Source organism: Leisingera sp. ANG59, from assembly GCF_013317235.1.
Classification (GTDB): domain Bacteria; phylum Pseudomonadota; class Alphaproteobacteria; order Rhodobacterales; family Rhodobacteraceae; genus Leisingera.
The window spans coordinates 54,887-165,811 of record NZ_WLCM01000009.1 but is presented as its reverse complement, the minus strand read 5'-3'; the positions used below and the strand labels follow the sequence as shown (position 1 = coordinate 165,811).

The 110,925-nt window shown below is 61.3% G+C and carries 112 protein-coding genes, 2 tRNA genes and 2 pseudogenes (1 of these 116 running past the window's edge); 55 read left to right on the top strand and 61 right to left on the bottom strand.

What is annotated here, in order from left to right:
- The 4 genes from GKC28_RS11040 to GKC28_RS11025 all read right to left on the bottom strand — a co-directional run.
- On the bottom strand, positions 1 to 578 hold a 578-nt coding region (locus GKC28_RS11040; protein ID WP_174146936.1), incomplete at its 3' end, for a recombinase family protein.
- Positions 568 to 753, bottom strand: coding sequence for a hypothetical protein (locus GKC28_RS11035; RefSeq protein WP_174146935.1), 186 nt, complete (start codon positions 751 to 753; stop codon positions 568 to 570). The genes GKC28_RS11035 and GKC28_RS11040, both read right to left, overlap by 11 nt.
- Positions 754 to 1,612: 859 nt before the next feature.
- Positions 1,613 to 1,688 (bottom strand) — tRNA-Thr (locus tag GKC28_RS11030).
- Positions 1,689 to 2,048: 360 nt separating this feature from the next.
- A tRNA-Leu gene (locus GKC28_RS11025) sits at positions 2,049 to 2,135 on the bottom strand.
- 217 nt (positions 2,136 to 2,352) lie between these two features.
- Here GKC28_RS11025 and hemN point away from each other — a divergent pair.
- Positions 2,353 to 3,708: an oxygen-independent coproporphyrinogen III oxidase gene (hemN, locus tag GKC28_RS11020; RefSeq protein WP_174146934.1), complete on the top strand. Its 1,356-nt coding sequence runs from the start codon at positions 2,353 to 2,355 to the stop codon at positions 3,706 to 3,708.
- A gap of 224 nt (positions 3,709 to 3,932) precedes the next feature.
- On the opposite strand, the gene GKC28_RS11015 is transcribed toward hemN, so the two are convergent.
- Together GKC28_RS11015 and nirK are read right to left on the bottom strand one after the other, a co-directional pair.
- The gene (locus GKC28_RS11015; RefSeq protein WP_174146933.1) at positions 3,933 to 4,727 is read right to left on the bottom strand and encodes an SUMF1/EgtB/PvdO family nonheme iron enzyme; all 795 of its coding nucleotides are present in this window, start codon (positions 4,725 to 4,727) and stop codon (positions 3,933 to 3,935) included.
- A 76-nt stretch (positions 4,728 to 4,803) separates the two neighbouring features.
- Positions 4,804 to 5,928, bottom strand: a complete 1,125-nt coding sequence (nirK, locus tag GKC28_RS11010; protein WP_174146932.1) for a copper-containing nitrite reductase — start codon at positions 5,926 to 5,928, stop codon at positions 4,804 to 4,806.
- A 261-nt stretch (positions 5,929 to 6,189) separates the two neighbouring features.
- Between nirK and GKC28_RS11005 the strand changes: the two genes are divergently transcribed.
- The 5 genes from GKC28_RS11005 to GKC28_RS10985 all read left to right on the top strand — a co-directional run bounded on the left by GKC28_RS11005 (position 6,190) and on the right by GKC28_RS10985 (position 12,068).
- On the top strand, positions 6,190 to 7,026 hold the full coding sequence (locus GKC28_RS11005; protein ID WP_174146931.1) for a flagellar motor protein MotB: 837 nt from the start codon (positions 6,190 to 6,192) through the stop codon (positions 7,024 to 7,026).
- 124 nt (positions 7,027 to 7,150) lie between these two features.
- Positions 7,151 to 8,458, top strand: coding sequence for a flagellar hook protein FlgE (locus GKC28_RS11000; protein ID WP_174146930.1), 1,308 nt, complete (start codon positions 7,151 to 7,153; stop codon positions 8,456 to 8,458).
- A gap of 47 nt (positions 8,459 to 8,505) precedes the next feature.
- Positions 8,506 to 9,954: a flagellar hook-associated protein FlgK gene (gene flgK, locus GKC28_RS10995; RefSeq protein ID WP_174146929.1), complete on the top strand. Its 1,449-nt coding sequence runs from the start codon at positions 8,506 to 8,508 to the stop codon at positions 9,952 to 9,954.
- 3 nt (positions 9,955 to 9,957) lie between these two features.
- The gene (locus GKC28_RS10990; protein ID WP_174146928.1) at positions 9,958 to 10,965 is read left to right on the top strand and encodes a flagellin; all 1,008 of its coding nucleotides are present in this window, start codon (positions 9,958 to 9,960) and stop codon (positions 10,963 to 10,965) included.
- Positions 10,962 to 12,068 carry a flagellar basal body P-ring protein FlgI gene (locus tag GKC28_RS10985; protein ID WP_174146927.1) on the top strand — a complete coding sequence of 369 codons (1,107 nt, stop codon included), beginning with the start codon at positions 10,962 to 10,964 and terminating at the stop codon, positions 12,066 to 12,068. The genes GKC28_RS10990 and GKC28_RS10985 overlap by 4 nt, the downstream gene beginning before the upstream one ends.
- A 397-nt stretch (positions 12,069 to 12,465) precedes the next feature.
- On the opposite strand, the gene fliP is transcribed toward GKC28_RS10985, so the two are convergent.
- From fliP to fliF, 4 genes are read right to left on the bottom strand one after another with little or no spacing between them, the layout of a single operon-like run.
- Positions 12,466 to 13,209 (bottom strand): flagellar type III secretion system pore protein FliP, encoded by a 744-nt coding sequence (gene fliP / locus GKC28_RS10980; protein WP_174146926.1) that lies wholly within the window; start codon positions 13,207 to 13,209, stop codon positions 12,466 to 12,468.
- A complete protein-coding gene (locus GKC28_RS10975) occupies positions 13,206 to 13,502 on the bottom strand; it encodes a FliM/FliN family flagellar motor C-terminal domain-containing protein (protein WP_019295234.1) in 297 nt (98 codons plus the stop codon). The genes fliP and GKC28_RS10975 overlap by 4 nt, the downstream gene beginning before the upstream one ends.
- Complete coding sequence (locus tag GKC28_RS10970) at positions 13,495 to 14,094, bottom strand: ABC transporter ATP-binding protein (RefSeq protein ID WP_174146925.1); 600 nt, start codon at positions 14,092 to 14,094, stop codon at positions 13,495 to 13,497. Before GKC28_RS10970 ends, GKC28_RS10975 begins: the two co-directional genes overlap by 8 nt.
- Entirely contained in the window at positions 14,094 to 15,770 is a 1,677-nt protein-coding gene (gene fliF / locus GKC28_RS10965) for a flagellar basal-body MS-ring/collar protein FliF (protein ID WP_065268685.1), read from the bottom strand. The genes GKC28_RS10970 and fliF overlap by 1 nt, the downstream gene beginning before the upstream one ends.
- Positions 15,771 to 15,889: 119 nt before the next feature.
- Here fliF and GKC28_RS10960 point away from each other — a divergent pair, with 119 nt between their 5' ends.
- The 9 genes from GKC28_RS10960 (at position 15,890) to GKC28_RS10920 (ending at position 25,708) form a co-directional block, all read left to right on the top strand.
- Positions 15,890 to 16,414, top strand: coding sequence for a flagellar basal body-associated protein FliL (locus GKC28_RS10960; RefSeq protein WP_039184429.1), 525 nt, complete (start codon positions 15,890 to 15,892; stop codon positions 16,412 to 16,414).
- Positions 16,415 to 16,423: 9 nt separating this feature from the next.
- Positions 16,424 to 16,873: a hypothetical protein gene (locus GKC28_RS10955; RefSeq protein ID WP_174146924.1), complete on the top strand. Its 450-nt coding sequence runs from the start codon at positions 16,424 to 16,426 to the stop codon at positions 16,871 to 16,873.
- Positions 16,873 to 17,478 (top strand): MotE family protein, encoded by a 606-nt coding sequence (locus GKC28_RS10950; RefSeq protein WP_039184426.1) that lies wholly within the window; start codon positions 16,873 to 16,875, stop codon positions 17,476 to 17,478. Before GKC28_RS10955 ends, GKC28_RS10950 begins: the two co-directional genes overlap by 1 nt.
- Before the next feature lie 78 nt (positions 17,479 to 17,556).
- Positions 17,557 to 18,426, top strand: coding sequence for a flagellar motor stator protein MotA (gene motA, locus GKC28_RS10945; protein WP_039184425.1), 870 nt, complete (start codon positions 17,557 to 17,559; stop codon positions 18,424 to 18,426).
- Positions 18,423 to 20,912: a hypothetical protein gene (locus GKC28_RS10940; protein WP_174146923.1), complete on the top strand. Its 2,490-nt coding sequence runs from the start codon at positions 18,423 to 18,425 to the stop codon at positions 20,910 to 20,912. Before motA ends, GKC28_RS10940 begins: the two co-directional genes overlap by 4 nt.
- 443 nt (positions 20,913 to 21,355) lie before the next feature.
- Complete coding sequence (gene flhA, locus GKC28_RS10935) at positions 21,356 to 23,449, top strand: flagellar biosynthesis protein FlhA (protein WP_174146922.1); 2,094 nt, start codon at positions 21,356 to 21,358, stop codon at positions 23,447 to 23,449.
- Positions 23,446 to 24,225, top strand: coding sequence for a flagellar biosynthetic protein FliR (locus tag GKC28_RS10930; RefSeq protein ID WP_174146921.1), 780 nt, complete (start codon positions 23,446 to 23,448; stop codon positions 24,223 to 24,225). The genes flhA and GKC28_RS10930 overlap by 4 nt, the downstream gene beginning before the upstream one ends.
- Positions 24,222 to 25,313, top strand: coding sequence for a flagellar biosynthesis protein FlhB (locus GKC28_RS10925; protein WP_039184420.1), 1,092 nt, complete (start codon positions 24,222 to 24,224; stop codon positions 25,311 to 25,313). Before GKC28_RS10930 ends, GKC28_RS10925 begins: the two co-directional genes overlap by 4 nt.
- Complete coding sequence (locus GKC28_RS10920; protein WP_174146920.1) at positions 25,310 to 25,708, top strand: hypothetical protein; 399 nt, start codon at positions 25,310 to 25,312, stop codon at positions 25,706 to 25,708. The genes GKC28_RS10925 and GKC28_RS10920 overlap by 4 nt, the downstream gene beginning before the upstream one ends.
- Positions 25,709 to 25,785: 77 nt before the next feature.
- Here the strand turns inward: GKC28_RS10920 and GKC28_RS10915 are convergent, their stop codons facing one another.
- The 9 genes from GKC28_RS10915 to GKC28_RS10875 are packed head-to-tail and all read right to left on the bottom strand — an operon-like array spanning position 25,786 to position 30,352.
- A complete protein-coding gene (locus GKC28_RS10915) occupies positions 25,786 to 26,280 on the bottom strand; it encodes a flagellar basal body-associated FliL family protein (protein ID WP_174146919.1) in 495 nt (164 codons plus the stop codon).
- An 8-nt stretch (positions 26,281 to 26,288) separates the two neighbouring features.
- Positions 26,289 to 27,029, bottom strand: a complete 741-nt coding sequence (flgH, locus tag GKC28_RS10910) for a flagellar basal body L-ring protein FlgH (protein WP_174146918.1) — start codon at positions 27,027 to 27,029, stop codon at positions 26,289 to 26,291.
- Entirely contained in the window at positions 27,029 to 27,451 is a 423-nt protein-coding gene (gene flgA / locus GKC28_RS10905) for a flagellar basal body P-ring formation chaperone FlgA (RefSeq protein WP_174146917.1), read from the bottom strand. The genes flgH and flgA overlap by 1 nt, the downstream gene beginning before the upstream one ends.
- Positions 27,451 to 28,236, bottom strand: a complete 786-nt coding sequence (gene flgG, locus GKC28_RS10900; RefSeq protein ID WP_039184415.1) for a flagellar basal-body rod protein FlgG — start codon at positions 28,234 to 28,236, stop codon at positions 27,451 to 27,453. The genes flgA and flgG overlap by 1 nt, the downstream gene beginning before the upstream one ends.
- 10 nt (positions 28,237 to 28,246) lie before the next feature.
- A complete protein-coding gene (locus GKC28_RS10895; protein WP_174146916.1) occupies positions 28,247 to 28,963 on the bottom strand; it encodes a flagellar hook-basal body complex protein in 717 nt (238 codons plus the stop codon).
- Complete coding sequence (locus tag GKC28_RS10890) at positions 28,963 to 29,235, bottom strand: flagellar biosynthetic protein FliQ (RefSeq protein ID WP_039184413.1); 273 nt, start codon at positions 29,233 to 29,235, stop codon at positions 28,963 to 28,965. Before GKC28_RS10890 ends, GKC28_RS10895 begins: the two co-directional genes overlap by 1 nt.
- Before the next feature lie 3 nt (positions 29,236 to 29,238).
- Positions 29,239 to 29,535 carry a flagellar hook-basal body complex protein FliE gene (gene fliE / locus GKC28_RS10885; protein ID WP_174146915.1) on the bottom strand — a complete coding sequence of 99 codons (297 nt, stop codon included), beginning with the start codon at positions 29,533 to 29,535 and terminating at the stop codon, positions 29,239 to 29,241.
- A gap of 22 nt (positions 29,536 to 29,557) precedes the next feature.
- Complete coding sequence (gene flgC / locus GKC28_RS10880; RefSeq protein ID WP_174146914.1) at positions 29,558 to 29,950, bottom strand: flagellar basal body rod protein FlgC; 393 nt, start codon at positions 29,948 to 29,950, stop codon at positions 29,558 to 29,560.
- 12 nt (positions 29,951 to 29,962) lie between these two features.
- Complete coding sequence (locus tag GKC28_RS10875) at positions 29,963 to 30,352, bottom strand: FlgB family protein (RefSeq protein ID WP_174146947.1); 390 nt, start codon at positions 30,350 to 30,352, stop codon at positions 29,963 to 29,965.
- Positions 30,353 to 30,440: 88 nt separating this feature from the next.
- Here GKC28_RS10875 and GKC28_RS10870 point away from each other — a divergent pair, with 88 nt between their 5' ends.
- Positions 30,441 to 31,769, top strand: a complete 1,329-nt coding sequence (locus tag GKC28_RS10870; RefSeq protein ID WP_174146946.1) for a FliI/YscN family ATPase — start codon at positions 30,441 to 30,443, stop codon at positions 31,767 to 31,769.
- A gap of 724 nt (positions 31,770 to 32,493) precedes the next feature.
- Here GKC28_RS10870 and flbT read toward each other — a convergent pair.
- The 5 genes from flbT to GKC28_RS10845 all read right to left on the bottom strand — a co-directional run bounded on the left by flbT (position 32,494) and on the right by GKC28_RS10845 (position 35,009).
- A complete protein-coding gene (flbT, locus tag GKC28_RS10865; RefSeq protein WP_019295212.1) occupies positions 32,494 to 32,898 on the bottom strand; it encodes a flagellar biosynthesis repressor FlbT in 405 nt (134 codons plus the stop codon).
- A 2-nt stretch (positions 32,899 to 32,900) separates the two neighbouring features.
- Positions 32,901 to 33,272: a flagellar biosynthesis regulator FlaF gene (gene flaF / locus GKC28_RS10860; protein WP_019295211.1), complete on the bottom strand. Its 372-nt coding sequence runs from the start codon at positions 33,270 to 33,272 to the stop codon at positions 32,901 to 32,903.
- A 78-nt stretch (positions 33,273 to 33,350) separates the two neighbouring features.
- Positions 33,351 to 34,160 (bottom strand): flagellin, encoded by an 810-nt coding sequence (locus tag GKC28_RS10855; protein ID WP_039184407.1) that lies wholly within the window; start codon positions 34,158 to 34,160, stop codon positions 33,351 to 33,353.
- A gap of 203 nt (positions 34,161 to 34,363) precedes the next feature.
- Positions 34,364 to 34,723 (bottom strand): flagellar biosynthesis protein FlgN, encoded by a 360-nt coding sequence (locus tag GKC28_RS10850; protein ID WP_174146913.1) that lies wholly within the window; start codon positions 34,721 to 34,723, stop codon positions 34,364 to 34,366.
- The gene (locus tag GKC28_RS10845; protein WP_174146945.1) at positions 34,716 to 35,009 is read right to left on the bottom strand and encodes a rod-binding protein; all 294 of its coding nucleotides are present in this window, start codon (positions 35,007 to 35,009) and stop codon (positions 34,716 to 34,718) included. The genes GKC28_RS10850 and GKC28_RS10845 overlap by 8 nt, the downstream gene beginning before the upstream one ends.
- Before the next feature lie 127 nt (positions 35,010 to 35,136).
- Here GKC28_RS10845 and GKC28_RS10840 point away from each other — a divergent pair, with 127 nt between their 5' ends.
- From GKC28_RS10840 to GKC28_RS10830, 3 genes are all read left to right on the top strand, one after another.
- On the top strand, positions 35,137 to 36,888 hold the full coding sequence (locus GKC28_RS10840) for a flagellar hook-length control protein FliK (RefSeq protein ID WP_174146912.1): 1,752 nt from the start codon (positions 35,137 to 35,139) through the stop codon (positions 36,886 to 36,888).
- Positions 36,889 to 36,892: 4 nt separating this feature from the next.
- Positions 36,893 to 37,570, top strand: a complete 678-nt coding sequence (locus tag GKC28_RS10835; RefSeq protein WP_174146911.1) for a flagellar hook capping FlgD N-terminal domain-containing protein — start codon at positions 36,893 to 36,895, stop codon at positions 37,568 to 37,570.
- Positions 37,571 to 37,718: 148 nt separating this feature from the next.
- Positions 37,719 to 38,495, top strand: a complete 777-nt coding sequence (locus GKC28_RS10830; RefSeq protein WP_254604205.1) for a phosphotransferase — start codon at positions 37,719 to 37,721, stop codon at positions 38,493 to 38,495.
- Here GKC28_RS10830 and GKC28_RS10825 read toward each other — a convergent pair.
- From GKC28_RS10825 to GKC28_RS10805, 5 genes are all read right to left on the bottom strand, one after another.
- Positions 38,468 to 39,787 (bottom strand): FAD-binding oxidoreductase, encoded by a 1,320-nt coding sequence (locus GKC28_RS10825; RefSeq protein WP_174146910.1) that lies wholly within the window; start codon positions 39,785 to 39,787, stop codon positions 38,468 to 38,470. The two genes, GKC28_RS10830 and GKC28_RS10825, sit on opposite strands and share 28 nt — an antisense overlap.
- Positions 39,787 to 40,602 (bottom strand): ABC transporter permease, encoded by an 816-nt coding sequence (locus GKC28_RS10820; RefSeq protein WP_174146909.1) that lies wholly within the window; start codon positions 40,600 to 40,602, stop codon positions 39,787 to 39,789. The genes GKC28_RS10825 and GKC28_RS10820 overlap by 1 nt, the downstream gene beginning before the upstream one ends.
- Entirely contained in the window at positions 40,599 to 41,480 is an 882-nt protein-coding gene (locus tag GKC28_RS10815) for an ABC transporter permease subunit (protein WP_174146908.1), read from the bottom strand. Before GKC28_RS10815 ends, GKC28_RS10820 begins: the two co-directional genes overlap by 4 nt.
- Entirely contained in the window at positions 41,480 to 42,607 is a 1,128-nt protein-coding gene (locus GKC28_RS10810) for an ABC transporter ATP-binding protein (RefSeq protein WP_174146907.1), read from the bottom strand. Before GKC28_RS10810 ends, GKC28_RS10815 begins: the two co-directional genes overlap by 1 nt.
- 115 nt (positions 42,608 to 42,722) lie before the next feature.
- On the bottom strand, positions 42,723 to 43,811 hold the full coding sequence (locus GKC28_RS10805) for a polyamine ABC transporter substrate-binding protein (RefSeq protein ID WP_174146906.1): 1,089 nt from the start codon (positions 43,809 to 43,811) through the stop codon (positions 42,723 to 42,725).
- Positions 43,812 to 43,953: 142 nt separating this feature from the next.
- On the opposite strand from GKC28_RS10805, the gene GKC28_RS10800 reads away from it, so the two are divergent.
- The 6 genes and pseudogenes from GKC28_RS10800 to GKC28_RS10775 all read left to right on the top strand — a co-directional run.
- Positions 43,954 to 44,640 (top strand): GntR family transcriptional regulator, encoded by a 687-nt coding sequence (locus GKC28_RS10800; RefSeq protein WP_174146905.1) that lies wholly within the window; start codon positions 43,954 to 43,956, stop codon positions 44,638 to 44,640.
- Positions 44,641 to 44,706: 66 nt separating this feature from the next.
- The gene (locus GKC28_RS10795; RefSeq protein WP_174146904.1) at positions 44,707 to 46,101 is read left to right on the top strand and encodes an aspartate aminotransferase family protein; all 1,395 of its coding nucleotides are present in this window, start codon (positions 44,707 to 44,709) and stop codon (positions 46,099 to 46,101) included.
- A 352-nt stretch (positions 46,102 to 46,453) separates the two neighbouring features.
- On the top strand, positions 46,454 to 47,554 hold the full coding sequence (locus GKC28_RS10790) for an ABC transporter ATP-binding protein (RefSeq protein ID WP_174146943.1): 1,101 nt from the start codon (positions 46,454 to 46,456) through the stop codon (positions 47,552 to 47,554).
- A 77-nt stretch (positions 47,555 to 47,631) separates the two neighbouring features.
- Positions 47,632 to 48,732 carry an extracellular solute-binding protein gene (locus GKC28_RS10785; RefSeq protein ID WP_174146903.1) on the top strand — a complete coding sequence of 367 codons (1,101 nt, stop codon included), beginning with the start codon at positions 47,632 to 47,634 and terminating at the stop codon, positions 48,730 to 48,732.
- Positions 48,733 to 48,812: 80 nt separating this feature from the next.
- Positions 48,813 to 50,084 (top strand): ABC transporter permease, encoded by a 1,272-nt coding sequence (locus tag GKC28_RS10780; protein WP_174146902.1) that lies wholly within the window; start codon positions 48,813 to 48,815, stop codon positions 50,082 to 50,084.
- Positions 50,085 to 50,098: 14 nt separating this feature from the next.
- A pseudogene (locus GKC28_RS10775) lies at positions 50,099 to 50,944 on the top strand (ABC transporter permease); the annotation flags it as partial.
- A 119-nt stretch (positions 50,945 to 51,063) separates the two neighbouring features.
- On the opposite strand, the gene GKC28_RS10770 reads toward GKC28_RS10775, so the two are convergent.
- Positions 51,064 to 52,392: a lytic murein transglycosylase gene (locus GKC28_RS10770; protein WP_174146900.1), complete on the bottom strand. Its 1,329-nt coding sequence runs from the start codon at positions 52,390 to 52,392 to the stop codon at positions 51,064 to 51,066.
- Positions 52,393 to 52,490: 98 nt separating this feature from the next.
- Positions 52,491 to 53,195 (bottom strand): YafY family protein, encoded by a 705-nt coding sequence (locus GKC28_RS10765; RefSeq protein ID WP_174146899.1) that lies wholly within the window; start codon positions 53,193 to 53,195, stop codon positions 52,491 to 52,493.
- Between the two features lie 88 nt (positions 53,196 to 53,283).
- On the opposite strand from GKC28_RS10765, the gene GKC28_RS10760 reads away from it, so the two are divergent.
- A complete protein-coding gene (locus GKC28_RS10760; RefSeq protein WP_174146898.1) occupies positions 53,284 to 53,982 on the top strand; it encodes a glutathione S-transferase family protein in 699 nt (232 codons plus the stop codon).
- A complete protein-coding gene (locus tag GKC28_RS10755; RefSeq protein WP_174146897.1) occupies positions 53,979 to 54,401 on the top strand; it encodes a DUF1801 domain-containing protein in 423 nt (140 codons plus the stop codon). The genes GKC28_RS10760 and GKC28_RS10755 overlap by 4 nt, the downstream gene beginning before the upstream one ends.
- Positions 54,402 to 54,435: 34 nt before the next feature.
- Here GKC28_RS10755 and rnr read toward each other — a convergent pair whose 3' ends face one another.
- The 4 genes from rnr to dapE are packed head-to-tail and all read right to left on the bottom strand — an operon-like array spanning position 54,436 to position 58,897.
- Positions 54,436 to 56,709, bottom strand: coding sequence for a ribonuclease R (rnr, locus tag GKC28_RS10750; protein ID WP_174146896.1), 2,274 nt, complete (start codon positions 56,707 to 56,709; stop codon positions 54,436 to 54,438).
- A gap of 51 nt (positions 56,710 to 56,760) precedes the next feature.
- Complete coding sequence (locus tag GKC28_RS10745; RefSeq protein WP_174146895.1) at positions 56,761 to 57,333, bottom strand: TIGR04282 family arsenosugar biosynthesis glycosyltransferase; 573 nt, start codon at positions 57,331 to 57,333, stop codon at positions 56,761 to 56,763.
- Positions 57,330 to 57,755: a GNAT family N-acetyltransferase gene (locus GKC28_RS10740; protein ID WP_174146894.1), complete on the bottom strand. Its 426-nt coding sequence runs from the start codon at positions 57,753 to 57,755 to the stop codon at positions 57,330 to 57,332. Before GKC28_RS10740 ends, GKC28_RS10745 begins: the two co-directional genes overlap by 4 nt.
- On the bottom strand, positions 57,752 to 58,897 hold the full coding sequence (gene dapE / locus GKC28_RS10735; RefSeq protein WP_174146893.1) for a succinyl-diaminopimelate desuccinylase: 1,146 nt from the start codon (positions 58,895 to 58,897) through the stop codon (positions 57,752 to 57,754). The genes GKC28_RS10740 and dapE overlap by 4 nt, the downstream gene beginning before the upstream one ends.
- Before the next feature lie 267 nt (positions 58,898 to 59,164).
- On the opposite strand from dapE, the gene GKC28_RS10730 reads away from it, so the two are divergent.
- Positions 59,165 to 60,220: a transporter substrate-binding domain-containing protein gene (locus GKC28_RS10730; RefSeq protein ID WP_174146892.1), complete on the top strand. Its 1,056-nt coding sequence runs from the start codon at positions 59,165 to 59,167 to the stop codon at positions 60,218 to 60,220.
- A gap of 9 nt (positions 60,221 to 60,229) precedes the next feature.
- On the opposite strand, the gene GKC28_RS10725 is transcribed toward GKC28_RS10730, so the two are convergent.
- Positions 60,230 to 60,577 carry a hypothetical protein gene (locus GKC28_RS10725; RefSeq protein ID WP_174146891.1) on the bottom strand — a complete coding sequence of 116 codons (348 nt, stop codon included), beginning with the start codon at positions 60,575 to 60,577 and terminating at the stop codon, positions 60,230 to 60,232.
- Positions 60,578 to 60,722: 145 nt separating this feature from the next.
- On the opposite strand from GKC28_RS10725, the gene GKC28_RS10720 reads away from it, so the two are divergent.
- A complete protein-coding gene (locus GKC28_RS10720; RefSeq protein WP_174146890.1) occupies positions 60,723 to 61,256 on the top strand; it encodes a HutD family protein in 534 nt (177 codons plus the stop codon).
- Here the strand turns inward: GKC28_RS10720 and GKC28_RS10715 are convergent.
- The 4 genes from GKC28_RS10715 to GKC28_RS10700 form a co-directional block, all read right to left on the bottom strand.
- Positions 61,253 to 62,620 carry a formimidoylglutamate deiminase gene (locus tag GKC28_RS10715; RefSeq protein ID WP_174146889.1) on the bottom strand — a complete coding sequence of 456 codons (1,368 nt, stop codon included), beginning with the start codon at positions 62,618 to 62,620 and terminating at the stop codon, positions 61,253 to 61,255. The genes GKC28_RS10720 and GKC28_RS10715 overlap by 4 nt on opposite strands.
- A 139-nt stretch (positions 62,621 to 62,759) precedes the next feature.
- Positions 62,760 to 63,587: a 2,3,4,5-tetrahydropyridine-2,6-dicarboxylate N-succinyltransferase gene (dapD, locus tag GKC28_RS10710; protein ID WP_174146888.1), complete on the bottom strand. Its 828-nt coding sequence runs from the start codon at positions 63,585 to 63,587 to the stop codon at positions 62,760 to 62,762.
- Positions 63,588 to 63,707: 120 nt separating this feature from the next.
- Complete coding sequence (locus tag GKC28_RS10705; protein WP_174146887.1) at positions 63,708 to 64,307, bottom strand: GntR family transcriptional regulator; 600 nt, start codon at positions 64,305 to 64,307, stop codon at positions 63,708 to 63,710.
- A gap of 38 nt (positions 64,308 to 64,345) precedes the next feature.
- Entirely contained in the window at positions 64,346 to 65,266 is a 921-nt protein-coding gene (locus GKC28_RS10700; protein ID WP_174146942.1) for a threonine/serine dehydratase, read from the bottom strand.
- Between the two features lie 149 nt (positions 65,267 to 65,415).
- Between GKC28_RS10700 and GKC28_RS10695 the strand changes: the two genes are divergently transcribed.
- Positions 65,416 to 66,264 (top strand): TIGR00730 family Rossman fold protein, encoded by an 849-nt coding sequence (locus tag GKC28_RS10695; RefSeq protein WP_174146886.1) that lies wholly within the window; start codon positions 65,416 to 65,418, stop codon positions 66,262 to 66,264.
- A 30-nt stretch (positions 66,265 to 66,294) separates the two neighbouring features.
- On the opposite strand, the gene GKC28_RS10690 is transcribed toward GKC28_RS10695, so the two are convergent.
- The gene (locus tag GKC28_RS10690) at positions 66,295 to 66,504 is read right to left on the bottom strand and encodes a hypothetical protein (protein WP_174146885.1); all 210 of its coding nucleotides are present in this window, start codon (positions 66,502 to 66,504) and stop codon (positions 66,295 to 66,297) included.
- A 332-nt stretch (positions 66,505 to 66,836) separates the two neighbouring features.
- Here GKC28_RS10690 and GKC28_RS26720 point away from each other — a divergent pair, with 332 nt between their 5' ends.
- Positions 66,837 to 68,078 (top strand): type I secretion protein, encoded by a 1,242-nt coding sequence (locus GKC28_RS26720; protein ID WP_174146884.1) that lies wholly within the window; start codon positions 66,837 to 66,839, stop codon positions 68,076 to 68,078.
- A 39-nt stretch (positions 68,079 to 68,117) separates the two neighbouring features.
- Here GKC28_RS26720 and rlmN read toward each other — a convergent pair whose 3' ends face one another.
- From rlmN to GKC28_RS10670, 3 genes are all read right to left on the bottom strand, one after another.
- The gene (gene rlmN, locus GKC28_RS10680; protein WP_174146883.1) at positions 68,118 to 69,305 is read right to left on the bottom strand and encodes a 23S rRNA (adenine(2503)-C(2))-methyltransferase RlmN; all 1,188 of its coding nucleotides are present in this window, start codon (positions 69,303 to 69,305) and stop codon (positions 68,118 to 68,120) included.
- A gap of 95 nt (positions 69,306 to 69,400) precedes the next feature.
- On the bottom strand, positions 69,401 to 69,784 hold the full coding sequence (locus GKC28_RS10675) for a lysozyme inhibitor LprI family protein (RefSeq protein ID WP_254604203.1): 384 nt from the start codon (positions 69,782 to 69,784) through the stop codon (positions 69,401 to 69,403).
- Between the two features lie 99 nt (positions 69,785 to 69,883).
- Entirely contained in the window at positions 69,884 to 70,414 is a 531-nt protein-coding gene (locus GKC28_RS10670) for an invasion associated locus B family protein (RefSeq protein WP_174146881.1), read from the bottom strand.
- A gap of 181 nt (positions 70,415 to 70,595) precedes the next feature.
- Here GKC28_RS10670 and GKC28_RS10665 point away from each other — a divergent pair, with 181 nt between their 5' ends.
- Positions 70,596 to 71,594, top strand: coding sequence for an asparaginase (locus GKC28_RS10665; RefSeq protein ID WP_174146880.1), 999 nt, complete (start codon positions 70,596 to 70,598; stop codon positions 71,592 to 71,594).
- 35 nt (positions 71,595 to 71,629) lie between these two features.
- On the opposite strand, the gene GKC28_RS10660 is transcribed toward GKC28_RS10665, so the two are convergent.
- The 5 genes from GKC28_RS10660 to serB form a co-directional block, all read right to left on the bottom strand.
- Positions 71,630 to 71,950, bottom strand: coding sequence for a YciI family protein (locus GKC28_RS10660; RefSeq protein WP_174146879.1), 321 nt, complete (start codon positions 71,948 to 71,950; stop codon positions 71,630 to 71,632).
- 29 nt (positions 71,951 to 71,979) lie between these two features.
- Positions 71,980 to 72,417 (bottom strand): SRPBCC domain-containing protein, encoded by a 438-nt coding sequence (locus GKC28_RS10655; protein ID WP_174146878.1) that lies wholly within the window; start codon positions 72,415 to 72,417, stop codon positions 71,980 to 71,982.
- Positions 72,414 to 72,734, bottom strand: coding sequence for a helix-turn-helix transcriptional regulator (locus GKC28_RS10650; RefSeq protein WP_174146877.1), 321 nt, complete (start codon positions 72,732 to 72,734; stop codon positions 72,414 to 72,416). The genes GKC28_RS10655 and GKC28_RS10650 overlap by 4 nt, the downstream gene beginning before the upstream one ends.
- 63 nt (positions 72,735 to 72,797) lie before the next feature.
- Entirely contained in the window at positions 72,798 to 73,556 is a 759-nt protein-coding gene (locus tag GKC28_RS10645) for a TSUP family transporter (protein ID WP_174146876.1), read from the bottom strand.
- Between the two features lie 8 nt (positions 73,557 to 73,564).
- Positions 73,565 to 74,440 carry a phosphoserine phosphatase SerB gene (gene serB, locus GKC28_RS10640; protein WP_174146875.1) on the bottom strand — a complete coding sequence of 292 codons (876 nt, stop codon included), beginning with the start codon at positions 74,438 to 74,440 and terminating at the stop codon, positions 73,565 to 73,567.
- Between the two features lie 280 nt (positions 74,441 to 74,720).
- On the opposite strand from serB, the gene GKC28_RS10635 reads away from it, so the two are divergent.
- A complete protein-coding gene (locus GKC28_RS10635) occupies positions 74,721 to 75,875 on the top strand; it encodes a phosphoserine transaminase (RefSeq protein ID WP_174146874.1) in 1,155 nt (384 codons plus the stop codon).
- A gap of 63 nt (positions 75,876 to 75,938) precedes the next feature.
- Entirely contained in the window at positions 75,939 to 77,534 is a 1,596-nt protein-coding gene (gene serA / locus GKC28_RS10630; RefSeq protein WP_174146873.1) for a phosphoglycerate dehydrogenase, read from the top strand.
- Positions 77,535 to 77,590: 56 nt separating this feature from the next.
- Here the strand turns inward: serA and GKC28_RS10625 are convergent, their stop codons facing one another.
- A complete protein-coding gene (locus GKC28_RS10625) occupies positions 77,591 to 77,983 on the bottom strand; it encodes a hypothetical protein (RefSeq protein WP_174146872.1) in 393 nt (130 codons plus the stop codon).
- Positions 77,984 to 78,149: 166 nt separating this feature from the next.
- Between GKC28_RS10625 and GKC28_RS10620 the strand changes: the two genes are divergently transcribed.
- Positions 78,150 to 78,878, top strand: a complete 729-nt coding sequence (locus GKC28_RS10620; protein ID WP_174146871.1) for a metallophosphoesterase family protein — start codon at positions 78,150 to 78,152, stop codon at positions 78,876 to 78,878.
- Between the two features lie 77 nt (positions 78,879 to 78,955).
- On the opposite strand, the gene tdh is transcribed toward GKC28_RS10620, so the two are convergent.
- A complete protein-coding gene (gene tdh / locus GKC28_RS10615; protein WP_174146941.1) occupies positions 78,956 to 79,984 on the bottom strand; it encodes an L-threonine 3-dehydrogenase in 1,029 nt (342 codons plus the stop codon).
- A gap of 17 nt (positions 79,985 to 80,001) precedes the next feature.
- Positions 80,002 to 81,186 (bottom strand): glycine C-acetyltransferase, encoded by a 1,185-nt coding sequence (locus GKC28_RS10610; RefSeq protein WP_174146870.1) that lies wholly within the window; start codon positions 81,184 to 81,186, stop codon positions 80,002 to 80,004.
- 161 nt (positions 81,187 to 81,347) lie between these two features.
- Between GKC28_RS10610 and GKC28_RS10605 the strand changes: the two genes are divergently transcribed.
- On the top strand, positions 81,348 to 81,749 hold the full coding sequence (locus tag GKC28_RS10605; RefSeq protein ID WP_174146869.1) for a VOC family protein: 402 nt from the start codon (positions 81,348 to 81,350) through the stop codon (positions 81,747 to 81,749).
- Between the two features lie 64 nt (positions 81,750 to 81,813).
- On the opposite strand, the gene GKC28_RS10600 is transcribed toward GKC28_RS10605, so the two are convergent.
- Complete coding sequence (locus GKC28_RS10600; RefSeq protein WP_039184356.1) at positions 81,814 to 82,020, bottom strand: cold-shock protein; 207 nt, start codon at positions 82,018 to 82,020, stop codon at positions 81,814 to 81,816.
- A 244-nt stretch (positions 82,021 to 82,264) separates the two neighbouring features.
- Complete coding sequence (locus GKC28_RS10595; protein ID WP_174146868.1) at positions 82,265 to 82,831, bottom strand: helix-turn-helix domain-containing protein; 567 nt, start codon at positions 82,829 to 82,831, stop codon at positions 82,265 to 82,267.
- A 198-nt stretch (positions 82,832 to 83,029) separates the two neighbouring features.
- Between GKC28_RS10595 and GKC28_RS10590 the strand changes: the two genes are divergently transcribed.
- On the top strand, positions 83,030 to 84,205 hold the full coding sequence (locus GKC28_RS10590; protein ID WP_174146867.1) for an acetyl-CoA C-acyltransferase family protein: 1,176 nt from the start codon (positions 83,030 to 83,032) through the stop codon (positions 84,203 to 84,205).
- 46 nt (positions 84,206 to 84,251) lie between these two features.
- On the opposite strand, the pseudogene GKC28_RS26375 reads toward GKC28_RS10590, so the two are convergent.
- From GKC28_RS26375 to ubiE, 3 genes and pseudogenes are all read right to left on the bottom strand, one after another.
- Positions 84,252 to 84,646 (bottom strand): annotated as a pseudogene (locus GKC28_RS26375) (transposase); the annotation flags it as partial.
- A 67-nt stretch (positions 84,647 to 84,713) separates the two neighbouring features.
- Entirely contained in the window at positions 84,714 to 86,243 is a 1,530-nt protein-coding gene (gene ubiB, locus GKC28_RS10585; RefSeq protein ID WP_174146866.1) for a 2-polyprenylphenol 6-hydroxylase, read from the bottom strand.
- Between the two features lie 3 nt (positions 86,244 to 86,246).
- Complete coding sequence (ubiE, locus tag GKC28_RS10580) at positions 86,247 to 86,999, bottom strand: bifunctional demethylmenaquinone methyltransferase/2-methoxy-6-polyprenyl-1,4-benzoquinol methylase UbiE (protein WP_174146865.1); 753 nt, start codon at positions 86,997 to 86,999, stop codon at positions 86,247 to 86,249.
- Positions 87,000 to 87,085: 86 nt separating this feature from the next.
- On the opposite strand from ubiE, the gene mutM reads away from it, so the two are divergent.
- The 5 genes from mutM (at position 87,086) to rarD (ending at position 92,279) form a co-directional block, all read left to right on the top strand.
- Positions 87,086 to 87,937 carry a bifunctional DNA-formamidopyrimidine glycosylase/DNA-(apurinic or apyrimidinic site) lyase gene (gene mutM, locus GKC28_RS10575; protein WP_174146864.1) on the top strand — a complete coding sequence of 284 codons (852 nt, stop codon included), beginning with the start codon at positions 87,086 to 87,088 and terminating at the stop codon, positions 87,935 to 87,937.
- A 63-nt stretch (positions 87,938 to 88,000) separates the two neighbouring features.
- Positions 88,001 to 88,777 (top strand): enoyl-CoA hydratase, encoded by a 777-nt coding sequence (locus tag GKC28_RS10570; protein ID WP_174146863.1) that lies wholly within the window; start codon positions 88,001 to 88,003, stop codon positions 88,775 to 88,777.
- A 212-nt stretch (positions 88,778 to 88,989) separates the two neighbouring features.
- The gene (rpsT, locus tag GKC28_RS10565) at positions 88,990 to 89,253 is read left to right on the top strand and encodes a 30S ribosomal protein S20 (RefSeq protein ID WP_019295144.1); all 264 of its coding nucleotides are present in this window, start codon (positions 88,990 to 88,992) and stop codon (positions 89,251 to 89,253) included.
- Positions 89,254 to 89,800: 547 nt separating this feature from the next.
- Complete coding sequence (gene dnaA / locus GKC28_RS10560) at positions 89,801 to 91,204, top strand: chromosomal replication initiator protein DnaA (protein ID WP_174146862.1); 1,404 nt, start codon at positions 89,801 to 89,803, stop codon at positions 91,202 to 91,204.
- A gap of 172 nt (positions 91,205 to 91,376) precedes the next feature.
- On the top strand, positions 91,377 to 92,279 hold the full coding sequence (rarD, locus tag GKC28_RS10555; RefSeq protein ID WP_174146861.1) for an EamA family transporter RarD: 903 nt from the start codon (positions 91,377 to 91,379) through the stop codon (positions 92,277 to 92,279).
- A 6-nt stretch (positions 92,280 to 92,285) separates the two neighbouring features.
- Here the strand turns inward: rarD and GKC28_RS10550 are convergent, their stop codons facing one another.
- Both GKC28_RS10550 and rbfA read right to left on the bottom strand, forming a co-directional pair.
- Positions 92,286 to 93,008: a phosphodiester glycosidase family protein gene (locus tag GKC28_RS10550; protein WP_174146940.1), complete on the bottom strand. Its 723-nt coding sequence runs from the start codon at positions 93,006 to 93,008 to the stop codon at positions 92,286 to 92,288.
- Between the two features lie 23 nt (positions 93,009 to 93,031).
- On the bottom strand, positions 93,032 to 93,427 hold the full coding sequence (rbfA, locus tag GKC28_RS10545) for a 30S ribosome-binding factor RbfA (RefSeq protein WP_174146860.1): 396 nt from the start codon (positions 93,425 to 93,427) through the stop codon (positions 93,032 to 93,034).
- Between the two features lie 86 nt (positions 93,428 to 93,513).
- Here rbfA and dapB point away from each other — a divergent pair, with 86 nt between their 5' ends.
- The gene (gene dapB / locus GKC28_RS10540; RefSeq protein WP_174146859.1) at positions 93,514 to 94,323 is read left to right on the top strand and encodes a 4-hydroxy-tetrahydrodipicolinate reductase; all 810 of its coding nucleotides are present in this window, start codon (positions 93,514 to 93,516) and stop codon (positions 94,321 to 94,323) included.
- A gap of 142 nt (positions 94,324 to 94,465) precedes the next feature.
- On the opposite strand, the gene GKC28_RS10535 is transcribed toward dapB, so the two are convergent.
- A complete protein-coding gene (locus GKC28_RS10535; protein WP_174146858.1) occupies positions 94,466 to 94,657 on the bottom strand; it encodes a DUF1674 domain-containing protein in 192 nt (63 codons plus the stop codon).
- 77 nt (positions 94,658 to 94,734) lie between these two features.
- Here GKC28_RS10535 and GKC28_RS10530 point away from each other — a divergent pair, with 77 nt between their 5' ends.
- The 10 genes from GKC28_RS10530 to GKC28_RS10485 all read left to right on the top strand — a co-directional run bounded on the left by GKC28_RS10530 (position 94,735) and on the right by GKC28_RS10485 (position 107,922).
- A complete protein-coding gene (locus GKC28_RS10530) occupies positions 94,735 to 95,997 on the top strand; it encodes an RsmB/NOP family class I SAM-dependent RNA methyltransferase (protein WP_174146857.1) in 1,263 nt (420 codons plus the stop codon).
- 99 nt (positions 95,998 to 96,096) lie between these two features.
- On the top strand, positions 96,097 to 97,839 hold the full coding sequence (locus GKC28_RS10525) for a heparinase II/III family protein (protein WP_174146856.1): 1,743 nt from the start codon (positions 96,097 to 96,099) through the stop codon (positions 97,837 to 97,839).
- 25 nt (positions 97,840 to 97,864) lie between these two features.
- Positions 97,865 to 99,454, top strand: coding sequence for a bifunctional phosphoribosylaminoimidazolecarboxamide formyltransferase/IMP cyclohydrolase (gene purH, locus GKC28_RS10520; RefSeq protein ID WP_174146855.1), 1,590 nt, complete (start codon positions 97,865 to 97,867; stop codon positions 99,452 to 99,454).
- Positions 99,455 to 99,470: 16 nt separating this feature from the next.
- Positions 99,471 to 99,953: a signal peptidase II gene (gene lspA, locus GKC28_RS10515; RefSeq protein WP_174146854.1), complete on the top strand. Its 483-nt coding sequence runs from the start codon at positions 99,471 to 99,473 to the stop codon at positions 99,951 to 99,953.
- Between the two features lie 55 nt (positions 99,954 to 100,008).
- The gene (locus GKC28_RS10510) at positions 100,009 to 100,530 is read left to right on the top strand and encodes a DUF3035 domain-containing protein (RefSeq protein WP_174146853.1); all 522 of its coding nucleotides are present in this window, start codon (positions 100,009 to 100,011) and stop codon (positions 100,528 to 100,530) included.
- Positions 100,531 to 100,705: 175 nt separating this feature from the next.
- Positions 100,706 to 102,049: a pitrilysin family protein gene (locus tag GKC28_RS10505; protein WP_174146852.1), complete on the top strand. Its 1,344-nt coding sequence runs from the start codon at positions 100,706 to 100,708 to the stop codon at positions 102,047 to 102,049.
- Positions 102,046 to 103,365, top strand: coding sequence for a pitrilysin family protein (locus tag GKC28_RS10500; protein ID WP_174146851.1), 1,320 nt, complete (start codon positions 102,046 to 102,048; stop codon positions 103,363 to 103,365). Before GKC28_RS10505 ends, GKC28_RS10500 begins: the two co-directional genes overlap by 4 nt.
- Positions 103,366 to 103,611: 246 nt before the next feature.
- A complete protein-coding gene (gene pnp / locus GKC28_RS10495; protein ID WP_174146850.1) occupies positions 103,612 to 105,756 on the top strand; it encodes a polyribonucleotide nucleotidyltransferase in 2,145 nt (714 codons plus the stop codon).
- Between the two features lie 81 nt (positions 105,757 to 105,837).
- Complete coding sequence (locus GKC28_RS10490) at positions 105,838 to 106,716, top strand: glycosyltransferase family 2 protein (protein WP_174146849.1); 879 nt, start codon at positions 105,838 to 105,840, stop codon at positions 106,714 to 106,716.
- Between the two features lie 51 nt (positions 106,717 to 106,767).
- Complete coding sequence (locus GKC28_RS10485; RefSeq protein ID WP_174146848.1) at positions 106,768 to 107,922, top strand: rhamnan synthesis F family protein; 1,155 nt, start codon at positions 106,768 to 106,770, stop codon at positions 107,920 to 107,922.
- A gap of 69 nt (positions 107,923 to 107,991) precedes the next feature.
- Here the strand turns inward: GKC28_RS10485 and GKC28_RS10480 are convergent, their stop codons facing one another.
- Positions 107,992 to 108,642 carry a peroxiredoxin gene (locus tag GKC28_RS10480; RefSeq protein ID WP_174146847.1) on the bottom strand — a complete coding sequence of 217 codons (651 nt, stop codon included), beginning with the start codon at positions 108,640 to 108,642 and terminating at the stop codon, positions 107,992 to 107,994.
- 267 nt (positions 108,643 to 108,909) lie between these two features.
- Here GKC28_RS10480 and GKC28_RS10475 point away from each other — a divergent pair, with 267 nt between their 5' ends.
- Entirely contained in the window at positions 108,910 to 110,349 is a 1,440-nt protein-coding gene (locus tag GKC28_RS10475; RefSeq protein WP_174146846.1) for an aldehyde dehydrogenase family protein, read from the top strand.
- A 269-nt stretch (positions 110,350 to 110,618) separates the two neighbouring features.
- Positions 110,619 to 110,925: the 5' portion of an FdtA/QdtA family cupin domain-containing protein gene (locus tag GKC28_RS10470; protein ID WP_174146845.1), read on the top strand. Its footprint extends 104 nt past the window's final position; the window shows 307 of its 411 coding nt (coding positions 1-307); its start codon is at positions 110,619 to 110,621; its stop codon lies beyond the right edge, outside the window.

Here is a 110,925-nt window from a genome sequence, read left to right as displayed (position 1 = left end):
GATATGGCTTCCTGCACGCGGCGGTCCGGGTCTTTCTCAAGCCGGTCCCCGGCCTTTACGAAGCCGACAGGGGCGGCGACGACAAGTTCGCCGCGCCGCGCCTTCTCCTGGCGGGCGGCAAGGGACCGTTGCCTGAGCAGGTCGAGCTCGTATTCGTTCAGGCTGCCCTTCAGGCCCAAAAGCAGCCGGTCATTGCCATCGCGTGGCGCATAAACCGTTTCCTGATCGATCAGCACAGTGTCGACGACACGGCACATCTCGATGAGATGCTGCCAGTCCCGGCTGTTGCGCGCAAAGCGGGATACTTCACGCGCCGCGACGGCGCCGACTTTGCCGAGACAAACATCGGCGATCATCCGGTCAAAGCCTTCCCGCGCGACACCGCCGGCGGCAGAACGGCCGAGGTCGTCATCCACGGTCTCAATCCGGCTCCAGCCCAAATCCGAAAGCCGCCCCCGCATGGCATATTGCAGGGCGCTGCTTTCCCGGTTGTGCAGGACCTGGTGAGCCGATGACTGCCGGACATAAAGGATCGCCTTGCGTTCCAAATGCTGCGGACCAATCTTCTCATGCTTCATGATCGCTCCCCCTGTCCGCCGCGCCGGCGTGCTCTGCAATCAGGCGTGCCATCAACCGTGTCAGCGTTTGCTGCGTGTCGCCGGGAAGGCTTTGCCAAGGCGGTGTCTGTGTCACGGGCACGGACTGGATGTCCGGGAACAGCTCGAGTTGCGTCGTCGTCATTTTGCGCGGCATGGGCCAACCTCCGAATCTCGTGTTCAGAGTCCGATGCTGCGTCATCGCGTGATCGGGAGCCGGATTTATTGAGCGGAATACAAGCGGCATCGGAAACCAGCCCCGCGAGAGCCCTGAGAGCCTCTAGGCCTACATGCGCAGAACCAGAACGGCGGCAGGAAGCACATGCTGCCCGGTCAAACATCCATATGGGAACTTCCAGCAGCCGGTCCGACCGGCGGCCGGTGAGATTGCACCGAAACACAGCATCGCCGGGCTTGTCGATCACAGAATGGACATAGACCNGCTGCGTCATCGCGTGATCGGGAGCCGGATTTATTGAGCGGAATACAAGCGGCATCGGAAACCAGCCCCGCGAGAGCCCTGAGAGCCTCTAGGCCTACATGCGCAGAACCAGAACGGCGGCAGGAAGCACATGCTGCCCGGTCAAACATCCATATGGGAACTTCCAGCAGCCGGTCCGACCGGCGGCCGGTGAGATTGCACCGAAACACAGCATCGCCGGGCTTGTCGATCACAGAATGGACATAGACCRATCTGCCGAACCAAGGATGCCATGGATAAAGAACCTCGCGCCGGTCGGTAACGTGGGTGTTCTGGCGTTCAGTTGTACAGCCATCACCGCCCCCACACGAGCCTCGACGGGCTCACACCGTGGGAGTATCACCAACGGTCAGTAGAGGACCAAAACCTGAGCAGAACGTACTAAACAACGCGGACTCTACCGGGAGCACGTCAGTGGTCCTCCGGCTCGTTTTTTCGGCTCCGTTGGAGTGTGGTCGAAAAACCGGTGTTCGAACTCCCGAAACGACTTTCCCTTTCAAAGTCTTACGCTTCATTGAAACTTCGAATTTGAAAATGGTGCCGGTGATAGGACTCGAACCTACGACCCCATCATTACGAATGACGTGCTCTACCAGCTGAGCTACACCGGCATTCTTCTCTTTCCGTGGCCCTACTGTGGCCCTACTAGTAACATCGTGCCGCCAGTAAGCGACTGATCTTGCGTGCCATGCCCAAGTGGACCCGCTACTTACGAATGGCGTGCTCTACCAACTGAGCTTAAGCGGCGCTGGAACCTGCCTGTGGCGGCGTGCAAGTGCCGACCGTTTAAACATTGTATAAATCCTGCGCAAGTGGGCATCATGCGGAATATATGGCAAGTTCAGAGTAAGAATGGCCGCAGCCATTGGCCTGAATGCAGCATTGGTATCTGCTGTGCAGGTTTATAGTTTAACCATTCAAGGCGTTTTGGAAAGCGCCGCTACGGCTTGCAATAACTAAGCTAAGGAGAATGGTGCCCAGGAGAGGACTCGAACCTCCACGTCCATACGGACACTAGCACCTGAAGCTAGCGCGTCTACCAATTCCGCCACCTGGGCAGGTGTCGTGAGACCGGCGTATAAGCAGAGTCGCAGGCAGCGTCAAACGGAAAATGTGCGACTTTGCTAGATTTCCGGAAAATTTGCCTGCCGATCGTTTTCCCATGTGAAACCAGTGCGTTGGCGGCAGCATCCAGGAATTTGCCTATGCGGAATTCCGGGTTTCGGTTTGATCCTGCGCAAAGTGGCGGATTCGTAAAAGGGGCATAGGAAAGTCATGAAACAGATTGACCGCCTCCAAGCCCTTGGGCTGTTCGACAGCCGGGTGCCCCGCTACACCTCTTATCCGACCGCGCCGGTGTTTTCCGCAGCCGTTGGCGCCGCGGAGCAGGCCCGCGAACTTCAGGCGCTGGATCCGGAGGTGCCGGTTTCGGTGTACCTGCATATCCCGTTCTGCGAGCGGCTCTGCTGGTTCTGCGCCTGCCGCACGCAAGGCACGCGGACGCTGAGCCCGGTGGAAAGCTACATCGGCACGCTGGAGCAGGAGCTGGCCCTGGTGGCGCCGCTCTTGCCCAAGGGCATGCGGATGGGGCGGATGCATTGGGGCGGCGGCACCCCGACCATTCTGCCGCCGCATCTGATTCACCGGCTGGCGCAGGCGGTGAAGGCGGTGTTCCCGCATACGGGGGACTGGGAGTTCTCGGTGGAGATCGATCCGACCATGGTGGACCGGGACAAGATCGCAGCGCTGGCCGCGGAAGGCATGAACCGCGCCAGCATCGGCATCCAGGACTTCGATCCGCTGGTGCAGCAGGCAATCGGCCGGGCGCAGCCGTTCGAGGTGACCAAGGCCTGTGTCGAGGACCTGCGCGCGGCGGGGATCAATTCGTTGAATGCCGATCTGGTCTACGGGCTGCCGCATCAGACGCAGGCGCGGATGGCTGATACGGTGGAGAAGGTGCTGAGCCTTAACCCCGACCGGCTGGCGCTGTTCGGTTACGCGCACGTGCCTTGGGTGGCCAAACGGCAGAAGCTGATCAAGGAGGAGACGCTGCCCGACGATCCGGCGCGCTATCATCTGGCCGGGCTGGCGGCGGAGAAGTTTGCTGAGGCCGGGTTTACGGCAATCGGCATCGACCATTTCGCCAAACCCGGCGACGGTTTGGAGGTTGCAGCCCGAACCGGCCATCTGCGGCGCAACTTCCAGGGCTACACGGACGATACCTGCCCGACACTAATCGGGTTCGGGGCCTCGTCAATCTCCCGTTTTGCCGGCGGCTACATCCAGAACGCGGCAGCCACGCCTGCCTATGTGCAGCGGGTCGAGGCCGGGCAGCTGACCGGCGCGCGCGGTCATGTGATGAGCCAGGAAGACCTGCTGCGCGGCCGCGCTATCGAGATGCTGATGTGCGAGTTCCGGCTGGACCGGGCAGAGCTGCGGCAGCGTTTCGGCGATCTGGCGGCAAGCCTGGATGCAGATCTGGCACAGATCGCGGCCCGCTTCGGCGATCTGGTGCACTTGGATGATAAAGTACTGGTGATCCCCCCGGAAGGCCGCCCGCTGACCCGGATCATCGCCAGTTGCTTTGACGCCCATGTGCCTGAAGGCGTGCGTTACAGCCGGGCGTCCTAACTTGGCGGCGGGGCGCTCCCGCCTGTTCCGGGGCCTCCTGCCGGAGGCCTTCACAGTTGGGCGTGGCGCTGTGCTGACGCACAGCGCTGCCGCATCAATTCAGGTATGCCTTAAGCGGTTTTTGGGGCGGAACAGGCAGCGCAGCTGCCGGGCCCAAGGCTGCCAAGGGGCGCCGGCGCAGCCGGGGCACCTGCGGGCGCGGGAGTACCCGGGCTGCGTTTATGTCAGCCATCCTTCACCAGCCGGAACCCCAGGTAATCCGGCGGCAGTCCAACGGCGCAGCCGCCAACGCTGGCGTCGCGGATGAAGTCGATCACAACCGCCCGGTGGCGGCCGCCGGTAATGCGGGCGCTGCAGTAAGGATCGCCAAGCTCCAGGCTGCCGTCCTTAAGCACCTCGCCGTTCTGCATGCAGCCGCCGGTCCATTCCCAGATGTTCCCGCCGAGCCCGGCGAGGCCGTTGCTATTGGCCCCGGGCTCGCTTTTCGGGTCCTGAGCGGGGCCCGGCAGGCCGCGCAGCGTGACGCCGCGGGCATACTGGCGCAGCCAGCGCTGGGCCGGGTCTCCGCCATCGGTTTCGACCGCCTCGTCGCCAAAGATTTCGGCCGCAGCGAGCTGCCATTCGGCTTCGTCCGGCAGCCGCCAGCTCTCTCCGGTTTCCTTGGAATACCATTGAGCATAGGCGGTGGCGTCGTGCCAGCTGACATGTGTTTGCGGCTGGCTGCCTTCTGCCGGGGTGCTGTCCGCTTCCTTGCAGGCGTCTGCTGCCACGCAGGCGGCATATTCCGCGCCTGAGACCTGGTGTTTCATGATTTCAAATGCCGCAACAGGCCGCTGCTGTTCCGGGGGCACAACGCTTTTACCGTTGCGGTGGAAATTGCCGATCGGGCGGTAGGCAATGGTGCCTGCAGCGATGGATACGGTTTCGGCCTGCGGCGCCGGTTCCTTGACAGCGGAATACCAGAGCCCCGGCAGGCCAATGGCGGCGGCAAGCCCGGCGGCAATCAGCTCAACTTTCATGTCTGCGTTCCCTCAAGGCGAAAACGGGCGGCCGCGTGATGCAGCCGCCCGGTCCAGTTTCCCATCCGGCCGAAGGTCAGGAGCCGGAGTATTCGGTCGGGGCGACCACCTGTTCCATCAGGTCGTTGTTCCATTCGCCTTCGACCACCACGTGAGCTGTTGCGCCGAGGTTCACCGCCTCGATCAGGTTGTGGTTCACATAGGCATAGACCCCCGGCTGCAGGAACTCATAGAGCGCTGCCCCGGCGGAGCCGCCGCGGATGAACCAGGTTTCCAGATCGCGGTCCGGCACGTTGTTGAACTTGCCGGCTTCCCAGACCAGGTCGCCGTGACCGCCGATCAGGTGCGGACGGCTGTCGCGGTTGGCCTGGCTGTGGACAAACAGCACTTTCTCGCCCTGTTTCGCCTTCATGGCGTTCTCGCCGGTCAGCGCGCCAACTGCGCCGTTGAAGACCACGTGGCTGGGGATCAGCCCGTTCATGACTTCCAGCGTGTCGGGATAGCTTTCACCCACGTCCTCATAGCGGATGTAGTCGCCGTTTTCGTCCTTGGGAATGTAGAACTCGTTTTCGCCGATGTAGTAGACGCGGTCGTATTTCACCGGATTGCCGTTGTGGTCCGACAGCCCTTCGCGCGGCAGCACCATGATGGTGCCGGCCATGCCCGAGGCGACGTGCCAGGGGATCATCGGGCCGCCCGGCGCGCAGTGGTAGACAAAGGTGCCGGGGCGGGTGGCCTTGAAGCGCAGCACGGTCTTCTCGCCCGGGTTCACCAGGGTCAGCGCGCCGCCGCCCAGGGCGCCGGTGGCTGCGTGGAAGTCGATATTATGCTGCAGCATGTTTTCCGGCGGGTTGATCAGCGTGAGTTCGACATAATCGCCCTCATGCACCACCATCATCGGGCCCGGAATGGATCCATCAAAGGTCATGCCCTGCAGGTAGGCGCCCTGGTCGACCTCGATCTCTTTCTCGATGATCTTCATCTCGAATTCGACAATGCGCGGTTCGCCCGGTGCGACCTGCTCGTGCTCATGTACGAAAGGCGGTGCAACCAGTTCGCGCTTGATGCGCTGCAAGCTGGACAGGTCCACCGGTGCGGCGGCCTCGTGAACTGTGGTGCTTTCGGCCTTGGCGGCTTTGGCAAGTACAGGCAGCGCTGCTACGCCGGCTGCCCCCATCAGTGCGGCTCTTCGGGTCAGCATGATGATCTCCTTTCAGTGTCCCATGTGCCGTGTTGGCCAGAAACTAGCCCGGGCACCGCTGCTCCATGTTGCTCTTGATCAACCTTCGATAAGTTTTCTCGAAGTCGAGATAAGGGGTCTTTAAGATGCAGGTTTTAGATTGGTGCCGCCAAGAGCCGAGCTTCCGGCAGCGGAAGCGAACTGCCGGCAAATTTAACTGTTAAGGTCAGTTTAACGGGCCGCCTGCTATCCCGGGGATGGGTGAAAATAGTGGTGGTGGATATGAGCGCACAGAGCAATGTGGCGCCCATTATCATCAAGAAGAAAAAAGTCAGTGGTGGCGAAGGCCATCACGGCGGCGCGTGGAAGGTGGCTTACGCCGACTTCGTGACCGCGATGATGGCCTTCTTTATGCTGATGTGGCTGCTGAACGCGACGACGGAAAAACAACGTAAAGGGCTGGCGGATTATTTCTCGCCGTCGATTCCCCTGAGCCGGATTTCCGGTGGCGGAAACGGCGCGTTTCAGGGGGACAGTATGTTCACCGAGGATATCCAGCCGAAATCCGGCACTGGAGCGACCGATATCAATCCGGCAAACGCCCAGAAAGCACAGGGTGATACTGGTGTTGAGTCTGACGACAAGCGGGAACAGGACGACGATAAGTTCCGCGCTATTGAGGAACAGTTGTCCGGGCGCGGCGGAGAAAGCATGGTCTCTACAGCGATGGCCCGCCACATCGTGACAAGGGTGACTGACGAGGGGTTGATCATTGAGCTTTTCGCCAGCGACAATGCACCTCTGTTCGAAGAGGGCCGGGCGGATCCGACGGTCCTGTTCCGCGATCTGGTCAGAATGATTGCCCGTGTGTCTGAAGGTGTGACCAACCATATTGCTGTAGGCGGCCATATCCGCTCGCATCCCGTGGTGCTTGCGAAGAACCCGGTTTGGGAATTGTCCAATGACCGAGCCGATGCAACCCGCAAGCTTCTCGAATCAGGCGGGCTGGCAGCGTCCCGGATTGACCGTGTGACCGGCCATGCCGACCGCAAACTGGCCGTCAGCAACCCCATGGCTGCGCGTAACGACAGGATCGAAATCATCCTTTTGCGGGAATAAAACCCCGAAAACTTGAAAACCGGCGGCTGACCGATGAGTCATATTTTATCTGTTAGCCGCCCGTTAATTGCTCCTGCGCTAGCTGTTGCATCCAGAATGATTAGATGCAGCAGAAAGGCGTGCTATGACCATTTCTTCGTCGCTGAACGCGGGCGTTTCAGGATTGAGCGCCAACGCCAGCCGGTTGGCTTCCATCTCAGACAACATCGCCAACTCCGCGACTCGCGGCTACAAGCGGGTCCAGACCGACTTCCACTCCATGGTTTTGTCCGGCTCCGGCGGCACCTATTCGGCAGGTGGCGTGCGCACCACCAATGTCCGCTTGATTGATGAGCGCGGGCCATTGGTCTCAACCAATAATGCCACCGACCTGGCTGTGCGGGGCCGCGGCATGCTGCCAGTTGCGTCCATCACAGAGGTGGAGGCCGGAGGCAGTCCGACGATGCTGCTGTCCTCAACCGGATCCTTCCGCACCGATTCGAATGGGTATCTCTCGACGGAATCCGGCCTTGTGCTGATGGGCTTCCCGGCGCTGGCGGATGGTACAATTCCGGACGTAGCGCGTGACACCAGCGATTCACTGGAGCCTGTCCGCATCGACCTGAATCGCCTGTCGGCGGAGCCGACGACTGAGATCAGCCTGACCGCAAACCTGCCGGCTTCAGAAACCGACCCGGGCGCCAGCGGCGATCCGGTGGAGCATGTTGTGCAGTATTTTGACAATATGGGCCGGTCAGAGGAGCTTGCGATCACCTACACGCCGACTGTTGCAGTGGCACCGGCAACGACCGGCACCAATGAATGGACAATGCAGATCGTTGATTCGGCAACCGGCGCCACGGTGATCGGCGAATACACCCTGACCTTTGACGACAGTGCATCCACTGCCGGCACGCTGCAAAGCGTGGCCACCGTGACCGGAGGGGCCTATGATGCAACGGCGGGTTCGATCACTATCACCACTGCCAGCGGTCCGGTCGAGATCAATATCGGCGTCATCGGCGAGCAAAACGGTATGAGCCAGCTGGGCGATGAGTTTGTTCCCGGCACGACCGTGAAGGACGGCACGGCGGTTGGCTCCTTTGTTTCCGTTGAAATTAACGAATCCGGGGAAGTTATCGCCAAGTACGACTCTGGTGACACCAAAGTCATTTACAAAGTTCCGCTGGCGGATGTGTCCAACCTTAACGGCATGCAATCTCTGGATTCCCAGACCTACAAACCGACGGACGACTCCGGGGCATTCTACCTGTGGGATGCAGGGGACGGCCCAAGCGGTGAGATCCTGGGCTATGCCCAGGAGGAATCAGCCGTCGACGTGGCGACTGAACTTACCGACATGATCAAGACCCAGCGTGCTTATTCGTCCAACGCAAAAGTCATTCAGACAGTAGACGAAATGCTGCAGGAAACCACCAACATCAAGCGCTAATACGCTTGATGGCCCCCTGACACTGGCTTCATGAAAGCAGGCTGAACATGTCTATCTATTCCGCCCTGAACAGCGCGATGAGCGGCCTGTCTGCGGCCAGCCGGTCCTCGCAGATCGTTTCCGAAAACCTCGCCAACGCTCTGACGCCGGGGTATACGCGCCGGGTTCTGGACCTGAACAGCCCGGGTGCCGGTGTTCCTGGCGTCCGGGTGGGGCATGTGCAGCGCCTGAACGATCCGGTTGTGATCTCCAATCGCAGGGTTGCCGAAGCTGACTTCGGTGCGGCCAAGGTTCAGGCTGATTTCTTTAGCCGGATGTCAGACTTGGTTGGCTCTGTGGATGACGAGATGTCGCTGGCGTCGCAGTTGTCGGAGTTCGAATCCTCCTTGATCGAAGTTGTCTCCCGCCCGGATTCACAGCCCCGGCTCAGTGATCTTTCGGTAAAGGCGGAAACCCTGGCGGATTCGATTTCCCGTACGGCTGAAGGACTGCGCGGTCTGAGGATCAACGCTGACAGCGCTATCAACAGCCAGGTCGACACCGTGAACCAGGCTTTGAAGGAAATCGAAAAGCTGAATGCCCGCATCATGGTGGTGGAAGCTGGCGGCATGGATGCCGTTTCCATGCATGACCAGCGCGATCAGCTGATCGACCAGGTGAATGAAATCATTCCGGTCAATGTGGTCCGGCGCGACAACGGGCAGGTGACGCTGTATTCCACCGGCGGGGTGATGCTGCTCGACGGGAAGGCGTCCGAGCTGAGTTTCAACTCCTCGCGGGATATCATGCCGCACATGACGCTTGATAATGGCATGCTCTCAGGGCTTGAGGTCAACGGCAGGGTGATCGACACCGGCCCGAACGGGCCATTGCGAGGCGGCACGCTGACTGCGCAGTTCGAGATCCGTGACGTGACCGCTGTGGAAGCCCAGGAAGACCTGGACGCGATGGCCAGGGATCTGATCGAGCGGTTTCAGGACCCGGCGCTGGATGGCACCATCGGGGTGACCGACGCCGGTATCTTTACCGACGGCGGCGGCTTCTTTGATGCCGCGAACACTGTTGGCATATCCAACCGGATCGAATTGAACGGCCTGGTGTCCCTGACCGGCAGCGCGGAGACGTGGCGGTTCCGTGACGGGCTGTACGCCGCGGCACCTGGCGACCCAGGCGATTCGAGCCTGCTGCAGGGCTACTCGGATGCTTTGAACACCACACGCACGGTGTCTTCGGTTGGACTTGGGACGTCGGATCTGACCGCGAGCACCCTTAGCGCAAATCTGTTGTCGCGCTTTGCGCAGGACAACGAAACCGCTGCGCGCGGTTCCACCTTTGCTGCCACCAGCTTCAATGAGCTGAGTCAGGCTGAGCTGGCACTCGGGGTCGATACCGACGCCGAGCTGCAGAACCTGATGCTGGTAGAGAAATACTACGCTGCCAACGCTCGGGTCATCTCCGTTGTCGACGAGCTTATGGAAACACTATTGAGGATCTGACGCATGATTATTAACTCTTATGGCGATATGGCGCAGCACCTCTTCCTCCGCAGCCGCAATGCGGATCTGAAGGAAAACGTCACCACGCTTTCCGAGGAATTTGCCACTGGCAAAACCGCCAATCTGACCGAACGGCTGGGAGGAGATTTTACCTATCTGGCGGATCTGGAAAGCAATCTGAACCGGCTTGACAGCTATATGGTCACCAATAGCGAAGTGCAGTTGTTTGCCACCACCATTCAGGGCAGCCTTGATAAGGTGCAAAGCCAGGTGCAGGCGATGCGCAATGATATTCTGACGCTGTCGCCGGCGATGGATGAATACAACGCAGAGCAGTTCGGCAGCCAGGCCAAGCAGCGGATTTCCAGTGCCATCAACCTAATGAACACCTCAGTCGGGGGCCGCACTATATTTGCCGGAACCGCAACGGATACCAAACCGCTTAATAACGCCGGCACGCTGATGAGCGCCGTTTTGACGGAAGTGTCAGGGCTGACGACAAGCAATGACATCATTCAGGCGGTCAAGGACTGGTTTGAAGACCCGGCCGGCTTTGATGCGGTCATGTACCAGGGCTCTGCCACAGCTCTGCAGCCGGTAACGGTGGGTGAAGGCGAGCAGGTCTCCCTGGGTATCCAGGCCAATGATCCCAGCCTCAAGCACGCGCTGCAAAGCTACGTCATCACGGCGCTGGCAGACGAGCCCAGCCTTGGCCTCAGCGAAGACGTGAAGATCGACCTGGTCATAGAGGCCAGCAGCGAGCTGACCGAAAGCGAAGACCGGTTGATCAAGGTTCAGGCCGATGTCGGCTTTATCGAAGGGCGTCTGGATGCGATCAACACCCGTAACGAAGCATCGAAAACCAGCCTGAGCATCGTCAAGAACAACCTGGTGTCCGCCGACCCCTATGAAACCTACACCCGGCTGCAGGAAGCGCAGACACAGCTTGAGGGCCTATATACCGTTACCGCGCGCAGCTCGCAGCTTTCCCTTCTGAAGTACATCTCATGATCAGAATTCTCCGTCTCCTTTTCGCGTGCCTGTTTCTGTTGCCTGCAGTGGCGCAGGCCAATGCTATCCGCCTCAAAGACCTGGTCGAGTTTGATGGTGTCCGCGGCAATGACCTGGTCGGCTACGGTCTGGTTGTCGGCCTCGATGGCACCGGTGACGGGCTGCGCAATTCGCCCTTCACAGAAGAGATCATGTCCAACATCCTGGAACGTCTCGGCGTCAACGTGACTGGCGAGCAGTTCCGGCCCAAGAATGTTGCCGCGGTCTTTGTGACCGCGACGCTGCCGCCGTTTGCGCGGGTTGGCAGCACCATTGACGTTACAGTTTCCGCCATCGGCGATTCCAAGAGCCTGCTGGGCGGCACCCTGATCATGACCCCGCTGAATGCGGCGGATGGGCAAATCTATGCCGTTGCCCAGGGCACGATCCTGGCAGGCGGTGCGGTAGCCGAAGGAGAAGCAGCAGTTGTTACCCAAGGGGTGCCGACAGCCGGGGTGATCCCTTCGGGTGCCCGGGTTGAGCGGGAAATTGACTTTGACCTTGCCTCGCTCAATTCCATGCGGCTGGCGCTGCGGGAACCGGACTTCACCACAGCCGGGCGGATCGAACGTGCAATCAACGCCGAGTTCGGCGGTAACGTTGCTCTGATGCGGGATTCCGGCACGGTTGAAGTGGACATTCGCCGAACCAACACCCGTTCGACCGCTCATGCGGTCGGGCGGATCGAAAACATTCTGGTTGAGCCCCAGCGCAAGGCGCGTGTTGTGGTCGATCAGCGCTCCGGCACGATTGTGATGGGCAGTGATGTGCGAATTTCCCGCGTAGCCGTGGCTCAAGGCAACCTGACATTGCGGATCGAGGAGACACCGCTGGTCGTGCAGCCCAACCCATTCTCTGATGGTGAGACAGTTGTTGTACCGCGCACTGGCGCCGCTATCGAAGAAGAGGAAGGTATACAGCTTGCGGAAGTTCCTGAGACAACTTCGCTGTCCGAAGTTGTCGCCGGACTGAATGCCCTTGGGGTATCGCCGCGGGACATGATCGACATTCTCAAAAGTCTTAAGGCGGCCGGAGCCCTGCACGCAGAGTTTGTGGTTCGCTGACCCGGGTCTTCTTAGGAAGCTTGCTCCGGCCTTTCTAGTAAAGGCCGGGATTTTTGCTATCTGGTGATGCAGTCAGCAGCAGCGGATGGAGAGCAAACTTAGGCGAAAGCTGGTTCGCAGGCTTCTGTTCATCAGCGGTCGGATCTGCCGTTGATGGCGTGTGTGTTCACCGGGAGCCAGTTTAATCTGTGAGTACACGTGCAGATCAGAACCACGATGAAGTTCCGAACCGGCTCTTTTCATCTCAAGAAGCGTTCGCGGCAGTGTTTTCGAATGGATGTTCAAACACAGTCGGGCAGCATCAGGTTCCTTTTCTGGTGCTGTTTGCAGATGGCTTTGCATCAGAAAAAAGCCGGACACAAAATGTGCCCGGCGCCTTCAACTTGGACCGGAAGGTTCAGGGATAGTAGCTGCGGACCAGTGCGGTGGCGATCAGGCTCCAGCCATCGGCAACAACAAAGAACGCCAGCTTGAAGGGCAGGGATACGATGGCTGGAGGGACCATCATCATCCCCATCGACATCAGGATCGCGGCAACGACGAGATCAATCACAAGGAACGGCAGGAACACCAGGAAACCGATTTGAAAGGCCCGGGCAATTTCCGACAGCAGAAAGCTGGGTACCAATGCCGACAGAGGCGCCTCAGGCACCGGGTCCAGGCCCTGTGTCTCGGGTCTGAGATCTGCAATCGCATAAAATGTGTCAGGGTCCAGTCGGTTGGCCATGAACGCCCGGAACGGCTCCAAACTGCGGGTGATGGCCTCGCCCGGCTCCAGTCGCTCTTCCAGAAGCGGATTAATCCCAGTGGTCCAGGCTTCGGTGAAGACCGGTTCCATCACGAAATAGGTCAGAAACAGCGCAAGGCTGATCATCAGCATGTTGGGGGGCGCCTGCTGCAGCCCGATGCCCTGGCGGAGGATGGAAAGAACCGTCACCAGGAACGGGAAGCAGGTAATCATGATCAGCAGGCCAGGGGCCAGGCTGAGCACAGTAATCAACAGGATGAGTTGGATAGAACGGGCGGATATCGACCGCCCGTCTGCCAGAGAGAGGCTCAATTCTTGAGCCAGGGCGGTGTGCGGCAAGGCCAGCAGAAGCACTGAGACCAGAGCCACCCGCACAAATGTCGTGTGTATCATCCCAAACCGCTTTGCAGATCGGCAATTTCCGTCAGACGCACGGCCAGTTGGCCTGCCTGGTCGCCTTCCAGTTCTTCCAATTGGCCACGGGCAACCAGCCGGTCACCGACATAGAGGTCAACCGGATCTTCGACCCGCTTGTCCAAAGTCAGGATGGCGTTTTCACCGAGGCTGACAAGGTCGCGGATCAGCGGCCTGGCTTTGCCGACCGAAACCACCACCTCGACAGGAACCGAAACGAAAGGGTTGCTCGCATCGGCAGATTTCATGTTCAGATCGGCCGCGTCATCCATATTGGCTGTCCTCAATTGCGTGATAGGTAAAGGCTTCGATTGAATCCTGAATGGACTCGAGAAGGGCGTCGCAGTTGATTTCGCACTCCGCGCTGCCCACGCTCAGGTAGGCTTGGCCCGGCGAAAGAGTACTGTCTTCCCGAACCGTCACTGGCACGGAAAACTTCTCCGGCAGCAGACTGCGAACTGCAGCGCCTTCGCCGGGAGAAACCACGATTTGCATCGGCTGGTCGGTCTGCCCCTTGGCCATGCCTGCCAGCTGGTCGACGATATGATGCCCGAAGGACGCCGCCATTGCATCCGGTAGCACCGCACTGGTCAGCACCTTGAACATCGGATCCAGCGAGTCTAGCAGCTGGCTTTGTGCTTCCTGGTAGGTAAAGTTCAGGTCCTCCAGCGAGCTGGCAAGTTCGGCTGAGATCCGTGTGTTTTCCTGATCCTTAGCAGTGACTGCGTCATCCCAGCCAGCGCTATAGCCGTTTTCAAATGATGCCAGGCGCTGTTCTTCTATTAGTTCCTCGGAAATTGCAGGCAGAGCGGGCTCCACCGGTGTCTGCATACCGAAGTCCTCTAACAAATGTGCAATCGTCATCAGGCCTGCTCCTTACTCTCTTCCAGCCAGCCGCGCAGGATTTGGACCGTTTCTTCCTGCCGTTCGCCGATGAGGCTTCGCAGGCGATCGACGGGATCGCCCGTGCTGCCGCCCATGGCGGGCAGGCCGATGGCGCCCATCATGTCCCCTGTGCCCATCTCAGGCAGACCGCCCAGTGGCTCGAACTGTCCGGTTTCGTTGTTTTCAATTTCGCCATCAAGTGCCAGCCCGGCCCCCAGGTCAGGTGCGGTCATGAAACCATCGCCGCCCATTCCGGGAAGCCCGGGCAGCGCATCAGCCCCGCCGCCAGGTGCTGGAAGCGCAGTTGCCGAAGCTCCCTGGTTCGACAGGATCGGCCGCACAACGAACAGGCCCAGTATCAGGCTGACGATGGCGAGAGCGGCGATTTGGATCAGCGACATGGCGTCAAAATTGAGCTTGTCCATGAAAGAAGAAGTCGCCACGACGCCCTGCGGTTCAACGGCCGGCAATTCCATGGATTTGAGCGTGATCACGTCTCCACGGTCTGCGTCAAAGCCGACCGCCGCTGAAATCAGCTCGCGCATTGCTGCCAGTTCTTCTTCAGGGCGGGGCTGGAAAACGGATTCTCCAGCTTCGTTGGTAGCGGCAGTTCCATTGATCAGGACCGCAACGGTCAGGCGCTTGATAGCACCCGGGCCACGAAGGATTTCCTTTTCAGTTTCCGAGATCTCATAGTTGATTCTCTCCCGGGTAGCGCTGGTGTTTGCCTTGGAACCTTGGCCAGAGGCTGCGTCGCCGTCAGGAATATTGGATGCAACTGTGACCTCGCCGGACTGGTTCGTGGAAGAATCAGCGCGTTCTTCGACATCGGTGCTGACAGCAACACGGCTTTTCGGGTCCACCAGCTTCTCGCGGATCGATTCGGTGTCAGTGATGGTTTCCACACTGACTTCGACGACGGCATTGCCCTGGCCCACGCGAGCCTCGACAAGCCGCAGCACGCGTTCCCGAATCGTTTGCGAGCGGTCATCGGTGCCCGCAGCTGCTGCTGCTGTGGTGTCAGAGGAGCCGATTAGGGCACCGTTGGCATCAATAACCGCCACGTTGTCCACGGCCAGTCCGGTAACAGCGGACGACACGAGAAAACGTATTGCATTGGCCTGGGCGGGCGTGATCGGAGAACCCATCGGCACAATGGAGACCGAAGCTGTGGGTTCGACAGTCCGCTGAAAGGGATTCGACCCTGTATTTGCAATATGCACCCGTGCCTGGCTCACATGCGGGCTGGCGACGATAGTGCGGGCCAATTCGCCTTCCTTGGCGCGCCAGTATGCGGCATCGAACATTTGTGAGGTGGTGCCGAAACCACTTAGCGAATCAAGGAGTTCGTATCCCTTGCCGCCGTTGGCAGGAAGGCCTTCGCTGGCCAGTGTCATACGAAGTTCATCGCGTTGTGTAGACGGCACATAAATCGAGCCGCCGCGCACTTCAAATTGGGTGCCGCGCTGTTCCAGCGCCCGTACCACATCCCCGGCCGAGCCGCTTTCCAGCCCGGCATAGAGCAGTGTCATTGTTGGCTTGCTTGCCACGTGGGACATCGCGATGACGCTGAGAATCATGATCACCGTGGCACCCACGGCAATCAGACGCTTTCTCATGTCCATTTCTGCCCAGACATTCTTGATCTGCTGCACATTAACCTCCGTCGCACCGGCGTTCTCTCCGGCATGCAACCGTTTTGACGGATCGGCCTTAACATTCGGTTAGTTCCTCGCAGGTTATGAAGTAGCTGCACGACGTTTTAGGGATAGCCATGACAGACGCTGCAGTAGATATCGAAGCAGAAACCCCGGCCAAGAAAGGCAAACTGCCCCTGATCATTGGGGCAGTACTGGCGCTGGCAGGGGCAGGCGGCGGATTCTTTGCCGTTCAGTCGGGCCTTCTTCCCTTTGGTCAAAAAGCGGCGCCAGAACCGGCGCCCGCGGCCGAAGTGGCGCCAGAAGGCGTGGACACAGGCGAGACGGCGAATGATATCGCCAACCTTGCTTTCATCGAAATGGACCCGATTCTGATTACCCTGCGCAAAGCCAGCGGTTTGAAGCATCTCAGGTTCCGCGCGCAACTAGAGGTCAGCCTGGCACACCAGGCTGAAGTCGAAAGAGTCCTCCCGCGGGTTGTCGATGTCCTGAACAGCTATCTGAGAGCATTGGAGCTGGAGGATCTGTCGGATCCGATGGCGCTGCCGAAACTGAGGGCGCAGATGCTGCGGCGGATCAATATTGCCACCGGCCAGGGCCGGGTGCGTGATCTGCTGATTATGGATTTCGTACTGAACTAGGAGGACAGGATGGACATTATTGCTGATATCCTGCTTGCGGCCGGAGCGCTGGGCGCCGGATTCTATTGTCTGGTGCTGTCGCGCCGGCTAAAGCGGTTCAATGACCTGGAAAAAGGTGTTGGCGGAGCGGTCGCCGTTCTGTCTGCACAGGTGGATGACCTGAACAAATCGTTGCAGTCGGCCCAACAGGTTTCTGACGGGTCCAGCAAGGCGCTGCAGCAGCTGACCGGCCGGGCCGAATCTGTGGCTCAGCGGCTGGAACTGATGATGGCGTCGATGCACGACATACCCGAGGCCGGTGCTTCAGTCCCTGCGCCAGCGGCACCCGCTGCCGAAGACGCGGCAATGGCAGCAGCCTATGAGGCTGACCCGCAGCCTGCTGCCGAGGCACAGGAAGAACCAAAGTCTGCCGGTTTGATGTTTGTGCGCCACAACCGCAGCCAGAATCGGGTGGCGTGATGGCGAAGAAAACCAAACGCTTCCGGCGCAGCGGCACTCTGATGATGCTGGCTCTGCTGCTGATGGGTTCTGCCGTGGTGCGGCTGGGGCTTGAGGCAGGGCCTGCAATTGCGCGTGAAGTGGCGAGCCTCAAGGAGGCGGGCCAGGAAGATGCCGCGCATAACGGACAGCCGCAGCGCGACGCGATGCCGACATCGGCCGAGCTGCAGACAATGCTGGCTGCATTTCAGCAGAGGGAAGAGGTCTTGGCTGCCCGTGAGGCGGAGATCGAGGACCGGATGAAAGCGCTGGAAATTGCCGATCAGGCGATTGATATGAAACTGGCGGCGTTGGAGCAGGCGGAAGAGAATCTGCGCGCGACTCTCGCGCTGGCTGACGGGGCAACGGAAGCGGATGTATCCCGGCTGACGACGGTTTATGAACAGATGAAACCCAAGGAAGCCTCAGCATTGTTCGAGGAAATGGACCCGGCATTTGCCGCGGGTTTCCTGGCCCGGATGCAGCCAGAGGCGGCGGCGGGAATCATGGCAGGCCTCAGCCCCGAAGCAGCCTATACGATCAGCGTGGTCCTGGCCGGACGCAACGGATCCGTGCCCAAGGAATAACTTGGGCGCGGCGGCTTAGTCTTTCCTTAGGAAGACTCGCATAAACTAATAAAAACCAACGGAATTCGGAGTGCACCTATGATCGGGATTGTAGGCATTGTGGTGATCTTTGCCATGGTGTTCGGCGGATACCTTCTGGCCGGCGGCAAGATGGCGATCATCCTGAAGTCGCTGCCGTTTGAAATGATGATGATTGGCGGGGCTGCGGTCGGCGCCTTCCTCATTGCCAATGACATGGGCGGCGTGAAGCACACGCTCAAGGACATTGGTAAGGTGTTCAAGGGCCCCAAATGGAAGCCGGATGATTACCGCGATCTTCTTTGCCTGCTGTTTGCGCTGATCCGCATCGCAAGGGCCAATCCGGTTGAAGTGGAGCAGCATATCGAGGATCCGGAAAACTCTTCTGTGTTCAACAAGTATCCCAAGATCCTGGGTGACAAGGAAGCGGTGAACCTGATTTGCGACACCATGCGCTCGGCCTCGATGAACTATGATGATCCGCACCAGGTCGAGGAGGTGCTGGAAAAGCGTATGGAGGCCAACCTGCATCACGCGCTGCACTCCAGCCACGCGCTGCAGACCATGGCTGATGGCCTGCCCGCACTTGGGATTGTTGCGGCTGTTCTGGGTGTGATCAAGACCATGGGTTCGATCGACCAGCCGCCAGAAGTTCTGGGCAAGTTAATTGGCGGCGCGCTGGTTGGTACTTTCCTTGGTGTTTTCCTGTCCTATGGCCTGGTTGCGCCTTTTGCGGGCAAGGTGAAGGCCGTGGTCGAAGAGGATTCCCACTTTTACCAGCTGATCCGCGAAGTGCTGGTTGCCAACCTTCACAATCACGCCGCGGCCATCTGCATCGAGGTCGGCCGCCAGAACACTCCGTCGCATTTCCGTCCAGGCTTTTCGGAACTTGAAGAAGCCCTCAAATCGGTGAAACAGGACGCAGCATGATCTGGCGAGCATTTGCCACCGCAGCTTTTCTGCTGACATCGGGTGCTGTCCACGCGCAGACGATCGTGACCCGCTCAGGCGAGCACAAGGGGTTCACGCGTCTGGTGATGCGGCTGCCAGACGGGGCAGACTGGTCGCTGACCCAAAGCGGTATGACTGCAACGGTGAACATCGCTGCGCCGGAAGCGGTTTTCGATACGTCGCGCGTCTTCAACCTGATTCCCCGGACACGGCTGCAATCATTGGCACAAAACGCTCCGGGCCAGCCACTGCGGTTGCAGTTGGGGTGCGATTGCATGGTCACTTCCTACGTCCAGAAAGACGGATACCTCGTGATCGATATCCGTGACGGCGGCAAGCCAGCTGCGAAACCGCAATTCAGTTCGGCAGCAACCGCTCTGCCGCTTACCACCCCTGCGCCGGAAACGGGTTACCGGTTCGGATTCTCCCAGTCTGCTGCTTCGGATGCACGTCTGGCGCTTGAGCTTGCAGCGGCGGTTGCCGGAGAACAAGAACGTACCCAGACAGCGCAGTCGCGTGAGAAAACAGAGAGGGCAACTGCAGACCCGGCAGTCGCTTCTGCACTGGCAGAGAGCCCTGTGCCGAATTTGAAAGACGTGGAGCTGCCGCTGCCCGGCCGACAGGCCAGAGCAGAAGAAGTTGATTCAGAACCTGACGCGGCGGTCGCGGCAGAGGCCATACCAGCCAGAATATCCGAGACGGGTTTGCTGCTTGATATGGACGAATCCGAGCGTGCGGCTGCAGTTGGCGAATCCGAGCGCCGCTTACTGCAGCAGATTGGCCGCGCTGCCAACCAAGGTCTTCTGACGGTCACTCTTGATGGTATTCCGGCTGCGGAAACATCCGCCGGGTTGGATCCTCTCGGTGGGGTCGGCAGGCCGCTTGATCCGCTGGCCCACATCTCCGTTACCTCGGCAATTGATCGCGAAACCGGGCTGATAGCTGCCATGATGGACGATAGCAGCGAAGATTCACATTGCCTGAAGGACCGGGATGTGGCCATCCAAGACTGGGGAAACGAAAACCCATTTTCAGACCAAGTAGCCCTGCTGCGCAGCGGTCTGGTTAGGGAATTTGATGATGTGAACCCTGCAATCGTCCATGCGCTGGCGCGGCTATACTTGTACTTCAGCTTTGGTGCCGAGGCCCGTTCGATCATGAAGTTCCTGCCGCCTGAGCAGCAGGAAAGTCCGGAAGTGGCATTGGTGGATACATTGGCAATGCTGATGGACAGCACACCCCTGCCAGTCAACCACGCGCTTTCCGGGCAGCAGCGCTGTGACGGCGACAGTGCCTTGTGGGGAGCATTGGCTGATGGTGCTGTGAAGCGCAGCGCAAATACAGATGCCATTCAGCAAGCGTTTTCCAAGCTTCCGGTGCACTTGAGGGTACATTTGGGTCCGAGAGTCAGCAAGATGTTTGCCGAGGCCGGCAATCATCACGTTGCCGAGGCCGTGCTGCGGTCTGTGGATCGGACTGGAGTGGAAGAGGTCCCTGAGATTAACTTGGCTGAAGCTGCAATTGCCGAGCTGGAAGGTGACACCGAAACAATGGCTGAAGAGCTTAGCAGCGAAGTGGCAGAACGGACTGGTAACGCGCCGGCAGCACTGATTGACCTGGTTGGGCTTAGTGTCAAGGAACGCAAGGCTTTGTCACCGGATGTTCCGGACCTGATTGCCTCCTATGAGCTGGAAAACCGGGAAACTGAACTTGGCGCTGATTTGCGGCAGGCCTTGGTTGCTTCATTAGCGCTGATGGGGCAGTTCCACGAAGCGTTCAAGGAATTGAAGAGTGTGTCGGATAGGGATGGGCCGATTGCGCGGGCCAAGGCGCTGGGGCCGCTGATGCTGCTTCTGACGGAGCGCGCTGATGACGTGACATTCCTTCAGTATTCCCTGGAGTTTTCCAAACAGGCAACGCCGGCAGAGGCGGCGCCGGTGGCAGCAGAGGTGGCGCGCAGGCTGCTGAATCTCGGCTTTGCAAGCCAGGCGCAGGAATTGCTGGCCAAACTTGCGTTGGAATCGGATGATGAGACCCGCCGCCTCCTGATGGCTGAAGCTGCCTTGGATCTCGATAAACCGCACCGGGCACTTGTTGAGCTGATGGGTCTTGACGGGTCCGAAGCCAACCGGATGCGGGCACAGGCCCTGTGGCGAAATGGTGAATACGGACGGGCAGGTGAATACCTTTTGGCCGAAGAGGAGCCGGATGCTGCTGCCCGTGGTTTCTGGCATTCCGAAAACTTGGGAGCGATCGAAGCAATCGGGACAGACGCGGCTGAATCTTTTGGGCCCGTTGCTTCGGTGACCTCGCACATCGGGGAGACAGCACAAGACCCTATCGGTCTGGCACCGCTGGCTCATGCTCGAGCATTGGTTGAAAGCAGCGAAGGCACGCGGGGCGGTATCGCCGACCTGTTGAGCCAAATCGGTACGGGCCTCGAGAAACCAGCCGGTGATCAGTGATGCAAGCGCAGAACTGACGCTTCAGCGGCTGTCTCCTTCATGAGGCGACCGCTGCTGGATCTGATAACACTTTGTCAACCGCCGGCCGGTAACGTCACAAACGGGTGAATCCTGATTTGGAACGGGCAGAATGCCGGACAACTACATACTCCTTGGCCCGAACGGGCTGTCTCAGTGCGCAGAGGCCGCAGGATGCAGAGCCGATGCAGGCGCGCGAGCGCAATTCAAACGTCTCTTCACAGCAATCTTGTTCCTCCGCTCGTCCGCCGATCGGACCGGGTTTGCTATTAAATCATTGCGGATTGCATCCAGTCTGATCCTTTCTCTGCTTTGGTCGCCAAAAGATAAATGCGGATCTGTTTATGCGAGAACCAGGCCGCATACAGGATTGCTCGACCGGCCTTCCAGCTCGATTGGCAATAACAATGCGCGAGGCGTGAACTGTGCCTAAGCTTACGACAGAACAACTTTTTAGTCCGACGGTGCTTCTGGCACTGGCTCTGATGGCGATCATCGTGATGATGATCCTGCCGATGCCAGCCTGGGTCCTGGATGTTGGCCTAGCGGCCTCCTTTGCGCTGGCCATCCTGATTTTTACAATCACGCTTTTCATCGAACGGCCGTTGGATTTTTCTTCCTTTCCAACAATTCTTCTGGCGTCGCTGATGCTGCGATTGTCGCTGAACGTGTCCTCGACCAAACTGATCATCGGGCAGGGTCATACTGGCACTGACGCGGCGGGAGGTGTGATCGAGGGCTTTGCCCAATTCGTCATGGGTGGCAGCGTTTTCCTGGGCCTTGTGGTGTTTGGCGTTCTCTTGATCGTCAACTTCATGGTGATCACCAAGGGTGCTGCACGGATGGCCGAAGTGGGCGCCCGCTTCGCCCTGGACGGGATGCCGGGCAAGCAGCTGGCAATTGACGCTGACATGTCGGCAGGCGCCATCGACCACCAAACCGCTAAGGAACGCCGGGAGCGCGATCAGCAGGAAACCACATTCTTCGGCTCACTGGACGGTGCCTCGAAGTTCGTCAAGGGTGACGCGGTTGCCGGCTTGCTGATTACACTTCTGAACCTAGTGATGGGTCTGATCATGGGCGTCCTGGTCCATGGCATGCCGGTTGGCAGCGCGTTCGAGACCTATGCCATCCTGACCGTAGGTGACGGCCTTGTATCGCAGATCCCTTCGGTGATCATTTCCATTGCGGCAGCATTGCTGCTGGCCCGCGGCGGCACCACCGGCTCAACGGATATTGCCTTGTTCGATCAATTCGGCCGCCACCCGGCTGCTCTGATCACAGTTGCGGTACTGATGGTGCTGTTTGCTTTGGTTCCGGGTCTGCCGTTCCTGCCCTTCGTAACCGGCGGTGGCGTACTGGGCTTCGTTGCTTACCGGATGGCCAAGAAAAAGAGGGACGATGCGGAAGCCGAAATCGAGGAAAAGATCGAAGAAGCCTCGGATCCGTCGGCATCCCGGCCTCTGGGCGATATTCTGGATCTGGACGATCTGCATCTGGAGTTCTCGCCGGACCTGGTCAGCATGGTACTGGATGCCGGCACCGGGCTGGATGCCAGGATCGCCAATATGCGGTCTCATATCGCCACCACGTTCGGCCTTATCTTGCCCGAAATCCGGCTTACAGATCAGCATGACCTGGAGCGGGGTACGTATGTGATCAAGGTACAGGGCGTCGAGCAAGTCCGCGGCACGTTGCATCCGGATATGGTTCTGGCGCTGATGCCAGACAATCATGACGCGCTGCCGCCGGGAACAGACGTCACTGAACCGGTCTACGGCGCTCCGGCCCGCTGGATCTCTGCCAAGTCGCAGGAACAGGCCGCGCTGGCCGGCGCAACTGTTGTCACACCGCCGGAAATACTGGCGACCCATCTTCTTGAAATCATCAAGCAGAACTTCTCCCGCCTGCTGACACTCAAGTCGCTGCGCCGTCTGCTGGATGAAATGACACAGCTCTCAGACGGTTTCCGGGCCGAGGCAAACCGCAAGCTGCTGGATGCGCTGGTGCCGGACAAGGTGCCGATGGATACCTTGCACGCAGTGCTGCGGTTGCTTCTGGAGGAGCGGGTTTCGATCCGCAATATGCCGCTGATCCTTGAATCGATTGCCGAAGCACGGATGCATACCACCCAGCCGGAGCTGATTTGCGAGCATGTCCGGCAACGTCTCGGATTCCAGCTGGTCGCCGAAATGAAGCGTGAAGACGGCACCATTCCTCTGATCCAGCTGGCGCCGGAGTGGGAAGACAAGTTCTCGACCTACCAAGTCGATTCACAGGGCGCAGGGCTGGATATCGCCTTGCCGCCGGACTTGTTCAACAGGCTTGCAGACGGGTTGAGCGACAAGCTTGGAGCGATCACTGATCAAGGGATCTTTGCTGCCGTTGTGACATCCACCCGCCGCCGCCGGTATCTGAAAACGATCCTGAAATCGCGTGGCATCACAAATCCGGTCCTGTCCTTCGAGGAAATCGGGCTGGAAGCGCGGCCTGCCCTGGTTGGGATGGTCCAAGCATGAACCTGAATTTCCTGCCGCCGGAGCTGGTGCTGCTGTTGGGGGCAGGATTCTGGCATGCGGCAATCGTTTTCCTGCGGGTGTCGGCTATGGTTTCGGTGCTGCCCGCAATGGGGGAGCTTTATGTTCCCACCCGCGTCAAACTGGCGATCGCCGTTGCGTTTACCTTTGTGGTGGCGCCTGCACTGTCGCCCTTTCCCGAGCCGGACGGGGTTATGGATTATGCGCGGTTTGCGGTGACCGAGGCAATTATCGGTTTGGCGCTTGGCGTGGGCGCGCGCATGTTTGTTCTGGCGCTTCAGACGGCCGGCACGATGGCTGCGCAAAGCACCTCCCTGTCTCAGGTTTTGGGCGGTATCGGTGCTGAACCCATGCCCGCCCTTGGGGCTGTGCTGATGATTTCCGGCGTGACCCTTGCGGTCATGATGGGGCTTCATGTCCGCATTGCCGAACTGCTGATTGGATCCTACCAGATGTTTCCCGCCGGTCAGTTCCCTGCCGCGGCCGGACTGACAGAATGGGGCGTGTTTCGCGTGTCGGAGAGCTTTTCCATGGCGTTCACGCTCGCAGCACCCTTTGTGATCACCGCCGTTATCTACAACCTGGCGCTCGGTGTAATTAACCGGGCAATGCCACAGCTGATGGTGGCGATGGTCGGCGCGCCGGTTATTACCTTTTTCGGGCTGTTTATCCTGATGGTCGGCAGTCCCATGATTTTGGATGTCTGGACCCGGGCCCTGATGACTTTTCTTTCCAACCCCGGAGCCGGAATGCCATGAGCGGTGAAGACGACGATTCTGATAAGTCATTTGAACCGACGGAACAGAAACTCCGAAAGGCGCGTGAGAAGGGCGAAGTTGCAAAGTCCACCGACCTGTCCGTGGCAGCTGCCTATCTGGGGCTTATTGTTGCCTTCTACGCGACAGGAAGCGCCAGTGTGGAGGGGATGGGAACCGCGCTGATGGCTTTTCTGGATCAGCCCGACCGGCTGGCGCCGCTGTTCTTTGACGGCGGGTCCGCAACTGCACCCTCAGGTGGCTTTGCAAGCAGTCTGCTAAGGCCAATTTTGCCGTGGTTCCTGGTGCCGTTTGCATTGGTTCTGCTGTCAATCATCGGCCAGCGTGCCATGGTCTTTGCGCCCAGCAAGCTTGAACCGAAACTGTCGCGTTTGTCGATCATATCCAATGCCAAAAACAAGCTTGGCCGCGCCGGGCTCTTTGAGTTCCTGAAGAGCTTTGTGAAGCTGGTGCTCTATTCCGTTTGCCTGGGTGTTTATTTGAGCCATCGGCTCCCGGATATGATTTCGTCCTCCGGCACCGGGCCGCAATCGGTCGTGCTGATGCTGTCGCAGCTCGCGCTGGAATTTCTGTTCCTGGCTCTCGTCATATCATTGGCGATCGGGGTCGTTGATGCGGTTTTTCAGCATGCTGAACACCGCCGCAAAAACATGATGTCGCGCAAGGAAATCCAGGACGAGATGAAGGACGCCGAGGGCGACCCGCATGTGAAGGGCAAGAGACGCCAGCGCGGCCAGGAGATCGCAATGGGCCAGATGCTGGCCGAGGTGCCGAATGCCGACGTGGTGATCGTCAACCCGACCCACTATGCGGTTGCTTTGAAATGGAGCCGCGAAAAGGGTGCTGCGCCGGTTTGCGTTGCCAAGGGGGTTGATGAAGTGGCTGCAGCGATCCGGCGTGTGGCCAATGAAAATGCGGTGCCGATACACAGCGACCCGCCCACTGCCCGGGCTTTGCATGCTGCGGTCGAAATCGGTGACGAGATTTTGGAAGAACACTATGCGCCGGTTGCGGCGGCAATCCGCTTTGCCGAGGAAATGCGAAAGCGCGCCAAGGGGAAAATCACATGAAGCAGAAGATGCTCGACCAGATGGCGGCGATAACCGCTGCGCAGTACATGCAGGAGCATGCAAAAGTCCAGCCTGTGCTGGCGCGGGAAGCGGAGCTGCGCGGCCAGATGGCCAAACTCAATGAGCAAGTGCAGGCCGCGCGGGAACAGGCAAGCAGCGATCACGCGATGAAAGCTTTGGGTGCAGATCTTTTGTGGGAGGGCTGGCACTCCCGCACCCGGCGCCAATTGAACATGGACCTCGCCAAGGCGACGGCTCAGAAGCTGAGGATGATGGATCAATTGCGCACCACATTTGGCCGTAAGCACGCCGTGGAAACCATGGCGGCAACCGAGCGCAAGCGCCAGAAGGCTGCGCAGGCGAAAGCGTTTATGGACAGGCTGCTGGACAGCTGAAACCACTGGGTACTTTTCAAACACAGCAAGGGCCGGTCTTGCGGAACCGTCCCTTTTTGCCGTGAGATGCAGACTGGTCAGACGTCCTGACGGGAGATTTCCATGATCAGGACGTCGTAGATCCCTTTGCCGACATGTTTCTGTGCGGCCTCACGCAGAGCGGTACGCAGCGGCTCAAGAACGTCAGAGCGCGTGAATGCCCCGCGGAATCCGCCCATGTTTGCATGGTCAAACAAAACTTGCAGAAAGACATCCCGCAGTTTGGGTTCATAGGTCCGTATTTTTTCGCTGGTGCCTTTGGCTGTTTCCAGGCTGAGCGAGATCACCACAAGGGAGGTCAATTGGTCGCGATCAACAACCGGCACCACGAACTGGTTGTTGATTTTGACGTATTCGCGCAGATCCTCTTCGCTTTCCTCGGAGTGATCCTCTGCAGCGGCGGGGACAGGTGCCGCTTCAGCAAAGACGGCGGCGTGGTTTTCCTCAGGTGCGGGCGCCAGCATAATGCCGGCGCCGATGCCGCCTGCGGTTCCGATGATCAGCAAAATGACTGGCAGAAGTTTGGACAGCATAACAACCCTCAGAACGGCAGGACAACGTCAAGCAACTGCTGACCGTAGCGGGGCTGCTGCACATCGGTGATTTGGCCGCGGCCGCCATAGGAAACCCGGGCAGAGGCGATCTTGTCGTATGTGATTTCATTCTGGCGGCTGATGTCCTGAGGCCGGACATAGCCGGTGACCAGAAGCTCCCGCAGTTCGAAATTCACCCGCAACTCCTGGGAGCCGCTGATTGCCAGAACCCCATTGGGCAGCACGTCGACAACGGTTGCCGCGACCCGCAATTCCAGCTTCTCGCTGCGTTTGACGGATCCCTTGCCGCCCGAGGAACTGGAGCTGCCAAGCTCAACCGCGTCAGCGGATGACGCGCCGTCCGGGAGTTTCTCATCCAGGCGTTGCGGCAGGCCAAGCAGTTGCGGCATGTTCATGCTTTCGGAGCCTGAGCGCGACCGCTGTGTGTCATTGGAAATCTCCGCTTCTTCGTCGATCTCGATCACCACGGTCAGGATGTCGCCGCGCTTGATGGCGCGGCGGTCTCCGAGCAGTGACTGCTGAGAACCGCTCCATAGCGAGGAGCCATCAACGGTGCGCCGGGTCTGGGTTTGCGCAGGCAGACCCTGGTAAAGCATTGCAACATGCTCTGGCGACTCATTTGCCGGGGTGAAGGAGGGCGCCTTACCCAAATGATCCATCCGGCCGCAGGCCCCCAGCAGGGCGAGGCCAAAAAGCAGTGGTTTGACGGGAGAGAATTTCTTGGACATCAGTTTACCTCAACAGAGCCGTCTTGAGCGATACGGCCGGTGACGGTGGTGCGGGATGAAAGATTCATGACACGGACAGCCTCGCCGGCAGCTCCGCGGCCAAGCGCACGGCCTTCTGCGGCGATGGAAAGTCCGCCCTGGCGGAAAATCAGCGTCACCAGGTCGTTGCGTTCAACGATAGCGGGCGGGCCAATATCACCCGCGCGCAAGGGCCTGCCTGCATAAAGAGCCACGCGCGCCTCCATACCGATAACCTCTGAAGGTTCCGATAGCGCGCCAAGGATTTCACCTTTCTTCAGCGCCAGATCTTCAGCGTTCACAATTGCTTTGGCGCGGATCGTACGCGTCGGAACCAGGTAATCCGCCCAGGCAGGCGGGGCACAGAGCGCGGTGGCAGTCAGGCAGGCAAGGACAAGTTTCATCAGCGCACCTGTGTGGTTGCGCCCATCATCTGGTCGACGGCGGAAATGACTTTGGCGTTCATTTCGTAGCCGCGCTGGGCTTCGATCAGTTCGGTGACTTCCCTTACTGCATCAACCGAACTGGCCTCCAGGTACCCCTGGCGGAAAGTGCCCAGCCCGTCTTCGCCTGCGGTGGACACACTGGCGGAGCCAGAGGCTTCGGTTTCGGTGAACAGGTTGCTGCCAATTGCTTCAAGCCCTTTGGGGTTGGTGAAACTTGCAAGTGAAAGCTGGCCCAGAAGCTGGCCTTCGGTGGTTTCATTGAAATATCCGTAGACTTCACCCTCGGCATTGATCGAGATACTGGTGGCATCGTCAGGGATCGTGATTTCTGGAGAAACGGCAAACCCGTCGGAAGTTACAATCAAGCCCTCAGCGGTGCGCTTCAGCGCACCATCCCGGGTGTAGGCGCTTTGGCCGGAGGGCAGGGTCACTTCCAGGTAGCCTTTGCCGTCGATGGCGACATCCAGGTCGTTGTTGGTCTGCTGCAGCGCACCTTGTGCCAAATGCACCGATACCGCAGCCGCGCGTACACCAAGCCCCACCTGCACGCCGGTTGGTAGCACCGTGCCGTCGGAGGCATTTACCGTGCCGGCCCGCGAGATTTGCTGATAGTGCAGGTCGGCGAACTCGGCACGCCGCGCGTTGTAGGCGGTGGTGTTCATGTTTGCGAGGTTGTTGGAGATGGTCTCCACCCGCAGTTGCTGGGCGCTCATGCCGGTCGCGGCGATCTTCAAGGCACGCATCTGGATTCTCCTAGGTCTTGATCAAGTTCTTGATGGCATTGCGGATGCGCTCGTCTTCCGATTCCAGGAAGCTTTGGCCCATCTCATAGGCGCGCTGTACTTCGATCATCCGGGTCACCTCGGAAATCGCGTTCACATTGGAACCTTCAAGGAAGCCTTGCAGGACACTTGCGTCAAGCGTTTCCTCGATTTCACCTTCAACGCGGAACATCACCCCGTCTTCGCGCACCAGCGCGTGGCTCTCCACCGGCTTGAAAAGCCCGAGCTGTCCCAGCAGGCGGCCGTTTGCACTGATCGACCCGTCGGCGCCCACTTCGATCTTGCCGGCATCCGGAGGCACAAAAACAGGTGCGCGGCCTGCGTCCAGGACCCGGTAACCATCCATGGTCACAAGATCGCCGGCGGAGTTCGGGGAGAAGGCGCCGGAACGTGTCAAACGCTCGCCCTGAGGTGTTTCGACCATGAAGAAACCGTCGCCTTCCACCGCGAAATCGAAAGTGCCGCCGGTTTTAGTAAGCTGACCCTGCTCCATGGAGGTGTTGAAGATGTTCGCGCGTGACATCGACAGTGACTGCTGGCCGGGAGCGGACTGTACAAATTCCGAGAAAATCAGCCCCTCCTGGCGGTAGCCAGTGGTGGCGGAGTTCGCGATGTTGTTCGCGATGACACGCATTTCGCGCATCAGCCCCGATTGCCGGGAAAGTGTGGCGTAACCTGCGGCTTCCATTAAAAACCTCCGGCAATCATCGGAACAATGTGGCCATTGAAAAAAGCCACAAGGGTTTGTGTCATGAAGCCCATCGTCATCCAGAACACGACAATGATCGCTGTAAGCTTGGGCACAAAGGTCAGTGTCATTTCCTGCACCGAGGTCAGAGCCTGGAACAGGCCGATGGACAGGCCGACAGTCAGGGCGACAACCAGAATCGGTGTCGACATTGTGACGGCCGCCCACATTGCCTGGCGCAGGGTGTCATAGAAGAGGCTCTCGCTCATCATGGCTCAGACCGGCATTCTCAGGATTTCCTGGTAGGCTTCGACCACCTTGTTGCGGACGGTGACCGCGGTCTCAACCGCCAGTTCCGTCTGCGCCAGCGCCTGCACGAGGGCATGCGGATCTGCCTGCGAGGTCATAGCTTGCACGGAAACTTGCTCGCTGCTCTGCAAGGTCGCTGCAAAGCTCTCGAAACTTTCCTTAAGACGGGCGCCTGCATTGGCTGCCTCATGGTTCGGGTCGGCCTTCGTGGCAGGGCGGGCTGCGGCGTAGCCGCTGGCGGCGGAAAGACTGCGAATATCCATTCTGGATCTCCAAAAATTTCGGTTATCGTCTCAAAAGGTCCATAAGCGAGGCTGACATCGAGCGGGTTTGCTCGAACATCTTCAGGTTGGCCTCGTAGCTGCGCTGGGCTTCTCGGGCATCAGCGATCTCAACCATCAGATCGACGTTTGAGCTTTTGTAGTGCCCGGTTTCGTCTGCCAGCGGGTGGGAGGGGTCATAAACCTCCTCCAGGTCACGCCGGTCCAGGGTAACCCGGCCAGTGCGCACGTGCTCGACATCTGTTTGCAGATCGCGAACAGCTTCAAAAGGCACTGTCTTGCGGCGGTAGCCTGGGGTGTCGGCGTTGGAGATGTTCTCGGACACATGGCGCAGCCGGGAGGCCTGGGCCTTAAGGCCGCTTGCGGTAACGGAAAGGGCTCTGGAAAATTCACTCATTGCTCATTCCCCTCAAGTCTTGCCCAGGCTTGCGCGCAGAATGTTCATGGAGGATTTGTAGATCGCCATTGCGCGCTTGTGCTGCCTTGCGACCTCGACCCCCTTCAGCAATTCTGTCTCGACAGAGACCGAGTTGTCATTGGGATCGCTGCCAGCATCCGTTGAGGTAACAGCCCAGTCCATGCCGCTGCCTGCAGCGCCATTCAAATGACTGCCGCGGGACGCGATCATGCTGGCTGGGCGGGCGCCGGCGGCAAAAACTTCTTTGAAGGGTTTGATATCTTTGGCGTGGTAACCCGGGGTATCGGCATTGGCGATATTCTGCGAAACCAATGCTTGGCGTTTGCCGGCATGGGTTGCCATGGAATAGGCAATTTTGAATACGTTCAATTCTGTGAACACCAGGGCTTCTCCCTCGATCGATTTCAATCAAGGCTTAACCCCGATTCCTTTAGAAATTGTTTTCAGGACATCAAGGGAGGCCGCTGCGATGAAAGCAGAGCTGCAAGCACTGACCCGCCGAATTGCCGGCAAACGCCTGGTAACCCAAGTCGGGCGGGTGACCGGGATTTCGGGTGGTGAAATCGAAATCACAGGGCTCGCGGCTGTGGCACGCATTGGCGACCGGCTGGTGTTGCGGCGCGGTCCTCAGGATTCGCTGAATGGCGAAGTTCTGAAAATTAGTGGCAGTAATATCAGTATGTTGCCTGATAGGGCGCCGGATGGTGCTGCCATCGGTGATCCGGTTTTGCTGCATCCGTCACCGGAGTTTTCTCCCAGTGATCATTGGATTGGCCGGGTCATTGATCCCTTTGGAGAGCCGCTGGATGGCCGTCCCATGCTGCCTGGCTCCACGCCCCGCGACCTGATGGCGCCTCCGCCCAAGGCTGCTGGCCGGCGCTCAATGGGGGAGCGGCTGGCCACTGGCCAGGCGGTACTCAACACGATTCTCCCGATCGTGCAGGGGCAGAGGGTAGGCCTTTTTGCGGGTTCCGGTGTCGGCAAGTCCTCCCTGCTGGCCAAATTGGCTCAGAGCATGGAGGCCGATGTCGTCGTGATGGCACTTATCGGGGAGCGCGGGCGCGAGGTGAATCACTTTGTCGAACAAGTGCTGGGACCGGAGGGAATGCGCCGCGCTGTTGTGGTGGCGGCAACATCCGATCAGTCTGCCTTGGTTCGCCGCCGCTGCGCCTGGGCTGCGATGACCGTGGCGGAGCATTTCCGGGACCAAGGCAAGAATGTCCTGTTTCTGGCTGACTCGGTCACCCGTTTTGCAGAAGCGCACCGGGAAATCTCCGCAGCTTCAGGGGAAGCTCCCGCACTGCGCGGATACCCGCCGTCGGTGACCCCGTTGATCACCGGTCTCTGCGAACGTGCCGGACCGGGCGGGGATGGTCAGGGTGATATCACTGCTGTTTTCAGTGTTCTTGTGGCTGGTTCAGATATGGATGAACCGATTGCTGATATCCTGCGCGGTGTTCTGGACGGGCATATCGTTTTGAACCGCGAGATTGCCGAACGCGGGCGGTTTCCGGCGATTGACGTCTCCCGTTCTGTCTCGCGCAGCCTGCCTGCCGCGGCCTCCGCCGATGAGAACACAGTCATTCAGGATGTGCGGAAATTCCTGGGGGCCTATGAGCAGTCCGAGGTCATGATTCGTGCAGGGCTTTATGCCGAAGGCAATGATGCCGTGCTGGACCAGGCGGTGAAACTGTGGCCGGAACTGGATGCGTTCTTTGGCCGCGAGGATCCAGAGGGAATCACCAGCAGCTTCAACCGGCTTACGCTTTTGTTGCGCCGCGCCAAGGCCGGGCGCTGAATTTCGGCCATGTCCGTACAGAGATGACTGGAAGTCAGGCTCAGGAACCGTTCCAGTGGCGTGTATCCTGCCAAGCCAACGATCTGCGCTCCATTTGCCATCCGGAAGTGAACTGACACCGCGGTGTGCTTGGGTCTGCGAAGGCCGTTTACGGGCCAGGAGGCGACAGTTGCCGTCCTTTCTCAATCGCTTTCAGCTGTTCTGTCGGTAGCAGGCGTGCAGCGACAGCCGGAACGCCTAAAGCCATTTGGACAGTGCAGCAAATGCAGCTCTGCCAGCTGTGGCGATTTCTTGGGGTAGAGACGGCATCTCTTAAGCAAACTTCGTAAGGCCGTTTTTTTCGGCCTGAAACTTTGTGATGCGTCGCCAGGAGTTTTAACAGCTGCGGGAAAAACTGAATGGCGGCGAGTTCGGAACCATGAATCCTGCGCCAAATGTTCGCCTCAAAATGTTGCTTGCCAAATTCGGATGCGCTGTGCGGCTGGCCAGAGCAGAATGCTTCTGGCAGGACTGTTGCCGGACCGAAGGCACCGGCCCAAGATGTCAGGTTCGCAGAAGGCTGCAAACTCCTGAATTTTGCTGAGTGTCAGGTGTGGCTTTAGACACCAATACTGCCTGTGTCCTTGGCAAGCTATGTTTTCTTGCGGCGTGAAACTGCCTTCAGAATGGGACAAGCAGGGAAATTTAAACCCGCCCTGGCATCGGTTGCCGGGGCGGGCGGGATTTAGGACGGCCGGACTGCAAACAGACGGTCTTCACGCGGCAGTAATGTGCGAAGAGCTTTCAGGCAGCGGTAATGGTTGTTGCTGATCAAGGCGTCAGTAGCCTCGGCGATGGATGAGCGGCTGTCCGGGTCAGTAAAGACCTGGCTCAGCTCCTCGATCCGGCGCAGCATCGGCAGGCGTTCTTCTTCGGGGTCGGCATCACCTGACAGTATCAGCTGTGCCGCGTAGCACACCCGGCGCACAGGTGTGTTGGCTTCTTCCGGATGGATTGCGTCGCGAAGACGCAGGATGTTGGCGTCTGGAGTGACAATCGAAAGGCGGCTGCGGCGGTCGCCGTTTTCAATCACCGCACCATTTACCAGGACGCGCTCCTTTGGGGCTAGTTTCAGGACAAGTCCGCTCATATTCAGGATGCTCCGCTGCGGAGGCCACGCATGATGGCCGTATTGATTTCCACCAGCGGCCGGACATCGGCCTTGCGCTGAAGCACTTTGGTGGTGTGTTGTCTCGTGAATTCTCCCAGTTCGAACAAGTTCTGTTTGAGATCATCCGGCAGGGGATTGCCCTTCGAAGCGATGTCTACTGTGAAAATGGACCAGAGTTTCCGGTTGTCGTTCAGGGCTGTCGCGAGCTCGTTGAACCCGCCGCGGCCTTTTTGCGTTGCCGTGATCATCCTGCGGGTGATACGGGCAATCACTTCATACTCGAAATTCTTAGCTGTCCGGGTCGGGGTCTTTGCCGCCGAATAGGCACTCTTCGCCTTCAGAAGGGCATTCACGTGTTTTCCTAACGTATTATTCTTCAGGTTCTCTGAGAGGGGAAGACCGGGGCGCCATCAGCGCCCCGGTAAGGGCTGTTAACGGAACAGCTGCTGCAGGGTCTGCGGCGCCTGGTTGGCGATGGAGAGCGATTGCACCGCCAGCTGCTGCTGGGTCTGCAATGCTTTCAGCCGGGCCGACGCTTCTTCCATGTTGGTGTCTGCCATGGTGCTGACACCGGACTTCAGCGAGTCGGTCAGTTTCGACACGAAGTCGTTCTGGTCGGACAGGCGGTTACTGTCCGCACCCAGCTGGGCCGCGCTGTCGATCGCAAAAGTCAGCAGGGCTTCGATCTGGGTCAGAACGTCCGCAGCGTTGGCGGAGGTCAGAGTGTCGATGTCGCTGGTATCCAGAGATGCACCGGTGTCGATCGCCGAAACGGTGATCACATCTCCGGATGCACTGATGCCGCCGAGAACGTCAAGCTGCGAAGTCACAGCAGTGTCAAGCAGGTTGGCACCGTTGAAGCTCGCGGAGTCGATGATCGATTCGATCTGTTCCTTCTTCTTGGCCAGGTCAGCCTCGATCTTGTCGTGGTCAACGTTCTGCGAAACGCCGGCAACTGCCAACTCGCGCATTTCCTTCAGGGTTTCAACGATCTGCTCCATGCCGGAGGAGGCGACAGCCACGGTTGCTTCGCCGAAGTTCAGGGCGTCGCCCACGGCTTCGTAGGCCTGGATGTCGGATTCCATGGTTTTGGAGATGGCCCAGACAGCGGAGTTGTCCTTCGCCATGCCGACCTCTTTACCGGTCGAGATCTGGTTCTGGGTTTCTTCCAGATTGTTGTTCACGGACTTCAGGGTCTGCAGAGCAACCATTGCGCCGTTGTTGGTCAGAATGCTGGTCATAGCTTTTTCCTTTAGCTGCGGGGCGCTTTGGCCCCTGAATTACTTGCCCCTCCGGGGCGCTGTGTGACGTCTTTCTGACTGTGCGTTCCACCGTCCGGTTTCCGCGCCACCCTTCATCAGGTGCAAGGCGACTTTGGCGCAGGATTTGCTAAGGGAGTGCTAATGGCGGCATTTGGTTCTTTAGAATTTTCCCCAAATTGCTCTCAGGCCCGTTTTTCCAGTTTGGCGCCGCTACGGGTGCCAAAGCGGGTTCTGCGCCCGGACTGATCGTAGACGTCCAACCCTTTGCGGATACGGCGCAATTCGGCCATCCGAGCGGCAACCGACCGGATTCCATTCATGGCGCTGTCCAGGAGATCCTGGTTGCGTGTCAGCTTCGACTGAACCTGCTCCAGCGAGTCTCGTTCGAGTTCCGAAACGGAGTTCAGCTTGCCGATGATTTTTTCTTTTTTTGCGAGCAGACCTTCCAGCTTGGCCAGGTCGCCTGCCATAAGGGCTGTCCTTTCCTGGTCAAGGATCTGATCCAAATCATCAATGAGTTGTTGCGGGTCCGTGTTAGTCACCTTGGGTCTCCTTCAATGCGTGATAAAGTGATTCGGCCAGGCCGATGCCGCCGGAGCGGGCAATCTGGTTGGCTTGTTCGCGGATCAGAAAGCTGGAGAATTGCTCTTCGCCTGCACCGCCGCCAAAGGCTTCGCTGGCTTCGCCGAGACCGGCGGACTTCAGCATTTCAGCAAGAAAGGATGCTTCCAGCTCAATGGCAGCCTCGCGCAGCGGATCCTTGTGTGCGGGCCGCACCGGGGCAGTAGAAGATGCGCTTTGCAGGGGGATAGGCAACAAATCTGTCATGTCCGGTTCTCCGGTTGGTCCTCGAATTCCATCGATTTTTCCGAGACTGCGCTGCAACCGGTTAAAATTGCCGTAACTGCTTTGGGCTAAGTGTTTGCGAGTCGAGATAGAATGTCTGGAACAGAACATGATGATGAATTCGATCCTTGGTATTGAACCTGCTTCCGGTGGGAAGGCGGCGTCTGTTCCAACGGGAAATTCAGAAAAATCAGATGGTTCCAGCGATTTTTCGGATTATTTGACGGCGGAGCCGGACCAGAGCAAAGAGTCCGCTGCAGCCCGTTTGTCGGATGGCGAATCTACTATTCCGGAATCAGCAGAAGAGACGGAAGCGAAGTCTGCTGGAACGGCCAGCAACGAAGAAAGTTCTTCTGAAGGGGACGAAAAGACTACGCCGGCCGCATCGTCTGAAGAGTCTTCTGAAGCGGATCCCGATATTGCTGCTTCTGTGCAAGAAGCGGCTGAAACCATTGTTGCAGGCGTGACAGAATTGGCGAACCAAGCCCAAGCGGAGGGCACAGTCAGTGCCGCGCAAAAGGCTGAAATTGCAGATGCTGTTGAAGTAGCGAACACTGCGGCCAGCCAGACCCTGCAGGAGAACGGAAGCCGACAGGCAGCCCTTTCCACAGGCGAGGCAGCGACAGAAGAGGCACAAACAGCTGCACATGGTAAAACCGCTGCGCAAAGTGATGTGAAGCCGGCACCGGCAGACCGGAAGGCTGGTCACAGCCAGCCTGCCAATTCGCCGAAGACTGACATGAGGGCTGAAGCCGCCCTGGCTCAGGAACCTGAACGCCCTGCCGATAGCAGGCAGCCCCTGCAAGAGCTTCATTCGGCTAAGGGTAAGGTCGCTGTCCCCGGCAGTGCAGCCGCAGTTCCGGAAACTGTTGATGGCAAGAAGGCGGTTGCGGCGGAAAGTGCTGGCAGCCGTTCTCAGATGGAGGCTGCAGTAAAGAAGGGCACACAGACCCGCAGCGGTTTGCGGGTCAGCGAAGCCGCTGAGAGGGCTTTGGCGGCCAAGGCAGTCTCCGGATTGCCAAATGAGAAGGCGGTTGAACAAATGCCGGTCCGGCAGCCCGAAGGTGTAACCCGGGCCGTTGCCGCTGGTGCACAAGGCGCGGTGCAGGTACTCGCGACCGGTTTGCCATTGTCAAGGGAGACATCACGCAATTCGGAACCTGGTTCCGTCAGCATCAAGGTTTCGGAGGATATTTCGGCGGAAGCCCTTGCAGAGGGAAAACCGGGTTCAGGGATATCACGTACCGGCCAGTTCAACATGGTGCCTGCAGTTCAGGCGGCCCCGCAGGCTTCGGTAATGTTTCAGCCGCTGTTGGCTGCTGAATTGACAGAAACCGCCGGCGAGGCTGAATTGCCGTTTCCTGCGCTTGGGCTTTCGGGAGAGGCCCCGGGCCTGAGCCAGCTTCTGACCGAAGCTTCGTTCGGCTCGCACTCCGTGCACCGGCCGGAAATGCCCCGTATGATTGCAGCCCAGATTGCCGAAGCTTTCGCTGCCAAGGGCGAACAAAAGGTTGAGGTGAGCCTGAATCCTCAGGAATTGGGACACGTCAAAATGCGCGTGGTGACCAGTGAAACGGGCATTACGATGATCATCCAGACAGAGCGCCCTGAGACCGGCGATCTCATGCGTCGCCACATCAATGAGCTGGCCGAGGAATTCCGCCGCATGGGCTACGAGGACATTTCGTTCGAGTTCAGCGGCGGCCAGGCCGGCAGCGGTGGAGAGGGCGGCGGTACTGAGGAAGGTACCGGACAAGCCGGCGGAGCGGCGGATTCACGGACCCGCGGTGCTGAGACCGCCGGGGAGCAAACAACACAAAACCTCCGGCTTGGATCGGCCGGCGTGGATATGAGGGTTTGACCACATGACAACAGCAGTTACATCCGCGGGCAGCACCGCGGCGCAATCCAATCCGCTGCCGGCGGCTTCGCAGCAAACCTCCGGGCTGTCGTCGGATTTCGAGACATTCGTAAAGATGCTGACGGCGCAGGCGACAAACCAGGATCCTTTGGAACCGCTTGATTCGACAGAATATGCCGCGCAGCTTGCGCAGTTCTCGATGGTCGAGCAGCAAACCAAGAGCAATACACTTCTGGAAGGTCTGCAATCGCAGCTGGGACTGGCTAATATGGCAGCTCTCTCAGGTTGGGTCGGGATGGAGGCGCGTGCTGTTGCACCTGGCTATTTCGACGGTAGCAACTCGGTCACTATTGCACCTAACCCGGCGGCAGCCGCGGATTCGGTTACACTTGTAGTGAAGAACTCAAACGGCACTGAAGTGCAGCGTGTCACACTTCCGGTCTCGGCCGAGCCCTATGAGTGGAATGGGCTGGACGATGACGGAAATGCGTTGGAAGCAGGCGAATACACTTTTATTGTTGAAAGCCGCAAAGGTGATGATCTGCTGCTTGCGGAACATGCCGAAGTCTACTTCAAGGTGAATGAGACCCGGATGCAAGGTGGAGAAGTCGGACTGATTACTCAGGGTGGTTCCGTGGTTCTGGCCTCTTCAGTCAGCGCGTTGCGCGAACCTGCCGGGTAATCCGGGAGTAGGCGCTGGCGGAAAAACTGTCTAAGAACAGGGCGGCCAAACTCCGGAGACCGCCCTGCAACCGCTGACAGTCCAGTTCCAATCCAGTTTCTTTGCGCATTTGTCCGCAATCGGGCTGCATGTTCCCGCCCCCCGGCGTCTGACCGGCGGGCGGTCGAACCATGTCTGGCGGGCCGGGGCGCTGGTTATCAAGCTGTATGCGGAAGGCGGAGCTAATCCGCTGTTCTCCAATGACTCCGGACGGGAAGTGGCAATTCTTGCGGCGCTTTCCGGTACCGGAATGGTGCCGCCGCTGGTTCAGACCGGGACATTCGAAGGGCAAAAGTGGCTGTGTTACGCCCATGTCAACGGCAGTCCATGGCAAGAAGACACGGCCCATGTGGCACGGTTTCTGGGGCGGGTGCACGATTTGGCCGCGCCGCCTGGGCTGCCGGACGGTGTGAATGGCAGTGCGGCTCTGGAGCAGCAGACCCTTGATATTCTGAAAGAGTGTAATGACCGGAAAGCGCTGGCAGAACTGCGTCCGCTGGGCCGGGTTCCGCCCTTGCAGCAAACGCAGCTGATCCATGGCGATCCGGTGCCTGGCAACCTGCTGGCGCACGACGGCACTCTGACGCTGATCGACTGGCAGTGCCCGCAAATCGGTGATCCGGCAGAAGACCTTGCGTTGTTTCTGTCTCCGGCAATGCAGCTGATGTACCGGGGGGAGCCGCTGACGAAGACCCAGGAGGACAGCTTTCTGCGCGCCTATCCTGATCCGCGGATCGCGGGCAGAACCCTGGCCCTGAAGCCGTGGTTTCACTGGCGGATGGCGGCCTATTGCCTGTGGCGGGCAGAACGCGGTGGGGAGCGGGACTGGCAGGCCTTTGAGCTGGAACGCGCAGCGCTTCAGTCCATCAGGCCAAGAACCGCATAGGCCGGCGGCATTATTACCCGGCGGGCGCGGCCAAAGGGAAACCGCGGCAGCTTTTGCACGACGGGGGAATAAGGCAGCTCTGGTTTTCGCCCTTGCACCAGATCGCTGAGGATCCGCCCGGCAAAGCTACCCATTGCGACGCCGTTGCCGTGGTAGCACAGTCCGGCGTACATTCCGGGGCGATCCGGTACTGCCCCTATAAAGGGCACCAAGTTGCGCGAAAGGCAGACCATGCCGGACCAGCAATGGGTGGTCGCCACATTCCGCCATTCCGGGAACATGGCTTCGAAATTCTGCCGCAGCTTGCGCCGGATGCCGGCCTCGGCCCGGGGCGAGGCAACCAGCCCGCCGCGCATGCCAAACAGGAAGCGCCGGTCCGGCATCAGACGGAAATAGTGCAGCAGATTGCGGGTATCATAGGCCATCTGATGCGAAAACCAGCCCTGCGCCTGCAGGTCGTTTTCCGTCAGCGGGCGGGTCACCATGACCGTGGATTGCGCGGGCATGTAGCGTCCCGCCAGCCATCCGGGCAGATCTTCCGAAGAATAGCCATTGGTGGCAATGACAACGTTGGATGCCCTCAATTCACCCTTATTAGTCTTCAATTTGTAGCCGCCGGCCGCCTGTTTCACAGATAGCGCGGGGCTGTTCTGAAACAGTCTGGCGCCTGCCTTCCCGGCAGCGGCAGCCAGGCCGAACAGGTATTTGCGCGGGTTCAGGGCAAAGCCCTCCGGTTTCGTCAGCGCGGCATGGAAACTGCCGTTCAGACCTTGGTCCGACAACTGGTGGCGGGTAAGAAATTCCACCTCTTCACCCGTCCTTTGCAGTTCTTTGGCCTGTGCGGACAGGCGGCGCGCAGCTTTCTCGCTGTGTGCCAGCTGCGTTTCCCCGCGGGAGTGGGTGTCGGCCGCAATGCCGCGGTTGGAGAGCAACTCGTGCACAAGGTGCACCGCAGCCTTTTCGCTGGCCTCATAGGTACCTGCGGCGGAACTGCCGAACAGCCTGCGCATTGCGCTGCCGGAGAGTTTCGAACCGCCAAGGCAGCAGAACCCGCCGTTGCGCCCGGACGCGCCCCAGCCCGGTGTCTCAGCTTCCAGCAGGGCAACGGAGGTCCCGCTTTCGGCTAGGTGCAGGGCTGCTGACAAGCCCGTGAAACCGCCGCCGATGATGGCAACATCGGAAACGGTTTCTCCTTCAAGAACCGGCCAATCAGGTGCCGCGATGGTCTCGTCCCACCAGCAGTTGCTGCGCGGGCCGGGACCATAGGCATAGCCGGAGAAGATCCGGCGCATCAGGTGCGCACCGCGGCCTGTTCCTCGCGCTTCTGGCGGGCCACCTGATGCTTGGTCACCAGCGAGGCGGTGATGACGCCCACGGTGACGATCGAGATCATGATCGTCGACAGCGCGTTGATTTCCGGGCTGACACCCAGGCGCACGGCCGAGAAGATCTTGATCGGCAGAGTGGTGGCCGAGGGGCCGGAGGTAAAGGAGGCAATCACCAGGTCATCGAGCGACAAGGTAAAGGCGAGAAGCCACCCGGAAATCACCGCAGGGGCAATGATCGGCAGGGTGACCAGCCGGAACGCCTCCGCCGGGGAGCAGCCCAGGTCCAGAGCGGCTTCCTCTAGCGAACGGTCAAAGGTCACCAGCCGGGAGGAAACTACAACCGACACATAGCACATCGAGAAGGTGGTATGTGCTAGAACAATCGTCAGTACGCCGCGGTCCAGGCCGATGCCGATGAACAACAGCAGCAGCGACAGGCCGGTGATGACTTCGGGCATCACCAGCGGCGCATAGATCATGCCGGAGAACAGCGTCCGCCCCATGAACCGCCCGCCGCGCACCAGCACATAGGCGGCGATGGTGCCCAGCACGGTGGCCATGGTGGAGGAGAACACCGCCACCTTGATGGTCACCCAGGCCGCATTAAGAAACGCCTCGTTCTGCAGCAGTTCACCATACCACTTGGTTGAGAACCCGGCCCAGACGGTGACCAGCTTGCTTTCGTTGAAGCTGAAGATCACCAGGATCACCATCGGGATGTAAAGGAAAGCGAACCCGAGGGTCAGCGATACGGCGTTAAACCAGCTCATACGGTTCATTGCTCTGCCTCCTGCTGTTTCTGCTGGTTGCGCTGGAACAGCACGATCGGGATCACCAGGAGCAGCAGCAGAACCACCGCTACTGCGGATGCCACTGGCCAGTCGCGGTTGGAGAAGAACTCCTCCCACAGAACCTTGCCGATCATCAGCGTATCAGAGCCTCCCAGCAGAGACGGGATTACGAATTCGCCCAGCACCGGGATGAAGACCAGGAAACTGCCGGCGATGATGCCGTTCTTGGAGAGCGGCACGGTTACCAGCCAAAAGGCCGTCAGGCGCGAGCATCCAAGGTCCTCGGCAGCCTCGATCAGCGAGCCGTCCAGCCGTTCCAGCGCCGAATAGACCGGCAGGATCATGAACGGCAGGTAGGTATAGACGATGCCGATATAGACTGCGGAGTTGGTGTTGAGGATGGTCAGCGGTTCGGAAATCACGCCGATCCACATCAGGAACTGATTGAGAAAGCCCTCGTTCGACAGGATCCCCATCCACGCATAAACGCGGATCAGGAAAGAGGTCCAGAAGGGCAGGATCACCAGCATCATCAGGGTCGGGCGCCATTCCTCCGGCGCGCGCGCCATTCCATAGGCAATCGGATAGCCGGCCAGCAGGGTGAAGAAGGTCGAGATGACCGCGATTTTCACAGAGCTGAGGTAGGCTTTCCAATAAAGATCGTCTTCGGTCAGCCAGACGAAGTTCTCAAAGTCCAGTTCTGCGATGAAGGCTGCGATGCCTTCGGCCCAGTCGAACTGCGGGAAGTAGGGCGGGCGGGCAATCGCGGCGTCCGACAAGGATATTTTCAGAACAATGGCAAAGGGCACAAGGAAAAGTGCCAGAAGCCAGACATAGGGGATGGCAATCAGAATAAAGCGGCGCATCAGTCTGCCAGCAGAACGCCTGCCGTGGCAGTCCAGGACAGCCAGACAGTGTCTTCCCAAGTGAAGGCCCGGCGGGCGATGCGGCGGGTGTTGGCGGTCTGTGCCTTTATCACCGCGCCGGTGGGCAGCTCTACGTGGTAAGTGGAAATATTTCCGAGGTAGGCGATATCCAGAATGCGGCCCTGAACGGCATTGTCCGCGTCCGCCGGTTTTTCGGCACTGATCGAGACCTTTTCCGGCCGGATTGCCAGATGGCATTTCTGCCCGTCGGAAAATGCAACTGGCGACTTTACCGTCAGGGGCGCGTGGCCTTCGTGCCAGGACATGGCGTAAGCTTCGCTGCCATTGAGCTTGGCGGTGCCTTCAATCAGGTTCACGTCGCCGATGAAATCCGCCACATAGACGGAATTCGGGTTTTCATAGATCCGGTCCGGCGTCGCCACCTGGATGATTTTTCCGTGATCCATCACCGCGACCCGTGAAGCCACGGTCATCGCCTCTTCCTGATCGTGGGTCACAATCACAAAGGTGGTGCCGGTTTTCTCCTGAATGTCCATCAGTTCAAACTGAGTGTCCTGGCGCAGTTTCTTGTCCAGCGCACCCAGAGGTTCGTCGAGCAGCAGCAGTTTCGGGTGTTTCGCGAGCGAACGGGCCAGGGCAACGCGCTGGCGCTGGCCGCCGGAAATCTGGTGCGGCTTGCGGCGGGCGAACTTCTCCAACCGGGTCAGCCGCAGCATCTCCTCAACGCGGTCGTTGATGTCGTGCTTGGGCATCCTTTCGCGCTTCAGGCCAAAGGCGATGTTTTCCCAGATCGAAAGATGCGGGAACAGCGCGTAGGACTGGAACATCATGTTCACGGCGCGTTTGTTCGGAGGTACCGGAGCAATGTCCTGCCCGGCCAGAAAAATCTTGCCTTCAGTCGGTGTCTCGAACCCGGCCAGCATTCGCATCAGCGTGGTTTTCCCGCAGCCAGACGGACCCAGGAGCGCGTAGAATTCCCGCTCGTATATGTCGATGGTCAGGTTGTCGATGGCGGTGAACTCGCCATAGCGCTTGGTGACGTTCTGAAAGTGGATCAAGGGCTTAGCCTCAGGATCGTTCCAGGGTTCGAATACGGAAGCAGTCAAGCCGGGCCTCTTCTGCGAAGTGTCGCGGGGATGATTGGGATGGCCGCGCGTGGAAAACCCAGGCGCGTTGGGAGGAGCGGGGCGGCATTGCGCCCCGCGAGTCAGGTACGGCTGATTAGGTGCCGGACTTGATCTTGGTCCACATGCGGGTGGCGGTGCGCTGTACTTTCGGCGGGTAGCCTTCCTTGATGTACAGGTTCTTGACAGTCTCTTCGTTGGGATAGATCGCGGGATCGCCGATCACATCCTCTTCTAGGAATTCCTGCGAGGCCTTGTTGCCGTTGGCGTAGTAGACATAGTTGGACGCCGCGGCCATGTTTTCCGGATCCATGATGAAGTTCAGGAATTTATGGGCACCATCCGGGTTCGGGGCATCGACCGGAATTGTCATCTGGTCGAACCACATCAGCGCGCCTTCCTTTGGCGCGTTGTATTCGATCTCAACATTATTATCCGCTTCCGCAGCTCGGTCACGCGCTTGCAGGATGTCGCCGGACCAGCCGAAAGCCACGCAGATATCGCCATTGGCAAGAGCGTTGATGTATTCGGAACTGTGGAACTTGGTGATGTACGGGCGAACAGCCAGCAGCACCGGCTCGGCTTTCTCGACAACATCGGCATCCATGCTGTTTGGGTCTTCGCCGATGTATTTCAGCGCCGCCGGGATCATTTCATCCGGGGCATCCAGGAAATGCACGCCGCAGCTCGCGAGCTTTTCCATGTTGGCCGGGTTGAACACCAGCTCCAGCGAGTCGATAGGGGCGTTGTCGCCCAGAACTTCCTTCACTTTGGCAACGTTCACTCCTATGCCGGTGGTGCCCCACATGTAGTTGATGGAGTATTCATTGCCGGGGTCATACTTTGCGGTGCGCTCCTCGATCGCGTCCCACATGTTCTCTTTGTTCGGCAGCTTCGACGGGTCCAGCTTCTGGAAGGCGCCGGCCTGGATCTGGCGCGCCATGAAGGAGCCGGTCGGGACCACCACATCATAGCCCGAGCCGCCTGCCAGCATCTTGGTCTCCAGAACCTCGTTGCTGTCGAAGACGTCATAGATCAGGTCGATACCGGTTTCTTTCTCGAACTTCTCCAGCAGGCCTTCGTCGATATAGTCCGACCAGTTGTAGACGCGCACCTCTTCCGCCGTCGCAGCGGCTGCCGTGCCAAGTGCAACGACGGCGGTCATGGTCATCGTTTTAAGTGTCATGAAATTCTCCCTGTGCATGCCGGCTTCCAGGTCCGGCTGTGAATGGATTTGATCAAGTTTTGCCGCATTCGGCAATACTCTTTATGTTTTCACTTGGCTCAGGATGGTGCAAGCTGGCCAAAATCGAGGAGGAAACCCCCAGGTGACAGAGACCACTTCGCCCCCCGCAGCGGCGCAGGAAAACCCGGCGAAACTGCCCGCGCATGAGATCGTTTATCAGAAGCTGAGGGCACAGATTCTGTTCGGCGAACTGGTGCCTGGCCAGGCCGTGACAATCCAAGGTCTGGTCGAAACGCTGGAGGCCGGCATGACGCCGGTGCGCGAGGCGATCCGGCGGCTGATTTCCGATGGGGCGCTGATGTTCCAGGGCAACCGTCGGGTGTCGGTGCCGCTATTGGGGCCGCAGGACCTGGAGGAGCTTATTTTTGCAAGAAAAACAATTGAGTGTGAACTTGCGCGCCGGGCAACGATGCGAATTGACACAGCGGATATCGAGGAGCTTGTGACCATCGACAACGCGCTGGATAAGGCAATCGCGACCGGCGATGTTGCTGGCTATCTGGTGCAGAACTACAGCTTCCATACGGCGCTTTACGCCCACGCTAATGCGCCCATTCTCAGCGACATTGCCGACCGTCTCTGGCTGCGCTTTGGGCCCTCGCTGCGAGTGGTCAGCGGTCGGCTTGGCACCCAGAGCTTTCCGGACCGGCACAAGGACATCCTCGATGCGCTGCGGCGGCAGGATCCGGAAATGGCCGCTTTGGCGATGGAGCGGGACGTCTTTGAGGGCATGGAGCATGTGGTTCAGGGTCTGCGGGCCGGTAACTGATTCGATTGACACCTGAGAATTTGATCATATTCTGGTGCCAATCAGTTATTCTCAGGAGCGAGTCTCATGACCGTGATCACCAACCACATGCCAACGGCCGAGCTGCAGGCCTTGGACGCTGCCCACCACATGCATCCTTTCACTGCCAATGGCGAGCTGTCGCAAAAGGGCGCGCGCATCATCACCCGCGCCGACGGCGTGCATCTGACCGACAGCGAAGGGCATCAGATCCTCGATGCGATGGCGGGCTTGTGGTGTGTCAACATCGGCTATGGCCGTGAAGAGCTGGCCGAAGTGGCTGCCCGCCAGATGCGCGAGCTGCCCTATTACAACACCTTCTTCCAGACGACTCACGTGCCGGCCATCGCGCTGGCGGCCAAGATCGCCGAGTTGGCACCGGGCGACCTGAACAATGTGTTCTTTGCCGGCTCCGGCTCCGAGGCCAATGACACCAACATCCGCATGGTGCGCCATTACTGGGCGCTGAAGGGCAAGCCGTCGAAATCGGTCATCATCAGCCGCAAGAATGCCTATCACGGCTCCTCTGTCGGCAGCGGCTCCCTGGGGGGCATGAGTGGCATGCACGCCCAGGGCGGTATGCCGATTCCGGATATCCACCATATCAACCAGCCCAACTGGTGGGCCGAAGGCGGCGACATGCCGCCGGAGGACTTCGGCCTGCAGCGTGCGCGCGAACTGGAAGAGGCGATCCTGGAGCTGGGCGAAGACCGCGTTGCGGCTTTCATCGCCGAGCCGGTGCAGGGTGCCGGCGGGGTGATCGTGGCTCCGGACAGCTACTGGCTGGAAATCCAGCGGATCTGCGACAAGTATGAGATTTTGCTGATCGCGGATGAGGTAATCTGCGGTTTCGGGCGCACCGGCAACTGGTTCGGTTGCGAAACTCTGAACATTCGCCCCGACATCATGACTATCGCCAAGGGCCTCAGCTCTGGCTACGCGCCGATCGGCGGCTCGATTGTCAGCGATGAAATTGCCTCGGTAATCGCAAGCGACGAGTTCAATCATGGTTACACATATTCGGGACACCCGGTGGCGGCAGCGGTGGCGCTGGAAAACCTGCGCATCCTGGAAGAGGAAAACATCCTGGGCCATGTGCGCAATGTGGCAGCCCCGTATCTGAAACAGAAATGGGAAGCGCTTGCCGATCATCCGCTGGTGGGTGAGGCCAAGATAGTCGGCATGATGGGTTCGATTGCGCTGACCCCCAACAAGGAAACGCGCGCCGCATTTGCATCTGAGGCCGGCACCGTCGGCTATATTTGCCGCGAACGCTGCTTTGCCAACAATCTGGTCATGCGCCATGTCGGCGACCGGATGATCATCTCGCCGCCGCTGGTGATCACGCCGGAGCAGATTGACGTGCTGATCGAGCGGGCGGTCAAGTCGCTGGATGAATGCTACGCGGAACTGAAAAATCAGGACCTGCTGCACAGTGCCTGATTTCTGTCCAGGACACTGACAAAGGGCGACTCACCAGGGTCCGGCAATAATATTGCCGGACCTTTTCTTTTCGGTTCTTGCGGTGAAACGGTCGGTTTTGGCTGAATTCCCGCTGAAGTCGGCGCAAAATGTCATGGAGGCGTCGCAAAAAGTCCGATCCCGGGGTTCAGATTGGGACTACGGTTCCGTTGGGATATTCTCCGCCACCGGAAGGCGGCCGAAATATGAATTTCGTACGATTACCGGTGAAAGAATATTTTTTTCATATCTAGCGCTTGGTAGCGTTGGTGTGATTAACTTCAAATAAGTGCAGAGCAAATCTGCCGGAATGACAAACTACGGGGAGCCTGCTTTGGCTGATGCGTCAAACGTTGATGCGTTCGTTGAATTCGAACGTGTCCAAAAGAGCTACGATGGCGAAAATCTCGTTGTCAAAGATCTCAACCTCACCATGCCCAAGGGCGAATTTCTGACCATGCTTGGCCCGTCCGGGTCCGGGAAAACCACCTGCCTGATGATGCTGGCTGGTTTTGAAACCGCCACCCATGGCGACATCCGCTTGGACGGGACATCCATCAACAACATTCCGCCGCACAAGCGCGGCATTGGCATGGTGTTCCAGAACTATGCGCTGTTTCCGCACATGACGATTGCGGAAAACCTCTCCTTCCCGCTGGAAGTCCGCAAAATGGGCAAATCCGAGCGCGAGGAAAAGGTGAAGCGGGCGCTGGACATGGTGGAAATGGGCGCCTTCGGCGGCCGCCGCCCGGCACAGCTTTCGGGCGGCCAGCAGCAGCGGATCGCGCTGGCCCGGGCGCTGGTGTTCGAACCCGAGCTGGTGCTGATGGACGAACCGCTGGGCGCGCTCGACAAGCAGCTGCGCGAAAAAATGCAGTTCGAAATCACCCATCTGGCCCACCGTCTGGGAATTACCGTGGTTTATGTGACCCACGACCAGACCGAAGCGCTGACCATGTCGGACCGTGTTGCCGTCTTCGACGACGGCCGCATCCAGCAGATCGCGCCGCCGGACCAGTTGTACGAAAGCCCGGAAAACAGCTTCGTGGCCCAGTTCATTGGTGAAAACAACACGCTCGAAGGTACCATCAAAGAGATTAAGGGCGACCGGGCGCTGGTGCAGCTCGACGATGGCGAACTGATCGATTGCAAGCCGGTCAACGTCTCCCGCCCCGGCGAGCGCACCCGCGTGTCGATCCGTCCGGAAAGGGTGGAATACAACAAGAGCCGCCTGCGGGAAGGCGTGCATACCCTCAAGGCGGAAGTCCTGGAGTTCATCTATATGGGCGACATCTTCCGCACCCGTCTGCGGGTGGCCGGCAATGATGAGTTCATCATCAAAACCCGCAACGCCCCGGACCAAGTCCGACTCCAGCCCGGTCAGCAGATCGAAATCGGCTGGCTGCCGGAAGACTGCCGCGCGCTGGACGCCTGATCCGCGCGCGCCGAACCCCCGGCAGAAGAACGACCGGGGGCTTCACTTATGTGAAATTCAACAAGGAGAGACTCTCTATGAAACTCAGCAAACTGTCTGCACTGGCGATGACCACCGCCCTTTGCGCCCCTTCGGCTTTTGCCGAGGAAATGGCCAATGAGCTGACCCTGGTGTCCTGGGGCGGCGCATACCAGACCAGCCAGCACAAGGCTTACGTTGAGCCCTATCTGGCCGCTAACCCCGACGTGAAAGTGGTCTGGGACGAAAGCTCGGCCGAAGCCGTGGCCAAGATCCGCGCGATGAACGAAGCCGGCAATGTGACCTGGGATCTGGTTGACGTTGTTGCTTCCGACTCCATGCGCCTTTGCGACGAAGGCCTGGCGGAAGAAATCAACCATGACGAGGACCTGGCTGCCGCACCTGATGGAACCCCGGCCAGCGAAGACTTCGGCGACCTGATCGTCAGCGACTGTTTTGTGCCGCAGATTGTTTATTCGACCACCTTCGGCTACCGCACCGACCTGATCGACGCGCCGGACTCGGTCTGCGCGATCTTCGACACAGAAAAGTATCCGGGCAAGCGTTCGCTGCAGAAGCGCCCGATCGACAACATGGAATGGGCGCTGTACTGCGACGGCGTGGCCAAGGACGAAATCTATGACGTGCTGGGCACTGACGAAGGTGTGGAGCAGGCGCTGGCCAAGCTCGACACCATCAAGGACCAGGTGGTCTGGTGGACCGCTGGCGCGGAAACCCCGCAGCTGCTCGCCGACGGCGAAGTGGTGATGGGCTCGACCTTCAACGGCCGCCTGTTCTCTGCAATTGCCGAGCAGGGCCAGCCGATCGGCATGCTCTGGGACATGCAGTCCTTCGACCTCGACGGCTGGATTGTGCCAGCTGGCCTGCCCGCAGACCGCAAGGCGCGCGTGATGGACTTCCTGAAGTTCGCCACCGACACCCAGCGACTGGCTGACCAGGCAGCTTACATCTCCTACGGCCCGGCCCGTGCCTCTTCGGCGCCGCTGGTCGGCAAGCACGCCGAACTGGGCATCGAGATGGCGCCTCACATGCCGACCGATCCGGCAAACGCGAGCAACGTCCACACCTATGACTACGAATGGTGGGCCGACAACCGCGATGATCTGGACGCCAAGTTCCAGGCATGGCTGGCCAAGTAATCTGACCCTTCCAAGATTGCAAGGGGCCTGCTGCGTCCAGGCCCCCTGCCCAAAAAAATAAAGACCCGACGGGGAACCCAATGAGTGATATCACCCAATCCGGCCCGGTGCTGGCCGCGGACGGCACGCCGCTGAAGCGCAGCCTGGCGCGGGCACTGCGGATGCAGAAGCTGCGCGCGCTGATGCTGATTGCGCCGCTCCTGCTGTTCATCCTTGTGACCTTCATCCTGCCGGTGGCTGATATGCTGTTCCGCTCGGTGGAGAACCGGATCGTCCAGGACACGTTGCCCCAAACGGTCGAAGCGCTGGCGGACTGGGACCCTGCGTCGGGGCAGCTGCCTGAAGAGGCAGTTTTTGCTGCCATGGCCGCTGATCTCCAGATCGCAGCCCGCGAGAAAACCCACACCAAGGTCGCCAAACGCCTGAACTATGAAAACCCGGGCGTGTCCTCTGTGTTCCGCAAATCGGGCCGCAAGGTCAGCAAATGGAATCTCGCTGCAGACGGTCCGTTCCGTGAAAAGCTGATCGAGATCGACGATGGCTGGGGTGACGTTGAGCTGTGGCGCACCATCAAGACCTATTCCGGCTCCGTAACATCCGGCTACTTCCTGAACGCCGTCGATATGCAGCTGGGCGCTGAAGGCCCGGAAATCCGGCCCGAGAACGAGCGGATCTACAACACCATGCTGATCCGCACCATGCGGATGTCCCTGATCATCACCTTCAGCTGCATCCTGCTGGGCTACCCTGTCGCGTGGATTCTGGCCAACCTGCCGGCACGCAAGGCGAACTTGCTGCTGATCCTGGTGCTGCTGCCCTTCTGGACCTCTCTCCTTGTGCGGACCTCCGCCTGGAAGATCCTGCTGCAGCAGCAGGGCGTGATCAACGATACCCTGGTCTGGATCGGGCTTGTGGATGATGCAAACCGATTGGTTCTGATCAACAACGAACTCGGCACCATTATCGCGATGACGCACATCCTGCTGCCGTTCATGATCCTGCCGATGTACTCGGTCATGCAGACCATCAACCCGTCCTACCTGCGCGCCGCCAAATCGCTGGGCGCAACTGACTGGACAGCCTTCTGGCGGGTCTACTTCCCACAGACCGTGCCGGGCATCGGCGCAGGCTCGATCCTCGTCTTCATCCTGGCCGTGGGCTACTACATCACTCCGGCCCTGGTCGGCGGCACCAAAGGCACCTTCATCTCCAACCTGATTGCCTACCACATCTCGACGTCCGGCAACTGGGGTCTGGGTGCGGCGCTAGGCGCAATCCTTCTGGCGGTCGTCCTGCTCCTCTACTGGGTCTACGACAAGGTCGTCGGCATCGACAACGTTAAGCTGGGATAACCGATATGAGCGCACTTCCTCCTTATGCGACCGTTGGCCAGCGCACCTGGCACTACACTTTCCGGGTGATCTGCGGGCTGGTCTTCTTCTTCCTGATCGCACCGATCGTGGTGATTATCCCGCTCAGCTTCAACGCGCAGGACTTCTTCACCTTCACGCCGGAAATGCTGCGGCTGGACCCGGAAGGCTACTCGCTGAAGCACTACCGCGATTTCTTCAACAATGACTCCTGGCAGTCTGCGATGTGGAACTCGCTCAAGATCGCGCCGATGGCGACCATCGTTTCGGTCACCTTCGGCACGCTGGCCGCCATCGGCCTCAGCCAGCCGCATGTACCGTTCCGCCGGGCGATCATGGCGATCCTGATCTCGCCGATGATTGTGCCGCTGATCATCTCCGCGGCCGGCATGTACTTCTTCTACAGCCGCATCGGCCTGCAGGGGACCTACATCGGCGTGGTTCTGGCGCATGCCGCACTGGGCATCCCCTTCGTGATCATCACTGTGACGGCGACGCTGGTGGGCTTTGACCGTTCGCTGACCCGCGCCGCGGCCAATATGGGTGCCGATCCGGTCACTACCTTCTTCCGGGTGCAAATGCCGCTGATCCTGCCGGGGGTGATTTCGGGCGGCCTGTTTGCCTTCATCACCTCCTTCGACGAAGTGGTTGTGGTGCTGTTTGTCGGCTCGGCCGGGCAAAAGACGCTGCCCTGGCAGATGTTTATCGGCCTGCGCGAGCAGATCTCGCCGACCATCCTGGCGGTGGCGACAATCCTGGTGGCGATCTCCATTATGCTGCTGGCCACGGTGGAAATGCTGCGCCGCCGCTCCGAGCGCCTGCGCGGGATGTCTCCCAGCTGATCACCGCAAAGAACATTCAACAAAGAAGGCCCCGCACTGCGGGGCCTTAATTTTTTGCTGATGTCAATCCGCGTGCGATTGGTCCCTGTCCAATGAAGGGGCTGGCCGCTCCGCCGCTGCTACCGCAGACGCTGCAACAGATGCAGCGAGGCATAGCCATCCGGCGTCAGCCCGTTTGCCACCTGATAGGCGCGCACCGCCCCGATGGTCTTGGGCCCGATCTTGCCGTCGATACCGCCTGTGTCGAAACCGGCGCTAGTCAGCCGCTCTTGCATCTCCTCCCGTTCGGACAGCGTCAGCGCCCGGTCACCGCGTGGCCAATTCGCCTTGATCGGCGAACCGCCCTTGATCCGGTCCGCCAGATGCCCGACCCCGATCACATAGGCATCCGCTGTGTTGTAGCGTTCCAGCACAGCGAAGTTTTGGAATATCATGAAGGCCGCGCCCTCACTGCCCGCAGGCAGCAGGATTGAGGCAGGCCCATAATCCTTCACCGCACGCCCATCCAGCCCCTTGATGCCGAGCGCTGCCCATTCTGCCGGCGATTTCTCGATGTCGCGATCAGCCAGGGTGTAATCAAACCCCTTGGGCAGGGTCACTTCCACCCCCCAAGGCTGACCTTTCACCCAGCCGAACTGCTTCAGATACGCGGCAGTAGACGCCAGCGCATCAGCCGGGTTGTCCGACCAGATGTCCCGTTTGCCGTCACCGGTGAAATCCACCGCATAGTCCAGATAGGACGTGGGGATGAACTGTGTATGCCCCATCGCCCCAGCCCAGCTTCCGGTCATTTTGCGGGCGGCAACATCGCCGGCCTGCAGAATCTTCAGCGCGGCAATCAATTGGTCTTCAAAGAACGCGCCGCGCCGCCCGTCAAAGGCCAAGGTCGCCAGTGACCGGATCACGTCCATCTTGCCGCGAAAGGTGCCAAAGCTGCTTTCCAGCCCCCAGATCGCCACCACGATCTCTTTCTCGACGCCGTATTTTGCCTCGATCGGATCCAGCCGGGCCTGCTGGTCGCGCAGCGCTGCCTTGCCGTTCTTCACCCGCAGGTCCGAGGCGGCGCTGTCCAGGTAGTCCCAGATCGTCTTGGTGAACTCCGACTGGTTGCGGTCGCGGCGGATCACTTCGGGATCATAGCTCACGCCGTCAAAGGCACTGTCCAGCACCGGCGCACTGATCCCTTGTGCCCCTGCGCGGTCTTTGAATTCCGTGATCCAGTCTTTGAAGCTGACTTCAGCTGCAGCCTGTTCCACCGCGGCTTGCTGGAGCGCGGCTGGCCTGGCGGCAGGTCTCAAGGATGTGGCAGACGCCAGCTGATAGCCTTCATCTTGCCCCTCTTGCGTTACGGCCCCTGGCTGCTCGCCGGCACCCAGGGATTTGTTTGGCGCGGCTTCTGCCGCCATTGCTCCGCCTGCCACCAGCGACACGGCAACCCATTTGCGCATGATGCACCTCGTTATTCACTGCTCAGCCCCAATCTAGCGGTAGCGCGGTCCGGGTAAAGAGGCCAGTAACGGCGTATGCGGGGCGCCGCCTGCCATCCCTACTGCCGCTGCTCCTGCCTGTGTTCCTGGCGCAGCTGGTCCAGGGCGTCGCGCAGCATGGGCACCCGGTGCGGACGAAAGCTTTGATCCGTCACTTGCAGGCCACGCATCCGGTCCAGCCGGAACACCCGCACCGCCAGACGCAGGCAGCACCAGGCGATCAGCACGGTGGAGCGGTCAAAATACACCACGCTCAGCGGTTTCACCTGCCGTACGGTCACCGCGCCGTACCCGTCAGTGTAGCCAAACCGCACCTCCACCTCGTCCCAGGCTGCCTGGCGCAGGTCTTGTGCAGGGATTGCTGGAGGAATCGGGCGTTCGAACCGGTAGGGCGCCAGCACCGCATGGCGCAGACGGTGTGCCTGCCTCGGCGGCAGCCGCGCCTGCAGCTTGCGCAGGGCTTCAGAGGCCGCGGTGGCCAGCTCCGGGTCGCCGATCAGCTCCACTTCCCGTAGGCCCAGCACCAGCGCCTCCAGCTCCGTGTCGCGGAAACCCATCGGCGGCAGCGCATTGTCTTCAATAAGGGTAAAGCCGTAGCCCGCCTCGCCGTCAATCACCGCCCCCATCTCGCGCAGGGTGGCGATGTCGCGGTGGATGCTGCGGGCCGACACGCCCAGTTCCTCCCCCAGCCGGGCCGCAGTATGCGGGCCGGGCCCCAGGCGCAGGGCCTGCATCAGCTGAAAGAGGCGGTGGGTTCGGGACATGCCTGACTATCCTATGCGCTAATGACATTATTTGTCATCAGGCGGGTTTAGAGAAGGGCGGGCAAACGCAACGAACAGGATTTGACAAATGCTTTCCCTCCTCACCTTCCCCAAGGGCTTCGGGTTGTTCAGCATGAGCCCCTTTTGCATCAAAGCTGCAATGATGCTGGAACTGTCCGGCCAGCCCTGGCAGCGCAGCGATATGCTGGATCCCACTGAAATGCCGCACCGGAAGCTGCCAGTCCTGGAAACCCCGGACGGCCGGATCGCCGACAGCGACGGCATCCGCGACTGGTTGGAAGGGCAGGGTGCCGATTTTGACGCAGATCTGGATTCTGCAGCTCGCGCCCACGCCCGCGCCTGGGTCCGGCTGGCGGAATACCACCTTGGCCTGCACTTGCTGCAGATGCGCTGGAATGACGATGCGGTCTGGCCCGAGGTGCGGGATCAGATCTTTCAGCCGGTTCCAGAACCCATGCGCGAAGAGATCAGCGCCCCGGTCAGAAAGGAAGTCCAGGCCGGGCTGCACTGGCAGGGCCTCGCCCGTTTTACCGAAGCGGAGCGAATGCACCGGCTGGAGCAGGACCTGGAACCCATCGCCGCGCTTGCCAGTGAACGCCCGTTCCTGATGGGGGAGCGGATCACCTCAGCGGATATGAGCGTGGCGCCGTTTCTGATCTCCATGCTGCACACCTCTGATGGTTCGGTGGTCAGCAAACGCTTGCGCGATTACAAGATTCTGTGTGCTTATCTGAGCCGTGTATCCGAAACGGTGCCCCTGCCATGAAACCTGCTTTTGTTACCCCGGAGGTCGAGGCCGGCTTTGCGGTCTCTGACCCGCTGGCGCGGGAAGGGCTGCTGCGGCTCCGGCAGCTGATTTTTGACACCGCCGCTGAAACACCGGAAGCCGGGCGGGTGGAGGAAGTGCTGCGCTGGGGCCAGCCATCCTACATCATGCCTGAGACCAAGGCGGGTTCCACCATCCGGCTGGGGGTGCCGAAGGGCGCGCGCTTTGCGCTCTTTGTGCATTGCCAAAGCCGCCTGATCCCGGAGTTTGCCGCGGCCTTCCCGGCCTGGGACCGGTTCGAAGGCACCCGCGCGGTGCTGTTCGACGATCCGCAGCAAGTGGAGCCGCTCCGCCACGGTTGGCTGATCAAGCGGGCGCTGACTTACAAGATCCGCGCGCCGCTGGATATTCCGGCGTAGGAGAACACCAGCCTGTCCCTGCAAGGACAGGCGTCTATTTCCGCCGCTTGCGTTCCACCTTACGCTTCACCTTGGCGGCCTTGTGCTTGGATTTAGCTGCCTTGCGTTTCACTGTCCGGCCAGCCGGGCTGCGGCGGCCGCGCGGGCCTCCGCCAGCGGGCATCGGCACTTCGTCCAGCGCCAGCAGCTCCAGCTCCAGCCCGCCGGTGACAGGCGCGGCTTGGGTCAGCCGCACCGTCACCCTCTGTCCAATCGTCAGGGTCATACCAGTGTCAGCCCCGGTCAGCGTTCCGGACTGGGCGTCGAAATGAAAGAACTCCCGCCCGATGGACCGCACCGGCACCAGACCATCGGCGCCGGTTTCATCCAGCTTCACAAAGGCGCCAAAGCGGGCAATGCCGCTGATCCGGCCTTCGAATTCATTGCCCACCCGTTCGCTGAGGTAGGAGGCCAGATAGCGGTCTGTGGTGTCCCGCTCCGCAATCATCGAGCGCCGCTCGGTATCCGAGATATGGGTGGCAGTATCTTCCAACCGCTCGATTTGGGCCTCATCCAGCCCGTCGTCGCCCCAGCCGTGCGAGGAGACCAGCGAGCGGTGCACGATCAGGTCGGCATAACGGCGGATCGGCGAGGTGAAGTGCGCGTAGTTGCGCAGCGCCAAGCCGAAATGCCCGAAGTTCTCCGGATTGTAATAGGCCTGCTGCATCGACCGCAGGGTGGAGATATTGATCAGCTCCGCATCATCCGTGCCCGCGGCCTGGTTCAGCAGCGCGTTCAGGTGCCGGGTTTGCAGCACCTGCCCCTTGGCCAGGCTGAGGCCCGCCGCCTGGGCGGTTTCGCGCAACGCCTCCAGCTTCTCCTGCGCCGGTTCCTCGTGCACCCGGAACAGCAAGGGCGAACGCTTCTTGATCAGTGTTTCAGCCGCAGAGACATTGGCGAGGATCATGAACTCCTCGATCAGTTTGTGCGCGTCCAGCCGGTCACGGAAGGCGACCGAGGTGACATGGCCGTCGTCATCCAGCACGATCTTGCGTTCGGGCAGGTCCAGATCCAGCGGCTCGCGCGCGGCTCTTGCCCTTGTTAGAGCCTTATATGCGGCAAACAGCGGCTTGATCACATCATCCAGCAGCGGCGCGGTCTTGTCGTTCGGACTGCCGTCCTGCGCCTCCTGGACCTCGGCGTAATTGAGCGATGCCACTGACTGCATCAGCCCGCGCACGAATTTGTGCGCCAGCTTGTTGCCTTCTGCATCCACCTGCATCCGCACCGCGATACAGGCCCGCGGCACACCCTCGTGCAGGCTGCACAGGTCACCTGACAGCCGGTCCGGCAGCATCGGCACCACCCGGTCGGGGAAGTAGCTGGAGTTGCCGCGCTTCTTCGCCTCACGGTCCAATGCTGAGCCGGGGCGCACATAGGCGGCGACATCGGCAATTGCTACCCAGACCACATGACCGCCCGGGTTCTTCGGGTCGTCGTCGGCGTGGGCATAACACGCGTCGTCATGATCGCGCGCGTCCGCCGGGTCAATGGTGACCAGCGGCAGTTCGCGCAGGTCCTCGCGGCCCTTCAATCCCACTGGCTTGGCGGCATCGGCCTCTGCCATCACAGGATCGGGGAAGTGGTCTGGAATGCCGTGCTGGTGAATGGCGATCAGCGACACTGCCTTGGGCGCCGTCGGGTCGCCCAGCCGTTCCACGATACGCGCACGCGGCAGGCCCATGCGGCCCTTGGGGCCGGCCTGTTCGGCTTCGACCAGTTCGCCGTCCCGGGCGCCGTTGATGGCGTCCGGCGCCACCATCCATTCATTCGACGCAGCCTTGTCGATCGGCACGATCCGCCCGCCCTCGGATCCTTTACGGAAGATGCCCAGCACCCGCTTGGGGTTTGTTCCGATCCGGCGGATCAGGCGCGCCTCGTAATTGTGATCCTGATCCGGGACCATCTGCAGCTTCACGAGGATCTTGTCGCCCTCTCCCAGTGCCGGGTCCGACGCCTTGGTCAGGATCAGGATGATGGGTTCCACGCCCTCGCCATGCCATTCCAGCGGCCGTCCGTACAGGTCGCCGTCCTCGTTCGGCGCCTTCACCTGCAGCACTGTCACCGGCGGCAGCTGGTCCGGGTCGCGGTAGGTCTTCTTGCGCTTTTGCAAATGCCCTTCGGCCTCCAGCTCCTTGAGGATGCGCTTGAGGTCGATGCGGTCGGCGCCCTTGATGCCAAAGGCCTTGGCGATGTCGCGCTTGGAGGTATGGGTCGGGTTGGCGGAGATCCAGTCGAGGATTTCGGCCTTGGAGGGAATACGGCTCATACTTCCCGCGTAGCATGGCGCGGGGGCGGCGTCATGGTGAAAAGCGAAGCGCTAGCGCCGCGGCAGGTCCGCCACGGTGTCGACATCCTGCAGAGTATCGGTCAGCGCTATGCGCCAGCCGGGCAGGGTTTGCAGCGTGTCGGCAAGGGCGTGTTCAGTGGACCAGCGGACGTACTCGAACATGTCTTGCGGCAGGCGGGAGGGATGTTTGGCGCCGACCAGCCAATAGCCGCCGTCCGCTGCCGGCCCGAATACCGCATCGTGATCGCCAAGAGCTGCAAAGGCGCAGGTGATATGGGGCCGGGTGATGCCGGGGATGTCGGCGCCGATGAGGCAGACTTGACCGGTCACGGATTGAAGCATCCGTTTCATGCGCTGCCCCAAATCGCCCCCTCCCTGCGGCAGGCGGGGCAAGTCGGCTGGCCAAACCTTGGACGAAACTGCCCGGTCCGGTGCCACCGCCAGCACAATCTGCCAGCGCGGGTCGCGCAGGCGCCGGATCAGCCGGGCGGACTGATGGCGGAACCACCAGGTAGCCGGGATCACGCCAATATCCCGGCCCAGCCGGGTCTTGACCCGCCCGGGGCACGGTTCCTTGACCATGATGATCAGGGAGCGTTTCACGTGAAATCGCGCACCATGTCCCGGTGATCGATACCGGCATCGTCATAGACCGGGCCAAAGGCCATGAAGCCAAGCTTTTCATAGAACCCGAGCGCATGGATCTGCGCGCCAAGCATGGCCTTCGTTACGCCAGGACGTGCTCGGGCGGCATCCACTGCAGCCTCAATCAATTTGGCGCCAAGCCCGGTGCCGCGGGTAGAGGCCAGCACGCCAACCCGGCCGATCTTGGCCGTGTTGCCATTGAACACAATCCGCGCCGTCCCAACCGGGGCACCGTCCTGCAGCGCCAGAAGATGGGTGGCAGAGGCGTCCAAGTCGTCCTGCTCCTCCTCCACCGGCACACCTTGTTCCTCCACGAACACTTGGTGGCGCAAGGCAAAGCATGTCTCTAGATCCTCGGTGACCGAAATGTTCAGGCTCATACGAAATAGTCCTGCAGGATGCGGGAATAGATGGCTTTCAGCTGGTGTATCTGAGCGACCTCGACCCGTTCGTCCACCTGATGCATCGACTTGCCAACCAGGCCGAACTCCACCACCGGGCAGTGGTTTTTCACGAAACGCGCATCCGATGTACCGCCCGTTGTCGACAGCTCCGGCTTGCGGCCGGTTTCCGCTTCGACCGCTTTTGAAACCAGATCAGACAGCGGCCCCGGCGGGGTGATGAAGCTCTCGCCGGAGATTTTCACCTTCATGCTGATTTCGGCGCCGAATTCCGACGCCACCTTGTCCGCCTCGCCCTGCAGCCAATCCGTCAGGCTGGCGCCGGAATGGGCGTCGTTGAAGCGGATGTTGACGGCAGAGGTTGCCTGCGCCGGGATCACGTTGGTGGCGGTGTTGCCGGTGTCTATGGTGACCACGGCGAGGGTGGAGGCGTCGAAATGCTCGGTGCCCCGGTCCAGCTCATGGCTAGCCAGCCTGTCCATCAGCCGCGCCATTGCATTCAGCGGGTTATTGGCACGATGCGGGTAGGCCGAATGCCCCTGCACGCCGGTCACCGTGAACCAGGCTGTCATCGAGCCGCGGCGGCCGATCTTGATCATATCGCCCATCTCATTGGGGCAGGTCGGCTCGCCCACCAGGCAGACCGACATCTGTTCTCCCTCACGCTCCATGTGATCCAGCAGCGCAGTTGTGCCGTCCACCGCGTCGCCTTCCTCGTCGCCGGTAATGGTCAGAATGATGGCGCCGTCCGGCGGGGTGTCCTGCACAAAATCCACGGCAGCGGCAGCAAAGGCCGCAACTCCTGATTTCATGTCGGTGGCGCCGCGCCCGTACATGAAGCCGTCCTTTTCCTCCGCAGCAAAAGGTGGCATGGTCCAGGCCGCTTCGTCCCCTAGCGGCACCACGTCGGTGTGGCCGTTGAATCCGAAGGTTTTGGCGTGGCCCTTGGCCCCCCAGCGGGCAAACAGGTTGCTGACCTCACCGCGATCAGTGCGGATGCAAGTGAACCCGGCCTCTGTTAGCAGCGTCTCCAGCAGAACCAATGCGCCGCCCTCCTCCGGCGTGACCGACGGGCAGCGGATCAGATCGGCGGTCAGGCGGGCGGGATCGGTTTGCGGCATTGACGGGCTCCTCAGGTTCCGGGTGGCACAGGCCTAGCCCGGATTGCGGCGCAGCGCAATTCACAGCAAAGACACTGAAACTGTAAAGAACTTGAAGGGCAACGCCAGGCAAGCGGAGGCCGTCAGACAATCCAAAAAAACCGTTTCGGCTGCCCGCCGGACACAGTCCCAGCGGCAATTCCGCCCCAGCCGCCAAAGCGCTTGCGTGAAAAAGGTGATCCGCCTAAGGACGTTGAAACTCTGTCAGAGGCCAAACCGAGCGTTTCCGTGCTGTACTTCCGCCTGATTACTGCTGCCCTTTTCGTGCTTTGGGGGCAATTGCTCTCTGCGCAGGTTCTGACGGTCAACACCGTGACCCGGCCGCCGTTCTCCATGGAGGAAGACGGACAGGACACTGGGTTCTCGCTGGAACTGTTCAAGATCCTGGCTGAGCGGCTGGACCTGGAATACCGCATCAACCGCACTTCCGGCTTTGCGGAGATGCTGGACGGCGTCCGCAATGGCGACGCGGATCTGGCAGCGGCAAACATCTCGATCACGGCCTCCCGCGAGATCCAGATGGACTTCAGCCATCCGATCTTCGAAAGCGGCCTGCAGATCATGGTGCAGGCCGATGATATCCGCGAGCCGTCCCTGTTACGGGCGCTGCTGTCCTGGGATCTGGCCGCAGCCATCGGCATCGCCTTTCTGCTGCTGTTCGGCGGCGGCATGATGATGTGGACCTTTGAACGCCGTGCCCAGCCCTATTTCGACCGCCCCCTGAAGGAGGCCTGGTTTCCCTCCTTTTGGTGGGCGCTGAACCTGGTTGTGAATGGCGGGTTTGAGGAACGGGTGCCGCGCACGCCGATCGGGCGCATGTTCGGCGTGGTGCTGGTTGTCTCGTCGCTGTTCATCGTCTCGATCTTTGTTGCCAAGATCACCGCGGTGATGACGGTCGAAGCAATCAGCGGCTCTGTGAACTCGGTCAACGATCTCTATGGCAGATCCGTCGGCACCATCGGCGGCTCCACCGCTGCCGGTTTTCTCGACCGGCGCGAGATCGATTTTGTCGGCTTTGACGGCCTTGAGGGGATGCTTGCTGCGTTTGAAGCCTCTGAGATCAAGGCAGTGGTCTTTGACGCTCCGGTGCTGAAGTTCTACGAGCAGCAGGGCGGGCATGAATACGGCCAGACCATCGGCCAGCCGTTCCTGCGCGAAAATTACGGGCTGGTCTTCCCGGCCGGATCGCCGCTGGTAGAGGATGTGAATCAGGCGCTTCTGACGATGCAGGAGGACGGCAGCTATGACGCCCTCTACCGCAAATGGTTCGGCAGCCAGAACTGACGCTTGCGGTTAATGGAAAACCGGTACTTCGCCGTCGAAGAACGGGGTCATCTGGGCAACGATCACCGCGTTTTCCTCCAGCGCCCGCTGCATCAGGGCGCGTTCCTCGTCGCCGATCTCATGGCCTTCTGCCTCGCGCTCTTCCAGCGTGCCGTATCCGGTCACGTCCAGCGGAGCCGTGTCTGCCTGTTTAAGGATCGCCACGGTTTCCCGCACCGCCTCAGCTTCATCAATGCCAGAGGCATAGATCATCAGCGCAGCACCGGTGGCGCCATCGGGCAGGCCGTCTCCATCCTTGCGGCCGATCTGGACAAGCAGGGTATAAACTTGCTGGCGGGAGGGTTTCTTCTTTTCCATGACGCCGCCATAGCGCCGGGGCAGGGGGATGGTCAATCAAATAGCGCGGCCAGTGCGGGCCGGATGAGCGGGAAACGGAAGCCTTGCAGTTCAAGGCATCTGGGATTTATGCCTGGGTTGAACGACCAGCTGCAAGGATCCTGCAATGCGCTTCTCCGCCCTGACTGCTCAGCCCCTGCCGTGGAAGAACGGCGGCGGCGTGACCCGGGAACTGGCGTCGCATGCTGAGGATGGAAATCTGGCTTGGCGCCTGAGCCTGGCGGACATCACCCGGAACGGCCCGTTTTCCGCATTCCCAGGCCTCGCCCGTATTCATTGCATCGTCGAAGGGGCTGGGCACACCCTGTCGAATGAATCCGTACGGCTGGAGGCCCGGCCGCTTGATCCGCTGTGTTTCGATGGCGGGGTTGCGCTGGACTGCCAGTTGCGCGATGGGCCCTGCAAGGCCTTCAATGTGATCTATGATCCGGCATGGGTGACGGCAGACCCCGGTATTCTTGCCGATGGCCCGGTGCCGGAGGCCGAAGGGCTGCGCGTGCTGTTTGTGGTCTCAGGCGGCTTGGAGGCGGCTGGCACAGGCCGTCTCGGTCCCGGCGAAGGGGTTGTGACACAAGGCGCCGCCGCCGCGGTGGTCTCCGGCGGCGGCACTGTTGTCCAAGTGCGGATATTGCCTGTTTAGAGACTGTTCAGCAGTTCCTTGATTGCCATCTTGTAGCCTGCAACCACGCTGTCCCGTGCGACATGGCGGCCCTGGTGGACCACATGGCGGCCGGCGCTCCAGACATCCGTGACTGTGTTATTGCCTGCCGCAAAGCAGAGGCCGTCCAGCAGTTGTTCTGGTTTCAACGCGCAAAGTGCGGGCACGCCGCTGTCAATTGCCACGAGATCCGCCAGCGCGCCTTCCTCAATCCGCCCCGCATCGCGGCCGAGCGCCTGAGCGCCGCCTTTTGCCGCGCCCAAGTACAACGTCTCGCCCACCGAGCCCTCACCCGGCACCAGCACATTGCGCGCCAGATCCCGCAGGCGCTGGGAATACTCCAGCGTCCTCAGCTCCTCCGGCAGCGATATCCGCACGTTAGAGTCTGAACCAACCCCAAATGCCCCGTCATGCGCCAGGTATTCCACGCCGTTGAACGGCCCGTCGCCCAGATTGGCCTCGGTGACCGGGCAGAGGCCGGCGACTGCGCCGGAGCGGGCCATGCCGATGGTTTCGGAGCCGGTCATATGGGTGGCGTGAATCAGGCACCAGTTGCCATCCACTGGCGTGTTATCCAGCAGCCATTCAACAGGCCGCGCACCCAGCCAATCGCTGATATCCGCCACTTCCTTGGGCTGTTCGGCGATATGGATATGCACCGGCAGCCGGTCCTGGATCCTCAGCACTTCCGCCAGATCCTCGGGGCAGGTGGCGCGCAGCGAATGCGGCGCGATGCCGACGCTTGCATCTTCGGGCAAGTCCCGTGCGGCAATGTCCCGGGCGCGGGTGACGAGGTCTGAGAATTCCGCAACCGAATTGCCAAACCGCTGTTGCCCCCCATTCAGAGCCTGTTTTCCAGCCCCGCCATAAGTGTACAGCACCGGCAGATGGGTGAGACCGATGCCGGTCTGGCTGGCCGCGGCAAACACGCGTTCGCTGAGTTCCGTCACAGAGACAAAGTGCGCGCCGCCCGGCTGGTGGTGGACATAGTGGAACTCTCCCACCGAGGCATAACCGGCTTCCAGCATCTCCATGAACACCAGCGCGGCTATGGCCTCGTACTGCTCAGGCGTGATGCGGTCCATGAAGCGGTACATCAGCTCGCGCCAGGTCCAGAAGCTGTCCTTCCCGGCGGCGCGGTACTCGGTCATACCGGCCATGGCGCGCTGGAAGCTGTGGGAGTGCAGGTTGCCCAGCGACGGCAGCAGCACGTCCACCCGTGCGTCCTCAGGCTTTGGTCCGGTCCCGGTTTCGATGGAAGAAATCCGGCCGTTAACAACCGTTAGCCGGAGGTTCTCAACCCAACCCTGGGGCAGGCGGGCGCGCTGGGCAAATATGGTCTGCATCTGACTCTCTTATGTGTAGATATAATACCATTAGCGCCATGTTTATTTTGCGGCAAGGGTTTTACTCAGGAGAGGCAGCAGCCCAACAAAAAACGCGCCCGTGCAGGGCGCGTTCAATGGGCTGGTGTTGCCGTGCGGATCAGTCGCGCAGCAGCTCGTTGATGCCGGTCTTGGAGCGGGTCTTTTCGTCCACCCGCTTCACGATCACCGCGCAGTAGAGGCTGATGTTGTTCTTCGACGGCATCGAGCCTGCCACAACAACCGAGTAGGGCGGCACTTCGCCGTACATCACTTCGCCGGTTTCGCGGTCGACGATCTTGGTGGACTTGCCGATGAAGACACCCATGCCCAGGACAGAGCCTTCGCGCACGATGCAGCCTTCGACCACCTCGGAACGGGCGCCGATGAAGCAGTTGTCCTCGATGATGGTGGGGCCGGCCTGCATCGGTTCCAGCACGCCGCCGATGCCGACGCCGCCGGACAGGTGCACGTTCTTGCCGATCTGGGCGCAGGAGCCGACGGTGGCCCAGGTGTCGACCATGGTGCCTTCGTCGACATAGGCGCCGAGGTTCACAAAGGAGGGCATCAGCACCGCGCCCGGCGCGATATAGGCAGACTTGCGGACGACGCAGTTCGGAACCGCGCGGAAGCCTGCGGATTTCCAATCAGCCTCGCCCCAGCCGGCAAACTTGCTGTCGACCTTGTCCCACCAGCCGCCGGCCTGCGGGCCGCCTTCGTGGATTTCCATGTCCTTGATGCGGAAGCCCAGCAGCACCGCTTTCTTGGCCCACTGGTTCACATGCCAGTCGCCGTTCTCCAGCTTCTCGGCCACCCGCAGCTGACCGGAGTCGAGCGCGTTCAGGGTGTCTTCGATGGCTTCACGCTGCTCGCCGGTGGTGGCGGGGGTGATGGTGTCGCGCGCCTCCCAGGCGGCTTCGATTGCTGCTTCCAGCTGGGCGTTGGACATGGGTGTTCCTCCGGCATCGGTTAGATTCGCAGCTTCATACCGGCAAACCGCCCGCAGGTCATGTCCGGATTGCGTCCAAAATGCCGCGCCTGACGGCGTTTTGCCCGCTGCCTGGGGCCGTCAGCGCACCCGGCGCAGGTGGCGGCGCAGAATCTCGCAGGCTCCGGCGGCATCGCGCCGGGCCATTGCCTGAACGATGGCGGCATGGTCCGCATCCACGCGGCGGTTCCATTGGTGCTGCCAGTTGGCAAACAGATGCCGGGCGGCGGCGATATGCAGATCGTCGATCGCCGCCAGCAGCCGCGGCATCGCGCACGGCGCCAGGATCACGCGGTGAAAGGCACGGTTCAGCCGCTCCCAGCTGGCCATGTCCCCGGCTGCGTCGCAGGCCAGGCGGGCAGTATCAGCGGCTTCGATATCCTCTTGGGTCAGCCGCGGAAAGGCGTGGGTCAGGGCCAGCACTTCAAGCGAGACCCGCATCTCAATCACTTCACGGATCTCGGCGGGGTTCAGGGCGCTGACCCTTGTGCCGCGGCGGGGTTCGGATACCGCCAGCCCGTGCGCCTCCAGCCGCAACAGCGCCTCGCGCACGGGCACATGGCTGGCTTCGAATTCCCGCGCGATATGGTCCTGGCGCAGCTTTTCACCCGCAGGCAGGCTGCCGGTGATGATGCGCTCGCTTAACGCTTGATAGATCGTATCGGCGATGGTTGCGGACATGCTATTCCGATAGGGCTGCCGGCGGATTGCTGCAAGGGTTATCCCAGCGGATCCGGGGCAATGTTGCCGCCGCAGATCAGCACCGCGATACGCTCACCCGGCTCCGGCTGGTACGCGCCGCACATCAGCGCTGCCAGCGCGGTGGCGCCTGCCGGCTCCACCAGGATCCGGTGTTCGCGCCACAAGGCGGTCTGGGCCTGAGTGATGGCGCTGTCCGGCACAGTGAGGGACGTGACACCCTGCGCCGTGGCAAGCTCAAAGCAGATATTGCCGATGCGTTTTGCCCCCAGCGCGTTGGCTGCCACACCTGAGACCTCGACATCCGCCGGTTGCCCGGCAGCAAGCGCGGCGTTCAGTGCGCAGGAGGTTTCCGGCTCCACCGCAACGATTTTCCGCGCGCCCTGAAACCAGGCCAGCGCGCCGCTGATCAGCCCGCCGCCGCCCACTGCAATCAGCAGGGTATCGGCTTGCAGCCCCTGTGCCTGCCATTCGGCAAAACAGGAGCCTTGGCCAGCCACGGTTGCCGGCGCATCATAGGCATGAACCTGCATCGCACCTGTCTCGGCTTCATACGCTTGCGCCATTTCCAGCGCATTGGCATAGGCGCCGGGCACCACTTGCAGATCAGCCCCGGCGCGCTCGATCAGCAAAATCTTGGCGGGGCCGGCCATCTCCGGCACATAGATCCTCGCCCTGTGGCCCAGCTGATGCGCGGCATAGGCGACGGCCGCCCCGTGATTGCCGCCGGAGGCCGCAACCAGACCGGCTGCGGGCACCTCTCTGCTCAGCAGAGTGTTGAAGGCGCCGCGGGCCTTGAAGCTGCCGGTGTGCTGCATGTGCTCCAGCTTCAGCTCCAGCGGATACGCCAGCCCGAACCCCCGGCTCTGCAGCACCGGAGTCTGTTGCACATATGGGCGGATGCGTTCTGCTGCCGCTTCAATTTCACCCTGCCAGTCCACGCGCATTCCTCCCTGCCTGCCTGGTCGGAACCTTACCCCTGCCGGGACGGGGCGCAAGCGGAACGGCGCGTTCTCCTGCTTTCTTGATTGGCGCTAACGGCCAAGGACGGTTACAAAGGAGGTCCTGTTATTTCTTATCTGGATTGCCAATGACCGAAGATCGCCACAGCCGTTTCCGCGACGCTCACTCAGACCGGGACCGGGCCGAACATGTGCCCGCCACGCCGCAGACCCAGGCACCGGCCTACCGGCTGGCCTTTGCTGATGAGGAGTTCTTGTGCCGCGAGGAACTGCGCCCGGTGCGCTTGCAGCTGGAACTGTTGAAGCCGGAGCTGATGCTGAACGAGCATGGCATCGAAAGCACCATCGTGATGTTCGGCGGCGCCCGCATTCCGGATCCCGCACATAAGGACAAGGCGCGCACCAAGACGCTGGCGGATCTGTCGCATTTCTACGATGAAGCGCGTGAGTTTGCCCGGCTGATGACCGAAAAATCAAAGGAGAGCGGTGGCCGTCACAATGTCGTGGTGACCGGCGGCGGACCCGGTGTGATGGAGGCGGGCAACCGTGGAGCGCTGGATGCGGGCGGCCATTCCATCGGCCTGTCTATCGTGCTGCCGCATGAGCAGGCGCCCAACGGCTATGTGACGCCGGATCTCAGCTTCAACTTCCACTACTTCGCGATCCGCAAGATGCATTTCCTGATGCGGGCGCGGGCGATCACAGTGTTCCCGGGCGGCTTCGGCACCCTGGACGAGCTGTTCGAGAGCCTGACCCTGATCCAGACCGGCCGCATGGAACGGGTGCCGTTCCTGCTGTTCGGCAAGGAATTCTGGGAGAAGATCGTCAACTGGGAGGCGCTGGCCGATGCCGGCACCATCTCGGACCAGGATCTTGACCTCTTCCGCGTGGTTGATACTGCGCAGGAAGCAGTGGAGATCATCGACAATTGGGAACCCGCGCCGCCGCGCGACAGCCTGCCCGGCCGCGAGCGCTGATCGCAGGCAACGAAGCAGATGCCGTCGGGATCAGGAAAATTCCGGCGGCAGCGGCCCCATCTCTGCTCCGGTCGTCAGCCGTGTCAGGACTTGGGTCCCGCCCACGCGTTTCACCGCGAAGCCATATCCGCGAAGACGGAATTTCCACTCCCGCGGGCTCAGCGCCTTCTGGCGTTCGCTGCGGATCAGATCCAGAACACTGGGGTCGATCGGGCCGGTTTTTTGTTGCATCGGAGCCATCTGCGTTTCCTTCTGAAAATTTGATTGTCCGTACTCAGGAAACTGTTTGCCCGAAGCGGCGGAATTTGAGCCGGATTTGGGAAAGAATGCGGCGGCGGCTCAAGCGTCAGGTACTGTGCCCGCCTTGCAACAGGCGTGGGGGCTGCTGAACCTCTGGCGGCCGTGCCGGGCGGATTGGCCGGAATCCGCGCCCGGCAGCGTCCCTAACACGCAGATATCCGCCATTTACAACAAACCTTAACGTGTTTGCTCCGGTTGCGCCTGAAAAGTGGCCAAACTTGGCCGCATTTGCAAACAATACTTTACCGGCGGTGGAGCAGTGGAGAGCAAGGATGTCCGAAGTCTCAGACTACACGTCACTTCTGGCCTATACGTCGAATGGCAATTACCGCTGGAACAGTCAGGTCAGCCTCGGCACTCAAACGGTTGTGACCTATAGTTTCGTCAGCAGCGGTGAACTGGGTGACGCCTCCAGCGATCCTTATGGCGCAACCGGCTACTGGTCCTTCAACGAGACGCAGCGCGACTATTTCCGCCTGGCGCTGGCCGAATTCGAGGAGGCCGCCGGGCTGATCTTTGTCGAAACCGATGGCCCGGCGATGATCAATGTGTTCGGCTACGATGGCGGCAGCGCCGCAGGCTGGGCGCACTATGCCTGGTCCAGTGCCTACTCCACCGGGCAGGGGCAGCTGGCAATCCAGGGCAGCAGCATGGCGCCGGGTTCATACGGCTATGAAACGATTCTGCACGAAATCGGCCATGCTGTGGGGCTGGAGCACCCCCATGATGGCGAAAACACGCTGGCAGGACACCTCGACGACCAGGCCCATTCGGTCATGACCTACAACTACGGCGGCTACAATGCCACCGAACTTGGCATTTTCGATCTGCAGGCCCTGCAGCACCTTTACGGCGGCACCGGCGGCACAGAGGGCTGGACTGCAAGCCTCAACCAGGCCGGCCGTGTTGTGATCGAGGCCAGCGAACGTTCCGAGACGGTGCTTGCGACCGGTCAGGATACGGTGATCCGGGCAATGGCCGGCAGCGACACAGTGCTCGGCCGCGAAGCGGATGACAGGCTGTTTGGCGGCGGCGGTGCGGATACTGTCAGCGGCGGCCAGGGCGCCGACCGGATTTCGGGCGGTAAGGGCCATGACGTGCTCCATGGCGGTTCGGACAGCGGGGACTATTCAGGCGGAAGCAATGACAGCGACATCCTGCGCGGAAATGGCGGGAATGACACGCTGTACGGCGGCCGCGGAGATGACACTTTAAACGGCGGCGCCGGCCGCGACAGAATTGTAGGTGGCGACGGCTCTGATGCTCTGACCGGGGGCGCCCGCGCGGACGTGTTTGTCTTTGTATACGCGGATTACTGGGAAGACGAGACTATCACCGATTTCGGCAGGGGTAACGACAGGATCGAGTTTTCGGGGACGGTGATCAGCGGCTTCGGCGATCTGACCATCACCGAGCAGGGCGGCAACACGCTGATCAGTTACTACGGCAACCACGATATCGAGCTCACCGGTTTCACCGGCGGGCTGACAGCGGACGACTTCATCTTCAGTTAAGGCAGCCGGGGACCCTGCCGCAGCGGGGCCGGAGCCGGGTCACTTCATCCCGGCTTCGGCCTCAATCTGTTTGCGGCTCTTGCGGGCGCGCTCGGTGGCTGATTTCAGCTGTCCGCAGGCCGCCATGATGTCCTCGCCGCGGGTCTTGCGGATCGGCGAGGCATAGCCCGCCTGATAAATGATATTGGCAAACGCCCGGATACGGTTGTTGGAGCTGCGCTTATAGGGCGCGCCCGGCCATTCGTTGAACGGGATCAGGTTGATCTTTGCCGGGATATTGTAGCGCTTGATGTGGTCGATCAGGCGGTGCGCGTCCTCATCGCTGTCGTTCACCCCGTCCAGCATCACGTATTCAAAGGTGATCCGCTCCGAGTTCGAGGCCTTGGGGTAATCCGCCAGTGCCTGCAGCAGCTCGTCGATGTTCCAGCGCTTGTTGATCGGCACCAGCACGTCGCGGGTTTCGTTGGTGGTCGCGTGGAATGAAATCGCCAGCAGGCAGCCGATTTCCTGCGCCGTCCGCGCAATCTCCGGCACCACGCCGGAGGTCGACAGGGTGATCCGGCGGCGGCTCAGCGAGATACCCTCCGGGTCCATCGCGATCTTCATCGCGTCGCGGACGTTGTCGAAGTTGTAGAGCGGCTCGCCCATGCCCATCAGCACGATGTTGGAGAGCAGCCGGGTTTCTTCCTTGGGGGCACCCGGCACCGGCCATTCCTCCAGATCGTCGCGCGCCATCATCACCTGGCCGACGATCTCTGCCGGGGTCAGGTTGCGCACCAGCTTCTGGGTGCCGGTATGGCAGAAGGAGCAGGTCAGGGTGCAGCCCACCTGAGAGGAAATGCACAGGGTGCCGCGGTCATCCTCGGGGATATAGACCACCTCGACCTCGTGGCCGCCATTGATCCGCACCAGGTATTTGCGGGTGCCGTCGGTCGACACCTGCTTGCTCACCACTTCCGGGATGCGGATTTCAAACGTCTCCGCCAACTGCGCGCGGTAGGCTTTGGCCAGGTTGGTCATGTCGGCAAAATCGCGCTTGCCCCACTGGTAGATCCACTGCCAGATCTGGCCGACCCGCATTTTGGCCTGCTTCTCCGGTGTGCCATGCTCAATCAGCACCTCGCGCATCCGCTCGCGGGTCAGGCCGACAAGATTGATCTTGCCGCCCTCGGGCTCCTTGCGGGGCAGGGTCATAACGTCCTGGGTGATCGGCGCGCTGGCAGTCATGGCAAAAGCCTCGGGTGATGGTGGGCGGATGCGGCTCTATATAGGATTTCGAACGGAGATCAAAAGGAATCCTGTGAAAAAGCCGGTGGAGCCCGCTACCGGGCGTAGCGCATCAGCTCATCAACCCTGGCACGGCCGAGCGACGTCCAGCAGGAGCGGATTGCTATGCCTGTGCCTGATCCGCCGCCGTATGTTGCCCCGACAAAGGCGCAATGCTCCTCACGGTAGGCTTCCCAGGCCTTTTGCCCTGCCTCAAGCGCCGGAACTGCAACAACCCGTTCAGTGACGTTGTCCAATTCTTCAGCGGCATCCAGCGCAAATCGCAATGCCGCGGCCAATGCGGCTTCCACGCGCTCCTCGTCGTCGGCAACACATTCGCCGATTTCGACTTGAGAGCCGGCATCACCGCACTCCAGCGCAGGATCGGCAAATCCGGGCGTCGCCGCCAGAAATAGACAACAAGCAACTTTGCGCAGCATGGCCGGTACCTCCTGCTTCATGTTACGCGCCGCTCCTGTCTTGAACAAGAAAACCCCGGCGCAGGCCGGGGTCTTGTCGCTCCGCATACATGCAGAGGATTACTTGCTGCAGCGCTTTTCCGCATCTTCCACCGCTGCAGTGAACCCCAGCAGCGAGAAGGTGTCCTTGGTCTGGGTGCCGCGGGCCGAACGCGCGGTCAGCACCGCATCGGCGCCGCGCTTCATGGCGGTGACGATTTTGGCATCATCCGCAGGCGTTGCAGGCCAGGCCCATTCGCCTTCAGTGAACAGTTCGAACTCGGAATCACCTATCGCCATGTTCACGGTCGATCCTGGCGCAAACGGGTAGCCGCCGGTGAAGCTCACCTCGCCCTTGGGGGCATCGCCGCTGCGGAAGGTGACAAACAGCTGGATCTCGCTGCGGCGCACCGCCACGACACGTCCGTCGCGGGTGTTCACGGTCTCCTTCGGCGCGGAAACCCCCCAGCATTCGTTCGGATCGTTGCCCTCGAAAACGCTCCAATCCACCTTGGCCGCAACCCGGTTGTTCGACGTTTCCTGTGCTGTTGCGGCGGTTGCCAATGCTGCCAGACACAGGCCCGCAGCCACGCGGGCGAGTTTCAATGCCATTTGTCCCGACTCCAAGACTGTTCTTTCATACCTCAAAACCAAGCAAAGGGCCCGCAGCGTTCAACCGCTGTCTGGTCCCGATCCCTTCGCTTGCGCTACACAAGCACACTAACGTAACTAGCACCACGGGCGAAAGTGCGTTTTGGCAGGATTTCGCCCAGAAAACTTGAGGGGAGACATCATGCCGAATCCAGTGCCCATGGCCGAAGTCTGGCGCGGCCCGCTGCTGGAAAGCCTGCACCTGGGCCATGCCGTCATTTGCGACGACAGCGGCCAGGTGGTGCGCAGTTGGGGCGATCCGGACGCAGTTATCTATCCGCGCAGCTCGGCCAAGATGATCCAGGCACTGCCGCTGATCACCTCCGGTGCCGCCGCACGCTACGGGCTGAACCCGGAACAGCTGGCGCTGGCCTGCGCGTCGCACAACGGCGCGCATATTCATACCGACCGGGTCAACGCGTGGCTGGGCCAGCTGGGCATGACTGATGACGACTTCCGCTGCGGCCCGCAGCTGCCGGACGACATCCCCGCCCGCAACGAACTGATCAAGACCGACAGCAGCCCCTGCCAGGTGCACAACAACTGCTCCGGCAAGCACGCGGGCTTCCTGACCCTGAACCAGTACCTGGGCGGCGGCACTGAATACATCGAGGTGGATCACCCGGTGCAGCAGGCCTGCCTTGCAGCGTTTGAGGAAACCACCGGACAGGACAGCCCGGCCTATGGCATCGACGGCTGCTCTGCGCCGAACTTTGCCACCACCGTCACCGGGCTAGCGCGCTCGATGGCCTGGTTCGCCAGCGCCGCGGACCGCTCCGACCGCGCGTCTGAGGCGGCGCAGCAGCTGGTCGCGGCGATGACCGCGCATCCGGAGCTGGTGGCGGGCGAAACCCGCTGCTGCACCAACCTGATGCGCGCCATGGGCGGCAAGGTGGCGATCAAGACCGGGGCTGAGGCGGTGTTCATCGCCATCCTGCCGGAACAGAAACTGGGCGTCGCACTGAAGATCTCCGATGGCAGCACCCGCGCCAGCGAATGCGCCATTGCGGCGCTGATGGTCAGCCTCGGCGTGCTGGATGCAGATCACCCGGAGACCGCCAAATACATGAACAAGATGCTCTACAGCCGCCGCGGGCTGGAATGCGGATCCATCCGCCCCGCCGCCGAGCTGCTGTTCTAAATGCAAGTGCCCCGGTCCAGAACCGGGGCATTTTCTTACATCTCCATGTCGATGATTTCAGCGACTTCAACGGAGCCGCTGCCGTCTGCCACCATCGGACAGCCCTTGGCCATTGCACAGGCGGCATCCTGATCAGCCGCCTCCACCACCGAATAGCCCGACAGCGGATTGGCGCCGCCATTGTCCGCCACCCCGCCGGCGCTGACGGTCTTGGACATCCCAACCGGTGCACCCGGGATCTTCAGGGCGTCTCCCATTGCTCCCATCCAGTCCTTCCAGGCCTGCATGACCCTCGCGCCTTCTTCCTCGCTCTCCGGGGTCTTGCCGCCGTGATAGGCAAAAATGAACTGTGGCATTGGTCTACTCCCTTGGTTTTGTTGATGGATTAGGTCTCTGCGGCTAGCAGCGCCTCCAGTTTGCGCAGGGTGGAGGTCCAGCCCTCTTCATGGCTTGCGGCAATTTCGTCATCACCCAGATCGCGGTGATCAACCAGCAGCAGGGCGCCATCCCCAGCAGCAGCGATGGTAAGGGTCACGTGGCTTTCGGCGCCGCGGCTGCCGTCTTCCTCGTGCCAGGCCCAGGTGAAACCGACGGATTTCGGCGCATCCACATGAGTTACCTGGCCGGAAACATGGAACCGCTGGCCGTCGCTGTTCTGCATAATGGAATACCAGGGGCCGGTGCGGCTCAGGTTCAGGTCATGTTCCGGAATGGTAACCCCTTCCGGCCCCCACCATTGCAGCAACTTGTCCGGTGTGGTCACCCAGGCAAACAGTTTCTCCGGGCTGACCGGAAATGTCCGCTTCAGCTGCAGGTCGCTCATGCCTCGTCCTCCATCAGGGCTGCTTCCAGCCTGTCCAGGCTGCCTTCCCAGAAGGCGCGCCGCGACTGTGTCCATTCGGCGATCATCCGCAGCCCCTCAGGCCGGGCAGAATAGAGCCGTCTTGTGCCCTCGGCCCGCTGGATTACCAGCCCGGCCTCGCGCAGGACTTTCAGGTGGCGCGAAATTGCAGGAGCCGAAATGCCTGCCCCGGGGGCCAGATCCCCGGCGGGCAGCTCACCTTCGGCAATCAGCTGATCCACGATCATCAGCCGGGTTTCGTCCGACAGCGCGGCAAAGGATTTCAGAATCGGTGTCATGCCTTTTATTAGCATGAATGTTAATTAAATGAAATGTTAAATATGGGCGGACCAATGCCAGCCCTACAGCATATCCCACAGCAGCTTGGCCGCAAGCGAGACGGAGGTCACCACCAACAGCGGCTTGATCACCTTTGCCCCCTGCTTCTTGGCCAGTCCCGCACCTGCCCGCGCCCCTGCGATCTGGGCGCAGCCCATCAGCAGGCCAGTGATCCACCAGGGCGTGGCAAAGAAGGAAAACGCCAGCAGCCCGCCTGCGTTAGATGCGAAATTCAGCAGCTTGGTGTGGGCGGTTGCGCGCAGGATGCCGTAGCCCGCCAGCGACACAAAGGCGAGCATGTAGAAGCTGCCCGCGCCAGGCCCCAGCAACCCGTCATAGGCCCCGCACAGCGGAACGATGAGCGCGGTGAACAGGGCAGGGGACAGGCGGCGGTGCCGGTCGAGATCGTCCAGCCCCTTTTTCAGCGCAAAGAAAATGGCAATCCCGATCAGCAGCACCGGCAGGATCACCCGGATCCATTCGGTGGGCAGGTAAGCCACCAGAAACGCACCCGCAACTGCCGCCGCAAAGGCAATCAGCGCTGGCCCGACCTGGGCCTTCAGGTCGACATGGCCGGCGCGTGCATATGTGGCCGCCGCCGTAGCGGCGCCGAACAGCCCCTGGATCTTGTTGGTCGACAGCGCAGTGACCGGATTGGCCCCGGCCAGCAGCAGCACCGGAACAGTGATCAGCCCGCCGCCGCCGGCAATCGCATCAATGAACCCGGCAGCAAACCCCGCCGCCAGCAACAGCAGCAGGGTCTCGAAACCCACTTCCAGCATGTTGTTGATCAGCCTTTGAATTCGTCCTGGGCATAGCCCTGGACATACAGAAGCGCCGTCAGGTCGCCGTGGTTGATGCGGATATCGCATTCCGCCGCAACCGAGGGTTTGGCATGCAGCGCTACACCTGCGCCCGCGCGCTTAAGCATGCCGAGGTCATTTGCGCCGTCGCCCACCGCAATCACATCCGCCTCCGCGATCCCCAGCCGGGCGCTGATCTGCTCCAGCGCCTCCACCTTGGCCTCCCGTCCCAGGATCGGGCGGCCCGCCTCGCCGGTCAGCTTGCCGTCCTTTGTCAGCAGCGTGTTGGCGCGGTTCTCGTCGAAACCCAGCTCTGCCGCCACCTGCGCGGTAAAGGCCGTAAAACCGCCCGACACCAGCGCCGCATAGGCGCCGTCTGCCTTCATCGTCGCCAGCAGCTGCTTGCCGCCGGGCATCAGCGTGATGCGTTCCTCCAGCACTTTGGTGATCACCGTCTCCGGCAACCCCTTCAACAGCCCGACCCGCTCGACCAGCGCGCCTTCGAAATCCAGCTCCCCGTTCATCGCCCGCGCGGTGATGTCCTTGACCCGCGCCCCGACGCCCGCCTCCTCGGCCAGCTCGTCGATGCATTCCTGCTGGATCATGGTGGAGTCCATGTCCGCCAGCAGCATTTTCTTCTTCCGCCCGGCGCTGGGCTGAATGACCAGATCCACACCCATGCCCTGCAGGTCCGTCCAGACGTCCCAGCGGTTGTCCGGCATCTGTTTCAGCGGAAACTCCGCCGCCGCCCCCAGGGCCAGCCACACCGCCTCATCGCCGCCCCAGGCATTGCGCAGTGATTCGATCAGCGCGGGCTCCAGCACCGGTCGGGCAGGGTTGCAAAGCAGGGTGGCGGTGTACATCGGCGGGCTCCGTTCCAGCGCTGTTTGCCAATGTCATAGCGCCCTCCCGCAGGAACAGCCAGACAGCAAAAAACTGCTGAAATCAGCAGGCATCATAAGGAGCGGCCGTTTGCGCCATTTCAGCGCGGCTGTTTCCGATGGTGGAAATTCATGTCGCAAAAAATAGATGAACAGCCGCATTTTTCCGAAATTTCTGTTGCGTGCCGCGCTGCAGCACACTAGCTCTGATCACGGGACACCCCTCCCCAACGAGGGGCGCTTATCTGGAAGGGTAGCATTTATGGCTATTGAACAACCTGCCGCGCGGCCGGCCAATCCGCGTTTTTCGTCCGGCCCTTGCGCCAAACCCCCCGTCTTCGATCTGAGCAAACTTGCAGGCGCGCCGCTGGGCCGCTCGCACCGCGCTGCGGTGGGCAAGGAGAAGCTGAAAGCAGCGATCGAAGGCACCCGGGACATCCTGAACATCCCCGCCGATTACAAGATCGGCATCGTGCCTGCCTCCGACACCGGCGCGGTGGAAATGGCGATGTGGAACCTCTTGGGCGCCCGCGGCACCGAGATGCTGGCCTGGGAAAGCTTCGGTTCCGGCTGGGTCACCGACGCGGTGAAGCAGCTGAAGCTGGATGCCACTGTCAAGACTGCCGATTACGGCCGGATCGTGGACCTCTCCACCGTCGATTTCACCAATGACGTCGTCTTCACCTGGAACGGCACCACCTCCGGCGTGCGCGTCCCCAACGGTGACTGGATCCCGGCGGACCGCGAGGGTCTCACCATCTGCGACGCCACCTCGGCGGCCTTTGCGCAGCGCCTGCCCTGGGACAAGCTGGATGTGACCACCTTCTCCTGGCAGAAGGTGCTGGGCGGCGAAGCGGCGCACGGCATGATCATCCTCAGCCCCCGCGCGGTGGAACGGCTGGAAAGCTACACCCCCGCCTGGCCGCTGCCCAAGATCTTCCGCCTGACCAAGGGCGGCAAGCTGATCGACGGCATCTTCCAGGGCGCCACCATCAACACGCCCTCGATGCTGGCGGTGGAGGACTACCTGCTGGCGCTCGACTGGGCCCGCTCCGTCGGCGGCATGGAAGGCCTGCGCGAACGCGCTTATGCCAACCTCGCAGCGGTGCAAAGCTTTGTTCAGGACAACCCTTGGATCGCCTTCCTGGCCGAGCAGCCGGAATACCGTTCCAACACCTCGGTCTGCCTCAAGTTCACCGACGAGCGCATCCAGGACGGCGCTGCTTTTGCCAAGGCCGTGGCCAAACGGCTGGAAAGCGAAGGCGTTGCCTATGACATCGGCGCCTACCGCGACGCGCCTCCGGGCCTGCGCATCTGGTGCGGCGGTACAGTCGAGACCACCGACGTGGCCGCGCTGATGCCCTGGATCAATTGGGCCTTCGAGGCCGAGATCGCCGCGCAGACCGAAGCGGCCTGAGCAATCTTTGAGGCGGGCGGCAACGCCCGCCGTCCCAGCACAGACATTCTAAGGACCGTAAACATGGCTCCCAAAGTTCTCATCTCCGACAAGCTGTCCGAGGCCGCCGTCCAAATCTTCCGCGACCGTGGCATTGACGTTGACTTCCTGCCCGACGTAGGCAAGGACAAGGAAAAACTGGCGGAAATCATCGGCCAGTATGATGGCCTCGCCATCCGCTCCGCCACCAAGGTGACGGAAAAGATCCTGGAAAACGCCGAAAACCTCAAGGTGATCGGCCGCGCCGGCATCGGCACCGACAACATCGACAAGGAAGCCGCCTCCAAGCGCGGCGTCATTGTGATGAACACGCCGTTCGGCAACATGATCACCACCGCCGAACACGCGATTGCAATGATGTTCGCGGTTGCCCGCCAGCTGCCGGAGGCTTCCGTCTCCACCCATGCCGGCAAGTGGGAAAAGTCCAAGTTCATGGGCACCGAGCTGACCGCCAAGACCCTGGGCGTGATCGGCGCCGGCAATATCGGCGGCATCGTCTGCGACCGTGCCCGCGGGCTGAAGATGAAAGTGATCGCCTACGATCCCTTCCTCAGCACCGATAAGGCTGACAAGATGGGCGTCGAAAAGGTGGAGCTGGACGAGCTGCTGGCGCGCGCCGACTTCATCACCCTGCATGTGCCGCTGACCGAGCAGACCCGCAATATCCTGTCCAAGGAAAACCTGGAGAAGACCAAGAAGGGCGTGCGCATCATCAACTGCGCCCGCGGCGGCCTGGTGGACGAAGCCGCACTGGCGGAGCTGCTGACCTCCGGCCATGTGGCAGGCGCTGCCTTCGACGTGTTCTCGGTGGAACCGGCCAAGGAAAACGCCCTGTTCGGCCTGCCCAACGTGGTCTGCACCCCGCACCTGGGCGCGGCCACCACCGAGGCGCAGGAAAACGTCGCCCTGCAGGTGGCCGAACAGATGTCGAACTACCTGCTGACCGGCGCGGTTGAGAACGCGCTGAACATGCCCTCGGTCACCGCCGAGGAAGCCAAGGTCATGGGGCCCTGGATCAAGCTGGCCGACCACCTGGGTTCGTTTGTCGGCCAGATGACCGACGAGCCGCTGCGGGCGATCAACATCCTCTACGACGGTGTTGCGGCGGGCATGAACCTGGACGCGCTGAACTGCGCGGTGATTGCCGGCATCATGAAGCGCTCCAACCCGGAGGTGAACCTGGTCTCCGCGCCTGTAGTTGCCAAGGAGCGGGGCGTTCAGATTTCCACCACCAATCAGGACAAATCCGGCTCCTTTGATGGCTACATCAAGGTGACCGCGGTGACCTCCAAGCGCGAACGCTCGGTTGCGGGCACCGTGTTCTCCGACGGCAAGCCGCGGTTCATCCAGATCAAGGGCATCAATATCGAGGCGGATGTGGGTGCGCATATGCTCTACACCACCAACGAGGACGTGCCCGGCATCATCGGCACCCTGGGCCACACCCTTGGCGACCACGGCGTCAACATCGCCAACTTCACCCTGGGCCGGTCCGAGGCCGGCGGCGAAGCCATCGCGCTGCTCTACGTGGATGACGAAGTTCCGGCAGAGGTGCGCGCCAAACTGGCGGAAACCGGCCTGTTCAACCAGATCAAGCCGCTGCAGTTCGACGTCGCCTGACCTGTTCAGCCAGTCTCTTGCTGAAGCCCCCGCCTGTGCTGCGGGGGCTTTTCTTCTTATCTTTGGTGCACGAATGCTGCCTTTTCCGGCCGGCCGCGCAGGACAGCAACGCCGAACAGCAGCATCGACAGCAGCGCGGCCAGCGACCCGGCTTTTGCCAGCATGTCGGTATGCTCCAGAATTGCCAGCGGAATGCCCGGAACCAGCAGCCCCAGAGACAGCACTGTTGCAGCAAGATGCAGCCGCGGCAGCCTGCCTTCGGCAGCGCCAGGCACCAGGTGGTAGTAAAAGGCATAGATCGCGCAGCTGACCCAGCCCAGCAGGTTCAGATGCCCATGCGCAGGCGACAGCAGGTGATCCTGGCTCGCCGACATCTGGATCCCCCAAACCATGCCGCCCAGGGCGCATACCACTGCAATCAGCATGAACGGCCGTGCAATTCCATTCATCGTTCGTCCCTCCCAACACCGGAACTCCGCGGGTTTCGGAACGCCAGTCTAACATAGATCTCTGATATTTGGGGAAATTCGGCGGCGCGGGTATTTCTGCGGGACTTCAGCTGCCTGCCACTATACACCGGCGCTGCCCACAAGAGCGCTAAAAAGGATCCGCAAAATGCCTGCTCCCATCTACGCCATCGGTGACATCCACGGCCAACTTGCCATGCTGGAACAGACGCTGGCGCTGATCGAGGCCGATGGTGGCGAGGACGCCCGCATCGTGTTCCTCGGCGACTATACCGACCGCGGCCCAGACAGCCGTGGTGTGATTGACCGACTGATTGGCGGCCGGGGCCAGGGCCGGGACTGGATCTGCCTGAAGGGCAATCACGACCGGATGTTTGAATGGTTCCTTGAGGAAGTGCCCCGCCACGACCCGCACTTGCTGATCGGCTATCACTGGCTTCACGAGCGGATCGGCGGAGTTGAGACCTTGGCCAGCTACGGGCTGACCTTCGAAGACCGCACCCGGCTCGACGCTTTGCACGCCCGGGCCAAGGAGGTGATTCCTGCGCCGCACGCCGAATTTCTGCGCAGCCTTCCAGCTCTGTATGAAACGCCGGAGCTTGCCTTCGTGCACGCCGGTATTCGTCCTGGCGTGCCGCTTGCCCGGCAGCATGAGAACGATCTGGTCTGGATCCGGCAGCCCTTCCACGATCACACCGGCGCGCATCCGAAGCTGATCGTACATGGCCACACACCGGTGGAGAAGCCCAGCCACTATGGCAACCGCGTCAATCTCGACAGCGGCGCCGGCTACGGCCGTCCGCTCACCGCAGCGGTGTTCGAGGGCCGCGACTGCTGGCTGCTGACAGAAGCGGGCAGGGTGCCGCTGAAACCCTGATCCGCATTTCCTCTTTCCGGAAATACCCTGGGGTGAGCGCCATAGGCGCGAGGGGGCAAAGCCCCCTCAACCGGACATCACGTCCAATCCAGCACCACCTTGCCGCTGGCCCCTGATTTCATCGCCGCAAACCCTTCGGCAAAATCATCCACCCCGAACCGGTGGGTGATCACCCGGCTCACATCCAGCCCGTTCTGCAGCATGGCGATCATCTTGTACCAGGTCTCGAACATCTCACGGCCGTAGACCCCCTTGATGGTGATGGCCTTGAACACGATGCGCGACCAGTCGACCGGCGATTTGCCCGGGGGAATGCCCAGCAGGGCAATCTTGCCGCCCATCACCAGCGCCTCCACCATCTGATCGAGGGCCGCTTGGCTGCCGGACATCTCCAGCCCGACGTCAAACCCCTGTTTCAGGCCCAGTTCCCGCACCACATCCTGCAGGTCCTCCTGGGCCACGTTCACCGCGCGCACCGTCGGCACCACATGCGCCGCCAGCTTCAGGCGGTCCGCATTGATGTCGGTGATCACCACATGCCGGGCGCCGGCATGTTTCGCCACCGCCGCCGCCATGATGCCGATTGGGCCTGCGCCGGTGATCAGCACATCCTCGCCCAATAGGTCAAAGCTCAGCGCGGTATGCACCGCATTGCCCAGCGGGTCCAGAATGGCGCCGATCTCGTCCGGAATATCCTCCGGCAGCGGCACCACGTTGAAGGCCGGCAGTTTCAGATACTGGGCAAAGGCGCCCTGCTCATTCACCCCGATGCCGCGGGTGCCGGGGTCCAGGTGGAACTTGCCGGCCCGGGACTGGCGCGAATCCGTCTTGATCAGGTGCCCTTCGCCGGAACAGCGCTGCCCGACCGACAGATCGGTGACATTGCGGCCTATCTCGACGATCTCGCCTGCAAACTCATGCCCGGTGATCATCGGCACCGGCACTGTGTGGGACGCCCATTCGTCCCAGTTCCAGATGTGAATGTCGGTGCCGCAGATGCCGGTTTTCTTCACCTTGATCAGCACCTCGTCGGGGCCGATCTCCGGCACCGGCGCCTGTACCATCCACAGGCCTTCCTGCGGATGGCTCTTTTCCAGCGCCTTCATCGTGTTCGGACGGCTCATCAGATCACCCCCAGTTCCTTGCCGACCTTGCCAAAGGCGACCAGCGCCCGGTCCAGCTCCTCCCGCGTCAGCGCCGCATTCATCTGGGTGCGGATCCGTGCCTGGCCGCGCGGCACGACGGGAAAGAAGAAGCCGGAGACATAGACGCCCTCGTCGAACAGCCGCGCCGCCATATCCTGCGCCAGCTGCGCCTCGCCCAGCATCACCGGAATGATCGGATGCTCACCCGGCAGCAGGTCAAAACCTAGCTTTTCCAGCCCCGCCCGCCAGTATTTCGCATTCTCGAACAGCTGCGCCCGCAGGCCGTCCCCTTCCTCAACCAGCCGGATCGCCTCCAGCCCGGCAGCAACAATCGATGGCGGCAGCGAATTGGAGAACAGATAGGGCCGCGCCCGCTGCCGCAGCAGGTCGATCACTGGCTGCGGCCCGGCGATATAACCGCCGATGGCCCCCCCAAGTGCTTTGCCCAAAGTTCCCGTCAGGATATCCACGTCCACCCCGAAATGCTCCGGCGTGCCGGCGCCCGTCGCGCCCATAAAGCCGGTGGCGTGGCAGTCATCCACCATCACGATGGCATCGTATTTGTCGGCCAGCGCCCGGATCTCCGGCAGCTTCGCCAGGTAGCCGTCCATCGAGAACACGCCGTCGGTGGCGATCATGATATGCCGCGCCCCGTCTTCGCGCGCCTGTTTCAGCCAGGCCTCCAGATCGTTCATGTCGCTGTTCAGGTAGCGGTAGCGCTTGGCCTTGCACAGCCGGATGCCGTCGATGATCGACGCATGGTTCAGACTGTCGGAGATGATCGCATCCTCCGGGCCCAAGAGCGGCTCGAACAGCCCGCCGTTGGCGTCGAAACAGGCCGCGAACAGGATCGCGTCATCCTTGCCGAGGAACTTTGCCAGCCTTTGCTCCAGCTCCCGGTGAATGTCCTGGGTGCCGCAGATGAACCGGACAGAGGCCATGCCGAACCCCTTTGGCTCCATCGCGTCCTTGGCGGCTTTGATCAGGGCGGGGTGGTCGGCCAGACCCAGATAGTTGTTGGCGCACAGGTTGATCACCTCACGCCCGCCGACCGTGATCTCGCCCCCCTGCGGGGAGGTGATCATTCGCTCCCGCTTGTACAGCCCCTCGGCCTCGATCTGGGCCAGCGTGTTGGAGATGTCGGTCAGAAAAGCAGTGGACATGCGCAAGCTCCTTTGGTGTCTCGAGTCGCGTGTCTATCATAGCGGATGCGTTTCCGGAATACAGGATTTCAGGATTGCGGAAAAAAATCCGTGAAACTGGAATGTGTGAGTGGAAATCCGCCAAACCGGACTATCTGCCCAGGAAACAGGGAGGGCACGGAATGGCCAAGGTCACAGGAATCGGCGGTGTATTCATCAAGGCGCGCGGCGACGCCAAGGCGCTGGCCGCCTGGTACCGCGACCACCTCGGGCTGGAGCTTACGGACTTCGGCGGCGCCGTTCTGAACTGGCAGGAGGACACGGCAGAGGACGGCGGCCTTACCGTCTGGGGCACCGCCGATCCGGACGGCACCTGGTTCGCGCCCAGCACCTCCGGCTTCATGATCAACTACCGGGTCGATGACATGGACGGCATGATCGCGCAGCTCACGGACGCAGGCATCCCGATCCTGCAGGGGCCTGAATCACACGAAAACGGACGCTTTGCCTGGATCATGGACCCGGAAGGAAACAAGGTGGAACTGTGGGAGCCGAAGCTCTGGGATGAGAAGAACAAGGGCTGACGGCCCAAAAGAAAACGCGGCCCCCTTCCGGGGACCGCGCTTCCAATCAGCAAAGCTGTCTGGCTTATGCCAGTTCCAGGTTCACCGCCGACTCGCGGCCGTCACGGCCGGGCTCGATGTCGAAGGTGACTTTCTGGTTGTCGGCGAGGCCGGTCAGGCCGGAACGCTCAACAGCGGAAATGTGCACGAACACATCTTTGCTGCCGCCCTCGGGCGCGATGAAGCCGTAGCCTTTGGTGGTGTTGAACCATTTTACGGTGCCGGTGGCCATATCCGTAGTCTCCTTTTTGATGCTGCCCGCGGAAGTGCGGCAGCCTGGCGTAGTCGGTCTGGATCGAGAGACTGAAAGCGCCGGTAAACGGGAGACAGTGGATCGACAAGAATAACGTTAGCGGACCACATATGGGCCGGTCCCCCGAGTCGTTCAAGGGGAATGTGCATAAAAGGTGCAAGGAGTGGATTTCCTGCCCAAATAGGCAGGTGGGTCTTGCCAGCGGGAATGGGACGGGTTTGGGCTACGCGTTCTTCACAATCAGAAACACCCGTGCAGGCCCCTCCGGCGCAGTGATCGAATGGGCGACATCAGCGGCATAGCGCGCGGTGTCGCCGGCCTGCAGCTGGTCCTTGGCGTTGCCGGACGCCACAGCGATCTCTCCCTCCAGCACCGTCAGCTGCTCCACCGCGCCGCGGGTGTGGGGCTGGCTGATCAGCGCACCACCTTGATCGAACCGGATGTCATAGACTTCATGCCCGCCGGCCTCTTCGGGCGGCGACAGGATGCGGATGCGGCAGCCCTGGCCCATGTTCTCGATCTTGGGCACGTCCGCCGCGCGCAGCACCTCGATCCGGTCCTGCATGTCGCCCGCTTCCAGGAGGCCCGCAAAATCCACCTGCAAGGCGCGTGTGAGGTTCCACAGCGTTGCAATGGTGGGGGAGCTTTCGCCGCGTTCGATCTGGCTCACCATCGAGCGGCTGACGCCCGACAGGTTCGCCACCGCCTCCAGGCTCAGGCCCTGGGCGCGGCGCGCCTCCTTCAGGCGGGCGGGCAGCAGGGTCAGGATATCGTCTGTGTTTTCCGTCATGACGGATTCTCTGCGCCGATGGGCGGCATTTGTCAATTGATCGGGTAAAACGCGGATGCTGCGCCGCGGCGGTGCACAGGGGGTGTACAAGGGGTGCACGGGGAGTGACGCCGCGTTTCCATGACGGCACGTCCCGGCAGACAGGTCCATGCTGCGGGCGCATAATGGCGCCAACGCAGGAGTTGAGGAGAAAGACCAATGACAGACATCGTGATCCTGGACGGCGCCCGCACCGCCATCGGCACCTTTGGCGGTGCGCTGGCCAACACTGCGCCGATCGACCTGGCCGCCACCGTGTCCAAGGCGGCGCTGGAACGCTCCGGGGTGAAGGGCGCGCAGATCGGCCATGTGGTGTTCGGCCACATCATCAACACCGAACCCCGTGACATGTACCTGAGCCGGGTTGCCGCCATGCAGGCAGGCGTTCCGGACGTGGTGCCGGCGATGAACGTGAACCGGCTTTGCGGTTCCGGTGTGCAGGCGATTGTCTCAGCTTATCAATCGCTTGCCCTGGGCGATGCCGAATTTGCGCTGGCCGGCGGCGCCGAAAACATGTCGCGCAGCCCCTATATCCTCCAGCAGAGCCGCTGGGGCGCCAAGATGGGCGATGTGAAATCGCTCGACATGATGCTGGGCGCGCTGAACTGCCCGTTCGGCACCGGCCATATGGGGGTGACGGCCGAGAATGTCGCTGATGAGCATGGCATCACCCGCGAGCAGATGGACGAGTTTGCCCTCACCAGCCAGACCCGCGCCGCGGCGGCAATCGAGGCGGGCCATTTCAAGTCCCAGATCACCCCGGTTGAGGTGAAAGTAAAACGCGATATGGTGCCCTTTGAAGTCGACGAGCACCCCAAGGCCACCACCCCGGAGGCGCTGGCCGGGCTGAGGGCGGTATTCCAGAAGGACGGCCGGGTAACTGCCGGAAATGCCAGCGGAATCAACGACGGCGCCGCTGCCATGGTGCTGGCCACGGCGGCTGCGGCAGAGAAGGCCGGGCTGAAACCCAAGGCACGGATTCTGGGCTATGCCCATGCCGGGGTGCGGCCTGAGGTGATGGGCATCGGCCCGGTGCCTGCGGTGCGCAACCTTCTGGAGAAGACCGGCCTGTCTGCCGGGGATTTCGATGTGATCGAGTCGAACGAGGCATTTGCCTCGCAGGCGCTGGCGGTGAACAAGGAGCTTGGGCTTGACCCTGCCAAGGTGAACCCCAACGGCGGCGCCATTGCGCTGGGCCATCCGGTGGGGGCAACCGGTGCCATTATCACCTTGAAAGCGCTTTATGAACTGGAACGCACAGGCGGGTCCAAGGGGCTGATCACCATGTGCATCGGCGGTGGTCAGGGCATTGCCCTGGCAATTGAGCGTCTTTGACAGAGAATGGCATGGGGCTCCGTTAGGCGGTTCCCCATGCCCGGCCGGAACGTATCCCTTTGTCTTTCAACGCTTCTCTGAACCAATCGGCATCATATCCGCGATCTCCGGGAAGCCACTGGATGTCAGGGAGGCTACTCAGCAGCACTTTTGAAACGGTGGAAACACTGGCCTGTCCGGCGGTCACGAACAGGTCCAGCGGACGCCCCCCGGTGGTCACAGGTCGCGTGCAGCGCCGCCCCTTATACGCCAGATCAGGCACCCGTGCCCCCCTTTTCAGCCCCTGGACTGGAAGCCGCACGCTTCGCTTTCAGGAAGGTCGCGTCCGATCACCACGGGCTTTCCCTCGCCGTGATCAGCAGCCGGGCCGGTCACTATCCGGGCAAAGATGCCTTTGCTGTTCCACCGCTTCCAACGGTTGTGCAAGGACTTGCGCGGGCCGTTTCCGTTTGGGGCGCCTCTGAGCCCGCCTGGGGAGATGCAAGTAACAGCGGTGAAAGTGCTGGTTTCAGACCAGCAAGGCAATCACAGCGAAGATGCCGGTTGCGCCTGCTGCACCCAGAACAGCGGGGGTCACCCAGCTTCTGCTGCTGCGAGGCCGTACGCCATTCTGCGCTGCTTGCGCGATCAGCGCCTGTTCCACCAGCGCGGGCAGGCGGGGGCCAAAGCGGGCCATCACCTTGGCGGTGTCCAGCAGGTCGGTGACGACAGCGCGGGGGCCGATGGATTTCTTGATATAGTCTTCGACCACCGGCCGGGCCGCCTCCCAGATGTTGATACGCGGATCCAGCGAACGGGCGACGCCTTCAACCACCACCATGGTGCGCTGCAGCAGGATCAGCTCGGTGCGGGTTTCCATACCGAACCGCTCTGTGACTTCGAACAGGTAGTTCAGCAGGCGGCCCATCGAGATCTGCGAGGCGTCCATGCCGAAGATCGGCTCGCCCACGGCGCGCAGGGCACGGGCGAATTCATCGACATCGCGGTTGGCAGGCACATAGCCGGCTTCGAAATGAACTTCGGCCACGCGTTTGTAGTCGCGTTTGATGAAGCCGTAGAGAATCTCGGCGTAGACCCGGCGGGTGTATTCGTCGATGTGGCCCATAATGCCGAAATCATAGGCAATGATATCGCCGTTCGCGGCGACCTTAAGGTTGCCCTGGTGCATGTCGGCGTGGAAGAAGCCGTCGCGCAGCGCGTGGCGCAGGAACAGCGACAGCACCCGGTTGGCCAGCAGCTTGCGGTCATGGCCCGCCGCATCCAGCGCGTCATTGTCACCGAGCGGAATGCCGTCGGCCCAGCCCATTGTCATCACCCGGCGGGCGGAATAGGCCCAGCGGATTTCCGGCAGCTGGAAGCCTTCGTCCTTGGCCGTGTTGGCGGCAAACTCCGAGGCAGCAGCACTTTCCAGCCGCAGGTCCAGCTCCCCCTGCACCACGCCGTCGAAATGCTCGATCACATCCATCGGCTTCAGGCGGCGGGCGCCGGGGGCGAACAGGTCGACGATGCGGGCCGCGAAATAGAAGGCGTCGACGTCCTTGTTGAAGGCGCGCTCGATGCCGGGGCGCAACACCTTGACGGCCACTTCTTCGCCGGTTTCCGCCAGCGTCGCCCGGTGCACCTGGGCAATAGAGGCGGCGGCGATCGGGTCGCTGAAGTCCGAGAAGATTTCGGACACCGGGCGGCCCAGTTCCTTTTCCACTTCGGCCAGCGCTGCGGCGCGAGAGAACGGCGGCAGCTTGTCCTGCAGCACACGCAACTGATTGGCCAGATCCTTGCCCACCACATCGGGCCGGGTCGAAAGCACCTGGCCGAATTTGATATAGGCCGGCCCCAGCGCGTTCAGCGCGCGGGTTTCCGGCGGCATTGCGGGGTCGCCCTTGTAGCCCAGCCATTTGAACGGCCAGCCCAGGGTGCGGGCCAGCATGCGCAGGGGCTTGGGCGCCTCGAACGCCTCCAGCACAGAATGCATGGCGCCGGTGCGCTCGAAAGTGGCGCCTGTTCGGATCAGGCGCAGGATATTATGGGGGCCGCGCATGGCTCAGATCTTCCAGCCGGAATGCAGGCAGGCGATGCCCATCGACAGGTTGCGGTATTTCGCATTCTCGAACCCTGCCTGCTTGACCATGCCCAGGAAAGTCTCCTGGTCCGGGAAGTTGCGGATCGATTCCACCAGGTACTGGTAGCTGTCGTAATCCCCTGCAATCATCTGCCCCATCCGCGGGATCACGTTGAAGGAATAGAGGTCATACAGCTTTTGCAGCCCGTCATTCGGCAGCTGCGAGAATTCCAGCACCATCAGCCGCCCGCCGGGGCGCAGCACCCGGTAGGCCTCGTTCAGGGCCTCCTGCGGCCGGGTCACGTTACGGATGCCAAAGGAGATGGTGTAGACGTCGAAGGTGTTGTCTTTGAACGGCAGCTTCATCGCGTCGCCGGTCACCCAGTCGAGGCTGTCGGCCATCTGTTCGGCCTCGGCGCGCTTGCGGCCTTCCTCCAGCATTGGACGGGTGAGGTCCAGCACGGTGGAATGGCCATGGCCTGCGCGTTTCAGGAAGCGGAAAGAGATGTCGCCGGTGCCGCCGGCCACATCCAGCAGCCGCTGGCCCGGGCGCGGCGCCAGCCAGTCCATCATCGCGTCCTTCCAGACCCGGTGGATGCCGACGCTCATCACATCGTTCATGATGTCATATTTCGAGGCGACCGAGTTGAAGACCCCCTGCACACGGCCGGCCTTATCCTCTTCGCGGACGGTTTCGAACCCGAAATGGGTGGTGTTGTCGCTGGTGTTGCTCATGCCACTTGCCGTTTGCTGAGTTTGGCCCTTGTTATAAGGCGCTGTGGGGCAGGCACAATGCGGCCCGTTGGTTCAGGAGGGGTGTAATGCCAGAATTGCCCGAGGTCGAGACGGTGAAACGCGGTTTGGCGCCTGCGATGGAGGGGGCGGTGATCACAAAGGCGCAGGTGAACCGCCCGGATCTGCGCTGGCCGTTTCCGGAGCGGATGGCCGAGCGGCTGACAGGCGCGCGGGTCAATGCCCTCAGGCGGCGGTCGAAATACATCCTGGCCGATCTCGATACGGATGAGACCCTGCTCATTCACCTCGGCATGTCGGGGCGGATGACGGTGTCGGGCGTTCCGCTGGGGCAGTTCGTGCATGAGCATCCAAAGGCGGAGAAGCATGACCATGTGATCTTGGACATGGACAATGGCGCCCGCATCACTTTCAACGATCCGCGCCGGTTCGGGGCGATGGATCTGTTTGCGACTGCCACCGCCGAATCCCACAAGCTGCTGGCAGTGCTGGGGCCGGAGCCCCTGGGCAATGATTTCCACGAAAATCACCTGGTGGCTGCCTTCAAAGGGCGCAACACGCCGGTGAAATCGGCATTACTGGATCAGGGAATCATCGCGGGCCTTGGTAACATCTACGTCTGCGAAGCGCTGTTCCGTGCGGGAATTTCGCCACGCCGCAAGGCCGGGCAGATTGCCGCGCATCGGGTGGCGGCGCTGGTGCCGATCATCCGCGAGGTGCTGCAGGATGCCATCCGCGCGGGCGGCTCGTCTCTCAAGGATTTCAGGCAAGCCTCTGGCGAACTTGGATATTTTCAGCACAGTTTTGATGCATACGGACGCGAGGGCGAACCCTGCCGCCGCGAGGGTTGCGCGGGGTCAATTGCCAGAATCACCCAGTCGGGGCGCTCCACCTTCTACTGTGTAAAGTGCCAAAGATAGCTTGATCAGAGGGACCCTTTTGGTAAGGACTCGGATCTGAACGGAACAACCGAAAGAGAAATCATGGCCTACGAGACGATCAACGTCGATGTGCAGGACCACGTTTGCCTCATAAAACTGAACCGCCCTGAGGCGATGAACGCTCTCAACAAGGAGCTCATTGGCGAGCTCTGCGATGCTCTGGAAGAGGCCGATGCCAGCGACAAGGTGCGCTGCATCGTGCTGACTGGCTCGGAAAAGGCCTTTGCCGCCGGTGCCGACATCAAGGAGATGTCGGAGATGAGCTTTACCGAGGTGTTTTCCACCAATCTGTTTGCCGATGCCAACGACCGCATCTCGGCGATCCGCAAGCCGGTTATTGCCGCGGTTGCCGGCTATGCGCTGGGCGGCGGCTGCGAGCTAGCGATGCTGTGCGATTTCATCATCGCCGCGGAAACCGCCAAGTTCGGCCAGCCGGAGATCAACCTGGGCGTTGTGGCCGGTATCGGCGGCACCCAGCGGCTGACCCGCTATGTGGGCAAGTCCAAGTCGATGGACATGAACCTGACCGGCCGCTTTATGAACGCCGAAGAGGCTGAACGCGCGGGCCTGGTGTCGCGCGTGGTGCCCGCGAAAAAGCTGATTGAGGAAGCCACCGCTGCGGCCCAGAAGATCGCTGAGAAATCGCTGCTGACCGCGATGGCGGTCAAGGAAGCCGTGAACCGCTCCTATGAGCTGCCGCTGAGCGAGGGCATTCTGTTCGAGCGCCGCGTGTTCCATTCGATGTTTGCGACCGAAGACCAGAAAGAAGGCATGGCCGCCTTCCTGGAAAAGCGCGAGGCGCAGTTCCGCGACAAGTGAGCTGCCTAAGCAGACAAGGGAACGGCGGGCTGCACAGCCCGCCGTTTCGCATTCCGGGCCAGCGCCCTTGCATTTCCGTGCAGAGTTAGCTAAACGCCGCCCTCATACATGCGCGTGCAGCCCGCTCAGGCTAGAATCACACCGGTGAATGACCCGGGGCTGGTTGGCATTGCGTCCGATAGAAACAGAACCTGAAGATAAGGTCAGACACCATGGCAAATTCGCCCCAGGCCAAGAAGCGCGCACGTCAGAACGAGAAGCGCTTTGCCGTCAACAAAGCCCGTCGTTCGCGCATCCGCACCTTCCTGCGTAAAGTTGAAGAAGCCATCGCTTCCGGCGACAAAGAAGCCGCAACTGCCGCTCTGCGCGCCGCTCAGCCCGAGCTGATGCGCGGCGTAACCAAGGGTGTGTATCACAAAAACACCGCTTCCCGGAAAATCTCGCGCCTGTCCGCACGCGTGAAGGCGCTGGCCTGAGATTCGCTCTGCTGAGCAGGCTCACTGGCCGTTGAAAAGTTGTCAGGGCGCTGCAGATTGCAGCGCCTTGTTTTTTTGGAAAACCCTTGTGCGGACTCGCTGGGCGCCGGAGATTCTTTGCCGCCAAAGGCAGAGTCAACATCATAGTTTCGTTGCCGCTGCCCCCCTCAAATTGCTACCACTGTTACAGCGATTCACTCGCTGGGGGGACAGGCTGCTCGCGGCAATCTTGACGGGCATCAAGATTGCCAGGTTGCTCGGCACGAGGCGCATTTGATGCGCTCATCTGGCCGGGATCCACTGCTGCATCGGTTATGGTCAGCAGCCTTGTCTCAATTGTGTGCGATACTGTTCGTAACGGCGAATCTGCCGCTTTATGCGGCTGTCCTTGCTGTTTCAAAACGAACGTCTAGCCTCCGGGCGATGCGGCCACTGCTGGTCCGCACACGGTAACCCTGTGCGTGAATGCCCCCCGGGTGGCTGGGGGTAAGAATAGAATTGGCCCGGCAAAGGGGCCGCTGCTTTTTGGGGATGCGTGAGGCGCAGCATGACAGAAGAAAAATGGGGACAGCTCAGAAACCGGCTGTTGAAAACGGTCGGCCAGAACAATTTCACGACCTGGATTGAACCTTTGGAATTTGACGCGGTGGATGGCGGTGTCGCTATCTTCAAAGTGCCGACCAATTTCATGGGCAATTATGTCAGCCAGAATTTTGCAGACCTGATTCTGCATGAGCTGTCGATGTCCGGCGAACAGGTTCAGCGCCTGGCCTTCCGGGTGGCGGCGAATAGCCCGGCGCGCCCGGCGGAGCCTGTTGCGGATGCTGAGGCCTACGGCAGCGCTGACGGCGATGCGGCTGTGATGACTGCGCCCGCAGCCTCTTCCTCTGGAAGGGACACGCTGGAGGCCCTGCAGGCTGCGCCGCTCGACCCGCGCTTCACCTTCGACAGCTTTGTTGTCGGCAAGCCGAACGAACTGGCCCATGCTGCTGCGCGCCGTGTCGGTGAAGGCGGCCCAGTGACCTTCAACCCGCTGGTGCTGTATGGCGGCGTGGGTTTGGGTAAAACCCACCTGATGCACGCCATTGCCTGGGAGCTGAAGGAAAAGAACCCGTCCCTGAACGTGCTTTACCTGTCGGCGGAACAGTTCATGTACCGCTTTGTGCAGGCCCTGCGCGAACGCAAGATGATGGACTTCAAGCACCTGTTCCGCTCGGTCGACGTGCTGATGGTGGATGACGTTCAGTTCATTGCCGGCAAGGATTCGACCCAGGAGGAGTTCTTCCACACCTTCAATGCGCTGGTAGACCAGAACAAGCAGATCATCATCTCCGCCGACCGTGCGCCGGGTGAGATCAAGGACCTGGAGGAGCGGGTGAAGTCGCGCCTGCAGTGCGGTCTGGTGGTGGACCTGCACCCGACCGACTATGAACTGCGCTTGGGCATCCTGCAGACCAAGGTGCAGCAGCAGCGTGAAACCTACCCGGACCTGCGCATCGCCGATGGCGTGCTGGAGTTCCTGGCGCACCGGATCTCTACCAACGTCCGCGTGCTCGAGGGCGCCCTGACCCGGCTGTTCGCCTTTGCATCGCTGGTCGGCCGCGAGATCGACATGGATCTGACCCAGGACTGCCTGGCGGATGTTCTGCGCGCCTCGGAGCGTAAGATCACCGTCGAGGAAATCCAGCGCAAGGTCTCCGAGTACTACAACATCCGCATGTCCGACATCATCGGCCCCAAGCGGCTGCGCTCCTACGCGCGCCCGCGCCAGGTGGCGATGTACCTGTGCAAGCAGCTGACCAGCCGCTCTCTGCCCGAGATCGGTCGCCGCTTCGGCGGGCGCGACCACACCACCGTGATGCACGGCGTCAAGCGCATCGAGGAGCTGAAGCTGACCGACGGCCAGATCGCCGAAGACGTGGAGATGCTGCGTCGGTCGCTGGAAGCCTGACGCGTACCCGCACCCCAATACGATTGACTTGCGGCTCCGGTTTCCGGGGCCGTTTTTTCTGTTGGGGCAGGGGGCTGCGGCCCATAACGCAGCTGAATACCCGGTATCACGGAATACAAAGTTCCATCCGGTTCAAAATCAGCCATAAGTGCGCTCTGAACAGGAGCGCCGCATGACACCGCAACCCGCTGAAAACCTGGATACGCCCCGCGGTCTGGTCTTTGCCGTCACCGCCTATCTGCTGTGGGGATTCCTGCCGCTGTACATGAAGGCGCTGTCGCATGTTCCAGCGGCTGAGATCGTCACTCACCGGGTGATCTGGTCGGTGCCGGTGGCGGGCGCACTGCTGATTTTCCTGCGCCGCACCAAAGATCTGCGGGCAGCGCTGAATAATCCGCGGATGCTGGGCATGGCCTGCATCACTGCGGCGCTGATTTCTGTCAACTGGGGTATCTACGTCTGGTCTATCGCAGCCGGACGGGCGCTGGATGCCGCGCTTGGCTACTACATCAACCCGCTGTTCAGTATCGCGCTGGGTGCGCTGCTGCTGCGTGAGCCCCTTGGCAAGGCGCAAATGGCCGCCGTGGCGCTGGCCGCGGCGGCGGTGCTGGTTCTGACGCTGGAGGCGGGCAGGGTGCCCTGGGTCGCTGTTGGCCTGACCTTGTCCTGGGGATTTTATGCCTTCTTCAAGAAGTCCCTGCCGATCGGCCCCAACCAGGGTTTCCTGCTGGAAGTGCTGATCCTTCTGCCTCCGGCGCTTGGGTACTTCGGCTATCTTACCTTCACTGGAAACAGCAACATCGGCGCTTCATTCTCCGACACAGCGTTGCTGTTGGGCTGCGGCGCCGTCACGGCAGTGCCGCTGATCGTCTATGCCAATGGCGCCAAGCTGGTGCGGCTGTCGACCATGGGAATCCTGCAGTACATCGCCCCGACGATGATCATGCTGGCCGCGGTGCTGCTGTTCGGCGAAGAGTTCGGCCGCGCCCGGATGATCGCCTTTCCGATGATCTGGGCCGCCTTGGCGATCTACTCGGTGCCGATGATCCGGCAAATGCGCAAGCGCCCGGGCTGAGAGGGCTCAGTCAGCTGGCTGGGCGTCTTCGACCACGCCCACGATCGGCCCCATCATGAAGCCCGCATCGCTGCGACCCAGCTGCGGCGCGTGCAGGCGCGAGATATTGCCGTCGAAATACAGTGCATTGGGGAGCTTCAGGTGGTCCCGGAACAGGCTGCCGAACTGGTGAAACGTCACCGCATTGCGCGAGATTGCAAAGACCGCGCGCCTGCCGTCCGCCGAGGTGCCAACACCGTTGCGGATGTAATAGCTGTCGGAATCGGCCAGGAACCGCGGATGCAGCTCGCCATCGATCACCAGCATTGGTCCGGATTGGGTGGCATAGGTACAGCCGGGTGCGGCCTTCTCGAACGCAAGGGTTTCAAACACGTCGGCCCTGCCGCTACGGATGCACAGCACACCGTTCGGCAGAAGGCCGAAGTTGCCTGGACCGGCATTGGTCACCAGCCGCATCGCCTCACCGCCTTCATCGACATAAAGCCCGACTGGGGAGCGGTCCGTGTGATACATGCCAGCGTTGGTGGCAAAGGCCAGGGCCTTGCCGCCCTCAGCCAGCGCCTCCTCCAGGGTTGAGAAGTGGCCGTAGACCTGGCCGTTGCCGTCGCGCAGGAACAGCTGCAGCTGTTCCTTGGCGGCGTCCACCTCGCAGATCGAGTACCGGTTGCCCTCATAGGCCACATCGCTGCATTCGACCGCGCCGGCCGCGGGTGCGGTCCACAGCGCCATCAGCAGAAAGGCGGCCTTGCGGATCACTCTTCCACGTCGCGGCGCACCGCGTCCTGGCTCAGCATCCGCCGGGTTTCATCCATCTGGTCGAAGGTCTCGTCCAGCCGGAACCGCAGATCCGGCGTGAACTTCAGGCCCAGCTTCTTGCCGACCGTCCGGCGCAGCTCGCTCTTGTTGCGGGCCAGCAGTTTCAGCACGTCCTCCTGTCCCTTGCCGCCCAGAGGCAGCACAAAGGCGGTGGCGATTTTCAGGTCCGGCGAGGTGCGCACCTCGCCGACGGTGATCGACATGCGGTTCAGGTCCGGGTCATGCACATCGCCGCGCGCCAGCACTTCGGAGAGCGAGCGGCGGATCAGTTCGCCGACGCGAAGCTGCCGCTGCGAGGGGCCGGGGCCATCGTGGAATTTGTTCTTTGCCATAGTTCCGATCTATGCCGGATCGCAGGCTTTGCCAAGCGCTGCCCGGCGATGTAGGACAAAACCAGCTTGAACAAGGAAATGGGCCAATGACTCACAAACCAGGGATCGTGATTACCGGCGCATCGGGCCGCATGGGGCAGATGCTGATCAAGACGGTGCTGGAGAGCGATAAGGCCACGCTGGCCGGAGCCGTGGAGCGCGAGGGCCACGACTGGGTCGGGCGCGACGTGGGCGAGATGATGGGCGGCCAGCCGGTTGGCGTCACCGTGACTGCCGACGCGCTGGAGGCTTTTTCCAAGGCGCAGGCGGTGATCGACTTCACCGCGCCAGAGGCAACGCTGGCCTTTTCCAAGCTGGCAGCCCAGGCCCGCGCGGTGCATGTGATCGGCACGACCGGCATGACGGACGAGCAGATTGCCCAGCTGGAACCGGCATCACGTCACGCGGTGATCATCCGCGCGGGCAACATGAGCCTGGGTGTGAACCTGCTGGTGCAGCTGACCAAGAAAGTTGCCGCCGCGCTGGATGAGGATTTTGACATCGAGGTGATCGAGGCGCATCACCACCATAAGGTCGATGCGCCATCGGGTACCGCGCTGATGCTGGGGGAAGCCGCTGCCGAAGGCCGCGGTGTCAAGCTGGCGGATGTGCGTGATTCCGGCCGTGATGGCATCACCGGCGCCCGCAAGCGCGGCGATATCGGCTTCACCGCCATCCGCGGCGGCGACATTGTGGGGGAGCATGACGTGCTGTTTGCCGCAGCGGGGGAGCGGATCGTGCTGCGCCACCTGGCCACCGACCGCGCGATCTTTGCCCGCGGCGCGCTGAAAGCCGCGCTGTGGGGCCAGGACAAAGGCCCAGGCCAGTACGACATGGTGGATGTTCTGGGGCTTTGAAATGCAGAAAGCGGCCCTCATGGGCCGCTGCCTTCGGCGGGAGTATTGCAGCAAAAGAGAAGCACGGTTTCCTCTTTGCTAAAAAATACTCTGGGGGTGAGCAGGCCGCGCCTGCGAGTGGGCGACGCCCCCTGATCATCGCTCAAAAATCGACGGCGATGCCCTTTTTCTCCCAGTCGCCATAGCGGGCGGGGTCGGGGCCGTCGCGGCCGCCCAGCTCCTTGGGGCGCGGATCCTGCGCCTCGGCTGCCTTGCGGCGCTCTTCTGCCTCGGCCAGGGCGCGCAGGGCGGCGGGGGGCAGGTCTTTCAGTTCAGTCGCGGTATCGTCGCTCATCGCGGGTTCCTTTATGCTCCGCCCATGATATACGCCCCTGTCCCGCGCAAACAAGCCGCGCCCTGAGGAGTTGCCAGATGTCCGATGCCAACCACGCCCGCCGCACTGCGGTATACCTGCTGGATCAGGTGCTGGGAGAAGGGCGGCTGCTGGCAGAATGCTATGCCGCAGGCGCGCTGGAGAAGCTGGCGCCGGAAGACCGTGCCCGGGCGCAGCGGCTGGCCGCGGAAACGCTGCGCAGCCTGGAACGCGCTGACAGGGTTCTGAAAAAGCATCTGAAGAAGTCACCACCGCTCACCGTTATGAACGTCCTGCGGCTGGGCACGGTGGAATTGTGCTCGGGCGGCGCGGCGCATGGGGTGGTCAACGCGATGGTGGCGATTGTCTCCAAACACCGCCGCCATGGGCAGCTTAAAGGGCTGGTCAATGCTGTTCTGCGCAAAGTAGCTGACGAAGGCCCGGCGGAATGGGCCAAACTGCGCATTCCGCGCCTGCCGAACTGGATCCGGAAACCCTTGGTGCAGGCCTGGGGTGCCGAAGCGATGCTGGGCATGGAGTCTGCGCATTTTGCCGGTGCGCCGCTGGATATGACCGGCAAGCCCGGAGCGAATCTGGCCGCGCTTGGCGGAGAGGTGCTGCCAACCGGCTCGGTCAGAATCACCGATGCAGGCCAGGTTTCCGCTCTTCCGGGTTATGCCGTCGGCGACTGGTGGGTCCAGGACGCAGCGGCAGCTTTGCCTGCCCGCGTTCTGAATGTTCAGCCCGGCGAGCAGGTACTGGAATTATGCGCGGCACCGGGCGGAAAGACAATGCAGATGGCAGCCGCGGGTGCCAAGGTGACGGCCGTTGATGTCTCGGCAGGCCGGGTTGCCAGGCTCAGGGAAAACCTGGAGCGCACCGGGCTGCAGGCGGAACTGATCGTGGGTGACGCGCTGGAGCAAGCTGGCCAGTATGACGCTGTGCTGCTGGACGCGCCTTGCTCCGCAACCGGCACCATCCGCCGCCACCCGGACCTGCCGCAAGCCAAGGACGGCAGTGAATTCGGAGGGCTGATTGAACTGCAGGCGCAGATGCTGGCCCATGCCTGGTCGCTGGTGAAGCCTGGCGGACGTCTGATGTTCTGCACCTGCTCCTTGCTGCCGGATGAGGGCGAGTGCCAGGTCGAGGAGGCGCTGGACATGTTCCCGGACATGGAAGCCGACCGCGCGGCGCTGAGGGTGCCGGGTGTGGAGGCAGACTGGATCACAGAGGAAGGCGGCCTGCGCCTGCGTCCGGATTACTGGCCGGATCGCGGCGGCATGGACGGCTTTTATTTGGCTCTTCTGCGCAAATCCGCGTGACCCCGGGACGTCCCCGGCATTCGCCGGTGACTTGGCCCGAACCCCGCGTTATGCTCCTGCCAAAACGCCCTGGCACAATCCGGCGTGAGGCAACAGAGCATGTCCACTTACGACAGAATGGCAGGCCGTGGAACACGGCTGCTGAACCGGTATTACGCCTGGCGGGCGCGCAGCCAGCCGGCCGCAACCGGCTTTGTCTCGCAGCCCGAACCGCGCACCATCGGCAGTTTTGCCCGCGGGCGGCAGCTGGTTGCGGGCAATCTGCTGTTTGCCGGCTATCTGGTCGAATCGCCTGACACCGGGCTGTGGGAGGTTGCCGCGCCTGATGCCGCCTTCGATGCGGAGCGGCACGGGTTTGCCTGGCTCGACGATCTGGCGGCTGTTGGGGATTTCAAGGCAAGGCTGAAGGCGCAGAAATGGGTCTGGGGCTGGATTGAACAGCATGGCCGCGGCGGCGGCCTGGCCTGGCTGCCGGACCTGACCGGGCGCCGGGTGATCCGTTGGATCAACCATGCGCTGTTCTTGCTGAGCGGTAAGGACAAGGACGAGGCCGAGGCGTTTTATGGCTCGCTCGCCCGGCAGACATGGTATCTGGCGCAGCGCTGGCAGGGGGCAGCCCCCGGCCTGCCGCGGTTTGAGGCGCTGTGCGGGCTGATCTATGCCGGTCTGGCCCTGCAGGGGCGGGAGGAACTGGCGGACCCGGCGGTCAGGGCGCTGGCGGCGGAATGCGACTCTCAGATCGACGGGCAGGGCGGTCTGCCGACCCGCAACCCGGAAGAATTGCTGGAGGTGTTTACTCTCCTGACTTGGGCTGCCTCGGCCTTGCACGAGGCAGGCCGGATGGTGCCGCCTGCCCATACCGCGGCCATCGAACGGATTGCGCCGACCTTGCGCACGCTGCGCCACAGCGACGGCGGGCTGGCGCGGTTTCACGGCGGCGGCCGCGGGCTGGAGGGGCGGCTGGACCATGCGCTGGCCGCCAGCCATGTGGCAGAGCGCCACGCGGACGGGCTGGCGATGGGGTTTGCCCGGCTGTCGGCACGGCGCACTTCGGTGATCGTGGATGCTTCGGCCCCGCCCAAGGGCAAGGCCTCGTACAACGGTCATGCCTCGACATTGGCTTTTGAACTGACCTCCGGGCGGCGGCCGCTGATTGTGAATTGCGGATCGGGCGAATCCTTTGGTGTGGAGTGGCGCCGCGCCGGCCGGGCGACGCCGTCGCACAGCACCTTGTGCATCGAAGGCCACTCCAGCGCCCGGCTTTCAGCGCCTCATAAGACCACCGGCCATGAGGAGCTGATTGAGGCGCCGGATGATGTTCCGCTGGATCTCGCTGAACTGTCTGACGGCTTCCGGTTTCAGGGTGGCCACAACGGTTATGCCGCGCATTTCGGCCTGACCCATGCCCGCACCCTTGATCTGTCTTCTGACGGCCGTGCCCTGGCGGGAGAGGACATGCTTCTGGCGCTGGAAGATCCGGCCAAGGCCCGCTTTGACAAGGTAAGCCGCAGCAACCCGGATGGCGGCGTCAGCTTCGATATCCGCTTGCATTTGCACCCGGAGGTGGATGCAACCCTTGACTTGGGCGGCGCAGCAGTATCCATGGCGCTCAAGAGCGGGGAAATCTGGGTGTTCCGTCATGACGGCGCCTGCCATCTGCGGCTGGAGCCAAGCGTTTTCCTGGAAAAGACCCGCTTGAAGCCGCGTGCGGCAAAGCAGATCGTTTTATCCGGGCGGGCGATGGGATATGCCACCCGCGTCCGGTGGACGCTCAGCAAAGCGCAGGAGACTGCCATTGCCGTGCGAGACCTGAACCGGGACGAACCCGAGACGTTTGACTGAGCCTTTGCAAAGGACCTGCCCTGCCATGACCGACCTTCACCCCGTACGCCGTGCGCTGCTTTCCGTATCCGACAAGACCGGCCTGATCGAGCTGGGCCAGGCGCTGGCCGCGCGCGGTGTCGAGCTGCTCTCGACCGGCGGTTCCGCCAAGGCGCTGCGTGACGCAGGGCTCACCGTGAAGGATGTCTCAGAAGTCACCGGTTTCCCGGAAATGATGGACGGCCGCGTCAAGACCCTGCATCCGATGGTGCACGGCGGCCTGTTGGCGCTACGCGACAACGACACCCACGTTGCCGCGATGACCGAGCATGGCATTGGCGCCATCGACCTGCTGGTTGTGAACCTCTACCCGTTCGAAGCTACCGTGGCCAAAGGTGCGGACTACGACACCTGCATCGAGAACATCGACATCGGCGGCCCGGCGATGATCCGTGCGGCGGCCAAGAACCATGCCTTCGTCAACGTGGTCGTGGATGTCGAAGATTACGAAAAGCTGCTGGGCGACATGGATCAGCACGACGGCGCAACCTGCCCGCGTTTCCGCCGCAATCTGGCGCAGAAGGCCTATGCCCGCACCGCGGCCTATGACGCGGCTGTGTCCAACTGGCTGGCGGGCGAGCTGGACCTGCAAGCACCCAAGCGCCGTGCTTTTGCCGGTGAGCTTAAGCAGACTCTGCGCTATGGCGAGAACAGCCACCAGACTGCGGCCTTCTACACCGACGGCTCGAACCGCCCGGGCGTTGCCACCGCAGTTCAGCTGCAAGGCAAGGAACTGAGCTACAACAACATCAACGACACCGACGCAGCCTATGAGCTGGTGGCGGAGTTTGATCCGGCTGACAGTCCCGCGGTTGCGATCATCAAACACGCCAACCCCTGCGGCGTCGCCAAGGGCGCAACTCTGGCAGAGGCCTATCAGAAGGCGTTCGACTGCGACCGCACCTCGGCCTTCGGCGGCATTGTGGCGCTGAACCAGCCGCTGGATGCGGAAACCGCCGCAAAGATCACCGAGATCTTCACCGAGGTGGTGATCGCACCGGGCGCGTCGGATGAGGCGAAAGAGATCTTTGCAGCCAAGAAAAACCTGCGTCTGCTGCTGACTGACGGGCTGCCGGACCCTCGTAAGCCCATTGTGGCCTACAAGCAGGTGGCGGGCGGCATGCTGGTTCAGGACAAGGACGTGGGCTATGTCGGCATTGAGGACCTGAAGGTGGTCACCGAGAAGGCGCCGACTGACGCCCAGATGCAGGACCTGCTGTTTGCCTGGAAAGTCGCCAAGCACGTCAAGTCCAACGCCATTGTCTACGTGAAAGACAATGCAACCGTCGGTGTCGGCGCAGGGCAGATGAGCCGTCTGGACAGCGCCAATGTGGCGGCAGCCAAGGCTGGCCGAATGGCGGCGGAACTGGGGTTGGAGGAAAGCCTTGCCAAGGGTTGCGCAGTGGCGTCCGACGCGTTCTTCCCCTTCGCCGACGGCCTGCTGGAGGCAGCGGCTGCGGGCGGCGCCTGCGTGATCCAGCCGGGCGGCTCGATGCGCGATGACGAGGTGATCAAGGCGGCCAACGAGAAGGGCCTCGCCATGGTCTTCACCGGCATGCGCCACTTCCGCCATTAAGCAGGGCGATTAAGTCATGGCAGCACGTTGGATGATCTGGGGCGCAGCCCTTTCCTTCCTGGCGGACCAGGCCAGCAAGTACCTGGTGGTCCACTGGATGGGGCTGGACCAGCGCCACCGGATCGACGTGCTGCCGCCGTTCCTCAATTTCCGCTACGGCGAGAACACTGGCATCAATTTTGGCCTGTTCGGGGGGGGCGACGAGGCTGCGCGCTGGATCCTCATTGGGCTCTCGGTGGTGATCTGTGTTGCGCTGGCGGTGTGGATCTTGCGCGGCGAGGGGAAATCCAAAGGCATGCAGCTGTCCGCCGGGCTGGTGATCGGCGGTGCTTTGGGCAATGTTGCTGACCGGCTGCTTTACGGCTATGTTCTCGATTTCCTCAACACATCCTGCTGCGGAATTCAGAACCCGTTTGTGTTCAATGTCGCGGACATCTTTATTTTCGGCGGCGCAGCCGGGCTGATCTTCTTCGACGGGCGCAGCAAAAAGCCTGCGTAGACCTCGCCAGGCAATTGCGTTAAAAGCGCTGGGAAACAGGCAGGAGTTTGGGGCAATGCGGATCCCGTTCGGAGTGATCGTTCTGGCTGGCGCGCTGGCAGTGTCCGGCTGTGCGCAAAAAGGGCTGCGCGTCCTGCAGAAGCCAGGGTCCGGCCCGGATGAGTTCCTGATCCTGCCGTCTAAACCTCTGAGCGCGCCGGAAAGCTATGCTGCCCTTCCCGCACCGACCCCCGGCGGCGGCAACCTGACTGATCCCAATCCGAGCGCTGACGCTGTCGCCGCTCTGGGCGGCAAACCTGGCGCCCTGGTGCCCGCTGCCGGCGTGCCGTCAGGCGATGCGGCGCTGGTAACCGCCTCCAGCCGGTATGGGGTTGAGCAGGGGGTGCGGGAGACGCTGGCCTCGGAAGATGCAAAATTCCGCCACCGCAACCGCCACCTGGGCCGGATCAAGATCGTGCCGGTGGACCGCTACGAGCAGCTGTACCGCAAGCACAGCATCGACCCCTTTGCCGTCAGTGAACAGTTTCGCAAGGCGGGGGCGGCAACACCGTCCTCTCCGCCTGAAGAAGAGTCCTGAACGCTCACTTTTCCGCCAGCCAATCTTGCATGACGCCAGCGGCAGCGTAGGTTGACAGCAGTCTTTCTGCTGGCAATGGGCGGCGAATTGTGGCTGCATTGACCAAAATGAGCAATAGAGCAGTAACCGCATCACGCCGGGCAAGGGCAAAGGTGCAGAAATTGGAGGATGCCAGATGATCCCGAGGATCACAGTGGCCGCCGCAGCGCTGAGCGTTGCCTTGTCCGTCCCGGCACTGGCGACGGACGAGGCGGTGACAGCGTTTACCCTGGGCAATGGCATGGATGTGGTGGTGATCGAGGATCACCGCGCGCCTGTAGTGCAGCAGATGGTCTGGTACCGGGCCGGTTCCGCGGATGAGCCGCCGGGCCAGTCCGGCGTTGCCCATTTCCTGGAGCATCTTCTGTTCAAGGGCACGGACAAGCTGGCGCCGGGCGAGCTGTCTGCTACGGTCCGGGCCAATGGCGGCCAGGACAATGCTTTCACGAGCTACGATTACACGGCCTATTTCCAGCGTGTCGCCGCCGACCGTCTGGAACTGATGATGCAGATGGAAAGCGACCGGATGACCAACCTCCAGCTCAGCGAGGAGGATATTGCCACCGAGCGCCAGGTCATTCTGGAGGAGCGGAACCAGCGCACCGACAACGACCCGGTGGCGCTGTTCCGCGAGCAGCTGCAAGCAGTGCAATACCTTAATCATCGTTACGGCCAACCGGTGATCGGCTGGCGGCATGAAATGGAAAGCCTCGACATGGAGGACGCGCTGTCCTTCTACCGCACTTATTACGCGCCCAATAACGCCATTCTGGTAGTGTCCGGCGACGTGGAGCCGGATGAGGTGAAGGCACTGGCGGAACAGTACTACGGCGTGATCCCGGCCAACCCGGACCTGCCGGAACGCTTCCGCAGCCAGGAACCGCCGCAAACCGCCGCGCGCCGCCTGACTTTCGAGGACCCGCGCGTGGCGCAGCCCTATGTGCAGCGCTCCTATCTGGCGCCGGAGCGGGATAGCGGTGACCAGCAGAAAGCTGCGGCGCTTTATCTGCTGGCTGAGCTTCTGGGCGGTGGCAATACCTCTTTTCTGGCGAATGCATTGCAGTTCGACCAGCAGGTCGCAGTTTATACCGGCGCCTTTTATTCGGGCAGCACCTTGGACGATACGTCGTTTACTCTGCTGATCGTGCCTGCCGAAGGCATCAGCATGGAACAGGCCGAGGTGGCGCTGGACGCTACCCTTGCCCGTTTTCTGGAAGAAGGCGTGGACGAGACCCAGCTGGAGCGGATCAAGCTGCAATTGCGCGCTGCCGAAATCTATGACCGCGACAACGTGAATGGCATCGCCAACCGCTATGGCCAGGCGCTCAGCATCGGGCTGACAGTGAAGGATGTGCAGGATTGGCCGAAGATTCTGCAATCAGTCACTGCGGACGAGATCATTGCCGCTGCGAAGGAAGTTCTGCGCCCTGAAACATCGGTGACAGGCTGGATGACCCGCAGCCAGGAGGTGACCCAATGAGCATGCTGAAATACATGGCTGCGGCTTTGTTGGCTTGCTTCATGGCGCTGCCTGCTTGGGCCGAAATCAAGATCCAGGAAGTGGTCTCGCCCGGCGGCATCACCGCGTGGCTGGTGGAGGATCATTCAATCCCGTTCTCCGCGCTTGAGCTGCGGTTCCGCGGCGGCACCTCTCTGGATGCACCGGGTAAGCGCGGTGCAGTGTATTTGATGACAGGATTGCTGGAGGAGGGTTCCGGCGACCTGCGCGCGCAAGATTATGCGCGGGCGCTGGAATCTCTGGCCGCTGACTTCAGTTATGACGCAGACAAGGATTCGGTGTCCATCTCCGCCCGTTTCCTGACTGAAAACCGCGATGATGCCATTGCGCTGCTGCGCCAGACCCTGCTGCAGCCGCGGTTTGACCAAGATGCGCTGGACCGGGTCCGGGCCCAGGTGCTGGCCGGTCTGCGGTCGGATGCCAAGAACCCGAATAATATTGCAGGCCTTGCGTTTGCCAAAATGGCCTACGGTGATCACCCCTATGGCAGCGATGGCAAAGGCACATTGGAGTCTGTTGCCGCGCTCAGCCGCCAGGACATATTCGACGCCTATGAGGCGGTTTTTGCCCGGGACAGGCTCTACGTAAGTGCAGTGGGCGACATCACGGCGGAGGAGCTCGGCGGATTGCTGGATGGCCTTCTGGGTGCGCTGCCGGAAAAAGGCGCGCCGATTCCCGGCCCGGCTGAAGTGACGATCGAGGGCGGCGTGACCGTTGTCGATTTTGAAACCCCGCAATCAGTTGCGCTGTTTGGCCAAAGGGGCATCCCCCGCGAGCACCCGGATTTCTTCACTGCCTATGTGATGAATCAGATCCTGGGAGGCGGCTCCTTTGAAACCCGGCTGATGACCGAGGTGCGGGAAAAGCGCGGGCTGACCTACGGGGTTTATTCCTACCTGGTGCCGCGGGATCTGGCGGCCGTCTACATGGGGTCAGTGGCCTCTGCCAACGGCAAGATGGCAGAGGCCGTGGAGGTGATCCGCAATGAGTGGCGCCGCATGGCCCAAGAGGGCGTAACGGCGAAAGAGCTGAAGGACGCCCAGACCTATCTGACCGGTGCCTACCCGCTGCGGTTTGACGGCAACAGCCGAATTGCTTCGATCCTGGCGGGAATGCAGATGGACAATCTGCCCATCAGCTATGTGGAAACCCGCAATGACCGCATCAATGCCGTCACGCTGGAAGATGTGAAGCGTTTTGCGGCGGAGTTTCTGGACCCGGACGGGCTGCATTTCGTAATTGCGGGCCGCCCCGAGGGCCTGGAAACCACCAACTGATCCGGAGCAGGGGCTGTTCAGCTCCTTGCCTGCAAGCCTTGTACAGCGTGCTGCCGCCCACGGCGGCTGCACACTGCCGCTTTCCCTTTCATTTTGCCTGAAACTCCTGTATGGGCGGGCCTGTCTGAGACGATGTGCCAAGGCCCCGGCACGCGAAAGAAAGATAGATGGGGCCGGCGGCAATGGGGCCGCCACGCAAACGGGAGACCCGGAGGGCCGGGAGTGCTCCCAATTAGGATACGCTAGATGTTTAACGTTTCGAAAAAATCGATGCAGTGGGGCGAAGAGACGCTCACGCTGGAAACCGGCAAGGTTGCCCGCCAGGCTGATGGCTCCGTAATTGCCACCCTGGGCGAAACATCGGTCATGGCCAACGTGACCTTTGCCCGTCAGCAGAAGCCCGGCCAGGACTTCTTCCCGCTGACCGTGCACTATCAGGAAAAATACTATGCTGCGGGCAAGGTGCCCGGCGGCTTCTTCAAGCGCGAAGCGCGCCCGACCGAAAAAGAAACCCTCACCGCGCGTCTGATCGACCGTCCGATCCGCCCGCTGTTCGTCCCCGGCTTCAAGAACGAAGTGCTGGTGATGTGCACCGTGCTGAGCCACGACCTGGTCAACGATCCGGACATCGTCGCAATGATCGCGGCTTCCGCGGCCCTGACCATCTCCGGCGCGCCCTTCATGGGCCCGATTGCCGGCGCCCGCGTCGGTTATGTCGATGGCGAATACGTGCTGAATCCGACCGTCGACGACATGCAGGACCTGCGTCTCAACCCTGAGCAGCGCCTGGACCTGGTTGTGGCCGGCACCAAGAACGCCGTGATGATGGTGGAATCGGAAGCCTACGAGCTGTCCGAAGCCGAGATGCTGGGCGCGGTAAACTTCGCGCATGAGCAGATCCAGCCGGTGATCGACCTGATCATTTCGCTGGCCGAAGAAGCCGCAAAAGAACCGTTCGACTTCCAGGCGCCGGATTACTCCGAGCTGTACGCGGCCGTGAAGGCTGCCGGTGAAGAGCAGATGCGCGCCGCCTTTGCGATCACCGACAAGCAGGAGCGCACCGCTGCTGTTGCCGCTGCCCGTGAAGCGATCAAGGAAGCGCTGAGCGAGGAACAGCTGGAAGACGCCAACCTCGGCTCTGCCATGAAGAAGCTGGAAGCCGGCATCCTGCGCGGCGACGTGGTGAAAGGCGGCAAGCGTATCGACGGCCGCGACACCACCACCGTGCGCCCGATTGTGGCTGAAACCGGCCTGCTGCCGCGCACCCACGGTTCCGCTCTGTTCACCCGCGGCGAGACCCAGGGCCTGGTCGTGACCACGCTGGGCACCGGCGACGACGAGCAGTTCATCGATGCGCTGCATGGCAACTTCAAGTCCAACTTCCTGCTGCACTACAACTTCCCGCCGTACTCGGTTGGCGAAGTGGGCCGTGTCGGCTCCCCGGGCCGCCGCGAAATCGGCCACGGCAAGCTGGCCTGGCGGGCGCTGCAGGCGGTACTGCCTGCTCCGACCGACTTCCCCTACACCATCCGTCTTGTTTCCGAGATCACGGAATCGAACGGCTCTTCTTCGATGGCATCCGTCTGCGGCGGCTCGCTGTCGATGATGGACGCGGGCGTGCCGCTGAAAGCACCGGTTGCCGGTGTGGCGATGGGCCTGATCCTCGAGGACGACGGCTCCTACGCGGTCCTGACCGACATCCTGGGTGACGAAGACCACCTGGGCGACATGGACTTCAAGGTGGCGGGTACCGAAAACGGCATCACCTCGCTGCAGATGGACATCAAGGTTGCCGGCATCACCCCGGAAATCATGGAGAAAGCCCTGGCCCAGGCCAAGGACGGCCGTCTGCACATCCTGAACGAGATGGGCAAGGCCCTGTCCGAGACCAACGAGTTCTCGGTCCACGCCCCGCGCATCGAGACCATGCAGATCCCGACCGACAAGATCCGCGAAGTGATCGGCTCCGGCGGCAAGGTGATCCGCGAGATCGTCGAGGTGTCCGGCGCCAAGGTCGACATCAACGACGACGGCGTGATCAAGATCGCCAGCCCCAACGGCGACGCCATCCAGAAGGCCTACGACATGATCTATTCGATCGTGGCAGAGCCGGAAGAAGGCCAGATCTACACCGGAAAGGTTGTTAAGATCGTCGACTTCGGCGCCTTCGTGAACTTCTTCGGCAAGCGTGACGGCCTGGTGCACGTCTCCCAGATCGAAAACCGCCGCCTGAACCATCCGTCGGACGTTCTGAAGGAAGGCCAGGAAGTGAAGGTTAAGCTGCTCGGCTTCGACGACCGCGGCAAGGTCCGCCTGTCGATGAAGATCGTTGATCAGGAAACCGGCGAGGAAATCCAGCCGGAGAAGAAAGAAAAGGCAGAGCAGGACTAATCCCCTCTTCTGACCTGACATAAACAGCCCGGGGCGCGCATAAGCCGTGCCCCGGGCTATTCAATTTCTGCCGGGACGCTTATGGATCAGCCTTTGAATTCCCGTATTTCCATCGTCACGGTCACCTATAATTCCTCGGTGATTGTTGAAAACCTGCTGCGCTCCATCCCGTCCGGGGTTTCCGTCATCCTGGTCGACAACTCGTCACGCGATGCTGATGCAACCCGGACCCTGGCCGCGGAACATGGGGCCTGCTTCATTGCCAACTCTGAAAATGCGGGTTTCGGCCGCGCGTGCAATCAGGGCGCGCAGCAAGCCGATACCGAGTTCCTGTTCTTTGTGAACCCGGATGCCGAGCTTTTTCCGGACACGCTGGAGCAGCTGCTGGCCGCCGCAGATGCCCATCCGGAGGCATCAGCCTTTAACACCCGGATCGTCAAAGGCGACGAGTCGCTGTTCTTCAAGCGCCGCAGCAAGCTGATTCCGAAATCGCTCTGGCTGGGCCGCGACGCTGCACAACAGGATGGCGAGGTGCCCGTTCTGTCCGGGGGCGCGCTGCTGGTGCGCAGATCCGCCTTCGAACAGGTGGGCGGGTTTGATCCCAAGATTTTCCTGTTCCACGAGGACGACGACCTCAGCCTGCGCCTGAAAGCAGAGTGTGGCCCGCTGCGGTATGTCTATGACGCGCAGGTCCGCCACCTCCTGGGTCATTCTACCGAGCGTTCCGCCAAGACTGCGGCGTTGAAAGCCTGGTACATGGGTCAGTCGCGGGTCTATGCCGCGCGCAAGCATGGCCAGCCTTTTGGATTTTCCCGGGCGCTGGCAGAGGCTGTGTTGCAGCTGATCTCGCCGCTCAACCTCCTTTCGGCACGCAAACGGGCCAAGGCCTGGTATTACTTCCGTGCCATCCTCAGCAGCCGCGGAAAACAGAGCGCCGACAGGCAGCCGCCCTGGGTTTAAGACCTGGCCCGGTAGCGCCAGATTTTTGAAGAGATAAAGAGGCCAGAGAAGATGAAACTGCCCCCGCTTTGGAAGATCACCAGAGAGCTGAAGCGCCCGCTGGCGCAGCTGAAGCTCTTGCCCAGCCGGATCGGCACCTATGTCTTCGGAAATAAGTACTACGACTGGTTCCTGGCGAAAAACTCCCGCTGCACCGAGGGCAGGGCGTTGCCCAGCCCGCGGATTGCCGTCTATCTGATCTTTCCCAGCCAGGGTGTTCTGGCTTCGCACATTGAAGCCCTGCAGTACCTCATCTCCCGCGGTTATGCGCCCTTGGTAGTGTCCAACCTGCCGCTGCCGGAAGCAGACCGGGCCCGGGTTCTGGATCTCTGCTGGCTGTGCCTGGAACGGGCCAACTACGGTTATGACTTTGGCGGCTACCGCGACGGCATCCTGCTGGCCAGGGACAAGGCTGCGCAGATCGACTGCTTGGTGCTGCTCAACGATTCCTCCTGGTTCCCGCTGCCGGGGGCGCAGGACTGGCTCGCCGAAGCAGAAAGGACCGGGCTGGATTTTACCGGGGCGGTGTCAAACTATGGCCACGCCCGGGTCGATCCCGAGGACTTCCGGAGCATCCGGTGGAGCTACACCACCTCGCACCGGAACTTCCATTATTGTTCCTTTGCGCTGATGATGTCGGGCCGGCTGATGGCAGACCCGAAGTTTATCAAGTTCTGGGAACGGTTTCCGCTGACCAGCGACAAGAAGGTGACGGTGCGCCGCGGCGAGATCGGCCTCAGCCAATGGATCACCTCCAGCGGCTACTCCCATGGGATGACGAGCGACCCAAGCGATCTGGATCAACGGCTGGCAGAACTTTCGCACGAGGACATCAAGGCCGCCGTGCGGGGAGCGGTTTTTCTGGACCGCCCGCGTCTTGATGCGCTGCGGGAGCGGCTGCTGGCGGATGATGCATCCGCCGAGGACCTGACGGCTTTTCTGCTGACAGCAGTAGCGATTCAAGGCGCGAGCTACGTGCAGCCGGACCTGATGCGGCGGCTGTATGGCGCGGCTTTCCTGAAGAAGTCGCCATGCTGGCTGGACGAGAAAGGCTCGGAAACAACGATCCGGTTCGCCAGGACCCTGAGCGGTGATTTCGGTGCTGTCATTGCCAGGGAGGCCGAGATCCTTCGGCGGGAAAAGGCACCGGGGTTCCCGGCAATCTGACTCCCGGTCCCCGATCCGGAGTGCGGCGGCTGCGCAGGTTTGCCTGCACAGCCCTATTGATTTGCGGCGTTATTCCGGCGCCTTCACCTTGCGCAGGTAGGGGAAGATGGTCTCGAACTCGCCGAATTTCGCCTTGGCCTCTTCATTCGAAACGGTGGGCGGGATGATCACATCCTCGCCGGGCACCCAGTTCGCCGGGGTGGCAACACCCTTGGCAGTCATCTGCAGCCCGTCCAGCGCCCGCAGGATCTCGGCAAAGTTGCGGCCCACGGTCATCGGATAGGTCATCGAGAGCTTCAGCTGCTTGTCCGGGCCGATGATGAAGACAGAACGCACCGTGGCGCTGTCGGCAGGCGTGCGGCCATCGGGCAGGTAGGCCTCAGCCGGCAGCATGTCGAACGCTTTGGACACTGCCAGACCATCGTCTGCAATGATCGGGAAGCCCGGTGCGGCCTTGCCGTATTCCTCGATGTCCTTCTTCCACTTCTTGTGGTCCTCGACACCATCGACCGAAACGCCGATCACCTTGGTGTTGCGCTTGGTCCATTCGTCGCCCAGCTGCGCAACAACCGAGAATTCTGTGGTGCAGACCGGGGTGAAATCCTTGGGGTGGGAGAACAGAATCGCCCAGCTGTCGCCGATCCAGTCATGGAAAGTAATGGTGCCCTGATCCGTTTCCGCGGTAAAATCGGGGACCGTGTCGTTAATGCGCAAACCCATGGTGGCGTCTCCTTGTCAGTTAAGTATTGAGTCGTCTTGGCTGATACCTAAGTACTCTAACGCAACGATAAAGCCGCCGTACAAGGAAACCGCAAAATATCACCTGTTCGCGGCGCTGGCGGCTGCCGAAGCTGAGGATTGACAGGGTGTGCGATAATTTGATCAAATTATGCGCAAATCCCCTTGCCCACTCCAAAGCGCAGTGACAGAGTGGCCGCCAAACCGGCAAGCCGGGACCAGAAACACCTCTGAATTGGGAGTTCCCAGATGATCGAGAAACGCGAATTTTACATCAACGGCCAGTGGGTCGCCCCTTCTGCCGCTAACGATTTCGAGGTGATTAACCCCTCGACAGAAGAACCCTGCGCAGTGATCTCGCTGGGCTCTGAAGCCGACACCAACGCCGCCGTGGCCGCGGCCAAGGCGGCGTTACCGGGCTGGATGGCCACCCCGGTGGCGGAGCGCATCGCGTTGGTCGAGAAACTGATCGATGTCTACGAGGCCCGCGCCGAAGACCTGGCCCAAGCGATGTCGCTGGAAATGGGCGCGCCGATCGACATGTCGCGCACTTCGCAGGTGGGCGCCGGCAGCTGGCACCTTCGTAACTTCATCGCCGCGGCCAAGGAGTTTCCTTTTGACGCGCCGCTGAACGACCGCAGCCCCAACGACCGCATCATTCACGAGGCGGTGGGCGTCTGCGCCCTGATCACTCCGTGGAACTGGCCGATGAACCAGGTGACGCTCAAGGTCGGCGCTGCGGCGGTGGCCGGCTGCACCATGGTGCTGAAACCGTCCGAGCAGAGCCCGCTCAACGCGATGATCTTTGCCGAGCTGATGGATGAGGCCGGCTTCCCGGCGGGCGTCTTCAACCTGGTGAACGGCGACGGCCCGGGGGTCGGCTCGCAGCTGACTACCCATCCGGACGTGGACATGATCTCCTTCACCGGCTCCACCCGAGCGGGCATCGCGATCACCCAGGCTGCTGCGCCGACGCTGAAGAAAGTGGATCTGGAACTGGGCGGAAAAGGCGCCAATGTGATCTTTGAAGATGCCGACGAGAAGGCTGTGAAGCGCGGCGTGCTGCACATGATGCAGAACACCGGCCAGAGCTGCAACGCTCCCAGCCGGATGCTGGTGCAGAACAGCATCTATGACCGGGTTGTTGCCGAGGCCGCGGAAGTGGCCGCCAAGGTCGAGGTCGGCCCGGCTGATCAGCCAGGCCGCCACATCGGCCCGGTGGTCAATGAGATGCAGTGGAACAAGATCCAGGATCTGATCCAGAAGGGCATCGACGAAGGCGCCCGGCTGGTGGCCGGCGGCACCGGCCGTCCGGATGGTCTGAACAAGGGTTATTATGTGAAGCCCACCGTCTTTGCCGATGTGAACAATCAGATGACCATCGCACGCGAGGAAATCTTTGGCCCGGTGCTGTCGATCATCCCGTTCGAGAGCGAGGAAGAAGCGGTCGAGATTGCCAACGACACGCCTTATGGCCTCACCAACTATGTGCAGACCCAGGACGGGGCCCGCGCAAACCGCATGGCCCGCGCCCTGCGCTCCGGCATGGTGGAGATGAACGGCAAATCCCGCTCGGCCGGCTCGCCCTTTGGCGGCATGAAGCAGTCCGGCAAAGGCCGCGAAGGCGGCAAATGGGGCATCGAGGACTTCCTGGAAGTGAAGGCCGTCGGTGGCTGGGCGGCCGAATAACCTGAACCTGTCCTGCAGATTGTTAGCCGCCCGAAAGGGCGGCTTTTTTGTGGTGTTCGGGTAAGTCAGTGAATGCCCTCCGCGTTGCCGCCCTGTACGGAAGCGTGCATGCCGCGGGCCTTCACACTGTTGCATGGTTGCGATAAGAGGTTCAGGCCTCTTGGAGGCCCGTGCCCCGCGGGTTCCAGCGGTCAAGTGAAACGTAAAGCATCCCCTGTCCGGTTTCTCAGAGAGGCTGCTTTAGGACCAAAAAGCTGAGTGATGATCCCGTGCCACTGAAAGACTGCCAAATTATTGACCTGCCAAAAATTACAGATGTGCGGGGCAACCTGACTTTTGTCGAAGGAAACAATCATGTCCCGTTTGATATCAAGCGGGTCTACTATCTGTATGACGTTCCGGGGGGCTCCGATCGGGGAGAGCATGCCCACAAGGAACTGCACCAGTTTGTAATTTGCATGTCGGGCAGTTTTGACTTGGTGCTCGACGATGGTTTTGAGGCAAAGCGCTTCCATCTGAACCGCTCCTACTACGGCGTTTATGTGTGCCCGATGATGTGGCGCTATCTGGACAATT

Excerpts from the sequence above, each read along its gene's own strand:
- GKC28_RS10780 (WP_174146902.1), top strand. The coding sequence starts at position 48,813 with ATGAGTGATATCACCCAATCCGGCCCGGTGCTGGCCGCGGACGGCACG.
- serB (WP_174146875.1), bottom strand. The coding sequence starts at position 74,440 with ATGTACACCGCCACCCTGCTTTGCAACCCTGCCCGACCGGTGCTGGAG.
- GKC28_RS10610 (WP_174146870.1), bottom strand. The coding sequence starts at position 81,186 with ATGTCCACTGCTTTTCTGACCGACATCTCCAACACGCTGGCCCAGATC.
- rlmN (WP_174146883.1), bottom strand. The coding sequence starts at position 69,305 with ATGACTGCCAGCGCGCCGATCACCCAGGACGTTATGACCCTGCCCCGC.
- GKC28_RS11000 (WP_174146930.1), top strand. The coding sequence starts at position 7,151 with ATGACCATTTCTTCGTCGCTGAACGCGGGCGTTTCAGGATTGAGCGCC.
- GKC28_RS11005 (WP_174146931.1), top strand. The coding sequence starts at position 6,190 with ATGAGCGCACAGAGCAATGTGGCGCCCATTATCATCAAGAAGAAAAAA.
- nirK (WP_174146932.1), bottom strand. The coding sequence starts at position 5,928 with ATGCTGACCCGAAGAGCCGCACTGATGGGGGCAGCCGGCGTAGCAGCG.
- mutM (WP_174146864.1), top strand. The coding sequence starts at position 87,086 with ATGCCAGAATTGCCCGAGGTCGAGACGGTGAAACGCGGTTTGGCGCCT.
- GKC28_RS10970 (WP_174146925.1), bottom strand. The coding sequence starts at position 14,094 with ATGACGATTGCACATTTGTTAGAGGACTTCGGTATGCAGACACCGGTG.
- GKC28_RS26720 (WP_174146884.1), top strand. The coding sequence starts at position 66,837 with ATGTCCGAAGTCTCAGACTACACGTCACTTCTGGCCTATACGTCGAAT.
- ubiB (WP_174146866.1), bottom strand. The coding sequence starts at position 86,243 with ATGCGCGGCCCCCATAATATCCTGCGCCTGATCCGAACAGGCGCCACT.
- GKC28_RS10675 (WP_254604203.1), bottom strand. The coding sequence starts at position 69,784 with ATGCTGCGCAAAGTTGCTTGTTGTCTATTTCTGGCGGCGACGCCCGGA.
- pnp (WP_174146850.1), top strand. The coding sequence starts at position 103,612 with ATGTTTAACGTTTCGAAAAAATCGATGCAGTGGGGCGAAGAGACGCTC.
- dapD (WP_174146888.1), bottom strand. The coding sequence starts at position 63,587 with ATGTCCAACGCCCAGCTGGAAGCAGCAATCGAAGCCGCCTGGGAGGCG.
- GKC28_RS10505 (WP_174146852.1), top strand. The coding sequence starts at position 100,706 with ATGATCCCGAGGATCACAGTGGCCGCCGCAGCGCTGAGCGTTGCCTTG.
- GKC28_RS10990 (WP_174146928.1), top strand. The coding sequence starts at position 9,958 with ATGATTATTAACTCTTATGGCGATATGGCGCAGCACCTCTTCCTCCGC.
- GKC28_RS10825 (WP_174146910.1), bottom strand. The coding sequence starts at position 39,787 with ATGCGCCGGATCTTCTCCGGCTATGCCTATGGTCCCGGCCCGCGCAGC.
- GKC28_RS10840 (WP_174146912.1), top strand. The coding sequence starts at position 35,137 with ATGATGATGAATTCGATCCTTGGTATTGAACCTGCTTCCGGTGGGAAG.
- GKC28_RS11035 (WP_174146935.1), bottom strand. The coding sequence starts at position 753 with ATGCCGCGCAAAATGACGACGACGCAACTCGAGCTGTTCCCGGACATC.
- flgC (WP_174146914.1), bottom strand. The coding sequence starts at position 29,950 with ATGAGTGAATTTTCCAGAGCCCTTTCCGTTACCGCAAGCGGCCTTAAG.
- GKC28_RS10765 (WP_174146899.1), bottom strand. The coding sequence starts at position 53,195 with ATGTCCCGAACCCACCGCCTCTTTCAGCTGATGCAGGCCCTGCGCCTG.
- flgH (WP_174146918.1), bottom strand. The coding sequence starts at position 27,029 with ATGTCCAAGAAATTCTCTCCCGTCAAACCACTGCTTTTTGGCCTCGCC.
- GKC28_RS10915 (WP_174146919.1), bottom strand. The coding sequence starts at position 26,280 with ATGCTGTCCAAACTTCTGCCAGTCATTTTGCTGATCATCGGAACCGCA.
- GKC28_RS10895 (WP_174146916.1), bottom strand. The coding sequence starts at position 28,963 with ATGGAAGCCGCAGGTTACGCCACACTTTCCCGGCAATCGGGGCTGATG.
- GKC28_RS10570 (WP_174146863.1), top strand. The coding sequence starts at position 88,001 with ATGGCCTACGAGACGATCAACGTCGATGTGCAGGACCACGTTTGCCTC.
- GKC28_RS10740 (WP_174146894.1), bottom strand. The coding sequence starts at position 57,755 with ATGAGCCTGAACATTTCGGTCACCGAGGATCTAGAGACATGCTTTGCC.
- lspA (WP_174146854.1), top strand. The coding sequence starts at position 99,471 with ATGGCAGCACGTTGGATGATCTGGGGCGCAGCCCTTTCCTTCCTGGCG.
- GKC28_RS10725 (WP_174146891.1), bottom strand. The coding sequence starts at position 60,577 with ATGGAAAAGAAGAAACCCTCCCGCCAGCAAGTTTATACCCTGCTTGTC.
- GKC28_RS10950 (WP_039184426.1), top strand. The coding sequence starts at position 16,873 with ATGGCGAAGAAAACCAAACGCTTCCGGCGCAGCGGCACTCTGATGATG.
- rarD (WP_174146861.1), top strand. The coding sequence starts at position 91,377 with ATGACACCGCAACCCGCTGAAAACCTGGATACGCCCCGCGGTCTGGTC.
- GKC28_RS10665 (WP_174146880.1), top strand. The coding sequence starts at position 70,596 with ATGCCGAATCCAGTGCCCATGGCCGAAGTCTGGCGCGGCCCGCTGCTG.
- serA (WP_174146873.1), top strand. The coding sequence starts at position 75,939 with ATGGCTCCCAAAGTTCTCATCTCCGACAAGCTGTCCGAGGCCGCCGTC.
- GKC28_RS10635 (WP_174146874.1), top strand. The coding sequence starts at position 74,721 with ATGGCTATTGAACAACCTGCCGCGCGGCCGGCCAATCCGCGTTTTTCG.
- GKC28_RS10835 (WP_174146911.1), top strand. The coding sequence starts at position 36,893 with ATGACAACAGCAGTTACATCCGCGGGCAGCACCGCGGCGCAATCCAAT.
- GKC28_RS10670 (WP_174146881.1), bottom strand. The coding sequence starts at position 70,414 with ATGGCATTGAAACTCGCCCGCGTGGCTGCGGGCCTGTGTCTGGCAGCA.
- fliP (WP_174146926.1), bottom strand. The coding sequence starts at position 13,209 with ATGATACACACGACATTTGTGCGGGTGGCTCTGGTCTCAGTGCTTCTG.
- fliE (WP_174146915.1), bottom strand. The coding sequence starts at position 29,535 with ATGGATATTCGCAGTCTTTCCGCCGCCAGCGGCTACGCCGCAGCCCGC.
- GKC28_RS10645 (WP_174146876.1), bottom strand. The coding sequence starts at position 73,556 with ATGCTGGAAGTGGGTTTCGAGACCCTGCTGCTGTTGCTGGCGGCGGGG.
- GKC28_RS10510 (WP_174146853.1), top strand. The coding sequence starts at position 100,009 with ATGCGGATCCCGTTCGGAGTGATCGTTCTGGCTGGCGCGCTGGCAGTG.
- GKC28_RS10705 (WP_174146887.1), bottom strand. The coding sequence starts at position 64,307 with ATGTCCGCAACCATCGCCGATACGATCTATCAAGCGTTAAGCGAGCGC.
- GKC28_RS10855 (WP_039184407.1), bottom strand. The coding sequence starts at position 34,160 with ATGACCAGCATTCTGACCAACAACGGCGCAATGGTTGCTCTGCAGACC.
- dapB (WP_174146859.1), top strand. The coding sequence starts at position 93,514 with ATGACTCACAAACCAGGGATCGTGATTACCGGCGCATCGGGCCGCATG.
- GKC28_RS10715 (WP_174146889.1), bottom strand. The coding sequence starts at position 62,620 with ATGCAGACCATATTTGCCCAGCGCGCCCGCCTGCCCCAGGGTTGGGTT.
- GKC28_RS10720 (WP_174146890.1), top strand. The coding sequence starts at position 60,723 with ATGCGCTTCTCCGCCCTGACTGCTCAGCCCCTGCCGTGGAAGAACGGC.
- GKC28_RS10845 (WP_174146945.1), bottom strand. The coding sequence starts at position 35,009 with ATGACAGATTTGTTGCCTATCCCCCTGCAAAGCGCATCTTCTACTGCC.
- GKC28_RS10605 (WP_174146869.1), top strand. The coding sequence starts at position 81,348 with ATGGCCAAGGTCACAGGAATCGGCGGTGTATTCATCAAGGCGCGCGGC.
- GKC28_RS10695 (WP_174146886.1), top strand. The coding sequence starts at position 65,416 with ATGACCGAAGATCGCCACAGCCGTTTCCGCGACGCTCACTCAGACCGG.
- rbfA (WP_174146860.1), bottom strand. The coding sequence starts at position 93,427 with ATGGCAAAGAACAAATTCCACGATGGCCCCGGCCCCTCGCAGCGGCAG.
- GKC28_RS10660 (WP_174146879.1), bottom strand. The coding sequence starts at position 71,950 with ATGCCACAGTTCATTTTTGCCTATCACGGCGGCAAGACCCCGGAGAGC.
- GKC28_RS10650 (WP_174146877.1), bottom strand. The coding sequence starts at position 72,734 with ATGACACCGATTCTGAAATCCTTTGCCGCGCTGTCGGACGAAACCCGG.
- GKC28_RS10620 (WP_174146871.1), top strand. The coding sequence starts at position 78,150 with ATGCCTGCTCCCATCTACGCCATCGGTGACATCCACGGCCAACTTGCC.
- flgA (WP_174146917.1), bottom strand. The coding sequence starts at position 27,451 with ATGAAACTTGTCCTTGCCTGCCTGACTGCCACCGCGCTCTGTGCCCCG.
- GKC28_RS10625 (WP_174146872.1), bottom strand. The coding sequence starts at position 77,983 with ATGAATGGAATTGCACGGCCGTTCATGCTGATTGCAGTGGTATGCGCC.
- purH (WP_174146855.1), top strand. The coding sequence starts at position 97,865 with ATGACCGACCTTCACCCCGTACGCCGTGCGCTGCTTTCCGTATCCGAC.
- GKC28_RS10500 (WP_174146851.1), top strand. The coding sequence starts at position 102,046 with ATGAGCATGCTGAAATACATGGCTGCGGCTTTGTTGGCTTGCTTCATG.
- flbT (WP_019295212.1), bottom strand. The coding sequence starts at position 32,898 with ATGAGCGGACTTGTCCTGAAACTAGCCCCAAAGGAGCGCGTCCTGGTA.
- GKC28_RS11015 (WP_174146933.1), bottom strand. The coding sequence starts at position 4,727 with ATGAAAGTTGAGCTGATTGCCGCCGGGCTTGCCGCCGCCATTGGCCTG.
- GKC28_RS10960 (WP_039184429.1), top strand. The coding sequence starts at position 15,890 with ATGACAGACGCTGCAGTAGATATCGAAGCAGAAACCCCGGCCAAGAAA.
- GKC28_RS10550 (WP_174146940.1), bottom strand. The coding sequence starts at position 93,008 with ATGGCGCTGTGGACCGCACCCGCGGCCGGCGCGGTCGAATGCAGCGAT.
- GKC28_RS10975 (WP_019295234.1), bottom strand. The coding sequence starts at position 13,502 with ATGGATGACGCGGCCGATCTGAACATGAAATCTGCCGATGCGAGCAAC.
- dapE (WP_174146893.1), bottom strand. The coding sequence starts at position 58,897 with ATGCCGCAAACCGATCCCGCCCGCCTGACCGCCGATCTGATCCGCTGC.
- rnr (WP_174146896.1), bottom strand. The coding sequence starts at position 56,709 with ATGAGCCGTATTCCCTCCAAGGCCGAAATCCTCGACTGGATCTCCGCC.
- GKC28_RS10820 (WP_174146909.1), bottom strand. The coding sequence starts at position 40,602 with ATGAACCGTATGAGCTGGTTTAACGCCGTATCGCTGACCCTCGGGTTC.
- GKC28_RS10480 (WP_174146847.1), bottom strand. The coding sequence starts at position 108,642 with ATGGGTTTGCGCATTAACGACACGGTCCCCGATTTTACCGCGGAAACG.
- dnaA (WP_174146862.1), top strand. The coding sequence starts at position 89,801 with ATGACAGAAGAAAAATGGGGACAGCTCAGAAACCGGCTGTTGAAAACG.
- GKC28_RS10940 (WP_174146923.1), top strand. The coding sequence starts at position 18,423 with ATGATCTGGCGAGCATTTGCCACCGCAGCTTTTCTGCTGACATCGGGT.
- GKC28_RS10475 (WP_174146846.1), top strand. The coding sequence starts at position 108,910 with ATGATCGAGAAACGCGAATTTTACATCAACGGCCAGTGGGTCGCCCCT.
- GKC28_RS10535 (WP_174146858.1), bottom strand. The coding sequence starts at position 94,657 with ATGAGCGACGATACCGCGACTGAACTGAAAGACCTGCCCCCCGCCGCC.
- tdh (WP_174146941.1), bottom strand. The coding sequence starts at position 79,984 with ATGAAGGCGCTGGAAAAGAGCCATCCGCAGGAAGGCCTGTGGATGGTA.
- GKC28_RS10805 (WP_174146906.1), bottom strand. The coding sequence starts at position 43,811 with ATGACACTTAAAACGATGACCATGACCGCCGTCGTTGCACTTGGCACG.
- GKC28_RS10690 (WP_174146885.1), bottom strand. The coding sequence starts at position 66,504 with ATGGCTCCGATGCAACAAAAAACCGGCCCGATCGACCCCAGTGTTCTG.
- GKC28_RS10655 (WP_174146878.1), bottom strand. The coding sequence starts at position 72,417 with ATGAGCGACCTGCAGCTGAAGCGGACATTTCCGGTCAGCCCGGAGAAA.
- GKC28_RS10760 (WP_174146898.1), top strand. The coding sequence starts at position 53,284 with ATGCTTTCCCTCCTCACCTTCCCCAAGGGCTTCGGGTTGTTCAGCATG.
- GKC28_RS10985 (WP_174146927.1), top strand. The coding sequence starts at position 10,962 with ATGATCAGAATTCTCCGTCTCCTTTTCGCGTGCCTGTTTCTGTTGCCT.
- GKC28_RS10600 (WP_039184356.1), bottom strand. The coding sequence starts at position 82,020 with ATGGCCACCGGCACCGTAAAATGGTTCAACACCACCAAAGGCTACGGC.
- GKC28_RS10795 (WP_174146904.1), top strand. The coding sequence starts at position 44,707 with ATGACCGTGATCACCAACCACATGCCAACGGCCGAGCTGCAGGCCTTG.
- flgG (WP_039184415.1), bottom strand. The coding sequence starts at position 28,236 with ATGCGTGCCTTGAAGATCGCCGCGACCGGCATGAGCGCCCAGCAACTG.
- GKC28_RS10870 (WP_174146946.1), top strand. The coding sequence starts at position 30,441 with ATGAAAGCAGAGCTGCAAGCACTGACCCGCCGAATTGCCGGCAAACGC.
- hemN (WP_174146934.1), top strand. The coding sequence starts at position 2,353 with ATGAAACAGATTGACCGCCTCCAAGCCCTTGGGCTGTTCGACAGCCGG.
- GKC28_RS10930 (WP_174146921.1), top strand. The coding sequence starts at position 23,446 with ATGAACCTGAATTTCCTGCCGCCGGAGCTGGTGCTGCTGTTGGGGGCA.
- GKC28_RS10490 (WP_174146849.1), top strand. The coding sequence starts at position 105,838 with ATGGATCAGCCTTTGAATTCCCGTATTTCCATCGTCACGGTCACCTAT.
- GKC28_RS10595 (WP_174146868.1), bottom strand. The coding sequence starts at position 82,831 with ATGACGGAAAACACAGACGATATCCTGACCCTGCTGCCCGCCCGCCTG.
- GKC28_RS10815 (WP_174146908.1), bottom strand. The coding sequence starts at position 41,480 with ATGCGCCGCTTTATTCTGATTGCCATCCCCTATGTCTGGCTTCTGGCA.
- rpsT (WP_019295144.1), top strand. The coding sequence starts at position 88,990 with ATGGCAAATTCGCCCCAGGCCAAGAAGCGCGCACGTCAGAACGAGAAG.
- GKC28_RS10755 (WP_174146897.1), top strand. The coding sequence starts at position 53,979 with ATGAAACCTGCTTTTGTTACCCCGGAGGTCGAGGCCGGCTTTGCGGTC.
- flgK (WP_174146929.1), top strand. The coding sequence starts at position 8,506 with ATGTCTATCTATTCCGCCCTGAACAGCGCGATGAGCGGCCTGTCTGCG.
- GKC28_RS10525 (WP_174146856.1), top strand. The coding sequence starts at position 96,097 with ATGTCCACTTACGACAGAATGGCAGGCCGTGGAACACGGCTGCTGAAC.
- motA (WP_039184425.1), top strand. The coding sequence starts at position 17,557 with ATGATCGGGATTGTAGGCATTGTGGTGATCTTTGCCATGGTGTTCGGC.
- GKC28_RS10590 (WP_174146867.1), top strand. The coding sequence starts at position 83,030 with ATGACAGACATCGTGATCCTGGACGGCGCCCGCACCGCCATCGGCACC.
- GKC28_RS10920 (WP_174146920.1), top strand. The coding sequence starts at position 25,310 with ATGAAGCAGAAGATGCTCGACCAGATGGCGGCGATAACCGCTGCGCAG.
- GKC28_RS10925 (WP_039184420.1), top strand. The coding sequence starts at position 24,222 with ATGAGCGGTGAAGACGACGATTCTGATAAGTCATTTGAACCGACGGAA.
- GKC28_RS10770 (WP_174146900.1), bottom strand. The coding sequence starts at position 52,392 with ATGCGCAAATGGGTTGCCGTGTCGCTGGTGGCAGGCGGAGCAATGGCG.
- GKC28_RS10785 (WP_174146903.1), top strand. The coding sequence starts at position 47,632 with ATGAAACTCAGCAAACTGTCTGCACTGGCGATGACCACCGCCCTTTGC.
- ubiE (WP_174146865.1), bottom strand. The coding sequence starts at position 86,999 with ATGAGCAACACCAGCGACAACACCACCCATTTCGGGTTCGAAACCGTC.
- GKC28_RS10485 (WP_174146848.1), top strand. The coding sequence starts at position 106,768 with ATGAAACTGCCCCCGCTTTGGAAGATCACCAGAGAGCTGAAGCGCCCG.
- GKC28_RS10530 (WP_174146857.1), top strand. The coding sequence starts at position 94,735 with ATGTCCGATGCCAACCACGCCCGCCGCACTGCGGTATACCTGCTGGAT.
- GKC28_RS10890 (WP_039184413.1), bottom strand. The coding sequence starts at position 29,235 with ATGATGAGCGAGAGCCTCTTCTATGACACCCTGCGCCAGGCAATGTGG.
- GKC28_RS10955 (WP_174146924.1), top strand. The coding sequence starts at position 16,424 with ATGGACATTATTGCTGATATCCTGCTTGCGGCCGGAGCGCTGGGCGCC.